110 protein-coding genes (1 of these 110 cut by a window edge) are annotated in these 114046 nt (G+C 66.7%); 51 read left to right on the plus strand and 59 right to left on the minus strand.

Going from position 1 to position 114046, the window contains the following annotated elements:
* The 3 genes from GXY47_08010 to GXY47_08020 all read left to right on the plus strand — a co-directional run.
* Positions 1 to 1133 (plus strand): TolC family protein (locus GXY47_08010; protein ID NLV31085.1); only part of this gene is annotated, 1133 nt, incomplete at its 5' end.
* Positions 1134 to 1220: 87 nt separating this feature from the next.
* Positions 1221 to 2054, plus strand: coding sequence for a prepilin peptidase (locus GXY47_08015; protein NLV31086.1), 834 nt, complete (start codon positions 1221 to 1223; stop codon positions 2052 to 2054).
* Positions 2055 to 2102: 48 nt separating this feature from the next.
* Positions 2103 to 2552, plus strand: a complete 450-nt coding sequence (locus tag GXY47_08020; protein ID NLV31087.1) for a hypothetical protein — start codon at positions 2103 to 2105, stop codon at positions 2550 to 2552.
* Positions 2553 to 2560: 8 nt separating this feature from the next.
* Here GXY47_08020 and trpD read toward each other — a convergent pair whose 3' ends face one another.
* Entirely contained in the window at positions 2561 to 3622 is a 1062-nt protein-coding gene (trpD, locus tag GXY47_08025) for an anthranilate phosphoribosyltransferase (GenBank protein NLV31088.1), read from the minus strand.
* Positions 3623 to 3748: 126 nt separating this feature from the next.
* Here trpD and GXY47_08030 point away from each other — a divergent pair, with 126 nt between their 5' ends.
* The 3 genes from GXY47_08030 (at position 3749) to GXY47_08040 (ending at position 5465) form a co-directional block, all read left to right on the plus strand.
* The gene (locus tag GXY47_08030) at positions 3749 to 4222 is read left to right on the plus strand and encodes a hypothetical protein (protein ID NLV31089.1); all 474 of its coding nucleotides are present in this window, start codon (positions 3749 to 3751) and stop codon (positions 4220 to 4222) included.
* Positions 4219 to 4833 (plus strand): hypothetical protein, encoded by a 615-nt coding sequence (locus tag GXY47_08035; GenBank protein ID NLV31090.1) that lies wholly within the window; start codon positions 4219 to 4221, stop codon positions 4831 to 4833. Before GXY47_08030 ends, GXY47_08035 begins: the two co-directional genes overlap by 4 nt.
* 86 nt (positions 4834 to 4919) lie before the next feature.
* Positions 4920 to 5465, plus strand: a complete 546-nt coding sequence (locus GXY47_08040; GenBank protein ID NLV31091.1) for a hypothetical protein — start codon at positions 4920 to 4922, stop codon at positions 5463 to 5465.
* Between the two features lie 43 nt (positions 5466 to 5508).
* Here the strand turns inward: GXY47_08040 and GXY47_08045 are convergent, their stop codons facing one another.
* Genes GXY47_08045 through thiS form a run of 4 tightly spaced genes read right to left on the minus strand, consistent with a single transcriptional unit; the run spans position 5509 to position 8368 of the window.
* Positions 5509 to 6231, minus strand: a complete 723-nt coding sequence (locus GXY47_08045; GenBank protein ID NLV31092.1) for a ubiquinone/menaquinone biosynthesis methyltransferase — start codon at positions 6229 to 6231, stop codon at positions 5509 to 5511.
* Complete coding sequence (gene aroB, locus GXY47_08050; protein ID NLV31093.1) at positions 6224 to 7327, minus strand: 3-dehydroquinate synthase; 1104 nt, start codon at positions 7325 to 7327, stop codon at positions 6224 to 6226. Before aroB ends, GXY47_08045 begins: the two co-directional genes overlap by 8 nt.
* 40 nt (positions 7328 to 7367) lie before the next feature.
* The gene (locus GXY47_08055; protein ID NLV31094.1) at positions 7368 to 8153 is read right to left on the minus strand and encodes a thiazole synthase; all 786 of its coding nucleotides are present in this window, start codon (positions 8151 to 8153) and stop codon (positions 7368 to 7370) included.
* A 5-nt stretch (positions 8154 to 8158) separates the two neighbouring features.
* A complete protein-coding gene (gene thiS, locus GXY47_08060; GenBank protein ID NLV31095.1) occupies positions 8159 to 8368 on the minus strand; it encodes a sulfur carrier protein ThiS in 210 nt (69 codons plus the stop codon).
* Between the two features lie 120 nt (positions 8369 to 8488).
* Between thiS and GXY47_08065 the strand changes: the two genes are divergently transcribed.
* Entirely contained in the window at positions 8489 to 9289 is an 801-nt protein-coding gene (locus GXY47_08065; GenBank protein NLV31096.1) for an inositol monophosphatase, read from the plus strand.
* Between the two features lie 37 nt (positions 9290 to 9326).
* On the plus strand, positions 9327 to 9584 hold the full coding sequence (locus GXY47_08070; GenBank protein NLV31097.1) for a galactosyldiacylglycerol synthase: 258 nt from the start codon (positions 9327 to 9329) through the stop codon (positions 9582 to 9584).
* Here the strand turns inward: GXY47_08070 and amrS are convergent.
* Positions 9575 to 10645, minus strand: coding sequence for an AmmeMemoRadiSam system radical SAM enzyme (gene amrS / locus GXY47_08075; protein NLV31098.1), 1071 nt, complete (start codon positions 10643 to 10645; stop codon positions 9575 to 9577). The two genes, GXY47_08070 and amrS, sit on opposite strands and share 10 nt — an antisense overlap.
* Positions 10646 to 10750: 105 nt before the next feature.
* Between amrS and GXY47_08080 the strand changes: the two genes are divergently transcribed.
* Positions 10751 to 11590 (plus strand): methyltransferase domain-containing protein, encoded by an 840-nt coding sequence (locus tag GXY47_08080; protein NLV31099.1) that lies wholly within the window; start codon positions 10751 to 10753, stop codon positions 11588 to 11590.
* Between the two features lie 9 nt (positions 11591 to 11599).
* Here GXY47_08080 and GXY47_08085 read toward each other — a convergent pair whose 3' ends face one another.
* The 8 genes from GXY47_08085 to GXY47_08120 are packed head-to-tail and all read right to left on the minus strand — an operon-like array spanning position 11600 to position 21407.
* Entirely contained in the window at positions 11600 to 12985 is a 1386-nt protein-coding gene (locus tag GXY47_08085; protein NLV31100.1) for an ABC transporter permease, read from the minus strand.
* Positions 12982 to 13953, minus strand: coding sequence for an ATP-binding cassette domain-containing protein (locus tag GXY47_08090; GenBank protein NLV31101.1), 972 nt, complete (start codon positions 13951 to 13953; stop codon positions 12982 to 12984). The genes GXY47_08085 and GXY47_08090 overlap by 4 nt, the downstream gene beginning before the upstream one ends.
* Before the next feature lie 44 nt (positions 13954 to 13997).
* Entirely contained in the window at positions 13998 to 14573 is a 576-nt protein-coding gene (locus GXY47_08095) for an HAD-IA family hydrolase (GenBank protein ID NLV31102.1), read from the minus strand.
* 12 nt (positions 14574 to 14585) lie between these two features.
* Complete coding sequence (locus tag GXY47_08100; GenBank protein NLV31103.1) at positions 14586 to 16064, minus strand: fucose isomerase; 1479 nt, start codon at positions 16062 to 16064, stop codon at positions 14586 to 14588.
* A 14-nt stretch (positions 16065 to 16078) separates the two neighbouring features.
* The gene (gene araD / locus GXY47_08105) at positions 16079 to 16780 is read right to left on the minus strand and encodes an L-ribulose-5-phosphate 4-epimerase AraD (GenBank protein NLV31104.1); all 702 of its coding nucleotides are present in this window, start codon (positions 16778 to 16780) and stop codon (positions 16079 to 16081) included.
* A gap of 5 nt (positions 16781 to 16785) precedes the next feature.
* Positions 16786 to 18483 (minus strand): ribulokinase, encoded by a 1698-nt coding sequence (locus tag GXY47_08110; protein NLV31105.1) that lies wholly within the window; start codon positions 18481 to 18483, stop codon positions 16786 to 16788.
* A gap of 13 nt (positions 18484 to 18496) precedes the next feature.
* Positions 18497 to 20248 (minus strand): sodium/solute symporter, encoded by a 1752-nt coding sequence (locus GXY47_08115; protein ID NLV31106.1) that lies wholly within the window; start codon positions 20246 to 20248, stop codon positions 18497 to 18499.
* 19 nt (positions 20249 to 20267) lie between these two features.
* Entirely contained in the window at positions 20268 to 21407 is a 1140-nt protein-coding gene (locus GXY47_08120) for a galactose mutarotase (GenBank protein NLV31107.1), read from the minus strand.
* A gap of 174 nt (positions 21408 to 21581) precedes the next feature.
* Here GXY47_08120 and GXY47_08125 point away from each other — a divergent pair, with 174 nt between their 5' ends.
* Genes GXY47_08125 through GXY47_08140 form a run of 4 tightly spaced genes read left to right on the plus strand, consistent with a single transcriptional unit; the run spans position 21582 to position 25895 of the window.
* Positions 21582 to 23402 (plus strand): 4Fe-4S dicluster domain-containing protein, encoded by a 1821-nt coding sequence (locus tag GXY47_08125; GenBank protein ID NLV31108.1) that lies wholly within the window; start codon positions 21582 to 21584, stop codon positions 23400 to 23402.
* 8 nt (positions 23403 to 23410) lie between these two features.
* Positions 23411 to 24022: an indolepyruvate oxidoreductase subunit beta gene (locus tag GXY47_08130; protein ID NLV31109.1), complete on the plus strand. Its 612-nt coding sequence runs from the start codon at positions 23411 to 23413 to the stop codon at positions 24020 to 24022.
* A complete protein-coding gene (locus tag GXY47_08135; protein NLV31110.1) occupies positions 24022 to 24984 on the plus strand; it encodes a threonylcarbamoyl-AMP synthase in 963 nt (320 codons plus the stop codon). The genes GXY47_08130 and GXY47_08135 overlap by 1 nt, the downstream gene beginning before the upstream one ends.
* 47 nt (positions 24985 to 25031) lie before the next feature.
* Positions 25032 to 25895: an alpha/beta hydrolase gene (locus GXY47_08140; GenBank protein NLV31111.1), complete on the plus strand. Its 864-nt coding sequence runs from the start codon at positions 25032 to 25034 to the stop codon at positions 25893 to 25895.
* Between the two features lie 15 nt (positions 25896 to 25910).
* Here the strand turns inward: GXY47_08140 and GXY47_08145 are convergent, their stop codons facing one another.
* The gene (locus GXY47_08145; protein ID NLV31112.1) at positions 25911 to 26498 is read right to left on the minus strand and encodes a GTPase domain-containing protein; all 588 of its coding nucleotides are present in this window, start codon (positions 26496 to 26498) and stop codon (positions 25911 to 25913) included.
* 30 nt (positions 26499 to 26528) lie between these two features.
* A complete protein-coding gene (locus tag GXY47_08150; GenBank protein ID NLV31113.1) occupies positions 26529 to 27011 on the minus strand; it encodes a roadblock/LC7 domain-containing protein in 483 nt (160 codons plus the stop codon).
* 252 nt (positions 27012 to 27263) lie between these two features.
* Here GXY47_08150 and GXY47_08155 point away from each other — a divergent pair, with 252 nt between their 5' ends.
* The gene (locus GXY47_08155) at positions 27264 to 28055 is read left to right on the plus strand and encodes a tetratricopeptide repeat protein (protein NLV31114.1); all 792 of its coding nucleotides are present in this window, start codon (positions 27264 to 27266) and stop codon (positions 28053 to 28055) included.
* 33 nt (positions 28056 to 28088) lie between these two features.
* Positions 28089 to 28508: a hypothetical protein gene (locus GXY47_08160; protein ID NLV31115.1), complete on the plus strand. Its 420-nt coding sequence runs from the start codon at positions 28089 to 28091 to the stop codon at positions 28506 to 28508.
* A 16-nt stretch (positions 28509 to 28524) separates the two neighbouring features.
* On the opposite strand, the gene carB is transcribed toward GXY47_08160, so the two are convergent.
* The 4 genes from carB to GXY47_08180 form a co-directional block, all read right to left on the minus strand.
* Positions 28525 to 31782, minus strand: coding sequence for a carbamoyl-phosphate synthase large subunit (gene carB / locus GXY47_08165; protein ID NLV31116.1), 3258 nt, complete (start codon positions 31780 to 31782; stop codon positions 28525 to 28527).
* Positions 31749 to 32879 (minus strand): glutamine-hydrolyzing carbamoyl-phosphate synthase small subunit, encoded by a 1131-nt coding sequence (gene carA / locus GXY47_08170; protein NLV31117.1) that lies wholly within the window; start codon positions 32877 to 32879, stop codon positions 31749 to 31751. Before carA ends, carB begins: the two co-directional genes overlap by 34 nt.
* Positions 32880 to 32935: 56 nt before the next feature.
* Positions 32936 to 33505: a signal peptidase I gene (lepB, locus tag GXY47_08175; protein NLV31118.1), complete on the minus strand. Its 570-nt coding sequence runs from the start codon at positions 33503 to 33505 to the stop codon at positions 32936 to 32938.
* 75 nt (positions 33506 to 33580) lie between these two features.
* A complete protein-coding gene (locus GXY47_08180) occupies positions 33581 to 34528 on the minus strand; it encodes an MBL fold metallo-hydrolase (GenBank protein ID NLV31119.1) in 948 nt (315 codons plus the stop codon).
* 175 nt (positions 34529 to 34703) lie between these two features.
* On the opposite strand from GXY47_08180, the gene GXY47_08185 reads away from it, so the two are divergent.
* Together GXY47_08185 and GXY47_08190 are read left to right on the plus strand one after the other, a co-directional pair.
* A complete protein-coding gene (locus GXY47_08185) occupies positions 34704 to 36050 on the plus strand; it encodes a radical SAM protein (GenBank protein ID NLV31120.1) in 1347 nt (448 codons plus the stop codon).
* A gap of 6 nt (positions 36051 to 36056) precedes the next feature.
* Entirely contained in the window at positions 36057 to 36677 is a 621-nt protein-coding gene (locus GXY47_08190) for a hypothetical protein (protein ID NLV31121.1), read from the plus strand.
* Here GXY47_08190 and GXY47_08195 read toward each other — a convergent pair.
* Positions 36674 to 37465: a response regulator gene (locus GXY47_08195; GenBank protein NLV31122.1), complete on the minus strand. Its 792-nt coding sequence runs from the start codon at positions 37463 to 37465 to the stop codon at positions 36674 to 36676. The two genes, GXY47_08190 and GXY47_08195, sit on opposite strands and share 4 nt — an antisense overlap.
* A 201-nt stretch (positions 37466 to 37666) precedes the next feature.
* On the opposite strand from GXY47_08195, the gene GXY47_08200 reads away from it, so the two are divergent.
* The 5 genes from GXY47_08200 to hflK all read left to right on the plus strand — a co-directional run bounded on the left by GXY47_08200 (position 37667) and on the right by hflK (position 42677).
* Complete coding sequence (locus GXY47_08200; protein NLV31123.1) at positions 37667 to 37969, plus strand: hypothetical protein; 303 nt, start codon at positions 37667 to 37669, stop codon at positions 37967 to 37969.
* Between the two features lie 2 nt (positions 37970 to 37971).
* Positions 37972 to 38910 (plus strand): GNAT family N-acetyltransferase, encoded by a 939-nt coding sequence (locus tag GXY47_08205; protein NLV31124.1) that lies wholly within the window; start codon positions 37972 to 37974, stop codon positions 38908 to 38910.
* Positions 38911 to 39030: 120 nt separating this feature from the next.
* Complete coding sequence (locus tag GXY47_08210) at positions 39031 to 40800, plus strand: protease modulator HflK family protein (GenBank protein ID NLV31125.1); 1770 nt, start codon at positions 39031 to 39033, stop codon at positions 40798 to 40800.
* A gap of 13 nt (positions 40801 to 40813) precedes the next feature.
* Complete coding sequence (gene hflC / locus GXY47_08215) at positions 40814 to 41692, plus strand: protease modulator HflC (GenBank protein ID NLV31126.1); 879 nt, start codon at positions 40814 to 40816, stop codon at positions 41690 to 41692.
* A gap of 16 nt (positions 41693 to 41708) precedes the next feature.
* On the plus strand, positions 41709 to 42677 hold the full coding sequence (gene hflK, locus GXY47_08220; GenBank protein ID NLV31127.1) for an FtsH protease activity modulator HflK: 969 nt from the start codon (positions 41709 to 41711) through the stop codon (positions 42675 to 42677).
* 33 nt (positions 42678 to 42710) lie between these two features.
* Here the strand turns inward: hflK and GXY47_08225 are convergent, their stop codons facing one another.
* Entirely contained in the window at positions 42711 to 43412 is a 702-nt protein-coding gene (locus GXY47_08225; protein ID NLV31128.1) for a hypothetical protein, read from the minus strand.
* Positions 43413 to 43555: 143 nt separating this feature from the next.
* On the minus strand, positions 43556 to 45580 hold the full coding sequence (locus GXY47_08230; GenBank protein ID NLV31129.1) for a metallophosphoesterase: 2025 nt from the start codon (positions 45578 to 45580) through the stop codon (positions 43556 to 43558).
* 341 nt (positions 45581 to 45921) lie between these two features.
* Between GXY47_08230 and GXY47_08235 the strand changes: the two genes are divergently transcribed.
* Positions 45922 to 48873, plus strand: a complete 2952-nt coding sequence (locus GXY47_08235) for an AAA family ATPase (GenBank protein ID NLV31130.1) — start codon at positions 45922 to 45924, stop codon at positions 48871 to 48873.
* Here GXY47_08235 and flgM read toward each other — a convergent pair.
* The 3 genes from flgM to GXY47_08250 form a co-directional block, all read right to left on the minus strand.
* Positions 48870 to 49112 carry a flagellar biosynthesis anti-sigma factor FlgM gene (gene flgM / locus GXY47_08240; protein ID NLV31131.1) on the minus strand — a complete coding sequence of 81 codons (243 nt, stop codon included), beginning with the start codon at positions 49110 to 49112 and terminating at the stop codon, positions 48870 to 48872. The genes GXY47_08235 and flgM overlap by 4 nt on opposite strands.
* 32 nt (positions 49113 to 49144) lie before the next feature.
* Positions 49145 to 49906 carry a FliA/WhiG family RNA polymerase sigma factor gene (locus GXY47_08245; GenBank protein NLV31132.1) on the minus strand — a complete coding sequence of 254 codons (762 nt, stop codon included), beginning with the start codon at positions 49904 to 49906 and terminating at the stop codon, positions 49145 to 49147.
* Positions 49907 to 49969: 63 nt separating this feature from the next.
* The gene (locus GXY47_08250; GenBank protein ID NLV31133.1) at positions 49970 to 50851 is read right to left on the minus strand and encodes a MinD/ParA family protein; all 882 of its coding nucleotides are present in this window, start codon (positions 50849 to 50851) and stop codon (positions 49970 to 49972) included.
* 598 nt (positions 50852 to 51449) lie between these two features.
* Here GXY47_08250 and GXY47_08255 point away from each other — a divergent pair.
* Both GXY47_08255 and argH read left to right on the plus strand, forming a co-directional pair.
* Positions 51450 to 52778, plus strand: a complete 1329-nt coding sequence (locus GXY47_08255) for a sigma-54-dependent Fis family transcriptional regulator (GenBank protein ID NLV31134.1) — start codon at positions 51450 to 51452, stop codon at positions 52776 to 52778.
* A 52-nt stretch (positions 52779 to 52830) separates the two neighbouring features.
* The gene (gene argH, locus GXY47_08260; GenBank protein ID NLV31135.1) at positions 52831 to 54228 is read left to right on the plus strand and encodes an argininosuccinate lyase; all 1398 of its coding nucleotides are present in this window, start codon (positions 52831 to 52833) and stop codon (positions 54226 to 54228) included.
* Here argH and speA read toward each other — a convergent pair.
* From speA to rplM, 8 genes are all read right to left on the minus strand, one after another.
* Positions 54225 to 56141: a biosynthetic arginine decarboxylase gene (speA, locus tag GXY47_08265; protein ID NLV31136.1), complete on the minus strand. Its 1917-nt coding sequence runs from the start codon at positions 56139 to 56141 to the stop codon at positions 54225 to 54227. The two genes, argH and speA, sit on opposite strands and share 4 nt — an antisense overlap.
* Before the next feature lie 27 nt (positions 56142 to 56168).
* Positions 56169 to 56732, minus strand: coding sequence for an elongation factor P (gene efp / locus GXY47_08270; protein NLV31137.1), 564 nt, complete (start codon positions 56730 to 56732; stop codon positions 56169 to 56171).
* A 125-nt stretch (positions 56733 to 56857) separates the two neighbouring features.
* Entirely contained in the window at positions 56858 to 57415 is a 558-nt protein-coding gene (gene frr / locus GXY47_08275) for a ribosome recycling factor (GenBank protein NLV31138.1), read from the minus strand.
* A 39-nt stretch (positions 57416 to 57454) separates the two neighbouring features.
* Positions 57455 to 58198: a UMP kinase gene (locus GXY47_08280; GenBank protein ID NLV31139.1), complete on the minus strand. Its 744-nt coding sequence runs from the start codon at positions 58196 to 58198 to the stop codon at positions 57455 to 57457.
* 269 nt (positions 58199 to 58467) lie between these two features.
* Positions 58468 to 59058: a translation elongation factor Ts gene (gene tsf / locus GXY47_08285; GenBank protein ID NLV31140.1), complete on the minus strand. Its 591-nt coding sequence runs from the start codon at positions 59056 to 59058 to the stop codon at positions 58468 to 58470.
* 209 nt (positions 59059 to 59267) lie between these two features.
* On the minus strand, positions 59268 to 60371 hold the full coding sequence (rpsB, locus tag GXY47_08290) for a 30S ribosomal protein S2 (protein NLV31141.1): 1104 nt from the start codon (positions 60369 to 60371) through the stop codon (positions 59268 to 59270).
* A gap of 16 nt (positions 60372 to 60387) precedes the next feature.
* The gene (gene rpsI / locus GXY47_08295; protein ID NLV31142.1) at positions 60388 to 60780 is read right to left on the minus strand and encodes a 30S ribosomal protein S9; all 393 of its coding nucleotides are present in this window, start codon (positions 60778 to 60780) and stop codon (positions 60388 to 60390) included.
* A 50-nt stretch (positions 60781 to 60830) separates the two neighbouring features.
* Entirely contained in the window at positions 60831 to 61259 is a 429-nt protein-coding gene (rplM, locus tag GXY47_08300; GenBank protein NLV31143.1) for a 50S ribosomal protein L13, read from the minus strand.
* Positions 61260 to 61701: 442 nt separating this feature from the next.
* Between rplM and pilM the strand changes: the two genes are divergently transcribed.
* From pilM to thiE, 6 genes are all read left to right on the plus strand, one after another.
* On the plus strand, positions 61702 to 62766 hold the full coding sequence (gene pilM, locus GXY47_08305) for a type IV pilus assembly protein PilM (GenBank protein NLV31144.1): 1065 nt from the start codon (positions 61702 to 61704) through the stop codon (positions 62764 to 62766).
* 7 nt (positions 62767 to 62773) lie between these two features.
* Entirely contained in the window at positions 62774 to 63337 is a 564-nt protein-coding gene (locus GXY47_08310; GenBank protein ID NLV31145.1) for a hypothetical protein, read from the plus strand.
* Between the two features lie 4 nt (positions 63338 to 63341).
* Positions 63342 to 63962 carry a type 4a pilus biogenesis protein PilO gene (gene pilO, locus GXY47_08315; protein ID NLV31146.1) on the plus strand — a complete coding sequence of 207 codons (621 nt, stop codon included), beginning with the start codon at positions 63342 to 63344 and terminating at the stop codon, positions 63960 to 63962.
* Positions 63959 to 64525 (plus strand): hypothetical protein, encoded by a 567-nt coding sequence (locus GXY47_08320; GenBank protein NLV31147.1) that lies wholly within the window; start codon positions 63959 to 63961, stop codon positions 64523 to 64525. Before pilO ends, GXY47_08320 begins: the two co-directional genes overlap by 4 nt.
* A gap of 10 nt (positions 64526 to 64535) precedes the next feature.
* Positions 64536 to 66764, plus strand: a complete 2229-nt coding sequence (gene pilQ / locus GXY47_08325) for a type IV pilus secretin PilQ (GenBank protein ID NLV31148.1) — start codon at positions 64536 to 64538, stop codon at positions 66762 to 66764.
* A 98-nt stretch (positions 66765 to 66862) separates the two neighbouring features.
* Entirely contained in the window at positions 66863 to 67489 is a 627-nt protein-coding gene (gene thiE, locus GXY47_08330) for a thiamine phosphate synthase (GenBank protein ID NLV31149.1), read from the plus strand.
* Here the strand turns inward: thiE and ribD are convergent.
* The 11 genes from ribD to GXY47_08385 form a co-directional block, all read right to left on the minus strand.
* Entirely contained in the window at positions 67416 to 68576 is a 1161-nt protein-coding gene (gene ribD, locus GXY47_08335) for a bifunctional diaminohydroxyphosphoribosylaminopyrimidine deaminase/5-amino-6-(5-phosphoribosylamino)uracil reductase RibD (GenBank protein NLV31150.1), read from the minus strand. The genes thiE and ribD overlap by 74 nt on opposite strands.
* Positions 68577 to 68618: 42 nt before the next feature.
* Complete coding sequence (locus GXY47_08340; GenBank protein NLV31151.1) at positions 68619 to 69908, minus strand: HlyC/CorC family transporter; 1290 nt, start codon at positions 69906 to 69908, stop codon at positions 68619 to 68621.
* Complete coding sequence (ybeY, locus tag GXY47_08345; protein NLV31152.1) at positions 69905 to 70258, minus strand: rRNA maturation RNase YbeY; 354 nt, start codon at positions 70256 to 70258, stop codon at positions 69905 to 69907. The genes GXY47_08340 and ybeY overlap by 4 nt, the downstream gene beginning before the upstream one ends.
* Positions 70259 to 70328: 70 nt before the next feature.
* Positions 70329 to 72674 carry an HDIG domain-containing protein gene (locus tag GXY47_08350; GenBank protein ID NLV31153.1) on the minus strand — a complete coding sequence of 782 codons (2346 nt, stop codon included), beginning with the start codon at positions 72672 to 72674 and terminating at the stop codon, positions 70329 to 70331.
* A 52-nt stretch (positions 72675 to 72726) separates the two neighbouring features.
* Positions 72727 to 73707 carry an electron transfer flavoprotein subunit alpha/FixB family protein gene (locus tag GXY47_08355; GenBank protein NLV31154.1) on the minus strand — a complete coding sequence of 327 codons (981 nt, stop codon included), beginning with the start codon at positions 73705 to 73707 and terminating at the stop codon, positions 72727 to 72729.
* A gap of 46 nt (positions 73708 to 73753) precedes the next feature.
* A complete protein-coding gene (locus GXY47_08360; GenBank protein NLV31155.1) occupies positions 73754 to 74530 on the minus strand; it encodes an electron transfer flavoprotein subunit beta/FixA family protein in 777 nt (258 codons plus the stop codon).
* Positions 74531 to 74623: 93 nt separating this feature from the next.
* Positions 74624 to 74860: an acyl carrier protein gene (gene acpP / locus GXY47_08365; GenBank protein ID NLV31156.1), complete on the minus strand. Its 237-nt coding sequence runs from the start codon at positions 74858 to 74860 to the stop codon at positions 74624 to 74626.
* Positions 74861 to 74988: 128 nt separating this feature from the next.
* Complete coding sequence (plsX, locus tag GXY47_08370) at positions 74989 to 76017, minus strand: phosphate acyltransferase PlsX (GenBank protein ID NLV31157.1); 1029 nt, start codon at positions 76015 to 76017, stop codon at positions 74989 to 74991.
* A gap of 48 nt (positions 76018 to 76065) precedes the next feature.
* Positions 76066 to 76251 carry a 50S ribosomal protein L32 gene (gene rpmF / locus GXY47_08375; protein ID NLV31158.1) on the minus strand — a complete coding sequence of 62 codons (186 nt, stop codon included), beginning with the start codon at positions 76249 to 76251 and terminating at the stop codon, positions 76066 to 76068.
* Positions 76252 to 76312: 61 nt separating this feature from the next.
* Positions 76313 to 76852, minus strand: coding sequence for a DUF177 domain-containing protein (locus GXY47_08380; GenBank protein NLV31159.1), 540 nt, complete (start codon positions 76850 to 76852; stop codon positions 76313 to 76315).
* A 143-nt stretch (positions 76853 to 76995) separates the two neighbouring features.
* Entirely contained in the window at positions 76996 to 77772 is a 777-nt protein-coding gene (locus tag GXY47_08385; GenBank protein ID NLV31160.1) for a tetratricopeptide repeat protein, read from the minus strand.
* A 296-nt stretch (positions 77773 to 78068) separates the two neighbouring features.
* Here GXY47_08385 and GXY47_08390 point away from each other — a divergent pair, with 296 nt between their 5' ends.
* The 9 genes from GXY47_08390 to GXY47_08430 all read left to right on the plus strand — a co-directional run bounded on the left by GXY47_08390 (position 78069) and on the right by GXY47_08430 (position 88302).
* Positions 78069 to 78221: a hypothetical protein gene (locus GXY47_08390; GenBank protein NLV31161.1), complete on the plus strand. Its 153-nt coding sequence runs from the start codon at positions 78069 to 78071 to the stop codon at positions 78219 to 78221.
* Positions 78222 to 79424 (plus strand): hypothetical protein, encoded by a 1203-nt coding sequence (locus GXY47_08395; GenBank protein NLV31162.1) that lies wholly within the window; start codon positions 78222 to 78224, stop codon positions 79422 to 79424. It abuts the gene before it with no gap.
* Positions 79425 to 79574: 150 nt separating this feature from the next.
* A complete protein-coding gene (locus GXY47_08400) occupies positions 79575 to 80543 on the plus strand; it encodes a DmsE family decaheme c-type cytochrome (GenBank protein NLV31163.1) in 969 nt (322 codons plus the stop codon).
* Between the two features lie 11 nt (positions 80544 to 80554).
* Entirely contained in the window at positions 80555 to 82747 is a 2193-nt protein-coding gene (locus tag GXY47_08405) for an MtrB/PioB family outer membrane beta-barrel protein (protein NLV31164.1), read from the plus strand.
* A 129-nt stretch (positions 82748 to 82876) separates the two neighbouring features.
* A complete protein-coding gene (locus GXY47_08410) occupies positions 82877 to 84322 on the plus strand; it encodes a DEAD/DEAH box helicase (GenBank protein NLV31165.1) in 1446 nt (481 codons plus the stop codon).
* Positions 84319 to 85338, plus strand: a complete 1020-nt coding sequence (locus GXY47_08415) for a glycosyltransferase family 2 protein (protein ID NLV31166.1) — start codon at positions 84319 to 84321, stop codon at positions 85336 to 85338. Before GXY47_08410 ends, GXY47_08415 begins: the two co-directional genes overlap by 4 nt.
* Before the next feature lie 79 nt (positions 85339 to 85417).
* Entirely contained in the window at positions 85418 to 86317 is a 900-nt protein-coding gene (locus tag GXY47_08420; GenBank protein NLV31167.1) for a metallophosphoesterase, read from the plus strand.
* A gap of 23 nt (positions 86318 to 86340) precedes the next feature.
* Entirely contained in the window at positions 86341 to 87777 is a 1437-nt protein-coding gene (locus GXY47_08425; protein ID NLV31168.1) for a cardiolipin synthase B, read from the plus strand.
* Positions 87778 to 87957: 180 nt separating this feature from the next.
* On the plus strand, positions 87958 to 88302 hold the full coding sequence (locus tag GXY47_08430; GenBank protein ID NLV31169.1) for a hypothetical protein: 345 nt from the start codon (positions 87958 to 87960) through the stop codon (positions 88300 to 88302).
* Between the two features lie 66 nt (positions 88303 to 88368).
* On the opposite strand, the gene GXY47_08435 is transcribed toward GXY47_08430, so the two are convergent.
* The 5 genes from GXY47_08435 to GXY47_08455 form a co-directional block, all read right to left on the minus strand.
* Entirely contained in the window at positions 88369 to 88860 is a 492-nt protein-coding gene (locus GXY47_08435) for an AI-2E family transporter (GenBank protein NLV31170.1), read from the minus strand.
* Positions 88861 to 88931: 71 nt separating this feature from the next.
* A complete protein-coding gene (locus tag GXY47_08440; GenBank protein NLV31171.1) occupies positions 88932 to 89174 on the minus strand; it encodes a DUF3343 domain-containing protein in 243 nt (80 codons plus the stop codon).
* A 96-nt stretch (positions 89175 to 89270) separates the two neighbouring features.
* The gene (locus GXY47_08445; GenBank protein NLV31172.1) at positions 89271 to 89489 is read right to left on the minus strand and encodes a preprotein translocase subunit TatB; all 219 of its coding nucleotides are present in this window, start codon (positions 89487 to 89489) and stop codon (positions 89271 to 89273) included.
* A gap of 16 nt (positions 89490 to 89505) precedes the next feature.
* Positions 89506 to 90600 carry a YedE-related selenium metabolism membrane protein gene (locus tag GXY47_08450; protein ID NLV31173.1) on the minus strand — a complete coding sequence of 365 codons (1095 nt, stop codon included), beginning with the start codon at positions 90598 to 90600 and terminating at the stop codon, positions 89506 to 89508.
* A gap of 26 nt (positions 90601 to 90626) precedes the next feature.
* A complete protein-coding gene (locus tag GXY47_08455) occupies positions 90627 to 91802 on the minus strand; it encodes a hypothetical protein (GenBank protein NLV31174.1) in 1176 nt (391 codons plus the stop codon).
* A gap of 372 nt (positions 91803 to 92174) precedes the next feature.
* Here GXY47_08455 and GXY47_08460 point away from each other — a divergent pair, with 372 nt between their 5' ends.
* From GXY47_08460 to GXY47_08470, 3 genes are all read left to right on the plus strand, one after another.
* Positions 92175 to 94598 (plus strand): SLC13 family permease, encoded by a 2424-nt coding sequence (locus tag GXY47_08460; GenBank protein NLV31175.1) that lies wholly within the window; start codon positions 92175 to 92177, stop codon positions 94596 to 94598.
* Between the two features lie 26 nt (positions 94599 to 94624).
* Positions 94625 to 95077 (plus strand): DUF3788 family protein, encoded by a 453-nt coding sequence (locus tag GXY47_08465; protein NLV31176.1) that lies wholly within the window; start codon positions 94625 to 94627, stop codon positions 95075 to 95077.
* Positions 95078 to 95325: 248 nt separating this feature from the next.
* Positions 95326 to 95982 carry a PEP-CTERM sorting domain-containing protein gene (locus tag GXY47_08470; protein ID NLV31177.1) on the plus strand — a complete coding sequence of 219 codons (657 nt, stop codon included), beginning with the start codon at positions 95326 to 95328 and terminating at the stop codon, positions 95980 to 95982.
* 133 nt (positions 95983 to 96115) lie between these two features.
* Here GXY47_08470 and GXY47_08475 read toward each other — a convergent pair whose 3' ends face one another.
* Positions 96116 to 96628, minus strand: coding sequence for a nitroreductase (locus tag GXY47_08475; protein NLV31178.1), 513 nt, complete (start codon positions 96626 to 96628; stop codon positions 96116 to 96118).
* 143 nt (positions 96629 to 96771) lie between these two features.
* Between GXY47_08475 and GXY47_08480 the strand changes: the two genes are divergently transcribed.
* The 3 genes from GXY47_08480 to GXY47_08490 all read left to right on the plus strand — a co-directional run bounded on the left by GXY47_08480 (position 96772) and on the right by GXY47_08490 (position 98578).
* Positions 96772 to 97485: a superoxide dismutase gene (locus GXY47_08480; protein NLV31179.1), complete on the plus strand. Its 714-nt coding sequence runs from the start codon at positions 96772 to 96774 to the stop codon at positions 97483 to 97485.
* A 174-nt stretch (positions 97486 to 97659) separates the two neighbouring features.
* Positions 97660 to 98130, plus strand: coding sequence for an Hsp20/alpha crystallin family protein (locus tag GXY47_08485; GenBank protein ID NLV31180.1), 471 nt, complete (start codon positions 97660 to 97662; stop codon positions 98128 to 98130).
* Positions 98131 to 98164: 34 nt separating this feature from the next.
* Positions 98165 to 98578 (plus strand): Hsp20/alpha crystallin family protein, encoded by a 414-nt coding sequence (locus tag GXY47_08490; protein ID NLV31181.1) that lies wholly within the window; start codon positions 98165 to 98167, stop codon positions 98576 to 98578.
* A 28-nt stretch (positions 98579 to 98606) separates the two neighbouring features.
* Here GXY47_08490 and GXY47_08495 read toward each other — a convergent pair whose 3' ends face one another.
* The 8 genes from GXY47_08495 to GXY47_08530 are packed head-to-tail and all read right to left on the minus strand — an operon-like array spanning position 98607 to position 106762.
* Positions 98607 to 99230, minus strand: a complete 624-nt coding sequence (locus tag GXY47_08495; GenBank protein NLV31182.1) for a dephospho-CoA kinase — start codon at positions 99228 to 99230, stop codon at positions 98607 to 98609.
* A 28-nt stretch (positions 99231 to 99258) separates the two neighbouring features.
* Entirely contained in the window at positions 99259 to 100230 is a 972-nt protein-coding gene (locus GXY47_08500; protein NLV31183.1) for a YncE family protein, read from the minus strand.
* Between the two features lie 12 nt (positions 100231 to 100242).
* Entirely contained in the window at positions 100243 to 100986 is a 744-nt protein-coding gene (locus GXY47_08505; GenBank protein ID NLV31184.1) for a methyltransferase domain-containing protein, read from the minus strand.
* Positions 100983 to 102644, minus strand: coding sequence for a hypothetical protein (locus tag GXY47_08510; protein NLV31185.1), 1662 nt, complete (start codon positions 102642 to 102644; stop codon positions 100983 to 100985). Before GXY47_08510 ends, GXY47_08505 begins: the two co-directional genes overlap by 4 nt.
* Positions 102644 to 103936, minus strand: a complete 1293-nt coding sequence (asnS, locus tag GXY47_08515) for an asparagine--tRNA ligase (GenBank protein ID NLV31186.1) — start codon at positions 103934 to 103936, stop codon at positions 102644 to 102646. The genes GXY47_08510 and asnS overlap by 1 nt, the downstream gene beginning before the upstream one ends.
* A gap of 26 nt (positions 103937 to 103962) precedes the next feature.
* Entirely contained in the window at positions 103963 to 104517 is a 555-nt protein-coding gene (locus GXY47_08520; GenBank protein ID NLV31187.1) for a class IV adenylate cyclase, read from the minus strand.
* A 43-nt stretch (positions 104518 to 104560) separates the two neighbouring features.
* Positions 104561 to 105559: an AAA family ATPase gene (locus GXY47_08525; GenBank protein NLV31188.1), complete on the minus strand. Its 999-nt coding sequence runs from the start codon at positions 105557 to 105559 to the stop codon at positions 104561 to 104563.
* 33 nt (positions 105560 to 105592) lie between these two features.
* Positions 105593 to 106762 (minus strand): DUF1343 domain-containing protein, encoded by a 1170-nt coding sequence (locus GXY47_08530; protein NLV31189.1) that lies wholly within the window; start codon positions 106760 to 106762, stop codon positions 105593 to 105595.
* A gap of 60 nt (positions 106763 to 106822) precedes the next feature.
* Between GXY47_08530 and dprA the strand changes: the two genes are divergently transcribed.
* The 5 genes from dprA to GXY47_08555 all read left to right on the plus strand — a co-directional run.
* Positions 106823 to 107956, plus strand: coding sequence for a DNA-protecting protein DprA (gene dprA / locus GXY47_08535; protein ID NLV31190.1), 1134 nt, complete (start codon positions 106823 to 106825; stop codon positions 107954 to 107956).
* Positions 107957 to 108034: 78 nt separating this feature from the next.
* A complete protein-coding gene (topA, locus tag GXY47_08540; GenBank protein ID NLV31191.1) occupies positions 108035 to 110440 on the plus strand; it encodes a type I DNA topoisomerase in 2406 nt (801 codons plus the stop codon).
* Positions 110441 to 110546: 106 nt separating this feature from the next.
* Positions 110547 to 112640: an elongation factor G gene (fusA, locus tag GXY47_08545; GenBank protein NLV31192.1), complete on the plus strand. Its 2094-nt coding sequence runs from the start codon at positions 110547 to 110549 to the stop codon at positions 112638 to 112640.
* Between the two features lie 4 nt (positions 112641 to 112644).
* Positions 112645 to 113436, plus strand: coding sequence for a prolipoprotein diacylglyceryl transferase (lgt, locus tag GXY47_08550; protein ID NLV31193.1), 792 nt, complete (start codon positions 112645 to 112647; stop codon positions 113434 to 113436).
* A gap of 74 nt (positions 113437 to 113510) precedes the next feature.
* A protein-coding gene (locus tag GXY47_08555) for an RluA family pseudouridine synthase (GenBank protein ID NLV31194.1) crosses the window boundary here: on the plus strand, positions 113511 to 114046 show its 5' portion. The gene runs 367 nt beyond the window's last position; 536 of the gene's 903 nt are visible here — the first part of the coding sequence; the start codon lies at positions 113511 to 113513; the stop codon falls past the right edge of the window.

Here is a 114046-nt window from a genome sequence, read left to right on the forward strand (position 1 = left end):
CCAACCTCAAGCTGGCCAACCTCGACCTGACCCTGACCGACAGCGAGTTCAAGCAGAAGGTCACCGACACGATCTCCAACATCCAGACCGCCTACTGGGACCTGGTGAGCGCGATCCGCAACTACGAGATCCGGCGCAACTCGGTCAAGCTGGCCCAGATCAACCTCCGCGACAGCCGCAAGAAGGTGGAGGTCGGGACCTCCGCCCCGATCGACGTCACGGACGCCGAAGCCACGGCCGCCAGCCGCGAGGTGGACCTGATCTCGGCCGAGGAAACGATCCTGCGCGCGCAGAACACCCTGCGCTCGCTGGTGTCCAACGACCGTAACGCCGACATCTGGCGCAAGGTCATCGTCCCGACCGACCGGCCCGATTTCAAGGAGTTCAAGGTCGACGTCGAGACCGCCATCAACACCGCGCTCCAGAACCGGCCGGAACTGCGGCAGGCCGACCTCAACCTGCAGCAGCTCGATATCCGCAAGCGCCTGAACCAGAACAACCGGAAGTGGCAGTTCGACCTCACCGGGCAGTTCGGCGGCACCGGCACGGCCGGCCCCCAGGGGTGCCAGAAAAACCAGTTCACGGGGGAATGCGTCCTGGACACCAGCGGCAACCCCATCCTCCTGACCCCCCCCGCCCTGGTCGGCGGCATCGGCAACGCCTACAAGACGATGTGGACCGAGGGCTACACCAACTGGCAGCTGCAGCTGCAGGTCACCATCCCCCTGCGCAACCGCAGCATCGACGCCCAGATCGCCCAGCAGAATATCCAGAAGCGGCAGCAGCTGATGACCATCCGCAAGACGGAGCAGTCGATCCAGGTCGAGATCCGCAACGCGCTGCAGGCCCTCGAGACCAACCGCAAGCAGGTGGAGACTTCGGGCGTCGCCCGGCGCCTGGCGCAGGAACGGCTGGAAGGGGAGGAAAAACGCTTCCAGGCGGGGCTGAGCCAGAACTACCTGGTACTGCAGCGGCAGAACGAGCTGTCCACGGCCGAGTACCAGGAACTGCAGTCCCTGATCCGCTACAAGCAGGCGGTGGTCACGGTCCAGAAGGCGATGTACACCCTGCTCGAGTCGAACGACTTCGAGATCGCCAAGGGGAGCAGTGCCAACGTGCCCGATCTCAAGTAACCCTTCCGCGGCGGGCGGGGACCGCTGAGTCCCCGCCCGCCGCAAATTTCCTTTTCCATCCCCCACCGGATCCATTAGAATCTGCCCATGCCGATAGAGACCGCCGCCTATACCCTGCTGGGCCTCGTCGTGGGGAGCTTTTTGAACGTCTGCATCTACCGCATCCCGCGGGGAAAATCGATCGTCTTCCCCGGTTCCGCCTGTCCCGATTGCGGCCGCCCGGTGCGCCCCTGGGACAACATCCCGGTGCTCTCGTATCTCCTCCTCGGGGGGAAATGCCGCGCCTGCCGCCGCCCGATCCCGGCCCGCTACCCGGCGGTCGAACTCCTGACGGCCCTCGCCTTTTTCGTCTCGATCCGCACCTGGGGCCTTTCCTCCCCCACCCTGGTCAATTCCCTCTTTCTGGCGGCCGTGATCGTCCTGGTCTTCACCGACTACGACCACCGCGTCCTCCCCAACAAGATCACCCTCCCCGGGACGGTGGCCGGGATCGTGCTGAGCCCCTGGCAGGAGCCCGCATTCTACATGGACGCGGTTTCCGTGGCCGCCGCCTCCCTTTTCGGGGACGCCGCGCCCGCCGCCCTCCCCTGGATCGGGTCGGTGCTGGGGGCCCTCATCGGCGGGGGGCTCCTGCTGGCCGTCGGTTTCGCCTATGAAAAACTGCGCCGGCGCCAGGGGCTCGGGATGGGGGATGTCAAGATGATGGCGATGGTGGGGGCCTTTCTCGGCTGGCCGCTGGCGCTGCTGACCATCTTCGCCGGCTCCCTGCTCGGCACCCTCCTGGGGATCTTCCTGATCCTCTTCCGCAGGTCGAACCTTCAGACCAAGCTCGCCTTCGGCGTGTTTCTGGGGGCCGCATCGGCCCTCGCCCTCTTCAGGGGACTGGACTTCCTCCGCTGGTACCTCGCCGCGCCCCGGTAGCGGCAAACGATTTTTTCGCTCAAAACCGCCCTGCCTCATTAGAAAGGGGTGACCGGAACACGCCCCGCACTTTACCGATCCACGGCAGGCTCGAGCCTGGCCGAGCTCCTCCTCGCGCTGGCCCTGGCCGCGGTCCTGGCTTCCGTCGCCCTGCCCGGCGTTGCACGCATCGAGCGGGCGTGGACTCTGTGGGAGAGCGCCAAGGCGGTCGAGGCGTCGCTCCAGTGGGGCCGCATGCGCTCCATCACGGCCAACACCTCGGTCCGGTTCGACGTCTCCGCCGACGGCTACGGCTGGAGCGACCCGGAGAGCGGCGAGCCCTATGCGGCGTCGCTCCGTGACTTTCCGCGGGGGATCCGGATCACCTCGCTGCCCTCGCACCCGCTCCGGTTCCATCCCCGGGGGAACGCGGCGCCGGCGGGGTCCTTCACCGTCGCGGACGGCACCGGCGCCTACCGCATCGTCGTGAGTCCCGGGGGGCGGATCCGATTCGAGTAGCGCCGGCCCTACCGGGAGGGGGCCATGCCTTGAGAGAGTTCCCTGAGAGTTTCGAGACAGGCGAGCGCCCGGCCGGAGCGGATCGACTCCCGCGCCATTTCGATCCCCTCCCGCAGGCCGGAGGCCTTTTCGCCGACCACCAGCCCGGCGGCCGCGTTGAGCAGGACCACGTCCCTCTGCGCCCCCTCCGCGCCGGAGAGGATGGAGCGGATCAACTCCGCGTTCTCGGCCGCGTCCCCCCCGCGGAGGGCGGAGATCGGGGCGCGGGCGATGCCGAAATCCTCCGGGGTCACGTAGTAGGTCCGGACCCCGCCCCCCGTCACCTCCGAGATCTTGCTCTCGCCGCTGGTGGTGATCTCGTCCAGGCCGTCGGCGCCGTGAACCACGAACGCGCGCCGGGTCCCGAGTTCGCACAGGACCTGGGCCATGATTTCGGTGAGGTCCTCGTCGTAGACGCCGAGGACCTGGGCCGTGGCCCGGGCGGGGTTGCAGATCGGCCCCAGGAGGTTGAACACGGTCCAAATCTTCATCTCCCGGCGGGCCAGCACGACGTAGCGCATCGCCTCGTGCAGCAGCGGCGCGTAGAGAAACCCGATCCCCGCCTCGTCGATGCAGCGCGCCACGGCTTCGGCCGGCAGATCGATCCGGATGCCGAGGGCTTCCACCACGTCCGCGCTGCCGCAGAGGCTGGAGACGCTGCGGTTGCCGTGCTTGGCGACCCGGACGCCGGCCCCGGCGACGACGAAGGCGGTGGCGGTGGAAATATTGAACGTGCCGGTGGCGTCCCCCCCGGTGCCGCAGGTATCCACGAGCATTTCGCGATCGGTGCCCGAGAATGCGGCGTCGACCATCGACCGGGGGGAGACGCGCGACGCCTTGTCCCGCATCACCCGGGCGAAACCGATCAGCTCCTCCACGGTCTCGCATTTCATGCGCAGGGCGGTCAGGAACGACGCGATCTGCGCGTGGGTGGCCCGGCCGGACATGATCTCGTTCATGAGACTTTCGGCCTCGGCGCGGCTGAGGTGCCGGCCGGCGACGACCTTCTGTATTCCTTCGGTTATGTGCATTCGGAGGAGTATATCCTGAACGGGCGGGAATTGAAGCAAAAACCGGGGACAAAACCGCTGGGAAAACAGCCAGGAAATTTTACGGATCGCGCCGCCGCTGCCGATGAGATAAAGGGACTTAATCCCGTGACCGGATCGGACCGCACCGGGGATTGCGGGGGGTTCTGCCTGGCCGAACTGCTCCTGGCCTTCGGCCTCTTGACCTTCGGCCTGCTGGCGGTCGGACAGCTGCTGGCGGTGACGGCGGCCCTCGGCTGCCTGGACCGCTCGAAGGGGACCGCGGCCATTGCCGCGCGGAGCACGATGGAATCGCTTTCCGATCTCTACCGGCGGAACCCTTCGGACGGGGCGTTCGCGCCGGGGGTCCACGGCCCGCGGACGATCGGGATCCGGGATCCGTGGAGTGGTGCGGCGCTGAATCTGTACCGCATCACCTGGGAAACGGACGCGGTCGGCGATCCGCGCCCGGGCATACACGTGAGGGCAAGGAGGGTGACGGTGCACGTGGTACCGATCGGGGAGGGGGGGGAGGTCAACATCCGTCCGATGTTCAACCAATCCCTCGATCTCACAACGGTTTTCGGTCCCGGAACGCCATGACCGGCCCACGGCCCGACGGCATCCGCGGCAGGGGTGAAGAAGGCTTTTCGCTGGCCGAGCTGCTGGTGTGCGCGCTGATCTTTCTCGTCCTCGGGGCCTCGGTCTTCGCCCTCCTGGGGGAGCTCCAGCAGAAAGCGGCCTATCAGGCCGAAATGCGGTCGCTGATCCAGGACACGCGCCTGGCGCTCGACACCGTCGAGCGCTTTGCGCGCCAGGCGGGGAACGACCCGCACAGGACCGGGATCGAGGGGGTCAGCCTCCGGAGCCCCTCCTCCGTGAGGCTCAGAACCGATATCAAGGGAGCGGCCGGGGGGGACAAGGGAGACCCCGACGGGGACATGGAAGATTCCGACGAGGATGTGGTCCTCCGGTTCAACCCCTCCGCTGGCACCCTGGAAATGGTCTCCGGCTCGGGCCCGCCCCAGATTGTGACCGGCCGCATTTCCGATCTGGCGTTTCGGTATTACAATGAGTCCGGGGGGATGGCGGCCGAGGGGGAGCGGGTGTGCAGAATCGGGATCACCCTCCGGGGCGCCACCCTGTCGGCCGACCCCCGAACGGGTCGCCGCCACGGGGTGGAACTCGAGGGGGAGGTCCGGGTAAGAACCTGAAGCATTACATTATGACTTTAGGTCTATTTAGCTATGTATTATCATTTTTTGGACATGATTCAGGATATCCAAAACGAGGTGTTCCCATGAGAGTATCCGTTTTTGCCGTCGCACTCAGCCTGGCCCTGGCGGTTGCGCTCCAGGCGCAATCGCTGGGCGATCTCGCCAAAAAGGAAAAAGAGCGCCGGGAGGCGATCGGACAGGTCCGGGTGATCACGGGCGAGGAAGCGGCCCGGTACTCCACCGGCCAGGCCGAGGAGCCGGCCACCGCCGAGAGTGCGCCGCCGGCGGAGAAGGAAGCCGCCGCGGTTGCCGCCGACCCGGACGAGCCGGTAGATTTCGAGGGGCGCCCCGAAAGCTTCTGGCGCAAGACCATGGCCGAAGCGCGCCTCGCGGTCAAGGACCTCGAGAGGGAGCGGGACACCCTCGTCCTCAAGATCAACCAGCTCCAGGATCAATTCTACAAGCAGTCGGACGGCTTTCACCGGGAAGACATTCAGCGGGAATTGCAGAAAAGCTACTACCTGCAGGACCTGAACAAGGAAAACCTGGCCAAAGCCAGGGACGCGCTCGCCGACCTGGAGAAAGAGGCGCGCAGGAGCGGCGCCCTTCCCGGCTGGATCGAGGATTAAGCTCCTCCGGCGCGGACGCGCCCGCCGGGGTCCCGGCCGGGGGTCACTCTCCCAGCGGCCGGGACCCCGTGAGCAGCACCGTGATCCCCCCGCTCACCCGCCGGCAGTGCACCCCCTCGAGCCCGGCACGGATGGCCCGTTCCCTCAGCTCCTCGGCGGGCGGAAACTCCTCCACGCTCCGGGGAAGGTAGCCGTAGGCCCCGTCCACCCCCGACACCCATTTCCCGATCCGGGGCAACACCCTCAGAAAATAGAACCGGTAGCACCCCGACACCACCGGCAGCCGCGGCATGCCGAAATCGAGCACGGCCAGGACCCCCCCGGGACGCAGCACCCGCCTCATTTCCTCGAGTCCCCGGTCGAGGTCGGCGAGGTTCCGCAGCACGAAGGCGCTGACGACGGCGTCGAACGACCGGTCGCCGAAAGGAAGGTGCAGCGCGTCGGCTTCCAGGAGTTCGATCGCGCGGCCGGCGCGCGCGACCTTTTCGGCCCCCCGCTCGAGCATGGGACGGCTGAAGTCGCAGCCGACCACCCGCCCGAGGCGCGAAACCGCCAGGGCGAGATCGGCCGTCCCGCATCCCACGTCCAGGATCAGGGGAGAGGGGGCGCGGAGCCGCCGCCCGACCTCGCGTACGCACGCGGCGCGCCAGCGCCGGTCCAGGTTGGCCGACAGGGCATGATTGAGAAAATCGTAGCGGCCGGCGATCGCCCCGAAAATGCGGCGGACACTGCGCGCCCTTTCCTCGCCTCCCGGGAGCCTAGTCAAGGTCGCCGTTCCCGCCGAGGAACCGCCCGAGGAACCGCCGCAGGGACCGGGCGTCGATCCCGTTGAAGACCGCCCCCTCCCCCAGGCCGCGCAGGAGCACCATCCGGACGTCCCCCCCGCCGAATTTCTTGTCGCGCAGAAGCGCGCGCCACACCGCTTCCGGTCCCAGCCCGCCGACGGCCGGGAGCGGGCCCGCTTTTCGTATCAGCCGGTTCAGGCGCCCGGTCTCCTCCGCGCCGAGCACCCCCAGTTCCCTGCCGTACCCCAGGGCGGCGATCATGCCCCAGGCGACCGCCTCCCCGTGCGTGAACCTGCGGTAACCCCCCGCCGCCTCGATGGCATGGCCGATGGTATGCCCGTAATTCAGGATCATCCGCAGCCCGCCCTCCGTTTCGTCCAGGGAGACCACCTCCGCCTTGATCCCGGCCGCGGCCACGATGATGTGCTCCAGGGCTCCCGGGTGGCGGTTCAGGATGTCGGGAAGTCTCCGGTCGATGTAATCGAGCAGCGGCCGGCTGCGGATGGCGCCGCACTTGAGGACCTCGAAAAGGCCCGATCGCAGCTGCCGGCCTGGGAGGGTCTCGAGCACGCCGGTGTCGGCGAGAACGGCCGAGGGCTGGTGAAAGGCGCCGACGAGGTTCTTCCCCTGGGGGACGTTGATGCCCGTCTTCCCGCCGATGGAGCTGTCCACCTGGGAGAGGAGGGTCGTCGGGACCATCACGAAACGGATGCCGCGCATGAAGGTGGCGGCGGCGAACCCGGCGATGTCCCCGGTCACCCCGCCGCCGAAGGCCAGGATCCAGGAGCGCCGGTCGGCGCGGGCCCGGAACAGGCCGTCATAGATTTTCAGAAGGGTCTGGTGGTTCTTGTACCGTTCCCCGTCGGGGATCCGGATGAGGGGGGAGGGGCCGAAAGCGCCCCTGAGCGCCCCGAGCAGCCGGTCGCCGTGGAGCCGCAGAACGGTACTGTTGGCCACGATGACGGGGGCCGTCCGGAACCCCTGCCGGGAGAGGATATCCCCGGAACGGGCGAGCGCCCCTCCTCCGACGACGACGCGGTAGCTGCGTTCCTTCAGGTTTACTGTGAGAGTCTTCACGATTCCGGTCCCGAAACGAAGGGGCGGCCGCCCCGCACGCCTAACGCGAGATCCCCTCCGAGGGGCTGCTGGCCGTGGCGTAGAGTTTTCTGGGGATGCGGCCCGCCTTGAACGCCGCCCGGCCGGCTTCCACGGCCAGGTTCATCGCCCGGGCCATGGCGACCGGATCCCCGGCCCCGGCGATCCCCGTGTTCATCAGCACGGCGTCGCTGCCCAGTTCCATCGCCAGGCTGGCGTCCGAGGCCGTCCCCACCCCCGCGTCGACGATGACGGGGAGGTTGACGGTCTCCATGATGATCCGGAGGTTGGCGGGGTTCTGGATCCCCATTCCCGACCCGATCGGGGCGCCCAGGGGCATGATGGCGGCCGCGCCGGCGTCCTCCAGTTTCCGGGCCATGACGGGGTCGTCGTTGGTGTAGGGCAGGACCACGAACCCTTCCCGGACCAGGATGCGGGTGGCCTCGAGCAACGCGCCGGTATCGGGGAAGAGGGTCTTCTCGTCCCCGATGACCTCGAGCTTCACCCAGTCGCTCAGTCCCGCCTCCCGCCCGAGCATCGCCGTCCGGACGGCATCGTCGGCCGTATAGCAGCCGGCCGTGTTGGGCAGAAGCGTGTAGCGCTCCGTGTCGATGTAGTCGAGCATCGATTCCGAGGAACGGTCCAGGTTCACCCGGCGCACCGCCACCGTCACGATTTCGGCGCCCGAGGCCTCGAGCGCTTCCTTCATGAGGGGGAAGGTCTCGTATTTTCCCGTCCCCACCAGGAGGCGCGAGCGGAATGTCTTCCCTCCCAGAACCAGTGGATCCGTTTCCCGTGCATAGGCCATGACCGCTATCCTCCGCCGACGAATTGGACAATCTCGACGCGATCCCGGTCGGCTATCGGCGTTGCGTCCCACTCCGCCCGGCGCACGATGGCGCGGTTCAGTTCGACCGCGACCTGATTCCCCTCGATCCCCAGGACCCCGAGCAGTTCCCGGACGCTGGCCACCGGGGGTATCGTGCGCATCTTGCCGTTGATTTCGAGCGTTATGGTTTTCATGGACCCCACATCATAAGCGCCGCGCGAAAGACAAATCAAGTCCCGCCTGCTCCCCGGCCGCGGAAACCGGGCGCTTTCGCGCATGGACGCCGGCCCGCCGATGATGTAGGGTATCCTCTCATGAACACCTACGCGCGCGAACTGGAAAAAGCCCTGGAAATAGCCACCGCCGCCGGAGAAGTGGCCCTCGGCCACTTCGGCGCCCCCCCGCCGGTCGAGGAGAAGGAAGACGCGTCCCCCGTGACGCGCGCCGACCGGGAAACCGAGCACCGCATCGCCCGGATGCTCGAGGAGCGCTTCCCTCTCGACGGCATCCTGGGGGAGGAGGGGGCGGTCCTTCCCTCCCGCTCGGGCCGCCGCTGGCTCGTCGATCCCATCGACGGGACCAAGGACTTCGTCCGCGGCTCCCCTTACTGGGCCGTCCAGCTGGCGCTGGAGGAAGGGGGCCGGGTGCGCGTGGGGGTGATCCACTGCCCCGCCCTCGACGAGACCCTCCACGCCGCCGCGGGGGCCGGCTGCTTCCTGAACGGCACCCGGGTCGCGGCATCGGCCGTCTCGAGGCTGGACCGGTCCATCGTGACCGTCAGCGGGTTCAACGCGGCGTCGGCCTCGTGGCCCGGTGAGGGCGTCCGGCGCCTGCTCGAGGAGTGCTGGACCGTGCGTGCCTACGGGGGCGCCTGCAACGTCGTGATGCTGGCGCGGGGGAAGGCCGACGTCTGGCTGAGCGGCCGGGGGATGGAGTGGGACTATGCCCCCGCCCGGGTCGTCGCCGACGAATGCGGGGCCCGTTTCCTGACGCGGACCGGGGACGGGCGCATCGACCGCGCCCACTGCGTCCTCTGCGCGCCCGGGGTGGAGCGGGAGGTCCGCCGCCTCCTGGACATTTCCTGTTGCGCGGGCGCCGATTCCATGGAAGATTAGGTGCGGGCGATGGTACCGCACAGACCCTGGAGGGACGATGAGCCACATACAGCTGTTCGCCGTGCAACCCGATAACCGAGAACGGAAGCTGCTGGGAACGATCACCGAAGCCGATCTCGATTTCCTCATCGACAACCTCGAGGAGGAATTTGAAGAGGACGACGACTATTTCCTCAACCGGGACACGCTCGACTACCTCGAGGGGAAGGGGATCGACGCGGAACTGGCCGCCCTGCTGCGCACCGCGCTGGACGAAAACCCGGACGGCGTCGACATCCTGTACATCTACGGCTGAGGCCCCGTTCCCTCCCCCCACCGGCCCGGGACCGCGCGGCCGCAGGAGGGGCACCGTCCCTCCGCGCCGAGGGCGCGGCCGGTAATACGGTACCCGCGCCGCTCGATGAGGAGCCGCCCGCAGCCGGGGCAGCGGGTGTTCTCCCATTCCCCCAGCCGGCCCGGGAGATTGCCGGCATAGACGTAGCGGAGGCCGCTCGCGCGGCCGATCCCGGCGGCGCGCACGAGGTCCGCGGGCGCCGTGCGCCTGGAGTCCGTCATCCGGTAATCGGGGTGAAACGCGGTCACGTGCCAGGGGATGTCCGGAGAGACGCCGGCGATGAATTCGGCCATCCCCCGGAGCTGCGGGTCCGAATCGTTGAAGCCGGGAACGAGGAGCGTCACCACTTCCACCCAGACCCCGCGGCGGAAAAGGGTGCGGATCGAATCGAGCACCGGCTCGAGCCCCCCTCCCAGGCGGCGGTAGCCGCTCTCGTCGAACGTCTTCAGGTCGATCTTGCACAGGTCGAGCCAGGGGCCGATATAGTCCCATGCTTCGGGGGTCGCGAAGCCGTTGGAGACATAGCCCGTCAGCAGTCCCGCCGCGCGCGCCTCCCTGAAAACGGCCGCCGCCCACTCGCCCGTGATGAGGGGCTCGTTGTAGGTGCTGACCACGATCCCGGCGCCGCCGTCGAGCGCCGCGGCGACCAGCCCGCCCGCCGTCGCCTCCTGCGGGAAGACGGCCGAGCCGGGGTCCCGCAGGGCCTGCGACGTGATCCAGTTCTGGCAGTAGTCGCAGCAGAGGTTGCACCCGAGCATGCCGAAGCTGTAGGCCAGCGCGCCCGGGCGCACATGAAAAAAGGGCTTCTTTTCGATCGGGTCGCATTGCGCCCCGGAGACGTAGCCGAAGGGGACGTAGAGCTCCCCCCCGCGGTTGCGGCGCACCCGGCAGGCGCCGCGCGCCCCTTCGGCCATCAGGCAGCGGTGGGCGCAGGCGCGGCAGCGCACCCACCCCCCGTCGAGAATTTCCCGCAGTTCTCCCCGCCCGGTCCGTTCGTCCAGGATGTCCGACAGCGTCCGCATGGGTCCTCCTTCCCGCCCGGCCCCCTCCCGCGGGCAAAAGGAATGTTCGGGCCGCCCGAGCTTCGCGTTACACTCTTCCTTCTTTTATTATAAAATGGAATCCCTATGGAAAAAATCACCGACTGGAGTCAGCTCTGGGAAGAGCTCGTCGAGATCCGGGCGGCGGGGCGCGCAGGCGGCGGCGCCGAAGCCCCCCCGCGCGATCCCTGGAACGAGCGGGCGCGGCAGTTCAAGCAGGGGGTCCGGCGGCGCTGGGAGCGCCCCGACTCGAGCCGCGATTTCATCCTCTCGCAGCTCGACGCCGGTTCGACGGTGCTGGACATAGGCGCCGGGACCGGCTCCTGGGCCGCCCTGCTCGCCCGGCGCGCGCGCCACGTCACCGCCGTGGAGCCCTCGGAGTCCATGATCGCCGTGATGCGCGAAAGCCTCGAGGAGGAGAAGATCGGCAACGTGTCGATCGTGGAGGGGAGCTGGCCCGACGTCTACGTCGAGCCCCACGACTTTTCCCTCTGCTCCCACGCCATGTACGGCTATCCGGACCTGGAAGCCTTCGTCCTGCGCATGATCGCCTGCACCCGCCGCACCTGCTTCCTCCTGTTGCGGGCGCCGTCGCTCGACGGGATCCGCGCCGAGGCGGCGCGCCACATCTGGGGGCAGCCCCTCGACAGCCCCAATTTCACGATCGCCTACAACATCCTCATCGAGATGGGCGTCTATGCCAACGTGCTGATGGAAAACACCGGGCTCTGGAAGCCGCGGGTGAGCGCGAGCATCGAGGAGGCCCACGGGGACCTGAAGCGCTTTCTCGGCCTCACCGACGACCCGGAGCATGACGGCTACCTGCTCACGCTCCTGCGGCGCCGGCTGCACTGGCGCTGCGGCCGCTACCTGTGGCCTCCCGAGGTCCGCTCCGCCCTGGTCTACTGGAACGTGGGCGGCCGCTGACCCCCGCCGTCAATCGGGGACCCGGGCCCAGCGCACCAGCGTCCGGAGAGTCGGGGGCTTGCCGTACATCAGGACCCCCACGCGGAACACCTTCGCCGCGAACCAGAGCGAGGCGCAGGCGCCCGCGGCGCTCGCCGCGACCGCCAGGGCCACCTGCCAGGCGGGGGGGGGCGTGTTCGACGCCATGCGCAGGAGGGTCACGAAGCTCCCGATCGGCGGGATGAAGCTCAAAACGACGGCCATGAGCGAATTCGGGTGACTGCTGATGGGGACCATGAGCAGCCAGGGGACCATGAAAACCGTCATGATCGGCGTCATCAGGGGCTGCGCGTCGCGCAGTTCGCTCACGGCCGAGCCGACGGCCGCCATCAGGGCCGCGACCGTAAAGTACGACAGCACGAAAAAGATCAGCAGGAACAGGAGGAGGACCGGGTCGACCAGCCCGGTCAGGGTGAAGGAGGCGAGCGCCGCGATCCCCATCCCCGCGTACAGGACCAGGATCACGAGCCCCACCGCCATCTGCCCCAGGATCTTCCCCGCCATCAGTTGCCGCGAGGAGAGGGCGCTGAGCAGCAGTTCGACGATGCGGTTCGATTTCTCCTCGATCGTGGTCGTGAGCAGGCTGCTGCTCGAGGTGAGCACCGAAATCAGCAGCAGCACCATGAAGGAGATCGGCAGGATCTGGTTCAGGATCCGGTTCGACCGGCGCTCGCCCTCCTCGGTCAACACCCGCGGGTGCGGGCGCTCGACCCGGGCCAGTTCGGCCACGAGTCCCGGCTCGATCCCGGAACCCCGCAATCTCGCCCCCCGGATGGAATCCTCGAGCCCCTCGTGCAGCTCGTCGACCAGGCGGTCATCCAGCCCGTCCCGCACCAGCAGGTTGTAGTCTTCGAAGCGCCCCCCCTCCCGCGTCACCGCGCCCGCGGGGACCAGGGCGAGGGCCAGGAGCGCCCCCTCCGCCGGCCGGGGCGAGAGGGGGAGCTTCAGCCGCTCCTTCTCCCTTTCGAGATCGGCCCCGGGCGGGAGCGCGGCCACCGTCAGGCGCGGCACCTCATCGGGCGGCTCCTCCAGGGAGGAGCCGATGAGGGCGCCGGCCGCGGCCCCGTCCCCGATTTCGGAGGAGGCGAACGCCCGCAGCCGCCGGAGCTCCTCGAGCCGCCGCTCCCGGATGGCGGCGGGCGAGAGATAGCGGGCGAGCCCCGGGGCCACCTCGCCGGAGATATCGATGACGGCCACCGTCCCGTCCACCCGCGGCGCATTCTTCGCCGTCAGGCGCGGGAGGAGGAAAACCATGAGGAGCACGATGACGGGGGTCAGGAGGATCCCGAACAGGAAACCCCTGGCCGTCACCGTGGCGATGAATTCGCGCACGGCCACGTGCAGCACCTTTCTCATGCGTCCCCCTCCCCGGCCCCTTCCCCGAGACCGGCCCGCAACCCGTCCCCGCCCTCCCCCCCTCCGCCGGAGACGATGTCGATGAAGATGTCCTCGAGCGTGGGGCGCCGGAGCAGGACCCGGGCGGGGGTCACCGCGGAGGCGAGTGCGGGGATCACCTCCGCGAGGTCCGCCCCGGGTTCGAGGAGGAGGTTCCAGGCGCTTCCTTCGATCTCGATCCCCTGGACGCCGTCGACGCGGCCGAGGGCCGCCGGGAGCGTACCGCGATCGAGCGGCTCGAAGAGGATGCGGCGCCCGTCACGCGACTCGAGGATGGAGGAGAGCGGCCCGTCGAGCACCTTGTCTCCCCGGTGGATCATCACGACGTGGTCGCACAGTTCCTCGGCGTGCTGCATGATGTGGGTGGAGAACAGGACGGTCGCCCCGCGCCGGTGCTCCCCGAGGACCAGTTCCTTCATCCGCCTCTGGTTCACGGGATCCAGCCCGCTGAAAGGCTCGTCGAGGATCAGGAGTTCGGGCCGGTGGATCACGGAGGTGATGAACTGGACCTTCTGCTGCATCCCCTTGGACAGTTCCTCGCACCGGCGGCCGGCGGCGTCGCCGAGCCCGACCCGGTCGAGCCAGGACCGCGTTTCGGCGGCGATTTCCGGATCGCGCATCCCCTTGATCCGGGCCATGTAGGCAAGGAAATCCCGGACCCGCATCTTCCGGTAGAGCCCCCGCTCCTCGGGGAGGTAGCCGATCCGGTCCCTGGCCTCCAGGGCCGAGCCGCACCCCAGCACCGACAACCGGCCGCTGTCGGGAAGGAGGATCCCCAGGATCATGCGGATCAGGGTGGTCTTCCCCGCCCCGTTCGGACCGATGACGCCGCACAGCGCCCCGGCCGGGACCTCCAGGGTGAAACCGCGCACCGCCGTGGTGGGGCCGAAGGTCTTGGTGACCCTGTCCAGCGTGATCGCCGCCGTCATACCACCCCCCGAAAATGAGCCCGCTCTCCACCCCCGCCGGGCCTCTACCTCACGTCGGTCGCCAGCATCCCGGCCGCGCGCGCGGCCTCGAGCCCCAGGTCGCCGTCCTCGAAGACCTGGCACGTCTCCGGGGGGACGCCCAGCCTCCGGGCGGCTTCGAGGAAGAGGTCGGGGGCCGGTTTGGGCCGGATCGCGTCATCGGCGGTGAGGATGACGCTGAAACAGTCCCCGACCCCGATCGCGTCCAGTTCCAGCGCGACGATTTCCAGGATTCCGCCCGAGGCCACCGCCATCGGCAGGCGGCCGCGGTATTCCCTGGCGACGCGGACCACGTGGGGGATCGGCTGAAAGAGGTCGGCGTGGGCGTGGAAGAAGGCGTGCTTGACCCGGACCGTCTCCTCCGGGTCCCACGCGGTCCCGTAGTACTCGTTGTAGAGCCCGACGATGCGCCTTTCCGGCATCCCCTTCTTGGAGGAGAAGAACTCCGGGTTCCATCGCCCCCCCAGGGAGGCGACCGCGTGTTCCCAGGCGCGCATGTGCAGCGGCATGGAATCCACCAGCGTCCCGTCGCAGTCGAAAATCAACCCCCGGACGTGCCCCGGCACCTCGATGACGCGCATGGCACTCCCGCCCTAAAAGGGATTCTCGCCGGGGTAAGGCAACCCCTTCGGGTGGTTGAAAAAGAGCTCTTCGATCCCGAGCATCCGGCATGCGGCGAAGAGCGCTTTCCCCGCATGGCCGAAGGCGACGGCCGTATGGTGGGGGAACCGCTTTTCGATCAGGACGTGACGATAGAAACGCCCCATCTCCCGGACGGCGAACACCCCGATGGAACCGAAGGAGCGCGGGTTGAGGTCGAGCACCTCCCCCTGCGCGACATAGGCCCGGAGGCGCGCCTCGGAAGTCGACTGGACGCGGAAGACGGAGACGGGACCCGGCTGGATCCGCCCCTCGAGCGTGCCGCGGGTGATATCGGGCTCCTGCCCGGGCTCCTGGAGCCTATGCATGATCAGCTGGTGTTTCATGGCCGGTTCGAGCATGCATCCCGAGGAGGTATTGCCGCAGTGGAATCCCATCCAGAGATCGGAGAGCGCGTAATCGCCCGTGGCGGCCCGGTTCCCCTCGTACATATCCCTGGGAACCGAATTGTTGATGTCGAGGATGCCGGGAGGACGCCCGGTGGCCGAGACGCACATGTATTCGCTCAGGGCGCCGTAGATGTCCGCCTCGCAGGCCACGGGAACGCCCCGGGCCGCCAGCCGGGAGTTGATATAGCACGGGACGTGGCCGAAGTACTTTTCGAACGCGGGCCAGCACTTGTTGGCGAATGCGGCGTAGCGGCTCGCCCCCAGGTTCGCCGCCATGAACTTCTCCAGGGCGCTCTCGTACCGGGCCAGCTTCGGCACCAGGTCGGGGTAGGTGTTCCCCCCGCCGAGCTCGGCGGCGATCTCGAGCTCGATGCGCCGGAGCCCCGGGTCCCTCTCCTCCGCCTGCACCAGGTCGTAGAGATCCAGCTCGCTGTTTTCCATGACCTCGACCCCGAGGTCGAACAACGGCTGGATCGGGGCGTGGCAGGTCAGGAAATCGAACGGGCGCGGGCCGAACGAGAGGATTTTCAGGTGGCGCACCCCCTCCACCACGCGCGCGACCGGGAGGAACTCGCCGATCATGGCGGCGACGTCCCGGGGGTCCCCCACGGGGTACTCCGGGATGTGCGGCCGCTGACGCCGCAGCCCCAGGTTGTAGGAGGCGCTGAGCAGGCCGCAGTAGGCGTCCCCCCGCCCCTGGACCAGGTCGTCCCCTCTCTCCTCCGCGGCCGCGGCGAGCATGGCGGGCCCGGAAAACTTCTGCACCAGCAGCGTCTCCGGCCCTTCCGGGCCGAAATTCCCGAGATAGACCACGAGCGCGTCGACCCCCCTGCGCCCGATCTCTTCGAGGGCCGTGCCGACATCCCGCTCGTTCTCGACGACGGTCTCGATTTCCGTAACGGGCACCCCCGCCTCCCTGCAGGCGGCCGCCACCCGGCCCCGCCGCTCGCGGGAGAGTTCGATCGGAAAACAGTCGCGGCTGACGGCCACGATCCCCAGATGGATGGATGGAATATTTTTCATAAAGGCTCCTGTCGCTAGGAAGGGGGGGTTTTCCCCTGGCCGTAATAGGCATCGGGCCCATGCTTGCGGCGGTAGTGTTTTTCCTGGATATATTCCGGAAGCGCGCCGATTCCGGGATCGAGCCCGAGGGTCCCCAGCGCCAGCTGCGCCACCCGCTCGAGGACCAGGCTGTTCTCGACGGCGGCGGCGGCATGCGCTCCCCATGCGAACGGCGCGTGCCCGGCGACGAGAACGCCCGGCGTCGCCAGCGGGTCGAGCCCGCGGAAGCGTTCGACGATGAGCCGGCCCGTTTCCCGTTCGTATTCCCCGCGCACTTCCTCTTCCGAAAGGAACCGGGTCACCGGCACGGCGCCCCTGAAATGATCGGCGTGCGTGGTGCCCAGGCAGGGGATCTCCCTCGAGGCCTGCGCGAACATGGTCGCATAAGGACTGTGCGTGTGGACCACGCCCCCGATCCCTTCGAACGCCCGGTAGAGCTCCAGGTGCGTCGCCGTATCGGAAGAGGGGCGCAACCCGGGGCCGACCTCCCTGCCGTCCAGGTCCACGACAGCCATGTCCCCGGGGGCCATCGACGCGTAGTCGACGCCGCTCGGCTTGATCACCACGATCCCGCGGGAGCGGTCGACGGCGCTGGCGTTCCCCCAGGTCCCGGTCACCAGCCCCAGGCGCACCAGCTCCGTGTTGGCCCTGAAAACCTCTTCCTTGAGCGCGTCCAGATCCGTCATGCCCGCCGCACTTCATCCCGGATATCGAGAAGTTCCTTCATCACACCGTACATGTTACCCGATCCCTCCCGGGTTCCAAAGGCATCGTGCATCCGGCGGTACAGGGCGTAGAGGCGCCGGTAGACCGCGTGGCTGCGGGGGTCGGGCGCGTATACCCTGCCGGTCCCCGCCATCGCCCGCTGCGCCGCGGCCACGGAATCGTACCCCCCGGCCGCCCGGCCCGCGGCGACCGCGGCGAAGATCGCGGCGCCGAGCGCCGGGGCCTGTTCGCTCCGGGAAATCTTCATCGGGCGCCCGGCGATATCGGCGTAGATCTGCATCAGGAGAGGGTTCCGGGCCGCGAGCCCGCCGCAATTGACGACCTCCCGGACCGGCACGCCGTACTCCTCGATCCGGTCGATGATGGCCAGCGCTCCGAACCCGGTGGCCTCCATCAGCGCGCGGTAGATCTCGTGCGCCCGCGTATGGAGGGTCTGCCCGATCAGCAATCCCGTGAGGCGCACGTCCACCAGCACCGTCCGGTTGCCGTTGTTCCAGTCGAGGGCCAGCAGCCCGCTTTCACCGGCCCGCAGCTGGGCCGCCGCCCGCCCGAGGCGCTCGAAGCGCTCCTCCGGAGTCCCGCCATAGCCCTCCGGCGCGAGCTGGTGGACGCACCAGAGAAAGAGGTCCCCGACCGCCGACTGTCCGGCCTCGATGCCGTAATAACCCTCCATCACGGACCCCTCGACGATGCCGCAGACCCCGGGGATGTCGCCGAGGGGGTCCCCGGCGGGATGGATCATGATGTCGCAGGTGCTGGTCCCCATGATCTTCACGAGGGTCCCGGGCGCGATTCCGGCGCCGACGGCCCCCATGTGCGCGTCGAAAGCCCCCACGGCGACGGCCACCGAGGGCGAAAGCCCCAGCCGGAGCGCCCACTCCCGTGACAGCGTGCCGGCGCGCCGGTCGGCCGTCGACGTCTCGGAGTAGAGGCGCTCCCGCAGCGCGCCGAGACCGGGAGCGAGGGCCTCGAGAAACTCGCGGTCCGGCAACCCGCCCCACGACGGGTGAAACATCGCCTTGTGCCCGGCGGCGCAAACGCTGCGCCGGATCGTTTTCGGGTCCAGCTCACCGGTCAGAACCGCCGGGATCCAGTCGCAGATCTCGACCCAGCTCGACGCGGCGTCGAACACGTCCCGGGCGACGTTACGGCAGCGGAGGATCTTGCTCCACCACCACTCCGACGAATACACCCCGCCGATCTTCGAGAGGAACCGCGGCCGCGTCGCGGAGGCCAGGCGCGTGATCTCCGCCGCTTCCGCGTAGGAGGTGTGGTCCTTCCACAGCCATACCATGGCGTCCGGGTTCCCGCGGAATTTCTCCTGAAAACAGAGCGCCTGTCCCGTGGCGTCGACCGGCATCGGGCTGCTGCCGGTCGTATCGACCCCGATGCCGATCACGGCCTCGGGGCGGAAACCGGGGTCCGCCGCCCGCCCGGCGCGGAGCACCCCGACGACCGATTCCTCGATCCCCGTGACGTAATCGGCGGGGTCCTGGCGCGCCAGGTTCGGTTCGGCCGGGTCCAGCCATACCCCGTCCGTTCCCGAAGGATAGGCGAAGACATGGGTGGCCAGTTCCCTGCCGGAACCCGCGTCCACCAGCAGGGCCCGGCAGGAGTTGGTGCCGAAATCGAGTCCGATCGTGTAGCGAGTCACCGCCGCCCCCCTCCTAGCCCACGAAGTAGAGATAGGCCGCCAGGATCAGGACCAGGACCAGGGCCGAAAGAACCACGTCGGTGGCGGTCCAGCTCTCGCGCGACGCCCGCTTGTGCTCCACCGTCCGCGTGGCGTAGGTGAGTCCGCCGATCCTCGAGTAGTCGGGCGCCGCCGTCAGGTGGCTGGCGACGATCATCACCGCCGCCGACACGGCGAGGATGATCATGCTGTAGTACTGGAAGAAAATGTGGTTGATGATCCAGAACATCGACCCTTCCGGGTACTGGAAACCGGGAATCATCTTCACCGGCGTATCGATGGCCAGGCGCACGATCCCCAGGATGAAGCCGGATACGAGGGCCCAGAGGCACCCGGTGGAGTTCAGCCGCTTGTAGAACACCCCGAGGAAAAAGACCACGAAGATGGGGGGCGCCAGGTAGGACTGGACCCCCTGCAGGTAATCGTACAGGCCGCGCCCCCCCCGGATCACCGGGATCCAGAGGATTCCGATCAGGACCATGACCCCGGTGGCCATCCTCCCCATCCACACCAGTCTTTCCTGGGACACGCCGCGGCGCAGCCGCCCGTAGAAATCGATCGTGAAGAGGGTGGCGCTGGCGTTGAAGGCCCCCGCCAGGGAGCTCATCAGGGCGGCGAGCAGCCCGGCCACGACGATGCCGCGGATGCCGACGGGCAGGACCGTGGCCACCATCAGCGGAAACGCCTGCTGGGCGCTGTCCCGGATGACGGCGCCGTCGGGCCCGATCAGGCTCTGGAACTGGGGCATCCGCCCGGAAACAGCCAGGGCGTAGCAGATGATACCCGGGATGATGAAGATGAAGACCGGGAGGAGCTTGAAGAAGGCCGCGGCGATCGTGCCGCGCCGCGCCTGGGTCTCGTTTCTGGCCGTCAGGGCGCGCTGGACGATGTACTGGTCCGTGCACCAGTACCAGAGCCCGATCACGGGCGCGCAGATCAGCATCCCCAGCCAGGGGTAGTTGTCGTTGAAATACCACGCCATCTGCCTGGCGTTGCTGACGGGCGCCCAGGTCCCCTCGAGACCGTCGGGGACCAGCGGCTTCCAGAGGTTGAACATGTCGCTCGGGACGATGGCGCGCAGTTCCGACCAGCCCCCCAGCGCCTGCAGCCCGAAAAAGGTGACCAGGGCGCTGCCGACGACCAGCACGATGGTCTGCACCGCCTCGGTGTAGGCCACCGCCCTCATCCCGCCGACGATGGTGTACAGCCCGGTGATCACCACCACCAGGAAGGAGCCGATCCAGAAGCTGTCCAGCCCCCAGAGGTTGATTTCGGGAAGGAGGACGGAAAAGACGATGCCCCCGGCGAAAATTCCCACGGCGATCTTGGTCAGCACGTAGGCGACCAGCGAAATGACCGACAGGACCGTGCGCGCCGCCGGGGAGAAGCGCCGCTCCAGGAATTCGGGCATCGTGAAAACTCGTGAGCGCGTGTAGAAGGGGACCATGATCCAGCCGAGCACCAGCAGGCACCAGGCGTGCAGCTCGTAGTGGGCCATGGCGACCCCGTCGGTGGTCCCCGAGGCCGCCAGCCCCACCAGGTGCTCCGACCCGATGTTGGAGGCGAAGATCGAGGCCCCGACGATGAACCACCCCAGTTCCCGGCCGGCCAGGAAATAGCCGGCGGATGTCTTGTTCTGCTTCTTGGCGACCCAGACCACGATCCCCGCGATCAGGGCGAAATAGCACGCGATCACCAGCCAGTCGATAGGATGCAGCACGGTCATGCCCAATGTCCTCCGGGTGTTATCTCGTTGAGAATTGGTAGAGCGTCACCTGGCGATAGGTCTCGCCCGGCCGAAGCGTCGCCTGCGGAAATTGCGGCCGGTTCGGGGTATCGGGAAAAGCCTGCGTTTCCAGGCACAGGCCCGAGCGGGCGCCGTGGGCGACGCCCCCCTTCCCCGTCTGGCTCCCGTCCAGAAAGTTGCCGCTGTAAAACTGGATCCCGGGCTGGTCGGTGGAGACCGTCATCACACGCCCGCTCCCCGGTTCGTAGAGCTCCGCCGCGCGGCGGACCTCCCCCCGCTCCCCCCGCAGGACCCAGTTGTGGTCATAGCCTCCGCCCACCGCCAGTTGCCCGTCCGGCTCCCCGATGCGGGCGCCGATCTCCGTCGAGGAGCGGAAGTCGAAGGGAGTGCCGGCGACGTCCAGCAGCCGCCCGGTCGGGATGAGGCCGGGGCCCACCTCCGTTATGGCGTCCGCCTCCAAGGAGAGCCGGTGGCCCAGGATGGTCCGGGTGAAGTCCCCCGAGAGGTTGAAGTAGGAATGCTGCGTCGGGTTCAGGACCGTCGGTTTGTCCGTGGTCCCCTCGTATTCGATCCGCAGCTCGTTCTTGTCCGTGAGGGTGTAGGTGACCTTGAGCCGCACCGTGCCGGGGTACCCCTCCTCGCCGTCCGGGCTGACCAGGCGGAGCGAGACGGAGGGCCCGGCCGGGTCCTCGACCACCGCCCCCTCCCAGAGGGCCCGGTCGAAACCGCGCCTCCCCCCGTGCAGGTGATTCGGCCCGTCGTTGACCGCGAGCTCGACGATCCCGCCGTCGAGGGGGAAACGCCCCCCGGCGATGCGGTTGCCGTACCGGCCCACGACGGCGCCCAGGTAGCCGCCGCCGCGCTCGTAGCCTTCGACGGTATCGTACCCCAGCACCACGTCCGCCATTTTCCCCTCCCGGTCGGGCGCCACGATCCGGCGGATCACCGCCCCGTAGTCGAGGACCTCGACGAGGACGCCCGAGGGGTTTTCAAGCAGGTAGCTTTTTACGGCCCTGCCGTCGGCGAGCCGTCCGAACGTATTCGTGGTCACGGAACCCTCCTCCTCTTTGTCAGGGGCGCAACCTGCCGCCGAGAGGAGGGGGAAAAGCGCGAAACAGAGAACCAACGACCTCACCATGGCTCATGCTCCCTTATGATTTTGGATTTAGGGGCGTAGTGTGTCACAACACCCTCCCGAGGGCAATTCATTTCCTTTCCCCCCCCGCGAGAGAGGGGGAGGCCCCTGCAGACGCGGGGGGAATATGCTAAAATCCGCCAGGACCGGCGACAGCGGCCGCGCCAAGGAGGAGGGATGAAAAGGATTCTTCAGGGGAACGAAGCCATCGCCCGGGGCGCCTGGGAGGCGGGGGTTGCGGTCGGGTGCGCCTATCCCGGGACGCCGAGCAGCGAGATCATGTCCGAGCTCTCCCGCTACCCGGAGGTCTACACGGAATGGTCGACGAACGAAAAGGTCTCCCTGGAGGTGGCCTTCGGGGCCTCCCTGGCGGGGGGGCGGGCGCTCGTCGCCATGAAGCATGTGGGCCTGAACGTGGCCGCCGACCCCCTGATGAGCATCGCCTACACCGGCGTCAAGGGGGGGCTCGTCATCGTGGTGGCGGACGATCCCGGGCAGCACAGCTCCCAGAACGAGCAGGACAGCCGCCACTGGACCCGGTTTGGCAAGGTGCCGATGCTCGAACCCGCCGATTCGGCCGAATGCAGGGACTTCACCCGGATCGCCTTCGACATGAGCGAACGCTTCGACACCCCCGTCCTCGTGCGGAGCGAGACCCGCGTATCCCACAGCGATTCCCCGGTGGAGACCGGGGAGCGGACCGAACCGGCGCTCCCGAAGGGCCTCAGCCGCGCCGACGCGCCCAAGCAGGTGATGGTCCCCGCCTACGCCCGCGTGCGGCGCCTGGAGATCGACCGGCGCATGGAGAGACTCGAGGCCTACGCCGAGGAGGAGTTCCCCGGCAACGTCACCGAGTTCGGGGACCTGTCCGTCGGCTTCATCGCCTCCGGCGTGTCCTGCCTTTACGCCAGGGAGCTCTTCCCCGGCTATTCGTTTCTGAAGCTCGGCATGGTCTGGCCCCTGCCCCGCAGGAGGATCGCCGATTTCTGCCGGAAGGTCAAAAAGGTGATCGTGGTGGAGGAACTGGACCCCTTCCTGGAGACCGAGATCCGCGCCATGGGGATCAGGGTGCGGCACGGAAAGGACCTGGTCCCCTCGATCGGGGAGCTGACGCCCGCGATCCTGGAAGCCTCCCTGACGAAAGCGGTCACGGGAAGGAAATGCCGTCCGGCCAAACCGCGCGCGCGGACGGCCGAACTCCCCGGCCGTCCGCCCAATTTCTGCGCGGGGTGCGGCCACCGGCCGCTCTTTTACGCGCTGAAAAAGCTGGGGGTCTTCGTCTTCGGCGACATCGGGTGCTACACCCTGTCGGTCGCGCCCCCCCTTTCGGCCATGCACGCCTCGACCTGCATGGGGGCGAGCGTCGGGGGCGCCTACGGCGCGGGGAAGGTCCTCGGCAAGGAGGGGCTCGGCAAGGTGTGCGCCGTGCTCGGGGACTCCACCTTCCTGCACGGCGGCGTCGCCCCGCTCATGGATGCGGTATACAACCAGGGGTATTCCACGACCCTCATCCTGGACAACCGGATCACGGCGATGACGGGCCAGCAGGATCACCCCGGAACCGGCCGCACCATCCGCGGGGGTGAAGCCCCGACGGTCGATTACGCCGGGCTCGCCCGCGCCGTGGGGGTCCGGCACGTGCGCCACGTCGACCCCTACAATATCGCCGAAACGATCGCCGTGGTCCGCGAAGAGCTCGAGCGCGACGACGCCTCGGTCATCATCACCCGCGACAGCCCCTGCATCCTGCTCCGCCGCGAGCGCCCCCGGGACCGTTTCCCCCACCCGCTCTACCGGGTGAACGAGGAGACCTGCCGTGGATGCCGCGCGTGCCTCAATGTCGCCTGTCCCGCCATCAGCTGGCGGCCGGAGCCGGGGATGACGGCGGAAGGACAGAAGAGGAAGGGGACGGCCGTCATCAACCCCGAGCAGTGTGTCGGCTGCGGGGTCTGCGGCCAGGTCTGCACGTTCGGGAGCATCATACCGAAGGAAAGTTGAGGATCCGCATGTCGACGAGTCAAGCCACCACCAATGTGTTCTTCTCCGGCGTCGGGGGGCAGGGGACCATTCTCGCCAGCAACATCCTCGGCCAGGTTCTCCTCCGGGCGGGCTACGACGTCAAGAAGGCCGAGGTGCACGGAATGGCGCAGCGCGGGGGGGACGTCACCACCCATTTCCGCTTCGGCGCCCGGGTCCATTCCCCCCTCATCCGGCAGGGGGACGTCGATCTCCTGATCGCCTTCGAACTGCTCGAGGGGCTGCGCTACATCGACTGGCTCAAGCCGGATGCCAGGATCGTGCTGAACAATCACCGGATCCTCCCCCCGGCCGTGAGCCTCGGAAAGATGGAATACCCGGCCGACGTCGCGGGGACCTTCCGGAAGCATTTCGGGGGGAACGCGCACCTCGTCGAAGGGACGGGCATCGCCCGCGCCCTCGGCAACGTCCAGGTGGCCAACGTGGTCCTCCTCGGGGCCCTGTCCTTCCTTTTTCCTGACCTCGGCGAGGAGCGGTGGCTCGAAGCCCTCCGCGAGATCCTTCCACCCCGTCTGCAGGAGATCAATGTCCGGGCCTTCCTCGAGGGGAGGGGGTGCCTGGCGGGAAGAGGGCAAGGATGATGGCCCGAATCGCCGATGCATCGGACCCGGACGCCGTCAGGGAGGCGGCCCGGATCCTCCGCCGGGGGGGCCTGGTCGCCTTTCCGACCGAGACGGTCTACGGGCTGGGAGCCGACGCTCTCAATCCCCTGGCCGTGGCCCGGATCTTCGAGGTCAAGGGGCGCCCGCGCCTGGACCCCCTGATCGTCCATGTCGCCGACGCCGAGGACGCCGCCCTGTACGGGGTCTTTTCCGATCGGGCGCGGGCCCTGGCGCCGCGGTTCTGGCCCGGGCCGCTGACCCTGGTCGTGCCCAAAACGCCCCGGGTTCCCGACATCGTCACGGCCGGCCTCGAGACGGTGGCTATCCGCGTCCCGTCCCACCCCGCCGCCCTGGCCCTGATCCGCGCGGCCGGGCGGCCCGTCGCCGCCCCCAGCGCCAACCCCTTCGGCTACGTCAGCCCGACCGAAGCCTCCCATGTCGCCGCCCAGCTCGGCGGGAGGATCGACCTGATTCTCGACGGCGGCGCTTCTTCGGTGGGGGTGGAATCGACCATCCTGTCACTCGCCGGGCCCAACCCCGCGCTGCTGCGGGCCGGGGGCGTGACGCTCGAGGACCTCTCGGCCCTCCTGGGGCCGGTGGAGGTCTCGACCGACCCCGGGGCCCGCCCGCAGGCCCCGGGGCAGCTCCGGCGGCACTACGCCACCCGCACGCCGCTCGAGATCGCAGAGGCGGGCGCCTTCTCCCCCTCTGCGGGGGAGAAGGCGGGGCTGCTCAGCCTCCGCCCGGAAGAGGTCCGCGGGTACGCCGCCGTCGAGGTCCTCTCCCCGACGGGGGACATGAGGGAGGCGGCGGCGCGCTTTTTCGGCGCCCTGCGCCGCCTGGACGGAATGGCCCTCGACCGCATCGTCGCCCGCCCCTTCCCGGAAACGGGGCTGGGGCGGGCGCTGATGGACCGGCTGCGCCGCGCCGCGGCGCGCTGATGCGTTAAACGGAAACCCGCGGATTGCGCGGCGGAGCGGAAACGTCCATGTCCAAAGAACCGATCTCCCAGTTTTATTATTCCCACCGGCTGAAACTCCATTTCTGGGACTGGGGGGACGACGGGAAGCCGTGCCTGATCCTGGTCCATGGGGGGATGGACCACGCCCGCAGCTGGGACCGGATCGCCGACGCTTTTTCCGAAGACTTCCGGATCATCGCCCCCGACCTGCGCGGGCACGGGGACAGCAGCTGGGCGCCCGGGGCGGTCTACAGCTTCGCCGAATACCTCCTCGATCTCGCCACCCTGGTCGACATCGTCGGCGGCCGGACCGTCCACCTGATCGGCCATTCCCTGGGGGCCGCCATCGTGCTGCAGTACGCCGGCCTCTTTCCGGACCGGGTGTGCAAGGCGGTGGCCGTCGAGGGGGTCGTCCCCCCACCCGCACTGGCCGTGCCGCGGCCGGCCTGGGAACGGATGCGGGAGTGGATCGAGGCGGTGAGGGATTGCGAGCGGCGGACGCCGCACCGTTACCCCGATCTCGCGGCCGCCAGCGAACGGATGCACCGGGAGAACCCCTACCTCACGGACGAAATGGCGCGCCACCTGACGCTCTTCGGATCGAACTGGAACCCCGACGGGACCCTTACCTGGAAATTCGACAATTTTATCCGCGCCATCCCCCCGTATTCCTTCAACATGAGGGAGGCACGCGAGATCTGGAGCCAGATCCGCTGCCCGGTACTCCTGTTTCACGGGCTGGAGAGTTTCACGGAGGATCCTGAAAAGGGGGGGCTGGTGGACGCAATCCCCCGATACCGGCTGGTCCGGGTCCCCGAAGCCGGCCACTGGGTGCACCACGACCGGCGGTCGCTCTTCATCGAGGAAACGCGCCGTTTCTTCGCCGGGTAGGGAGCGGCGCGCCCCTCAGGCGCTTTTTCTCAACTCGACCAGGACCTGCCGGGCCACCGCCTTCAGGGTGGGGAGCACCCCGACCCCCTGCGGGGCCACCGCCTCGATGCAGGGCTCCCCCTTGACCAGGAGCTGCCTCCGGAGTTCCTCGACCGGCAGGGCGCCGGGGAGATCGCGCTTGTTCAGCTGCAGCACGTAGGGGATCGTGGCGAGATCGAACCCCTGCTCCCTGAGGTTCTCCGCGAGGTTGGACACCGATTCCAGGTTGGCGTCCATGCGCTCCTCCTGGGAATCGGCAACGAAAACCACCCCGTCCACCCCCTTGAGGATCAGCTTGCGGCTGCTGTCGTAAAACACCTGGCCCGGCACCGTGTAGAGGTGGAACCGGGTGCGGAACCCCCGGATCTGCCCGAATTCGATCGGGAGGAAATCGAAAAAGAGGGTCCTTTCGGTCTCGGTGGCCAGGGAAATCAGCTTCCCCTTGTTCTCGGCGCTGGTGATCTGGTACACGTACTGCAGGTTGGTGGTCTTCCCCCCCAGTCCGGGCCCGTAGTAAACGATCTTGCAGTTGATTTCCCGTGCTACGTAATTTATGAAAGTCACCGTTGATCCCTTGCGTTACATGGAAATGATTTAGCTGCCCAGGAGTTCTTCAAGCTCCGCATCGCTGAACTGGGGCAGGGAGGAGGCCGGCTCCGTCTTTTCGATCCGGCGCTGAAAATCCCGGATCACGTCCTCGATCAGCAGCGTGGTGTGCTTGCATTTGTAGCGCACCAGCCCGGAGGATGCGGTGGCGTCGAAGACCAGGACCAGGGAAAACCGCTTCATCAGGTCGGAAATGAACAGGCTGCGCTGCCTTCCCTGATGGACCAGTACGGAAAACTCCCGTTCCCCGACAATATTGGCCAGGCCGTCGGTGGCGGCGAGATTGGCCGCCGCCAGCGATGAAAGCGCCGTGCAATCAATATTTTCGGTCGATCCGGATATGACGATGGGTTGCCCGCTCCGGCTGATCAGCAGCACCAGCTCCGCCCGCAACTCCCTCTGCATCTTGGACAAAATCGCCTGAATGCGCTGAAACTCCAGTTCATGCAAATCGAAAGTGGGAGAACTCACGTTTCCGCTGCCTACATAAGATGTTTATGATCAACATTTATGTCGATGGGAGCGATCCCCGTCCGACACGGCCGCCTGCTTCCGCCTCCGCCCCGCCGCGGTTGCTCCGGACGCGGCCCGCGGGGCGTTCCTATCTTGCACTTGACTTATCGACGGAATTTTCCTAATAATAACGTCAAATTAGGGGATCTTTGGTCCCTGCGGGGTAAGTATTTAACAGTTAATGATTTATTAGGCTTAAGCGGGATATTGATGGCGAGGGCGGCGGCACAGAAGGGAAAGGCGAAACCAAAGGCCAAAGAGGCGGCGCGGGCGGCGGCGAAGAAAAAGCCGAAAACGGCTCCCGGCGGCGCCAAGGGGGGCGCCACCCCGAAAGCCAAAGCTTCCCCGGGGAAGGAAAAGCCCAAAAAGGCCGCCACGGGAGGAAAACGGGCGGCTCCCCCGGCCCGCAAACGGGCTGCGGCCCCGGCCGGACGGACGTTCACGGGTACATCCCTCGTCCCTCCCCCGGAAGCCCCGCGCCTGCTGCGCCAGACCAAAAATACCTCCGCCGCCCTGACGCTCCTGGAAAAGGGGATCGAACTCCTCTTCGCCAGGGAGATCCGGAAGGCGCGCGCGGAATTCGACGCCCTCCTCTCCCATTACCCCGCGGAACTGGAGATCGTGGCGCGCGCACGCACCTACCTGCAGATCTGCGACCGGGAGGAGGCGGGCCGGAAGAAGTCCCCCGCAAACCCCGACGAGATCTACGCCCTCGGAATCATGGAACACAACCAGGGCGACTACGACCGGGCGATCGCCCATTTCCGCAAATCCCTGGAAAAGCACCCGGAAGCGGACTACATCCACTATTCCATGGCCGCTTCGCTGGCGATGAAGGGGGAAGCGGACGCGGCGGTCGAAAACCTGCGCCGGGCGATTGAGCTCAACGAAGACAGCCGGGTTCACGCCAGGAACGATGCCGACTTTGCCTCGCTGGAGTCGCATCCGGAATTCCAGGCGCTGGTCGGCCTTCCCTCTCCCCAGCCCTCAGGCCCGGCATAGACGTCCCCGGAAAATGGAGCTCCCCCGACCGTCATGACCAGCATGATCTTCTGCAGGAATTGCACCCATTGGGTGGACGAGCCCCTGGACGAGATCGAATCGGACCGGGGGGCGCACCCCCACCTCTTCATGGCATGCCGGCTGCTCGGGCCGGTCGAGCACCCGGAACAGGCACGGAGCTGCGCCCATTACGCGGAGAGCCAGGAGCTCTTCTCCCTCTGCCGCAGTTGCGGCATCGTGGTTCCCAAGGTCTGCATCTCGCTGGGGGAATGCGTCAACTGTACCGACACCGATCTCTTCTGCACCGAATCGTGCATCGGGGGGGAAAAGCGCAAGTACTGCACCCATTTCGTGCGCCTCCACACCGAGGGTCTCAAGCTCATCGACGACCGGAACCAGGTCTTCGACCTCTTCCCCACCCTGGATCTGCCGGGGAAGAAAAAGACACCCTGACCCGCATCGACGCCGCCTACCCGGCATGGTATTCCTGGAGGCTGCGGACCGTCAGCTCCTCGTTCTGAAGGGCGCGGATGGCGCTCCCCGCCGCCGCGGCCCCGCTCAGGGTGGTGATGCAGGGGACCCCGTACTGCAGCGCCGCCCGCCGGATCACCTTGTCGTCCAGGTGCGACCTCCTCCCCAGCGGCGTGTTGATGATCAGGTCGATCTTGCGGCTCTTGATCAGGTCCTCCACGTTGGGCCGGCCCTCCTCCACCTTGAACACCGAATCGACACGGAGACCGCGCTCGGCGAGGAAATTCCGGGTTCCCGCGGTGGCCACGAGCCCGAGCCCCAGCGCCGCGAGGTCCCGGGCGATGGGCAGAAGGGTCTCCTTGTCCTCGTCGTTGACGCTCAGAAACACCCTCCCGCTTTTCGGCAGGCGGAGGCCCGCGGCCAGCTGGGCCTTGGCGAAGGCGCTGCCGAAGCTCGCGGCCACCCCCATCACCTCCCCGGTCGATTTCATCTCGGGCCCGAGAATGGGGTCGACCCCCGGGAACTTCCCGAAGGGGAAGACGGGGGACTTCACGAAGCAGTGCCGCACCTGGAGATCCCCCGTGATCCCGAGGTCGCGCAGCTTCTCCCCCGCCATGACCCGCGCGGCGATCTTCGCCAGCGGGACTCCGGTGGCCTTGCTGACATAGGGGACGGTGCGCGAGGCGCGGGGGTTCACCTCCAGCACGTAGACGTCGTCGTTCTGGGTGGCGAACTGGATGTTCATCAGGCCGACCACGCCCAGCGCCCTGCCGAGCCGCCGGGTGAAATCCCTCATCCGCTCGAGCATCCCGGGGTCGATCATGATGGGGGGGAGCACCGAAGTGCTGTCCCCGCTGTGGATGCCCGCCGCCTCGATATGCTCCATCACCGCCGCGATAACCACCGCATCGCCGTCACAGAGCGCGTCCACGTCGTACTCGAACGCGTTCTCCAGAAACCGGTCGATCAGCACCGGGTGCTCCGGGGAGGCCTCTACCGCGTTGGCCATGTAATCGTCGAGCGAGTCCCGGTCGTACACGATCGACATGGCCCGGCCGCCGAGCACGTAGGAGGGACGGACCAGGACCGGGTACCCGATCCGGGCGGCCACCTCCCGGGCCTCCTCCCGGCTCCTCGCGGTGCCGTTTTCGGGCTGCGGGATCCCGAGCTCCCCGAGCAGCCGCCCGAACCGGCTGCGGTCCTCGGCCAGGTCGATATTCCCCGGCGCGGTGCCGATGACGGGGACCCCCGCCCGCTCGAGCGCCAGGGCGAGCTTGAGGGGCGTCTGCCCCCCGAACTGGACGATGACGCCCGCCGGCTTCTCGACGGCGACGATCTCCATCACGTCTTCGTACGTCAGCGGCTCGAAATAGAGGCGGTCGGAGGTGTCGTAGTCGGTCGAGACCGTTTCCGGGTTGCAGTTCACCATCAGGGTCTCGTAGCCCGCCTCCTTGAGCGCGAACGCCGCGTGGCAGCAGCAGTAGTCGAACTCCAGCCCCTGCCCTATCCGGTTGGGTCCGCTGCCGAGCACCATGATCTTCTTCCGGTCCGTGGGGGCCGCCTCGCACTCGCTCTCGTAGGTGGAGTAGAGATAGGGGGTGAAGGACTCGAATTCCGCGGCGCAGGTGTCCACCCGCTTGAAGACCGGGCGCACGCCCGCCTCGCGCCGCCGCCGCATCACCTCGAGGGCGGAGGGGGCGCCGCCCACAGCGGCGGGGGGGACTTCGCCGGGAGCGGCGCCCGCGGCGGCGCCGGAAGCCAGCAGCTCGGCGATCCCCGCGTCGGAAAACCCCGAGCGCTTGCACTCGAGGAGCAGGCCGGGCGGCAGGCTCCCGGGCGTGTGCCCCTCGAGCCGGCGCTCGAGTTCGACGATCTCCCGGAGCTGGCCGAGAAACCAGGGGTCGATGCGGGTCTTGGAATGGAGCTCCTCCACCCCCATTCCGGCGCGCAGCGCGTGGTGGACGGCGGCCAGGCGTTCGGGCCGCGGCGTGACCAGAAAATGGTCCAGCGACTCGGGGCTCACCCGTTCCGACAGGAGCGTCTTCCCGCTTTCGAGCGAGCGCACCCCCTTGAGCAGAGCCTCCTTGAACGTGCGCCCGATCGCCATCACCTCCCCCACCGACTTCATCTGGGTGCCCAGGGTGGGGTCGGAGTCCCGGAATTTCTCGAAATTCCATTTGGGGATCTTGGCGACGACGTAATCGATGGTGGGCTCGAAGCAGGCGGGAGTCTTTTTCGTGATGTCGTTGGGGATCTCGTCGAGCGTGTACCCGACCGCGAGCCTGGCGGCGATCTTCGCGATCGGGAAGCCCGTCGCCTTGGAGGCGAGCGCCGAGCTGCGCGAGACCCGCGGGTTCATCTCGATCACGACCATCTCCCCGTTTTCCGGGTTGACGGCGAACTGGATGTTGGATCCCCCCGTCTCCACCCCCACCCTGCGGATCACCCGGATGGCGGCGTCGCGCAGGCCCTGGTACTCCTTGTCGGAAAGGGTCTGTGCCGGCGCCACGGTGATGGAATCGCCCGTGTGCACCCCCATGGGGTCGAAGTTCTCGATGGAGCAGATGATCACGACGTTGTCGACCAGGTCCCGCATGACCTCCAGTTCGTATTCCTTCCACCCTATCAGCGACTGCTCGACCAGCACCTCGTGCACGGGGGAGATGTCCAGACCCCTGGCTATGATGGCGGCGTATTCCTCGGCGTTGAACGCCGTCCCGCCGCCCGACCCCCCCAGGGTGAAGCTGGGGCGGATGATGGCCGGCAGGCCGTTTTCCGGGAGGTAGTCCATCGCCTCGGCCATGCTCCTGACGACGCGCGACCGGGCGGACCGGAGGCCGATCTCCGTCATCGCGTCCTTGAACTTCCGCCGGTCCTCGGCCACCTCCACCGCGTCGAGCTGGGCGCCGATCATCTCCACGCCGTAGCGCTCCAGGACCCCCGACCGGGCCAGTTCCACGGAAATGTTGAGCCCGGTCTGGCCCCCGACGGTGGGAAGGAGCGCGTCGGGCCTTTCCCGCGCGATGATGGCCTCCACGGTCTCGGCCGTCAGCGGTTCCACGTAGGTGCGGTCCGCCAGGTCGGGATCGGTCATGATGGTCGCCGGGTTGGAATTCACCAGGACGACCTCGAACCCCTCCTGCTTGAGCGCCTTGCAGGCCTGGGTCCCCGAATAATCGAATTCGCAGGCCTGGCCGATCACTATCGGTCCGGACCCGATGATCAGGATCTTGTGAATGTCGGTTCGCTTGGGCATGGGCGTTTCCGGAATTCCAGCATGAGGCGCCTGAATTCCTCGAAAAGATAGTGGGAGTCGTGAGGCCCGGGCGAAGCCTCGGGATGGTACTGCACCGAGAAGGCGGGAACGGCGCGGTGGCGGATTCCCTCCAGGGTCTGGTCGTTCAGGTTCATGTGCGTCAGCTCCACCTGCCCCGCGTCCAGGGAATCGGGGTCCACCGCGAAACCGTGGTTCTGCGCCGTGATCTCCACCCGCCCGTTGTCGAGGTTCCTCACCGGCTGGTTTCCGCCCCGGTGGCCGAACTTGAGCTTGTACGTCTTTCCGCCGAAGGCGAGCCCCATCAGCTGATGCCCCAGGCAGATGCCGAAGACGGGGGTCCGGCCCAGCAACCGGCGGATGTTGTCGACCGGGGTCTCGAGCGGCTCGGGGTCCCCGGGGCCGTTGGAAAGGAAAACCCCGTCCGGCCTGAGCGCGAGCACGTCCTCGGCCGACGTGGAGGCCGGGACCACCGTCAGCCGGCACCCCGCCGCGGCGAGGCGGACCAGGATGTTGCGCTTGATCCCGTAATCGTAGGCGACGACGCTGAGCGGTTCCCGCTCCGGGGCCCCGGCCCCGAACCCGTAGGGTTTCGCGCAGGTGACCGACAAAGCCAGGTCGCGTCCCAGCATGGCGGGGATGGAGCGGGCCCGCCGGACCAGTTCCTCCGGGTCGGCCCCTTCCCCGCCGATCACCCCGCGCATCGCCCCGAGGCTGCGGATGTGGCGCACCAGCGCCCGCGTGTCGACTTCGGAGATCGCGACGATCCCGTGCCGCCTCAGGTAGGCGTCCAGCATCTCCTCCGATCGCCAGTTGGACGCCGTCACGCTGAATTCGCGCGCTACGAAACCCTCGGCGTGGGGGCGGCCCGATTCGACATCCTCCCCGGTGGCGCCGTAATTCCCGATGTGGGGATACGTCATCACCACGATCTGCCCGGCGTAGGAGGGGTCGGTCAGAATCTCCTGGTAGCCCGACATGGAGGTGTTGAAAACCACCTCGCCGCCGGCTTCCCCCAGGGCCCCGAACGCACGCCCGCCGAACATTCTTCCGTCTTCCAGTGCCAGAATCGCCTTCATGGTCAGGATACCCGTATGGATGGAGGGGGGCCGGGGGGGGGCGACGCGGCTTGCGCCTACTTCACCCTGCCGGCCCGGTAAACGGGCCAGTAGCTGAAAAACGCCTTGCCGCAGATCAGCCTCTCGGCCACGAAACCCCAGTTACGACTGTCATTGCTGGAATTGCGGTGATCCCCCAGTACGAAGTACTCTCCTTCGGGGACCACCACCTTGGGAAAGGACCGGGTATCCATATATTCGGGCTTGATATATGGCTCTTCCACCCGCTCCCCGTTCACGACCACGGCGCCGTCACGGATCTCGATTTCGTCCCCCGGCACTCCCAGCACCCTCTTGATGAAGCTCTTGCTGGGATCGCGGGGGTAGGAAAAGACGACCACGTCACCCCGGGCTATGTCCGCAAACTGGTAGACGAAACGGTTTACAAAGATCCGCTCCTGGTCGGCCAGCCGGGGCTGCATACTCGTCCCCTCGACTTTGACCGGCTGGATGACAAAAACCACGATGAAAACGGCTATGGCGAAGGCGACGAGAATATCGCGGAGCCAGGACTTGATTTCGAACGCCCACTTGAATACGGGATCCCCCCGGGGGGATTCCGTTTCAAACGTGCTCTCTTCGTTCATTGTCAAACGCGCTTTTTCCTCAATCTCCGGCATTCGAGGCCTGAAAATTTAAGCTACCAGAGCGGCCGCCCAAACTCAAATGCTTTTAGATGCGGCCCGTGCCCCCAAACGCGGAATCGGGACGCGGTCCAGGTCGGCGAGCACCGTCACGTCGGGAAAGACGCTCCGGGCCTCCTCCAGGTGCTCCCCCGCATCGGGGTACCGCTGGGAGAAATGGCCCAGGGCCAGCCGCCGCGCCCCGGCCTCCCTGGCTGTCCGCGCGGCGTCGGCCGCCGTCGAATGCCCGTACCGGTCCGCCAGCTCCCGGTGAGCGGACAGGAAAGTGGCCTCCATGAGGAGCAGGTCGGCCCCCCGGGCCAGTTCCAGCGCCGTCCGGCAGGGGCGCGTGTCCATGACGAAGGCGAACACGTTGCCGGGCCTCGGCCCGCTCACCTCCTCGAGGCGGACAATGCCCCCCGGCGTCCGCACGCTCCCCCGGCGCTCGAGCTCCCCCACCATCGGTCCGCTCACCCCCGCCGCCGCCAGTCTTTCGGGCAGGAAGCGCCGCCCCTCCGGCTCCTCGATCCGGAAGCCCAGGGCGGGGACCGAGTGGTCGAGTTCCCCCGCCCGCAGCGACCAGTCTTCCGTGCGCCAGACCTCGGCCGTTTCCCCCGCGGCGAGCGCGACCGGGTGCAGGATCATGTCCACCGAAGACTTGTAGATTGCGGCGCGGCAGAGCGCGTCCATGTACTCCTGCCCGCTCGCAGGGTAAAAGAGGTGCACGGGGTGGCGGCAGGACTCGAGCGACAGCCGCTGCACGATTCCCGGGAGCCCCAGGCAATGGTCCCCGTGAAAGTGGGAGATGCAGATGGCGCCGACAACCCCGGCCGGCACTCCCGCCAGCGTCATCTGCCTCTGGGCCCCCTCCCCCGGATCGAACAGAATGCCCGTACCCTCCCAGCGGACGAGGTAGGCGTTGTGGCTCCTCTCCCTCGTGGGGACCTGGCTGCTGGTGCCCAGCGCTATCAATTCCCTGCCGCTCATATCCCCTCATTATGCCCTTTCACCCCTTCGCTTTCAGCCGTTCTTTTCACGGCTGCCCCCCGGCCCCGATTATTTTCCCCGGGGATCATTGGCATTTGACCCGGGGGTTGCTATAATTGCCCGTTTTCCGTTGCAGGGTCGTTTCCATTCGGGGCATTCAGGAACAGGACTATCCGTGGACATCGTCGTACTCAGCGCCAGCAGACACAAGAACTGTACCCTCAAGGACGTCGCCGGGGGATTCGGAACCGTTTTCACCGTGGGGGATTCCCCATTCGCACGGCTGCTGGAAATCGCCAAGCGCCGGATCGCGGCGATCCCCAACATCACCCTCGCCTACCTCGACTCCCTGCTGACCTCGCACGGGGCCTCCGTCCGCATCCTCGACGTCCGGCGCGCCGACCAGCTCGTCCCGGCCGACCTCTACCTCGTCTCCTCCTCGATCGTCGACTGCAATTTCGAGCGCGAACTCGGCTGGGAGGCCAGGAGCCGCTTCGGCGCCCGCGTCGGCTATTTCGGGACCTTCGCCTCGGCCGTGCCCGATTTCTACTCCGAAAGCGCCGATTTCGTCCTGCGGGGGGAGATCGAGAACATGGCCCCGGCCCTGGCCCGCGGGGACATCCCCTCCGGCGTGGTGGACGCCGGTTTTGTCGGCGACCTGGACGCCCTCCCGTTCCCGAGCTGGGACCAGTTCGATATCCAGCGCTTCCGGTACCAGATCGTCACGGGCCGGGGCATCACCCTCCCCATGCTCGGAAGCCGGGGATGCCCCTATACCTGCAACTACTGCCCCTACCGGGTCAACTCGAAATACCGCGTCCGCACCCCCGAGAGCGTCGTCGACGAGATCGACTACCTGCACCGGAAATACAGCATCCACGGCATCTCCTTCCGCGACCCCAACATGACCTTCAGCCGCAGCCGCGCACGGCGGTTCGCCGATCTCCTGCTCCGCCACAACCTCGATATCCGCTGGGGGATGGAGGCGCGCACCGACCGGCTGGACCCCGAACTCATCGGGCTCCTTTACCGCTCGGGGCTGCGCAGCGTCGAGGTGGGGGTGGAATCCTCCGACCCGGACACCCTGCGGGCCAGCCACCGCAAGGCCATCGCGCGCGAGCAGCAGGAGCGCGTCATCGAGTGCTGCCACCGGCTGGGGATCCGCGTCATCGCCAATTACACCTTCGGTCTCCCCGACGACACGGTCGAGGGGATCCGGGACACCATCCGCTACGCCAAGAAGCTGAACACCTTCGCCATCCAGTTCACGGTCACCACCCCCTACCCCGGCACCCCGTTCTACGACAACGTCAAGGACGATATCTTCGAGCGGGACTGGGAGTGCTTCAACGGGTGGACCAACGTCTTCCGCCATCCCTCCATCGGGACGGAGGACCTTCACCGGCTCAGGGAATTCGCCTACGTGTCCTATCACCTCCGGCCGCGCTACGTCTGGCGCTTCCTGGAATCGACCGTCCTGCACCCGTGGCGCTTCCCCGACCCGCGGCCCGCGGCCGCCTGAGGCGCCATGACGCAGAGCGACCCCGAAAGGCACCGGCGCCGCCTCGAAGCCCTGGGCCGGATCTCGCCCGCCGTCGCCCACGACATCAACAACCTCCTCTCGGGGATTCTGGGCTACTGCCAGATGGCGCAGGGAGATCCCGGGAGGGAGGAGCTCGGCCTCTGCCTGGAGGAGATCGACAGATCGGGCCGGCGCATCGCCTCGCTGGCCAAAATTCTCCAGATCCTGCGCCCCCGCTCCGAGGGCTTGCCGGAGACCTTCGACCTCGACGCCCTCATAGGGGACCTGGAGAAATACCTCCGCTTCCTGGTCGAGCCCGAAAACGGCTTTTCCTTCACCCCCGGGAGCGGCCTGCCCCCGGTCCGCGCCGACCGCTGGCTCCTTGGCCGGGCCCTCTTCCTCCTGGCCGTCGATGCCGCGGGCCCAGGCCCGAAACCGGGTGTCTTCGAGCTCGAAACCCGGCCCGCCGCCGGGGGGGAGGTCCTGCTGCTGGCCACCCTGCCCGGAATCCCGGACCCGGGAGATCTGAGTGAGGATATCGGGGAGATCGTCCGACGGTGCGGCGGAAGGCTGACGACCGGGCCCGTGCCGGCCCTTCACCTCTATTTCCCGGCCGCGACCGGCTAGGCTTCGTCCGCGCCGCTCTTCAGGAGCAGTTCCAGCTTTTTCCGGATATCGGCGAGATCCTTGGACTTGAAGGAGTTCTTCGTCTTGACGAGCACGTCGACCGTTTCCCGGACGGCCGACTCGTAGGCCGCCAGCCTGCGGCAGTGCATCAGGCGGCACACGTCGGCCTGCCCCTCGGGAATCCCCCGGTTGAGGGTACCGATGGCGTTGACCAGGCTCAGGGAGAGGTCGGTGAAGCCCTGCACCGCTTCCCCGAGGTACCAGTTGAGGTCGCCGCTGTGAACCCCTCCCCGCCCGCCGGCGTCGGCCTTCATCACCGCCGCCTCCAGCCGGTTCACCCGCTCGAGCCAGGAACCGAAGCCCTTGCGCGCGCTTCGCATGACGCGGACCACGCGCGCCTTCTCGATGGCGCCGCGCGCGGTCTCCAAAAACTCGGGGAGGTCCAGCGGTTTTTCCCGGTAGTCCACCACCGCCAGCCGCAGCGACTCCACCGCCGTGTGCAGGGTGGGGTTCCCGGTGACGACGATGACGGGGAGGAAATCGCTGGCCTGCGGCCGGTCGCGCAGGAATTCCAGGTCGGTGTTCCCGGGCATGTTGATGTCGATCACGAGCAGGTCGTAGGGCGCCTCGGCCAGGGCGCGGGCCGCCTCCTCGGAGGTGCGGACGCAGTCGCACACGTACCCGTGGTTGCGGAAGAAGAGGGAGGTCGGCTCGAGGAACACGTCCTCGTCGTCGGCGATCAGAATCCTGTCGGCCGCCGTCCCCGTCGCATCGATCGCTGTTTGCATGTTCCTAACCCCCTGGTCTCCGTGCTCCAGCCTAGCATCGGCCGCTTTCGGTGTCAATCATGCCTCCGCCGGCCGGCGCAGACAGGTGGCGACGGCGGACCGTTTTGCGGTATGATGGCGCCCGGGCGCCGACCGGCGCATAATGGCCCGGGCCGGAGCCGTCGATAAGGCAGGCGGCTCGAAAGACTGGAGCGTTTCCGCATGCAGAGCGAGGATGAAAAACCGGCGGCGCCGAGGGTCAAGGTGACCGGCCTGAACGACAACCTGGATTTTCTGGGCACGCCGCTGCACGTCCAGACCGAGAGCCTGCAGCTGCCCGAAGCCCGCATCGTGACCCAGGTCTTCAGCAAGGGCCGCATCCTCTTCTCCCGGAAATCGGACATCCCCCCGGAGTTCCTCCTGTCGGGCGATCCCGAACCGGTGCGCGCCCTCATGCGCTCCCAGCACTCGAGCGTCCTGGGCGAGATCGCCGACAAACAGAAGCGGATCCAGGCGAAATCCTGAACATGGCCGACCGGCGCTTCCTCCCCATAAGCCGCGTGGCCCCCGAGAGCCTCCTGCCGCTGCTCGAGGAGGAGGCGGCGGCCTGGCTCGCCGATCTCCGGTGGGACTACGCCCCGATCCGGCAGATCCTGGTTTCCCTCGCCCGGCGCAGGCTCCTGCCCGGCTACGCGGCGCTGGACGGCGCCGGCCGGGCGGTGGCCTACAGCTATTTCCTCGTCACCCGCTCGAAGGGCGTCATCGGCGCCCTGTACGCCTCCCGCTCCCTCCCGCCCGAGGAGCCGCTCGACCGCCTGCTCGCGCTCACCGTGGACGGCCTCAAGGGGTCCCCCGCCATCCGGCGCGTGGAGGCCCAGATCATGCCCTTCCACCGGCGGGACCCCACCGAGGGATTCACCCGCCGCGCTTTCCGCCACTGGGCGCGCCAGTACCTCGAGCGCGCGCTCACCGCGGGGGACGAACACCACGCGCCGGCGCCCGGGAAGATCATCCCCTGGGACGCCGCCCGCCTGGAGGACACCGGGGGGGTGACGCTCGCGGCCTACCGCGAACAGGCCGACGCGGAAATCTGCGCCGATTACGGCACCCGGGCGGGGTGCGAGGCGTACGTGCGGAGCCTGGTCGGCAACCCCGGCTGCGGCATCTTCATGCCCGCGGCCTCCTTCATGGCCCTGGACGAGGCGGGAGCCCCCTGCGCCTACATCGTCTGCAGCCGCATCTCCGCCCGCGCTGCGATGATCCCCCAGATCGCCGTCCACCCCGCGCGCCAGGGGAACGGACTCGGGCGCGCGCTGATGGCCCGCACCCTGGCCCGGCTGTACCACACCGGCTTCGAGTCGGTCAGCCTCACGGTCACCGAGCGCAACGCCCGCGCCTTCGACTGGTACCGCCGGCTCGGCTTTCTCCCCCGCAGGCGATTCGGCGCCTACGTCTGGGAGCGGTGAATCCCGTCTCCCATAAAGCATTTTCACCCGGTCCTGTGATATATTGGCCCGTCGATGCCGATACCATGAGAGCCCTCCCGAAGGCGCATCGGGCGGTGGACCCTGAATGAAGGCGGATTGATGAACACCAAGATCCGGACCTCGCTGATCGCGATTTCCATCACGCTCGGCCTCACGCTGCTCAAGTTCCTTTTCTATTTCCTGTCGGGAAGCATCGCGGTCCTGTCGGAAGCGTGGCACAGCTTCAGCGACATCACCACGTCGGTGCTGGTTCTCTTCGCCCTCTGGAGGAGTGCGTCCCTGGCCCGGCGCCCCCCCCAGCCCGCCGCCGAAGGCGGGCGGGCCGACGGGCCGGCGCGCCCCCTTGGTTTTTGGCGATTCATGGGCCGGCTCTTCGGCGAACAGATCGAGAGCACCAGTTCCCTCCTGATCGGCGTCTTCCTCACCTTCATCTCCGTCTCCCTGATCCTCAACGCCTGGTCCACGAAGATCGTCCTCATCCAGCGGCCGCTGCTGACCGGGATCCTGTTTTTGATCCTTTCGGCCGGCTCCTATTTTCTTTTCAGGTTTCTTTCGGACGTGGGGCGCGCCGAGAACTCCGCGGCCCTGATCTCCGACGGGCTGCATTCCAAGGGGGACATGGCATGCTCCTCCCTGGCCGGCCTGTCGCTCATCCTCTACCATTTCGGCATCAACATCGACCGCTGGGTGAGCCTCGCCATCGCGCTGCTGATCCTCTCTTTCGGGGTGGAAATCCTCTTCAACGTCTTCGCCCACCTCTACGGGAAGCGCCGGGACTTCCGGATGCGCTACCGCTTCCTCGAGATCCTGGGCATCGGGTTCGAAAAAGAGACCTATCTCCGCCTCTTCCGGTGGATCGACCGGAAATACAGCGTCGACATCCTCAGGTCGACCCTGGTCCGGTACGCCCGCCTGTCGCTCCGGTACTCAGGCTACGCCCTCGCCGGCGCCGCCCTGCTGGCCCTCCTGTACGACATGCGCTTCCAGCTCGAGATGGACGAGCAGGCCGTCGTCGAACGGTTCGGAAAACCCCGGACGACGGAGCCGCTCGGGCCGGGCCTCCATTTCAAGCTGCCGCGGCCCATCGACCGGGTCCGGGTGGTCCAGACCGGCCGGATCCAGGAGCTGTTCCTCGGGAACGTGTCCCAGGAGGAAGAGCGGCCCCTGATCTGGGGAAACGAGCACGGCGAGGAGGTCCACTTCCTCTCGGGCGACAACAACTTCCTCAACCCCTACATCACCCTCCACTACCGGATCCGGAACCTGTACGCCTATTTCTACAACATCGAGAATCCGACGGTGCTGATGGAAAACATCTCCTACAAGATCCTGCAGGATCTCTTCACCGCCAAGCCCTTCTACGACATCGCCATCACCTACCGCCGGGAAATGGAATCGGCCGTGGCCACCGCCCTGCAGCAGAGACTCGACGCTCTCGATACCGGAATCGAGGTGGTCGCGGTCAACGTCAAGGACATTCACCCGCCGGTCATGATCTCCGACTCCTTTGAAAACGTGATCGCCTCCTACCAGAAGAAGGAGGAAACGATCAACCTCGCCCTGGAATACCGGAACACCGAAATCCCCGCCTCCCGGGGGGAGGCCTACACCAACGTCAGCGACGCCCGGGCCTACGTCCAGGAAGAGGTGCTCAAGTCGCAGGCCGCGGTGGCCGGCTTCAGGGCGAAGTGGAGCGCCTACCGCAGCCACAAGCCCGTCATCCGCCAGGTGCTCTATTTCACCAGCATCGTGACCGCCCTCGGGGAGCGGGAAAAGATCCTCGTGGACCCCCGTACCGGGGAGCTGGATCTCTACCTGACTTCGGGGGCCGCCGCCCCCCTTCCCGGACCGGGCGGCACAGAGGAATGAGGTCAAGACAGGCATGAAAAGAAACATCATCGTTCTCATAGCGTTGCTGCTGGCCGCCCTTTTCGCCTACGGGTCGTTCTTCACCGTCAACGAGGGGACGAGCGTCATCCTCACCCAGTGGGGGAAGCCGGTCAGGAACCTGGAGGCGGCCGGACTCTATGCCAAGTGGCCCTGGCAGAAGGTGAACGCGTTCGACAAGCGGATCAACTGTTTCGAAGCCCAGACCCTGCAGCTGCTGCTGAAGGACAAGAATCCGATCGTCGCCACCTGTTACGTGGCCTGGAAACTGCACGACCCGAAGCTCTTCTTCCAGTCGCTCAACAACGTCGACAACGCCCGGCTGAAGCTGGGGGACATGGTGAATTCCCAGCTCGGCATCATCGTCAGCGACTACGAGATCGACAAGATCATCAACACCGTGCCCGAACAGGTCAAACTGGGGGAAATCTACAGCCGCCTGCAGGCGGAGTCGGACACGCGCGCGCGGCAGAAGTACGGGATCGAGATCACCGAGGTCGGCATGAAGAAGATCCTCTACCCCGCCCTCGTCAGCAACGCGGTCTACCAGAGGATGAAGGCGGAAAGAACCAAGGAGGCGGTGAAGTACATCGCCGAAGGGGAGGAGGAGGCGACCAGGATCCGGGCCAACACCGACCGGGAGGTCAAGGAGGTGCTGGCCACGGCCTACAAGGAGGCGGAGGAGATCCGGGGGGAGGGGGACCGGCAGGCGCTGAAGATCTACGCCGACGCCTACAGCAAGGACCCGGAGTTCTTCAAGTTCACGAAATCGCTGCAGGTCTATTCCGAGATCATGGACAAGAACACCACCCTGGTTCTTTCGACCGATTCCGAGCTCTTCGAATACCTGAACTCGAGAAAGCTGGTCCGCTGACCGGATGAGCGCACCCATGGAAAAGACGACGCTCCAGCACCTGGAATCGACGGCACGTGCGCTGCTGCGCCATTACGCCCTGGGGATAGGCGCCCTGCTGGCCGTCATCTACCTCGGCTCGGGGTTTTACAAGATTTCGGAAAGCGAGATCGGGGTGGTGCAGCGCTTCGGGAAGGTGATCGACGGCAGCGTGGGGCCCGGCGCCCATTACCGGATCCCCTGGCCCGTCGACAGGGTCACCAAGGTGCCGGTCAGGACGACGCACACCCTGGAAATCACCGACCTGTCCCTCAAGCAGAGTCCGGCCGCCGCCCGCCCCCAGGCGACGCAGCCCCTCTCGGCCTACTGCATCACCGGGGACAACAACATCGTCTTCATCGACTTCCTGATCCGCTACAACATCGTGGAACCGGTCAAGTACCTCTTCATCCTCAACAGCGGCGAGGACTACCTCAGGCACATCGCCTCGGCCGCCGCCGTCCAGAGCCTGGCCACCAAAACGGTGGACGACATCCTCACGGTGGGCAAAAAGAGCGTGGAGGTCTACCTGAAGGAGGAAATCCAGAAGCGGCTCGACCTGCACGACACCGGCCTGGGGGTCGGCGCCATCGAGATCGGCGACGTCTCCCCCCACCGCGGGGTCCGCACCTTCTTCGAGCGCGTCATCAACGCCCAGATCCAGCAGCGGGAGGTGGTGAACAACGCCGAGTCCTACGCCAATGAAAACCTCCCCAGGGCCAAGGGGGAGGCGAGCCGGATCCTGGAGGAGGCCGAGGCCTACAAGTTCGACGTCGTCAGCCGGGCCGAGGGGGACGCCGACCGCTTCAAGAAGCAGTATGACGAATACCGCAAGGCCAAAACGGTGACCAGGCAGAGGCTCTACCTGGACTTCATCCAGCGGAAATTCCCCGAGCTGAAGAAAATCATCCTCGTCGACAACTCCGGCCGGCAGCGGGTCCTGAACCTGCGCATGCTGTCCAACTGATCCCGGAGAATCGCCGCAGGCCTTTTCCTTCTCCTACCGGTCCCTGGCGGCCAGGGCCGCCTCATAGAAATCGGAACGGATCACGTCCAGGTTGGACCCCTCCATGAGGGCGCGGCAGAGGCGCGCGTCCCCGTCGACCCAGACGAGCAGCGTCAGGCCGTCCTCGAATTCGATCCGGTAGTTTTTCAGCTCTATCTTTTTTCCGCCGCTCTCGACCATGTCGGCGTCAAGGGGGAACACCGAAACCCGTTCCACGGCGCCGCCCGGGAGGAGATAGGTCCGGAAGAACTGCTGCCCCCCCTTTCGGAGGTCGTAATGCCGGATCCAGTAGTCGAGGGTATGAAAAGCCGTCGGGTTGAGCAGGAGCATGTCGGGCAGAAAGGGGGTCCTGGATTCCCCGGCGCCCCCTCCCGTCCTGAGGATCTGCTCCCCTTCCAGTTTCATCTCGTACGAATTGTCCTCGCCGGACTCCTGAGCATAGGAGACGGGAAAACGCCCCTCTTTCGGAATCACCATCCGCGTCCGGATCACCCGTTTTTCACTCGAATTCGGGGGCGTCATCTCCTGCTCGGACAGGCACACCCTGTTCCCCCTCAGGTCGGTTTTTTCCGATACGACTTCCTTTCCGACCTGCCGGGTGCCCAGCAGAATGACGTAGGACTGGGAATAACTCTTAAAAAAATTGCACGCATTCACCCCGACCAGGCAGGCCAGGGCAAAAACCACCCACAGCATTCGATTCTTCATGTCACAAAAAGCATCGGGGGGAGTCGATATGTCGTCCAAAGCCGACCTCGGCTCCCCCCGACCTTCTCCGGCAAGGGGACAGGGCCCCCCTGCTTCAAGTCCCATTCACAAACACCTGACGGGCCGGCCCTTTACTTCTTGGGGCCGTTCCCGTTCTTCACCGTGTTTCCGTTGGCCTTGCCGGGCACGGGCTCGACATCCATGGCCACCGCGAAATCGGCGTTGTAGTTGAGCACGGCCCAGGCCGTCTTCGTGGCCGGGTCCACTCCGTAGGTCCCGAGGCCGTACTTCGGCTTGTAGGGTCCCACCACGAACTTCGGGGTTCCGCCGAAATTCTCCCTCACCGCGGTGACCCACTCCCCGTCGACGAAGGTGGCGATACCGATCCCGCCGTATCCGAGCCCGTTCATCCTCTTGAAATCGACCGACATCGAAAGGACGTAGGGGTCGGTCATCCCCCCGGCGCCCAGCTCCGACATCCCCCACAGGGAGAAGATGTCGCTCTTGAGGGTGTACGGATCGGGATTGGGCACCCAGCCGGTGTTGACCACCTTGTTGAGCGGCCGCGGCGCGCTCAGGACGACATCGTCGCTCGGGTCGTCCGGGGTGTCGTTGTCGTCGATCGATTCCGGAGTGGAGTCGGTGCTGGTGCTGTTGTTCTTGCCCGCGAGGATCCGCGCCCTGGTCTTTCCGAAGGTGTCCTCGACCGCGGCATAGGAGCCGCCCTGGGCGACCAGGAACTGCCGCCCGTTGGTGCTGTATCCGTAGCTTTCCTTCTCGATGAAATCCAGGGGCGGCAGGTAGAGCTTGCCGTTGATGGAATCATCTCCATCAGGATATTCTTCGTTATCCTGGTAGTCGTTGACGCGGTCGCCATAGTAGGTGGCCGTCACGCGCGGGCCGTCGATCTTGTAGACATAGTACCCCACGTTGAAAAGCTCCTGGGAAATCTGGGTTTCCCGGGGTTTCGCCCCGCTGAAGCCGTCCAGCGCGGCGGCGGCGTAGAATTTGGTGCTGCCGGCCATGTGGATGATCTGCTGCACCTGGAACTGGCCGGTGGGGTCGGTCACCAGCGCGCGGTTGTGCAGGTGGTCATGGCCCGAAAGCATGTAGCGCACCCCGTTTTCCATCAGGCTCTGGTAGAACGGCGTCTGGGTGGCGGCTTTCGAAGCCGGGGAACTCCCGAAGAAGCCGTCGGCGTGGTTGGCCCCCATCAGGCCGCGGTGGGAAAATACGAAGGCGTGCTCCGTCCCGCGCGTGCTCTTGTCGAGCCGCTCGGCGATCCACTCCTGCTGCATCCCGGGCCAGTATTCGGTTCCGGAGATGTCGTATTTTGCTTTGGCGATATAGTCGGCAAATGGCCAGTAGTTTTCAAATCCGTAAAAATTGGTCGACGCGCTGCCCGAGCTGCTGATGCGGAACCATGTCCCGGGCTCGAATGTGGTCCCGAACTCCTCTTTCCACTGGTACACGATCCAACCCAGATAGTACCAGGCGTTGTCGTTGGCGCCATATATCGGGTCGACCGATGGATCTGACAGGATTTGACTCTCAATGAATCTCGTGGCTTCCACATCGACGATGACGAACCGTGCGCTCCCGGTCTGGTTCGCGTAATCGAAGGAGTAGCTGAGCCCGGCCAGGTCGTCGATGTCGGGGGCGCTGAAATTGGTGGCGCCGTAGACGGTCCCCATCCCCTGGGTCTGGGGGAAGGCGGCCCTCCATCCCGGAACGTTGACGTTCCAGTCGGGGTCACGGCCATACAGATAGCCATAGGTTTCGTGGTTGCCGCGCAGGGGGAAGAACCCGATCCCGGCGTCCAGCAGGGGCTGCGCCGCCGCGGCGCGGGCCACAAACCCCTCGTCCCCGGCCCGGTCGGTCAGATCCCCCACCTGGACGACCAATTTGACTCCGGCGTTGATGAACTGCTGCTGGAAAGTCCGCGCCAGGGCCGCGCTGACGTACTCCGGGTTCTCGCCCGAAGGGTCTTCGTCCACGGTCCACTGGGTGTCCGCCATCACGCCGAAGGACCAGGGGTTGACCTCGTACCGCCCGCCCCCTTCGGCGAAGACCATCGTTGTGAAGGAAAGCGTCACAATCATGGCGGCCAGGGCCAGCCGGCCGGCCATGTTGAATCTTTTCCGTGTCCCGTTCATAGAATATCTCCTTTGGTTTGGCCCCCCGGCCGATAAAGCACAGGGAGGAGCCCCGTGCTGCGGCTCGGTTGCTGCTCGATTGCAGGATGTGGATTCGCCGGGAGAAGCTGTTGGCGGCAAGGGCGAAAATGATAGACCGCTATCATGGGCTTGAGATACACTGTTCCCTTGCGCCCGAAAAGTGCTGCGCTACCAATAGCCAAGAAGGACGAACCAGCAAACTGCACTCAGTACAATGCCTATTTGATAGCATTAGTAGCTTTGATAAATCATGTAACTGTAGTGTAATTTCGGTGTAATTTACATTTTCCTGGCATTGATCGATTTCCGGTGTCCGCGCCATGATCGATAACCGGCCGATCCAGTTCGACCCCTTCACCCTCGATCCCGCCAACGAGCTGCTCTGGAAGGGGGAGGAAAAGGTGCGGTTGCGGCCGAAGACCTTCGCCCTGCTCCGCCACCTGGCGCTGCGGCCGGGGGCGCTGGTTACGAAGACCGACCTGCTCAACGCCGTCTGGGGGGAGTGCAACGTCGGGGACGAGGCGCTCAAGCACTGCGTGGCCGAGATCCGCCGCGCCCTGGACGACAGCGCCGAGGCCCCCCGCTTCGTCGAGACGGTGCACCGGCGGGGGTACCGTTTCATCGGCCGGACCGCCAGGGTCGGGAGTCTGCGCAAGATCGGGGCGGGCGGACGCGACCGGGCGCCCGCCGTCCCGGCGGCGGAAGCCGCCCCGGCGGCCGCGGCCGAAACCAGGAGGGCGGAGGACGCTTTCGTGGGGCGGGGGGCCGAGCTTGCCACGCTCCACCGCGCGCTGGCCGAGGCCACGGCGGGCAGGCGGCAGGTGGTCTTCGTCGGCGGGGCCCGGGGGATGGGGAAAACGAGCCTCGTCGACGCTTTCGTCGACAGCGTCCGCCCCGCCGTCGCGGGCAGACAGCGCGCCCTCCGGCCGGTGGTGGCGCGGGGCCAGTGCCTCCGCTCCCTCGGCGCCGGGGAGGCCTACATGCCGGTGCTCGAGGCGGTCACCGCCCTGGGCGCCTCAGGCCACAGGCGCGCGGTCCTGCCCGTCCTGCGCCGCCACGCGCCGCTCTGGCTCGCCCAGATGCCTGCGCTCATCCCCGCGGCCGATCTCGCAAGGGTGCGGCGGGCGACGATCGACGCCTCGCGCCAGCGGATGCTGCGCGAAATGGCCGAGGCGCTGGAGGCGCTGACGGCCGACCGGTCGCTCATCCTGGTGCTGGAGGACCTGCACTGGAGCGACAGCGCCACGCTCGACCTCGTCTCCTACTGGGCCCAGCGCCGCGGCCCGGCCCGGCTCCTGCTCGTGGGCACCTACCGTACGGGCGAGGCCGCCGACGGCCATCCCCTCGGGGAGATCCTCCACGAGCTGCAGGCGCACCGGCAGTGCGTGAGCATCGGTCTCGGCCCCCTGGGGGAGGCGGATATGGCCGATTACCTGGCGCGCCGCTTCCCCGGGCACCGCTTCCCCGAAGAAACGGCCCCCTGCCTGGCCCGGCGCACCGGCGGCCATCCCCTGTTCCTGGTCAAGGTGCTGGAGGGGATGTGCGAGCGCGGCCTCGCCCGGCAGCAGGACGGCCATTGGAGACTCGGTGTTCCGCTCGAGGAGGCGGCGCGTCTCGTCCCCCCGACCGCCGGTCAGGTCATCGAGCGATGGCTCGACCGCTGCACGATGGAGGAGCGGGGGTTGCTCGGGGCCGCGAGCGTCGAGGGGGAGGCGTTCTCGGCCTCCGCCGTGGCGGCCATGCTGCGCAAGAAGCCGGGGAGGATCGAATCCCGGCTCCGGGACCTCGCCGCGCGGGGGGATTTCCTGTCGGCTCCCGCGCCGGACGGCACGGGCGGAAACGGCCGCTTCCGGTTCACGAACACCCTCCGGCGCGACGTCTGCTACCGGCTCCTGCCCGGCGAGACGCGCGCGCTGTATCACCTGAGGGCGGCCCGACACCTCGAACGCTCCCGCCCGGACGGTGACGGGAACCCGGCCGCGCCGCTGGCGCGCCATTACGACCGCGCGGGGGAACCGGGGCGCGCCCTCCCATTTTACGCCGAGGCGGCCGAAAGCGCCCTCGCCCGTCTGGCCGGGCGCGAGGCCCTCGAGGCGGCCGGGCGCGGCCTCGAGCTGCTGGCGGCCGTCGCCGCCCCCCGCCGCGCCGAGCACGAGGCGCGCCTCCGTAACGCCCTGGGGGAAGGGCTGTGGATCACCCGCGGCGCCGGGGAGGAGGAGGTGCGCCGCTCCTTCGAGCGGGCGCGCGAAATCCATTCCGGGTGGCGCCCGGACCGGGGGGCGCGGCAGGGGGAGCTCCTCTCCCGCTCGCTCTACGGCCTCTGGTGGTATCACCGGGTGCGGGCCGAACCGGGACAGGCGCACGAGCTGGCGGGACGCCTGATGGGTCTCGCCGGAGCCGGGGGAAACGCCTCCCTCCTCGACCGCGCCCGCCACGCGCTCGGGTCGAGCCTCTTCGATCAAGGCGAATTCACCGCGGCCCTCTCGCACCTGGAGCGGAGCCGGAGCCCGCTCAGCCGCTCCCTGCTTGCCCTCCTGCAGTGGCACCTGGGCTTCCCCGAAAGGGCGCTCGAGGCGGTCGCCGGGGTTCTCTCCCGGGCGCGCACGGAGCCGCAGGCGGGGATCGGCATCTTCGCCGGTCTCTGCAAGGCGTGGATTCACAAGGAGCGCCGGGAGCCGCAGGCGGCCCTCGACTGCGCCGAGGAGTCTCTCAGGCTCGGGCGCGGGCGGCGCCTGGCGGAATCGTGGCTGGCACCGATGGAAAGCATCCGGGGATGGGCGCTGGCCCGGCTGGGGCAGGTCCACCACGGCCTGGAACAGTCACGCCGGGCGTTCGGCGAGGCCGCGGCCGCCGGCGCCCTCGGCCTCGCCCCGCTGCTGCTCGCCGTTTTCGCCGAAACCTGCCTGGAGGCGGGCAAGGCGGGAGAGGGGCTCGAGGCGGTCGACCGCGCCCTGGAAATCGCGCGCCGGACCGGGACGCATCACCAGGACGCGGAACTGTACCGGATCAGGGGGGAGCTGCTGGCGCGGCGCATCGTCAGGGAGGGGGGGGACCGGGACCCGGCCGCCTGCTTCGAACGGGCGATCCGCACGGCCCATGACCAGGGCGCCCTCTCGATCCAGCTGCGGGCGGCGACGAGCCTCGCCGTTTATATGAGGGAACGGGACGGGGAGGCCGGGGCGCGCGCCCGGCTCGAACGTCTCTACGGAAGGTTCGATGAAGGCTTCGGCACCGGCGACCTCGTGAAGGCCCGGGCGCTATTGGGATCCTAGCCGGATTCTTCCGGGGTGTGGTCGGCGATGATCTTTTCCGCGATTGTATCCGAGTCGACGTGGTAGCCGCCGCTCCGGATCTGCTCGCGCAGTTCCGCGACCCGGTCTTCCCGGATGTCGGGGACCGAGCGGGCGAGTCCTTCCAGCCTCGCCAGGTCGGGGCTGCGGGCGGTGGTGCCCGCCCGCTTCATCCTCCGGGCGTCCGGGCCGGCCCGGGGTTCCGTGCGCTCGATCTCCATGGCGCCCCCCCTCGAGGGGATTCGCGACCGGCCTATTCGTTGACCCGGCGGAGCTTGGTGCGCAGCCGCAGCATCGCCTTGGTGTGCAGCTGCGACACCCGCGACTCGTTCACCCCCAGCACCTTCCCGATCTCCTTCATGGTCAGTTCGTCGAAATAGTAGAGGGATACCACCAGCCGTTCCTTCTTGGGCAGGGTGTCGATGGTGGTGGCGAGGATCTCCTGGATCTCCGATTTGTGGCAGACGAAGAAGGGGTCCATCTGGGGGGCGTCAGGCACGTACTTGACCAGGGGGTCGCTGTTCCTGTCGTCGTCCTGCCCGGCGAGTTCGTGGAAGCTGCCGAGGTTCAGCCCCTTGATCTGGTCCACCAGCTCGTAGAACTCATCGAGCGTGATCTCCATCTCGTCGCAGATTTCCTTTTCGGTCGCCGGCCGGCCGAGCCGCTGCTCCAGTTCGCGGTGGACCCGCTCGAGGTCCTTGCTCTTCTTGCGCAGTGAGCGCGGCGCCCAGTCCAGGTTCCGGAGGCTGTCCAGGATCGCCCCCTTGATGCGCAGTTCGGCGTAGGTCTTGAACTTGACCCCGCGGCTGCGGTCGAATTTCTCGATGGCGTCGAGCAGCCCGAGGATCCCGGCGCTCACCAGGTCGTTCAGTTCGACGTGGGAGGGGAGCTTGGTCGATATCCGCTGGGCGATGTACTTGATCTGGGGGAGGTGTTCGAGGATCAGGGCGTCGCGCTCGGCGCCGGTCTGATCGATCGATTCGAAGCTCTTTGTCTGCTGTGCCGCGTTCTGCATCGTCGTATCCTCGTGGCGGCGCCGGGTTCGAGAAAGCGTGGCCGGCCCGCAGGCTATTCGAAATCAGTTGACCCAGTCGTTGAGCAGTGTTTCCCAAAGCAAAAGTTCGGATGAACGGATCTCCCCCTCCCGCTGCGTCAGCCGGTGCGCCAGGAGACGGAAGCAGCGGCCGGCGGGGGAGTCGGGGAACCGGTGCGCCACCGGGACCTGGGCGCGCACCGCCTCGGGCACGCGGGGGTCGCGCTCGATATGCCCGAGGTATTCGATTCCGCGGTCGAGAAAGCGCCGGACCACCGAGTCGATCTGGCCGAATACCTCCCGGGCATCGGAGGCGGATTCCGCGCAGTTGACGACGACCTGGATATTCTTGTCCGGAGCCTCCGCCAGGACGATCTTGATGACGGCGTAGGCGTCGACGATGGCCGCGGGTTCCGGGGTGCTGACGACGATGACCTCGCCCGCCAGGAGCAGGAACTGGATCACGTTGCGCGAAATCCCCGCCGCGGTGTCGATGATGACGTAATCGGTGTCCGCGTCGATCCGGGCGAATTCCCCGGCCAGCCGGCTCCTCTGGGCGCGCGTCAGTTCCGCCATGCGCTGCAGCCCGCTCCCCGAGGGAATGATCCGGACCCCCGCCGGTCCCTGGACGCAGATGTCGCCCATGGTCCGGTCGCCGCAGAGCACGTGGCCCAGGTGGTACCGCGGCGCGATGCCGAAGAGGATGTCCAGGTTTGCCAGTCCGAAGTCGCCGTCCAGGGCGATGACCTTGCGGTCCAGTTCCGCCAGGCTCACCGATAGGTTGGCGACGATATTGGTCTTCCCGACCCCCCCCTTCCCGCTGGTCACCGCGATCACGCGGGGCGTCCGCCCCCCGGGCGCCGCCAGGCCCCGTACCGCAGCCGTCCGGCCGCAATTGTGCGGGCTCAACCGATCGGGGGGTGTCATGAACAGCTCCTCAAGCGGGGTGACGGGAACACCGAAAAGCGCGGCGGCTGCAGGAGGCCGGCCGAAACCGGCCGGCCGGAAAATCCGTGATTCAGGCATGCGGGGAGGCTTGCGGTGGCGGCAGGCATGGGCTGCGCCGCGGCCCGCGTTGTTCCCGGCACCCCGGATTGGCTCACCAAGTGGAGTTTGACGAGGCCTTTGAAGCAACGGTAACGCATTGTTTTTTTTGCAGCGCGCATCGGCTTTTCGGATCTCCCGTGCATTTCCTGAATCACGCCCGTCTTCGTTGCAATTCGCATTCCAATTCGAACGCAAACGGGGATTTTCGAGGCCCGGACACCTTGCGGCGCCGCCGGGGCGGGAGCGCAACCGGTTCCGGGCCGCTTGAACACTGGACTGAATCGCATCTGCGCCCCGGAAAGATTTTGCGGCTGACGGCACCGCACCCCGGGGCGGGGAGCCGCCTCGCGAGGCCGGAAGACCCCGTTGCGCGCGGAAATGTCCATTTTCCGCGCGGGAATCAGCACTTTGGGTGTCATTATTTTGACGATTTTGCCGAAAAGCTGATATCATGGCCCCGGTTCAGAACGGGAGAGCCATGAAACCCGGAGACGTCCGGATCCTGGTCGTCGATGACGAGGGTCCCATGCGCCAGCTGGTTCGCAGCGCCCTGGGAGACGCGGGGCATGCGGTGGATGAGGCCGCCGACGGCCGGACGGCCCTGGCCATGCTCCGCCGATCCCCCTATGACGCGATCGTCACCGGCCTCCGTCGCCCCGGAGCGGGGGGAGAAACCCTTTTCGATGAGGCACTTCGGCTCTTCCCCGGGACCGCCGTCCTCCTCCTGACCGACCCCGCGGACATCCCCTCGGCCGTGGACGCCGTCCGCCGGGGGGCGTGCGACTTCCTCCCCAAGCCGTTCCAGCCCGCCGAGCTGGTCCTGCGGGTGGAACGGGGGCTCGAAGAAACACGGTTGAAGCAGGAAAACCTCCGGATGCGGGGTGAACTGGAAGAAAGGCAACGGTTTTCCGGCCTGGTGGGCGGGAGCGCCCCGATGCAGGATGTCTGCAACCTGGTCCGCCTGGTCGCCCGGAAAACCGGTACCGTCCTCGTCGAGGGGGAGCCGGGGACCGGCAAGGAACTGGTCGCGCGTGCCATCCACTCCAACAGCCCACGGAAGGACCAGCCGCTGGTCCCGATCCGCTGCGGCGCCACCCCCCCCCAATTGCTCGGAGAGGAGCTCTTCGGCCGGCTTTCGGAGGCCCGGCACGGGACCCTCTTCCTGGACGAGGTCTCCAGAGTGCCGATCGACCTGCAGCTCGAGCTGCTCCGCGCGCTCGGGGAGCGGGAGTTCGAGCTGATCATCGCCACCTCCAGCACCGACCTCGCCTCCGCCGTTCAGCAGGGGGGATTCCGAAGCGATCTCTACGACCGGCTGGGCGTGATCCCCATCCGCGTCCCCCCGCTGAGGAGGCGCAGGGAAGACATCCCGCTGCTCGCCGCCCATTTCGTCCGGAAGTTCTGCGCCGACCGGTCCCTGCCTCCCAAACAGGTGTCCCATGACGCGTTGCGCCTCCTCGTGGCCCACGACTGGCCCGGAAACGTGCGCCAGCTCGAAAATGCCGTGGAAACAGCGGTTTCCCTCTCCGCGGAGCGCCCGCTGCTCGACCCGGGGGATTTTCCCGCCGTCGCCCGGCGGACGGGTCCCGACCCGGACCGGGGTGAGATCGAGATCCCCGAGGACGGCGTCCACTTCAACGCCGTGATATCGGACCTGGAGAAGCGCCTCATCCTCCGGAGCCTCGAGGCGACCCGGGGGAACAAGAAGAGGGCGGCCTCGCTCCTGCACCTGAAACGGACCACCTTCGTCGAAAAGCTGCGCAAGCTCGGGACGGGGACCGGTCCCTCCCCCGAAGGCGGGGACTGACGGCGCAATCGGCATTGTCCCCAGCCCCCCGATCTGAGAAAATCGCACTGACATGGAGGTGCACGTGGCCAGAAAGAAGCTGTGGGGAGGACGTTTTTCCTCGGATGAAGACCCGCTCTTTGCACAGTTCAACGATTCCCTCCCCTTCGACCGGGAGCTGCTCGAAGCGGACATCGAGGGGAGTCTCGCCTATGCCCGCGCCCTCGAGCGCGCCGGCATTTTCACGCCGGCCGAGCGCGCGCGCGTCGAGAAAGGGCTCCGCGCGGTCCGGAAGGACGCGGAGCGGGACCCCGAAGCCGTGCTCCGGAGCGGGGCGGAGGACGTGCACAGCTACGTGGAGCAGGCGCTCCACGCCCATGCCGGGGCCCTGGCCCTGAAGCTCCACACCGGGCGGAGCCGGAACGACCAGGTGGCCACCGACCTCCGCCTCTACCTGAAACGGAAAGAGGCCGGGATCGCCCGGGAGCTCGACCTCCTGCTCGGGTCCGTGGCGGATCTCGCCGCCCGCTACCCGCAGGCGGTCACCCCGGGGTACACCCACCTGCAGCGGGCGCAGCCGGTGCTTTTTTCCCACCACGTCCTGGCCTACGGCGAGATGTTCCTGCGCGACCGCGACCGGCTCCGGGACTCGCTCCGGCGCATCGACGTGAGCCCCCTGGGCTCGGGCGCCCTTTCCGGCACGGTCTACCCGGTCGACCGCGGCGCGCTCGCCGCCGATCTCGGCTTCGCCTCCGCGGCGCCCAACAGCATGGACGCGGTGTCCGACCGTGATTTCGTGCTCGATTTCCTCTTCTTCGCCGCCGCCCTGATGGTGCACCTCAGCCGGCTGGCCGAGGACCTGATCCTCTACAATTCCTCGGAGTTCGCCTTCGTCGAAATGGACGACAGCGTCTCCTCGGGCAGCAGCCTGATGCCGCAGAAGAAGAACCCCGACGCGCTGGAGCTCGTGCGCGGGAAGACGGGGCGCGTGTTCGGCCACCTGGCGGCCATGCTCACCGTATTGAAGGGCCTGCCCATGACCTACAACAAGGACCTGCAGGAGGACAAGGAGGGGGTGTTCGACACCGTCCGGACCGTCGACGCCTGCGTCCGGATGGTCCGGAGGGTGCTGGAAAAGATCCGCCTGCGGCCGGAGCGGATGCGGGAGGCGGCCGCGCGCGGATATCTGAACGCGACCGAACTGGCGGACTACCTGGTCGCGAAAGGCCTCCCCTTCAGGGAGGCCCACGACCTGGTGGGGAAGATCGTCATGCGGGCTTCGGAACTCGGGCTCCCCCTGGAGCAGCTCCCCCTGAGGGAGTACCAGGCCTTCTCCCCCCTTTTCGAGGAAGGGGTCCACGAGGCGCTCGGCCTCGAGCGCACGATCTCGCGCAGGGAGGAACCGGGCGGAACCGCCCCGGCCGCCGTGCGCAAGGCCCTGGCCGCTTTCCGGAAGAGAATCCGCTCCTAGTCTTCCAGGTAGGTATAACCTGCCAGCGCCGATTCGTAGGAGGCGCAGAAGGACTCCCGCTCCTCGGCGGTGATCTTCTTCTGCGCTTCGGCGCTCTGGGCCATCTGCTTGAGGTTTTCCACCAGGTCGCGCGCCTGGTACCCGGCGGTCTCCAGCACCTGCCCGAGCGATTCGCCCCGGATCACCCTGTCGAGATGGGGCCTCCCGGCGTCATCCACGAGAAAGTGCGCCTCGTTGACCGACCCCAGCAGGTTGTGGTTCATCCCCAGCGATTCCTGGTAGGCGCCGACGAGGAAGATGGCCAGGAAATAGGGGTCCGCGTTGACGCGGTGCAGCTCGAGCGCCTGCTTCACGTCGCGCAGGTCGACGAACTTGTCGATCTGCCCGTCCGAGTCGCAGGTGATGTCGCAGAGCGTGGCGCGCACCGTCGGCTCCTCCGTCAGGCGCGTGACCGGGATGATGGGGAACAGCTGGTCGAGCGCCCAGCTGTCCGGGGTGGACTGGAAGACCGAGAAGTTGCAGATGTACTTGCTGGCCAGGATGTTCTCCAGGTCGATGAACTCCTCCGGGCGCTCCTTCATGGAACGGGAGAACTTGATCGCCTTGCGGCAGATCTCCCAGAAAAGCCATTCCCCCTGGGCCCGGTTCTGGAGGTTCAGGTAGCCGAGGTTGAACAGGGACTGGAGCTCCTCCCGGTGCTGCAGCGCGTCGTGGTAATACTCCCGGAAGTTCTTGGGGGTGATTTCGGTGTAGAGGTCCATCATCTCCTGCACGACCTCGGAATCGACCTTCGCGGGATCGACCTCCGACCCCCCCAGGCCGGGGTTCAGAGTCCGGATGACGTTCATGATGAACAGGGCGTGATGCGCGGCGACCGCCCGGCCGCTCTCCGTCACGATCGTCGGCGGGGGCACGTTTTCCGACAGGCAGATTTCGTTGATGGTGTAGACGATGTCGTTGGCGAACTCCTGCATGCTGTAGTTGACGCTGCAGTCCGAGGCCGTGCGGCTCCCGTCGTAATCGACGCCGAGCCCCCCGCCCACGTTGAGATATTCGACCGGGAACCCCATCTTGCGCACCTTGGCGTAAACCCGCGCCGCCTCCTTGATCGCGTTCTTGATCCGGCGGATATCGGTGATCTGGGACCCGATGTGAAAATGGAGCATCTTCAGCTGCCGGGTCCACCCCCGGTCGGAGACCGTTTTCAGGCAATCGAGCAGCTGGATGGTGTTGATGCCGAACTTGGAGGTCTCCCCCCCCGACTCCTCCCACTTGCCCGCGCCCCGGGAGAAGACCCGCACCCGGAACCCCAGGCTGGGATCGATCCCCAGGGCGGCCGACACCTCGGAGATCTTCTGCAGGTCGGACACCTCCTCGATCACCAGCACCGGGTTCTTGCCGATCCGGGACGATTGCATGGCCCATTCCAGGTACCTGCGGTCCTTGATGCCGTTGCACACCATCAGCGCGTTCGGGTGGATCGAAAGGGTTAGCGCGGCGGCCAGCTCGGCCTTGGTGCCGACCTCGAGCCCGTATTCGTAGCGGTGGGCGGCGGCCATCAGGCGCTCCACGACGCTCCGGTTCTGGTTCACCTTCATGGGGAAAACGCCCCGGTGCCGAGCCCCGTAGTTGTATTCGGCGATCGAGTTGCGGAACGCCTCGTGCAGTTCCCGGATCTGCGTGTCCAGGATCTGGGGGAAACGGAGGAGAAAGGGGGGTTTCACCTTCCGCTGGAGCAGCGTCTGGACGAGTCCGATCACTTCGACCCCCATCAGGGGGTTGCGGGTCGGGTGAACGGTGAGGGCCCCCTGCTCGCTGACGCCGAAGTATCCCCCGCCCCAGTTCTCCACCCCGTAGATGCGGTTGGGGATTTCGCTCGGCGAGAGGCGAAGACTAGTCGTAAGTTCCTTCATCGATCGGCTCCACCACAAAGACCGCGGTTACGATTTGACCCGTTCCTGGTATTTCCCCTCGCTCGTATCCACCCGGATCAGCTCCCCTTCGTTGACGAAAGGGGGCACCAGGATCACGAGCCCCGTCTCCAGCGTGGCCGGCTTGTTGACGTTGCTCACCGTCGCCCCCCGCAGCCCCGGTTCGGTCGACGTCACCCGGAGCTCGACGCTCGCGGGGAGTTCCACCCCGATCGGCTTCCCCTCGCAGTATTCGATCTTGAGCTTGATGTTCGGGGTCATGTAGGGGATGGCGTCCTCGAGCCAGTCCGATGAAAGGTGGAACTGTTCGAAGGACTCGGTGTTCATGAAATAGTAGTCCGACCCGTCCGAGTAGAGGAACTCCACCTCGTGGGTTTCCAGGTAGGCCTGTTCCACACGGTCCTCGGACCGGAAGCGGTGCTCGATGATCGATCCCGATTTGAGCGATTTCAGCTTCGTCTGCACCATGCCGCGCCAGTTCCCGGGCGTGATGTGCTGGAAGGAAAAGACCCGGTACAGTTCCCCGTTCAGTTTGATGGCCATGCCCCGCTTGATCTGTGTCGCAGAAATCATTCGCTAACCCCGTTGTGAATGCGTCATGTTACTGAAACCCGGGCCCCCGCACAAGCCGGGGGATCGCGCCTGCGGATCCGCCCCGCGCTCCGCGCGCGGGCCCGCGCCGGACGCATGGCCGGGCATCAGATTTCGAGTATTTCGGACTCCTTCCGCTTCTGCAGTTCCCCGACCTTCTCGATGTACTGGTTGGTCAGTTCCTGCACCTTTTTCAGGGCGTCCTTCTCCTCGTCTTCGGATATCTTCTTTTCCTTGAGATGGCTCTTGACCTGGTCGTTCGCCTGCTGCCGCACCAGGCGCACCGCGACGCGGTGCTGCTCGCCGATCTGCCCGACGTTCTTGGCCAGCTGCTTGCGCCTCTCCTGGGTGAGCGGCGGGATCGGCAGCCGGACCACCTTTCCGTCGTTGGTGGGATTCAGTCCCAGGTCGGAGGTCAGGATCGCCTTCTCGATGGCGGCGATCGTCGAGGTGTCCCAGGGCTGGATCACGATCAGGCTCGGGTCCGGGGTGGAGAGCGAAGCCATCTGGGAGAGCGGCGTCGGGGTGCCGTAGTAGTTGGCCTGAACGCCGTCGAGGATCCCGACGGAAGCCCTCCCCGTCCGGATCGTGGCCAGATTCCGCTCGAGGTCTTCAATGCACTTTTCCATGCCTTTCCTGGCAGCATCAAGTATCTGTCGAACCATACCGTTGTTCTCTCCTTTCGCTGGGCCTCGATATGCCGGTCAGGGCGCCTCAACCCGAATCAGGGAACCGACGCTCTTCCCCATCACCACGTCCAGGATGTTCCCGCGGCGGAGAAGGTTGAACACCGCGATCGGCAGCTTGTTCTCCATGCAGAGGGTCACGGCCGTCGTATCCATCACCCTCAGGTCCTTTTCCAGGACTTCCCGGTAGGTCAGGGAGCGCAGGAGCACGGCGGAGGGGTTTTTCATGGGATCCGAATCGTAAATGCCGTCGACCTTGGTAGCCTTGAGGATCACTTCCGCGGCGATCTCCATGGCGCGCAGGGCGGCAGCGGTATCGGTGGAGAAGTAGGGGAGGCCGGTCCCGGCCGCGAAGATGACCACCCGCCCCTTTTCCAGATGGCGTATGGCGCGCCTGCGGATGAAGGGCTCCGCGACCTCCTTCATCTCGATGGCGGACTGCACCCGGGTATAGACGCCCAGCTTTTCGAGCGCGTTCTGCAGGGCCAGCGCGTTGATGACGGTCGCCAGCATCCCCATGTAATCGCCGCTGACCCGGTCCATGCCGGCCGCGCTGACCGAGATCCCCCGGACTATGTTCCCCCCTCCCACGGTTGCGGCGACCTCGACGCCGATGGCGTGAAGCTCCGCGATCTCCTCCGCGATCCTGGAAGCCATGGCGGGATCGACCCCGAAGCCCTGGGACCCCATGAGCGCTTCCCCGCTGAGCTTGAGCAGAACCCTCCCGAATTTTGGTTTGTCTCCCGGAACCTTCGCTCCCATTGGCCCTCCCGCCCGGTGATGCCCGTTGTCGTCTGGATGCGGCCCCGACCCGGCACATGGCGGGGGGACGACCGGAAACCTCCGGCCGCCGGCGGCGCGCAGAGTGATTTTACGCTAATTGGGACTGGAGAAGGAGGCTATTTTGGCCAAATCGCCATCCGCCGGACGGCGCTGCCGCCGCCGTGCGCCCGGGGCCCGGCCGGGCCCCGCGTGACATCGGGCGCCGGGGTGTTTCGCCATACCCCGACGGCCCGGAGGGGACAACCCGGCTATTCTCCGAGTTTGTAACGCACGAAGCGCCGCACCTGGATATTTTCGCCGATCTTCTGGATATGGGCGGCGACATGGTCCCGCACGCTCACGGCGGGGTCTTTCACGAACGGCTGCTCCAGCAGGCAGGCCTCGGCGTAGTACTTGCCGATCCGCCCCTCCACGATCTTGTCCAGCACGTTATCGGGCTTGCCGGTGGACCGGGCCTGTTCCCGGTAGATCTCCCGTTCCTTGGCCAGCACGTCCTCGGTCACCTCGTCCTTGGAGACGAAGCGCGGGTCGCTGGCGGCGATGTGCATGGCGATATCCCTCACCAGGGACTGGAAATCGGGATTGCGCGCGACGAAATCGGTCTCGCAGTTCACCTCGACCATGACTCCGATCTTGCCGTTGTGGACATAGGAACCGATCAGGCCTTCCTTGGTCTCACGCCCCGACTTTTTGGCCAGGGAGGCCAGCCCCCGCTTGCGCAGGATGGTGACCGCCTCCTCGATATCCCCGTTCGCCTCCTGCAGCGCATTCTTGCACTCCATGAAGCCGACACCCGTTTTTTCCCTGAGTTCCTTCACCTGATCCGCGGAAATAGCCATGAGATTCCTCCTAAGATTCCTGTTCCGGCATTGTATGGTCGACGGAGATGCGCTGGCGCCGGCCGTCCCCCCGCGCCGATGCTTCTGTCCCGGTCTTCCCGGAACGGAGACAAGGATTGAATGGAAACAGGCCGCGTCCCGGGCCGTTCCTTCGCGGGAGCCGGAGATCGGGCTTCCCGAAGGCCGGGAAGCCCGTATTCAAAAGCCGGTTATTCCGGACGCCCGCCTTCGGGCCCGGCCGGAGGGACAGGCTCTTCCGCCGCGGCCGGAGCGGCCGGGGTTTCAGACGGAGCGGCCTGGACTTCAGACGGAGGGGCCTGGATTTCGGACGGAGAGGCCTCGATTCCCGCCTCGGAGGAGGGGACCTCCGCGGCCGCCGCCCCGGAGTCCGCCCCGGTTTCCGCCTTTTTCGCCCTGGGCTTGCGCTGGAGGGTCTTGCGCACCGTGGTTTTGGGCTTGGCGGAGGATTCCGCCCCTTCAGCCGCCGCCGGCGCGCCCGCGGCCTCTCCCCCTTCGGCCGCCCGGGCCGCAGCCCTTGCCGCCGCAGCCTCGCGCGCCGCCGCGGCCTGCTGGGCCTGCTGCTGACGCTGCTTCTCCGCCTGCTCGGCCAGTTCCTTCTGCCGGGCTTCATAAACCGCCTTGCCGTCGAGGTAGGCCTCGGCCACCGTCTCCGTGATCAGGCGGATCGCCCGCAGGGCGTCGTCGTTGCCGGGGATGATGTAATCGATGGCATCGGGATCGCAATTGGTGTCGGCGACGCCGATAATGGGGATCCCCAGCTTGGCCGCTTCCTTGATGGCGATCGACTCCATGTTGGTGTCGATGACGAAAAGCGCGTCGGGCAGGGCGCCCATGTCCTTGATGCCGGAAAGGTTCTTTTCCAGCTTCTTGCGTTCGCGCTCGTAACGGGCGACTTCCTTCTTGGAAAAGAGGTCGTACTGTCCCGTGCTCCGCATCGTCTCCAGTTCGCGGAAGCGCTTGATGCTCTTCTGGATCGTCACGAAGTTGGTCAGCAGCCCCCCCAGCCATCTCTGGTTGACGTAGTACAGTTCCGTCCGGCCGGCCGCTTCCTGGATCACTTCCTGGGCCTGGCGCTTGGTCCCGAGGAACAGAACCGTCTTCCCCTGGGCTCCCAGCTCGTACACGAACTGAATGGCCTGCTTGAACAGCTTGAGGCTCTTCTGCAGATCGATGATGTAGATGCCGTTGCGTTGCCCGAAGATATACTCCTTCATCTTCGGATTCCAGCGTTTGGTCTGGTGACCGAAATGAACCCCGGCCTCCAGCAGTTGTTTCATGGTTACCGAAACCAAGTAGAACCTCCTCAGGCTAGCGTTTCGAGAATTGGAATCTCTTGCGAGCCCCCTTCTGACCGTATTTCTTTCGTTCCTTGACACGGGAGTCCCGGCTCAGCAGGCCCGCCTTCTTGAGCCTGGGTCGCAGTTCGGCGTTGAACTGCAAGAGGGCCTTGGCAATACCGAGCCGAATGGCGCCCGCCTGGCCGGAAGTGCCCCCGCCGCTCACGATGGCCCGGATGTCAAACCTGCCCACGTTTTCCGTAACCGCCAGCGGGTAACGGATCACCGTGCGCTGGGTCTCGTTCTTGAAGTATTCGCTCAGGTCACGCTTGTTGACGATCACCTGGCCGGCGCCGGGCAAAAGGCGCACGCGCGCGGTGGAGCTTTTCCTCTTTCCTGTTCCGTAATACTCGACTGTCGCCATTCCATTCCTCGGCTCGACGCAGAATGCAGCGCATTCCGTTTATTAAGGGACTACAAGGCCAGCGGCGTGGGCTGCTGGGCCTCGTGCGGGTGCTGAGGTCCCGCGTACACCTTCAGTTTTTTCCTCATCGCCCGGCCCAGTTTCGTCTTGGGAAGCATGCCGAACACGGCTTCACGCAGCAGCCTCCCGGGATCCCTGGCCAGAACCTCGCCGGCGGTGGCTTCCCGCAACCCTCCGGGATACCCGGTGTGGTGACGGTATTTCTTGTCCGCGAGCTTGTTGCCCGTCAGTTTCACCTTTTCGGCGTTGACTATAATGACATGATCGCCGGTGTCCAGGAAAGGGGTATAAATCGGCTTGTTTTTGCCCGTAAGGAGGGTGGCCGCCCTGGTGGCGATCCTTCCCAGAACCTGCCCTTCGGCGTCAATGACGTGCCAGTGCTTCCGAATATCCTTCTCTCCGGGAATAAAACTCTTCATCGTATTCTCCCTCAGTAAATACCAAGCAGAACAATCCTTTAGGCTATCCAAGAGCAGACAGCGTGTCAAGTATATTTGGAACAGGCGGCCATTTTTCGGGCTCCCGCCCTCCGGGCCGCCTCTCCTCACCCCGCCGCGGAGAGGCCCCGACGGCGCCGCTTTGGCCTGAAATATCCGCCCGGGGCGGGAAACATTCCCCGTATTGGTGATCCCGGTCACCATTTTAATTCAATAAAAACGCAACAGGTTTGCGCCCCGGAACGATAAGGATAGCAGGAAGCCCGCGGCACCGGTAGGGAAATTGCCGAGGCGGGATCCTTTTTGCGGCACCTGGACGAAACGACAATGTCAAACGCTTTCATTTCTTCCGAAGCTTCGCGGTTCCCGGACGATTCCGGGGTTTCCGCCGGGGCCGGGGAATGAACTGGGAATCGGCGAACCTATGATGCTAAGTCTCCTGAATCGCAACCGGCAGCCCATCGGCCTCGACATCGGCAGCAGCGCGCTCAAGGCGGCGGAGTTGCGCCCGACGCGCAAGGGCGCCTACGAACTGCAGAGTCTCGGCTTCGAGGAACTGTCCCCGGACTGCATCGTGGACGGGGTCATCATCTCCAAGATACCGGTATCGGACGCCATCAACCGGATTTTCGCCCAGCAGGGGATCAAGAACGAACGGATCGCCACTTCCATCTCGGGCCATTCGGTCATCGTCAAGAAGATCTCGCTCCCGGTGCAGGGGGAGGAGGACCTGGCCGAATCGATCCGGTGGGAGGCGGAACAGTACATCCCCTTCGACATCGCCGACGTGAACATGGATTACCAGGTCCTCGGCGAAAATATCGGGACCGGGAACCTGGATATCCTCCTGGTGGCCGTCAAAAAGGACAAGATCACCGACTACACCAGCGTCCTCAACATGGCGGGGAAGAATCCCTCCCTCGTCGACGTGGACGCGTTCGCCCTCCAGAACGCCTACGAGGTCAACTACGAGCCCCGAAACGGGAGCACCGTGGCCCTGCTCGACATCGGCGCCGGCACGATGACCATCGTCATCGTCTCCGGGACCGACTTCCTCTTTACGCGCGACGTCGGCGTCGGGGGACACCAGTACACGGAATTCCTCCAGAAGGAGTTCAACCTCACCTACAGCCAGGCCCGGGCGCTGAAACACGGGGAGACGGTGGAAAACATCACCCCCCAGGAGGCGTCCCACGTGATCGATTCCGTGACCGAAATCCTCTGCATGGAAATCCAGAAAACCTACGATTTCTTCAAATCGACGACCACCGTGGACCGCATCGACCGGATGATCGTCAGCGGGGGGGGCGCGCACACGCCCGGGCTGATCGACGCGCTCCAGCGCAAGTTCGATCTCCCCGCGGAAAAATTCAACAGCTTCAGGAAGATCTCGTTCGATCCCAAGCGCTTCTCCCCCTCGCTCATCGAGGACCGGGCGCCGGATCTGGCGATCGCAATCGGTTTGGCACTCCGGAGTGCGGAGGAATAGGGCGGCTATGATCAAAGTAAATCTGCTGAAGGATCAGACAGCCCGGACGCGCAAGACCTTTGTGAAGCCCAAGGTCTCGCGCACGGGGCTCATTTTCGCGGTTCTCCTCCTGGCGGCGGCGGGCGTCATGGGGGCGTGGGCCTTCACCGTCAACCACCAGATCTCCGTCGACACCGTCCGGAGGGAGGAACTCCGCCGGGAGGTGGCGCGCCTCGAGCTGCTGAAAAAAGAGGTCGAAAAATACGAGAAGCTCAAGGCGCAGCGGCAGAGCCGGATCGACGTCATCGAGACGCTGAAGGACAAGCAGAGCGGCCCGGTTCTCCTGCTCAACACCGTGATCCAGAGCATCCCGCGCGACGGCGACCTCTGGCTCACCTCCCTTTCGCAGAAGTCGGGCATCGTCAAGGTCGTGGGGAGCACTGCGGCCCCGAACGTCATCCCCCAATTGATGAGCAACCTCAAGGCGAGCGGAATTTTTGCAAGCGTCGACCTCGAGCTGATCGAGCGGCAGGAGGACTCTTCCAGATTTTCGCTCATATGCACCAGCGTCAAGCAACCCCAGGCGGAGTGAAGGCATGGCCATCAGCAATTTTCGTTTTGAAAACCTGTCGCGCGCAACCCAGATCGGCGTGTTTGCGGTCCTCGTCCTCTGTCTTTCTTTCGCGTTTTACATGTACTACCTGAAAGACAGGATCCAGAGGCACGACCAGATCCGGGCGGAGATCCAGGAGCTGGAAAAGTCCGTGCAGCAGGGTACGGCCATCGAGACCCAGCTGGCGCAGTTCAAGAAGGAGCTGGCCGAGCTCGAGCAGCGGCTGGCGGTGCTGCAGAGCATCCTCCCTTCGGAAAAGGAGACGCCGGGCCTGTTGCGCGGCATCCAGCAGATGGCCGCGGCGAGCAACCTCAAGATCAACAAATTTCAGCCGCGGGCGATGGTGCCGCGTGATTTCTATTCCGACTGGCCGATCGACATGGTCGTGGAGGGGAATTACCACGGCCTGGGGCTCTTCTTCGAAAAGGTCAGCCAGGCCACGCGCATCATCGACGTGGACACGCTCTCGCTCCAGAACGCCAAGGAACAGACCGATCCCAGCCGCACCCTGGTCGCGGGCTGCACCGCGACCACCTATGTCTTCAGGGACGTGCCGCTGGATCCGTCGAACGACAACCCGACCATGAAGGAGAAAAAGCGGTGACACGCCTCCATTGTTCCACGCCCCCCTTCCCCGGGAAGGGCCGGGGCTCAACCGTCCGGCACGGATTCGGGCCGTTTCTGGGACGCGTGCTCCCCTGGCTGTGCCTGTCGGTGCCGCTCGCGGTGCCGGCCCTGGCCCGGGACGCCCGCACGGTCTCCGACCGGGAGGGGACCGCGAAGGTGTCGGCGGAATCCCCCATCCGTTATGCGGGCATTCCGTATCAACCCGCCAACCGCCGCGACCCCTTCTGGCACCCGGAAAGAAAGAAGTCCGGATCCAGGCCCGGGGACGAAGAAGTGCCCCGGGGGGTGCCGCCTCCGGGAATCTCCGGGACGTACATCTCGCAAGCGGCGCTCGAAGGGATCTCGCTGCGCGACGACCGGAGGACGGCCGTCATTCGCGCGGCCGACGCCCGCGCCTATTTTCTCCGGGAAGGCGACCGGCTCTTCGACGGCTACTTGAAAACCATTCACGAGGATTCCGTCACGTTGGTCCGTGAAACAAAAATGCGCTCTGGTAAAACCGTGGCTCAAGAGGTCACCAAGCGATTAAGGACACCATAGGATGGCTGGTATGAAAATGCGACATGCCCCGATCACAGACTCGATATCGACCAAGGCGAAGGGCGCGACCTGCGGCATCCTTCTCCTCCTGCTGGCCCTGTCCCTCCCCGGTCTCGCCCGGGCCGGGGAAAACTCCGGTGCGCCGGCCAGGGAACTCGTAGCGGCCGCCGCCCTCACCGACGTCCGTTTCGTTCCCGAGAACGACAGGGCGGTGATCACGGTCGACGCCGACCGGCAGATTGCGCCCGAGCAGTTCATGCTGGACAACCCGCGGCGCCTGGTCCTCGACTTCCCCAATACCCGCAACCGGATCCCGTTCACGCGTCTGCCCATACGAACGGCGTCGGTAAAGAAGTTGAGGGTGCAGCAGTACCAGACCTCCCCTTCCCTGATCACCCGGATGGTGTTCGACCTGGAAGAGGGGCACGGGACCCACGAACTTTCCGTGGACAGCGGCTCCGTCCGGCTGGTGTTCCACCCCGGACAGAACTCCGCGGCCCCGGAGAAGACGGCCGGAGCCGCCGCCGGCAGGAGGGAGTACGTCATCAAGCCCTACTCCCCGCCGGAGCAGCCCGCGGCGTCCGAGCCCGCCGTGGCGAGCGCGATCAAGCCCGCGGCGGCACGCCCCGCAGCCGCGACCGCGATCAAGCCTGCGGCGGTGCAACCCGCAGCGGCACGCCCCGCGGCGGCACGCCCCGCGGCCGCGCCGACGGTCAGGCCCGCCCCGGCACCGCCCGCAGCGGCACCGCCCGCAGCGGCGACCGCGATCAAGCCCGCGGCGGTGCAGCCCGCAGCCCCTCCCGCCCCGGAGGCCGGCCGGCCGGAGGCGCCGCCCCTGATCGCCGCGCTGGCCCAGTCGGCCGTCCCCGGAGGGGGCAACGGAAACTCCAACGGGTCCCGGTTCTCGGGGCACCCCCTGACCCTGGACCTGGTCAATGTTCCGCTGGTCGATTTCTTCCGCCTGATGGCCGATGAGGGAGGAATCAACATCGTCCTGGATCCCGCCGTGAAGGGCACCCTGTCCATGAAGGTGGTCAAGATGCCGTGGGATCAGATTTTCGAGGCCGCCCTGCGCAACAACAGCCTCGACAAGCAGATAGAGGGGACGATGGTGCGCGTCGCCCGGAAATCGACGCTCCAGGAGGAGGCCAGGCAGCAGGAAGCCCTGAAAAAGGCGAACCTGCTGGCCGCGGACCTCCAGACGCGGATCAAGCGCCTGAACTACGCCAAGGCGAAGGACCTGGTCGACGCGGTCTCGGACCAGAAAACGGTCCGGGGGACCGTGGTCGTCGACGAACGGACCAATTCCCTGATCCTGACCGACATCCCCGCCTCGATCGCCAGGCAGATCGACCTGATCGAGGCGCTGGACCTCCCGCAGGCCCAGGTGGAAATCGAGGCCCGCATCGTGTCCGCCTCCCGCAATTTCGCCCGCGACATCGGCGTCCAGTTCGGCTTTGTCCAGGGGAACCTGGAACGGGTCACCGTCGGCGGCCCCAACACCTTCGGCACCATCGGCGGCACCCGGCCGAGCGCCACTCCGGACAAGACCTACGCCGCCGGGAACCCGATCACGGGAAGGGGGGCCGGAATCACCGGCGACGACGGCGGGACCGCGAGCGAAAGCGCCGCGGTAAGCACCGGGACCCAGGCGACCAACAAGGGGAACTACAACGTCAACCTGCCGGCCGCGCGCGCCTTCGGCGGACTGGGAATTTCGGTCGGCAACATCTTCGACACCTTCCTGCTCGACGCCGCCATCACGGCGGGCGAGACCAAGGGGATGGCCAAGCTCATCTCGCAGCCCAAGGTGATCGCGCAGAACAACAGCCGCGCGGTCGTGACCCAGGGGTTGCGCTTCCCCGTCCCGATCAATTCCAACAACACGGTGACGATCCAGTTCTTCGACGCCGCCCTGACCCTGACCGCCACCCCGCAGATCACCTACGAGGGCAATATCGTCCTCGACCTGAAGGTGGAAAACAACACGGCCGACTTCGGGAATTCGGTCGACGGGGTTCCTTCCATCCGCACCAGCGAGTCCAGCACCCGCGTGCTCGTCACCGACGGGGGCACCACGGTGATCGGGGGCATCCTCCTGGACGAGGACGCGAACAGCGAAAACAAGGTCCCGGGGCTCGGTTCCCTGCCCGTGATCGGACACCTCTTCAAGAATACGTCCGTCACGCGTTCGACCCAGGAGATCCTGTTCTTCGTGACTCCCCGCATCGTCAAGTAAACCCCGGGCCGGAGGGGGAGGCGCGCCGCGCCCCCTCCCCGGCCCCTCTTTCCCCCTTCCCTTCCCGCCCCCCCTGCTCTACAATCGAACCTCCGGCGATGAAAACGGCGCTCCCCCCGATCTACCCGATTACGGACAAGGCCCTGGCGCGGGCTGCCACCCACCTGGCCGTTCTGCGCGAACTGGCGCGCGGGGGTGCCACGTGGGTTCAGATCCGCGACAAGACCACCCCGGCCGGCGAACTCCTCGTCGATCTCCGCCGTTGCGTGGAGTTCGCGGAGCGCCGCGCCATCACCCTCGTCGTCGATGACCGCTGCGACCTGGCGCTGGCCGCCGGCGCCCGGGGAGTGCACCTGGGGCAGGAGGACCTCCCGCCGGAAGCGGGGCGCCTCCTGCTGGGCCCGGCGGCCGTCGTCGGATACTCCACCCATACCCTGGGGCAGGTGCGCCGGTCGCGCGCCCTGCCCGTCGACTACATCGGCTTCGGCCCCGTTTTCCCCACCGCCACCAAGGACCGGCCCGGCCCCGCCGTGGGGCTCCGGCGCCTGGCCGCCGCCTGCGTTGCATCCACGGTCCCGGTGGTGGCGATCGGGGGGATCGGCATCGACCGGGTGGCCGGGGTTCTCGCTTCGGGAGCCGCAAGCGTCGCGGTCATTTCGGCCCTGATGGGGTCGCGGAACCTGGCGCGGGAGATGGAGCGCTTTCTGAGAGCCACGGGGAGATGATGGACCGGGAGCATTCCGGGTAGGCTTCCAGGACCACGTCGGGGCCCGCGCGCAGGGTCCGCCGGATCCGGAAACGGAGCGCCTCGGCGATGGAGGGGAATCCCGCCCCCCCCACCACGGGAACGGCCGTCCGGCCGCCCAGGACCAGCGGGGAGATGATGAAGTGGAAGACGTCCACCTTCCCGGCCTCCAGGAAAGCCCGGTGGACGCGGCTCCCCCCCTCCACGAGAACGGACAGGATGTTCCTGGCGCCCAGCTCCCCGAGGACCGCTTCGAGGTCGAGCCCCGCGTCGGACCGGGGAACGGCCACGATTTCGGCTCCCGCTTCTTCCAGTTCCCTCCGGGAGGCCCCGGGCGCGTCGGGGGCGCAGAAGAGGAGGACGGGAGACTCGGGCGCGACCCGCAGCAGCCGGGAGCCGGGGGGGGTGCGCAGCCGGGAATCCAGGATGACGCGGACCAGGGGGCGCGCCCTGCCCCGGCCGCCCCGGTAGGTCAGTTCGGGATCGTCCGCGAGGAGGGTGCCGGCGCCGACCATGACGGCGTCGCACCCGAGGCGCAGCCGCTGGCCGAACTCCAGCCCTTCGGGGGAGGAAATGGCTCGCCCATCGGCGCTCCCGGTCCCGATCTTCCCGTCCAGCGTCATCCCCACCTTGGAAACGACCAGCGGGTATCCCGAACTGACGTGGCGGGCGAAGGGCTCGATGAGGCGGCCCGCCTCCCCGGCGCACAGCCCGACATCCACCCGGATGCCGGCGGACCGGAGCCTTTCCACGCCGCGCCCGGAGACCACCGGGTTGGGGTCGGTCCTGGCCGCCACGACGCGCCGCACGCCGGCCCGCACGAGCGCATCGGCGCAGGGGGGGGTACGTCCCTCGTGGCAGCAGGGCTCCAGCGTAACGTACACCTCGGAGCCGGCCGCCAGTTCCCCCGCCATCCGCAGCGCCCGCACCTCGGCGTGGTCCCGGAGCGCGTACTCGTGCCACCCCCGGCCCACGACGCGCCCGTCCCGGACGATGACGCAGCCGACGCTGGGATTCGGACTGGACCTGCCGGTCCCCCTTTCCCCGAGCCGGAGCGCCATTTTCATGAACCTGCGGTCCGCGGCGTCAAACATAAGGCACCGACACGATCATTGCCCGGCGCCGTCGGCGCCGGGAACCCCGGGGAGATGAAACCGGACCCAGTGCACCCGCTTGCGGTCGGCGTCGATCACCTGCACCCGCATCCCCTCCATCTCGAAGGCTTCGCCCGGCGCCGGGACCCGTCCCAGAAACCCCATCAGCAGGCCCGCGACCGTGGAGCAGCCCGAGTCCTCGAACTTTTTCCCCGCCAGTTCCTCGAGGCGGAAGATCTCGGCGCTCCCGTGCACCAGGAAGGTGCCGGGATCCTCCTTCACCACCTGGTTCACCTTGGCCTCGTCCTCGTCCCAGATTTCCCCGACGATCTCCTCGACGAGGTCCTCGATCGTGACCAGTCCGGCCACCCCGCCGAATTCGTCGATCACGATGGCGGTATGGTCCCCCCGCTCCTGGAGCTCCTTGAGAAGCTTGGAAACCGGCTTGGACCCGGGGACGAACAGGACCGGATGAATGAGGTCCGTAATGGGGTCGGAATCCCTCCCCGTGACCGACAGCGTCATCAGCTGGCGGATATAGGCGACCCCGACGATATGATCGAGGTCCCCGCGATAGATCGGGATGCGCGAATGCCGGTGCTCCACCATGATGTCGCGCAACTGGGCTACGGTGGCGCCCTCCTCGCAAGCCACGATCTTGGTGCGCGGCGTCATCACCTCCCTCACCAGCGTATTACCGAACTCGACCACCGACTGGATGAGGCGGGAATCCTCCTCCTCGAGAATGCCCTCGTCCTCCCCGATCTCCAGGTAGGCCTGGATTTCCTCGCCGGTGGCCTCCTCGTCTTCGTCCCTGCCGCCGCTGTGGACCTCATCGTGCATCCGCTTGTGGAGGTTGAGGACCTGGGACAGCGGGAGCGCCACCGGGCGGAGGATCAGGCTCAGCGGATGGAACGCCCGCAGCAGCGTCGCCAGCTTCTCCTCCGGCTCGTGCTGGGTGAGCAGCCGCGGCAACAGCTGCCGGAAGAGCACCGACAGGACGATGTTGGCCAGGAAGGCGTAGACCCAGCCGTAAACCGGCCAGAGGCCGAGGCTGAGGTGGGTGGAGAGCACCACGATGGTGATGGCGCAGAACTGGGTCCCGAACTGCAGCGGCACGAACACCTGGTTGCGGTTCTCCAGGATCGCCGGGAGGAGCGGGGGGGCGGACTCGTCGCCGTGTTCCAGGATCATGCGCAGCAGGAGCGGGCTCGATTGGATGATGGCGCTCTCGACAAGGGAGAAGAAGAAGAGGAGCCCGAGGAAAACGACGAGGAGCGCGATCTCCAGGTTGAAGAACATCATCGGCGCCCCTTCGGCCCCACCAGCGGGGGGGGGCCCTGGAAGAACCTGCGCCGCATCAGTTTCCGCTGCATCCGCATCATCTCACCGCCGTCCGTCTCATGGTCGTACCCCGCCAGATGGAGCGCCCCGTGCAGGAGCAGCATCCGGATCTCCCTCTCCGCCCCGCCGGGCGCCCCGGACGATTGCCGCACGGCCACTTCCGGGGCGATGACGATGTCTCCCAGGAATCCCGCCTCCGTCCCGATCCCGTCCCCGTAGCCGAAACTCAGCACGTCCGTCGCGTAGTCGCCGCGGCGCCACCGGCGGTTCAGCCTCCTCATGGTGCGCGTCCCGACAAACACCACGGACATCGACCCGCCGCCGAGCCCCAGTGTTTCCAGCAGCGCGGCGGCAAAGCGGGCGGCGGCCGCCCGATCGATCCTAACCTGTTTTTGCCTGCTGAGGACCTGGATCTTCGGGGGCCGTCTCCCCGGATCCGTCTCCCGTGCGTTTGAAGTCATATCCCGGATATTCGATTCGATGGTGAAAGATGCCGGCCAGAATCTTGAAGAAGCTCTCCTTGATGAGCTTCACGTCCCTGAAGGTGAGGTCGCATTCGTCGAACTGGTGGTCCCCGATGACCGAATCCGCCAGCCGGTCGATCATGCCCCGGATCTGGGCCGGCGCCGGGGCCTCGCCCAGGGTCCGGGAGGCGGCTTCCACGCTGTCGGCCATCATCATGATCCCGGCCTCCCGGCTTCTCGGCCGCGGCCCCGGGTAGCGGAAATCGGCCTCGGACAGCTTGCTCCTGTCCGCGTCCGCCGCCTCCTTGGCCTTCTGGTAGAAGAAGGTCATGATCCTCGTCCCGTGGTGCTGCGGAATCATGTCGCTGATGCGCTGGGGCAGCCCCGCCGACCTGGCAAAATGGAGCCCGTCCTTGACGTGGCTGGAAATGATGAGGCAGCTCATGCTGGGCGACAGGTCCTCGTGCTTGTTGCCGCCGTAGGCCTGGTTCTCCACGAAATACTCCGGTTTGAGAAGCTTGCCGATATCGTGGTAGTAGGCGCCCACCCGCGCCAGAAGCGGGTTGGCGCCGATGGCCTCGGCCGCCGCTTCCGCCAGCGTCGCCACCATCAGGCTGTGATGATAGGTCCCGGGCGCCTCCACGGCCAGCCGCCGCAGCAGGGGGGCGTTGAGGTTCGACAGTTCCAGGAGCCGGATGTCGGTCGTGATCTTGAACAGGGTTTCCAGCGCGGGGAGCAGCATCGAACAGAGCGCGCTCGCCAGCATCCCGCCCAGCAGCGCCAGTACGAATTGATCCAGGGCGTCGGAAAACCGGAGCGGCGCCTGCCGCATGATGGCCAGCGCCGCCAGACACGCGATGTTGGCGACCCCGATGGTGAGGCCGCTTTTGAGGATCGCCGCCCGGTCCTTGTACTGCCGTATGCTGTAGATCCCGGCCAGGGATCCGATGATGCAGTAGGCCGACAATTCCACGTGGCCGTAGAAAAGCCCGCAGAGAATGGCCAGCACCACCGAGGAGAGCACCCCCAGGTTGACGTCGACCAGCAGCGTGATGAGGAGGGCGCCGAAGGCGAAGGGGATGCCGTAATACAGCACGTAGGGGTCCTGAAACCGCGGGAACCGCTCCCCGAGGATGTCGGCCAGCGAGGTCAGCAGCCGCAGGACCAGGAGCTCGGAGCCGATCACGGCCAGGATCAGCACGGCGTGGTTCCGGATCTTGCGGTGGCGCGTCTGGTAGTAGACGAAGTAGCGCCACAGCGAGTAGATCAGGATCGCCGCGATCAGGAAGTACCCCCCGAACTGCCAGATGAGGGAACGCGGCCGGCGCAGGTTCCTGAGCGCGCTGAGCTGCATCAGGATCTGGGGCGTGACCTGCTCTCCGCTGCGGACCACGGTCTGGCCCTGCTTGAGCTGCACCTCCACCGGCTTGACCTGGCGCGAGGCCAGGGCGCGCCGGGAATCGGTCTCCTCGCGGTCGCACAGGAGGGTGGGAAAAAGCGCGCCTTCCAGGTAGGAGAGGATCGTCGCCCGGTCGCGCTGGGACATGCCGGGGTGTTCGATCGGGGACTGCCGGAGAAACTCCTTGGCCGCGGAGAGATCGCGGACCCGGTAGGCGTCCGTCAGCGGGTGCTCCACGGTGTAGGAGCCGTCGCGCACGAGGATGCCCGAACGCAGGTCCTTGAGGAACTCCCCCCGGTCGCGGATGATGCCGTCGCGCAAAACCGTGTCGAGCAGTTCCAGCATCCGCGCTTCGAGATCGGGGCTGAAGTTGTATCGCAACAGCGCTTCCAGCACCTGGGGCGGAAAAGCGCCCCCCGCGCGGGCCCTGAGCTTCTCCAGCAGTTCCCCGCGGCGCGCCTTCGATGCCTGGGCGCCCGGGCCGGCCTCCGCCAGGATGTCCCGGGCCTCGGAAAAGACGGCGGCGGTGGATTTCACCTGGCTGGAGATGAGGTCGGATTCGAGCTGGTACACGGCCGGGACGGCGGCTTCCGCTTCCGCCCGCCGCAGATCGGTCGCCATCCGGTCTTCGTAAAAGACATCCTGCGCGGCGCGCACTTCCTGGTCGGCGATCTGCCCGACTTCATAATCGGGAACGACCTGGGAGCGGAATCCGACGAGGATCAGCGCGATGACGGCGGTGGCGCAGACGCCGGCCAGCGCGTCTATCCACGTCAGGCCGCTCCGCAAATTCTCCAGCAGTTCCAGGTACCATCGCTGCCGGGGTCTCTCTCCCCACTTCTCAAATCCTGCAGAGGTAGCCATTTAGGTCGCCATAGACCTTTCGCCGGCTCCCGGCCGGATCCCCGGGACCGTCCTATGAAGATTTGAGTTTCCGGATCTCTTCCGTAAGGGCGGGAACCACGGCAAAGAGATCCCCCACGATGCCGTAATCGGCAACGCTGAAAATGGGCGCTTCGGGGTCCTTGTTGATCGCGACGATGAACTTGGACGACGACATGCCGGCCAGGTGCTGGATGGCGCCGCTGATGCCGCAGGCGACATAGCAGGTGGGCGACACGGTCTTCCCCGTCTGCCCGACCTGGTGCTGCTGGTCTATCCATCCCGCGTCCACCGCGGAGCGCGAGGCCCCCACGGCGCCTCCCAAGACATCGGCCAGCTGCTCGATCAGGGGGAAATTCTCCGGCCCCTTCATCCCCCTCCCGCCGGATACGATGATGTTGGCCTCGGTCAGCTCGACCTTCTGCCCCTCGGAGGCCTTGACCTCCCGGACGGCGGCGCGGAAGTGCTCCGGAGTCAGTTCCGGGGTGAAATCGACCGCTTCGGCGTCGCGCCCGTTGTCGGGGTCCCCGAGCGAAAACACGTTCGGCCGGAGCGTGGCCATGCCCGGCGTCCTCACCAGGCGCACGCGCGCGTACGCCTTGCCGGCGTAGATGGGGCGCACGCACTCGAGCCGTCCGCCTTCGGCGTGGATTTCGATGCAGTCCTGGGCGAGTCCCACCCCCAGCTTGGCCGCCGCCCGGGGGAGCAGGTCCCGCCCCATGGCGCTGGACGAACCGAACACGAACCGAGGCTGGACGGCGAGGGCCGCCTGGGCCAGGGCCGCGGCGTAACCGTCGGCGGAGTAGGCCGCGAGCAGATCGTGCCGCACCGTCATCACCCGGTCGGCGCCGTACGCGGCCAGGTTCTCCGAGGGTTCCCCGTTCCCGATGCGCAGGGCGATGACGGCCTCCTGGAGACCGTCGGCCAGTTTGCGCGCCGCGCCCAGAGCTTCGAGCGATGGTTTCTTTACCTTGCCGTCCCGTTCCTCGATAAAGACCAGGATTCCCTGAGCCATTTCCCCTCCTTAGACATCATGGCACAAAATACGTGGTGCGCGCGGGTTAAATGATTTTGGCTTCCTCGTGGAGCAGCTTCACCAGCTGCGGCACCGCTTCGGAAACCTCGCCCTTGAGGATTTTCCCGGGCGGGCGCGAAGGGGGCAGCGTGACCCCGACCGACTCCACCCGCGGCTCGAGTTCTTCCGCGGTGAGCCCGAGCGATTCCAGCGGCCGGACCTCGATCTGTTTCTTTTTTGCCGCCATGATCCCCTTCAGGGAGGCGTAGCGCGGAACGTTCAGCCCCTTCTGCGCCGTCACGACGGCCGGGAGGCTCCCCTCCACGATTTCGTGGGCCCCCTCGATGTCCCTCTCCGCCCGGAAGGTGCTCCCCTCGACCTCCAGCCTCGTGACCACCGATACCTGCGGAAGGTCCAGCGCCTCGGCCACGACCGCGGGCACCTGGCCGTTGTCCACGCCGATGGCGTGCTTCCCGAAAAGGATCAGGTCCGGGGAAAGGTTCCGGCAGACGCGGGCCAGGACGGTGCCGACGACGTAGCTGTCCGCCTTCTCCAGGGAACCGTCGCTTACGAGGATGGCCGAATCCGCTCCCATGGCCAGGCACGTCCGCAACCCGGCGGATGCGCCCTCGCTTCCCGCGCCGACGACGATCACCTCGCCCCCGTGCTTCTCCCTCAGCTGGAGCGCCTCTTCGACGGCGAATTCATCGTATGGGTTGACGACGAAGGAAACCTCCGAAAGGTCCACCTCGCCCGTGTTCGGGGCGATTTTGACCTTGATGGCGGTATCCGGAACGTATTTCACGCAAGCGACAATCTTCATGACCGATTCCCCGGTTTGACGTTTTCAGAATGAACGGCGCCGCGCACTCTCCCGCGCCGCCGCCCCTTCAGCAAAGGCCTCGCGCGCCCTCCCCTATTTTACGTGGGTCTCGACGTATTCGATGGCGTTCTGAACCGTTTTGATCTTCTCGGCGTCCTCGTCCGGGATCTCGATTCCGAAGGCCTCCTCGAAGGCCATCACCAGTTCGATCGTATCCAGCGAATCCGCGCCCAGGTCGTCGACGAAGGACGCCGCCGGTGTCACCTCAGCCTCGTTCACGCCCAACTGATCCACGATGATCGATTTCACTCTTTCTTTTACCGAAGCCATCCCAGTTCCTCCCCTTTGATTTGACCCGCCGCGGGACCCGAGGCCCGCGCCGGAAAACCCACATGTGGACGCCGACGGCGGCCGAAGCCCGGGGCCCGCCTCCGAAGGCTTCATCCTGACGCCCTCCGTCACCCGCCGATGGGAACCACCCCTTTTGAGCCCTGCTCCACCTGGCTGAGTTCCGCTTCCAGCATGGCGTTGACCTGGTTTTCTGAAAATTCCTTGGCCACCCGGATCGCGTTCTTGATCGCGTTGCCGCTGGATCTGCCGTGGCAGATGATGGTGGCGCCGCGCAGCCCGAGAAGGGGCGCGCCGCCGTACTCCGAATAGTCGAGCCGCTTCTTCAGCCGCTTGAACGATTGCTGGCTGAGGAGGGCGCCGAGCTTGGCCTGGAGGTTCCGCGAAAGTTCCTCCCTGAGCAGCTTCAGCACCGCCTCGATCAGCCCCTCGCTCGTCTTCAGGGCGACGTTGCCGGTGAACCCGTCGCAGACGATGACATCGGCCCGCCCGTTGTAGAGGTCCCGCCCCTCCACGTTGCCGATGAAGTTCAGCTTCAGCCGCTTCAGCTCCCGGTGGACCTCCTTGGTGAGGTCGTTCCCCTTGATTTCCTCCTCCCCGACCGACATGAGCCCGACCCGGGGGGAGGCGACACCGATGATCTTCTTGCTGAACAGATGCCCCATGACGGCGAACTGGACCAGGTGGTGCGGCTTGCAGGCGATGTTGGCTCCCACGTCGAGCAGCACCGCGTGACCCGTCAGCGTGGGCAGGACCGTCGACAGCGCCGGCCTGTCCACCCCGGGGACGGTGCCGAAAACCATCTTCGAGGTCGCCATCACCGCGCCCGTGTTACCGGCGCTGACCAGCCCGCTGGCGGTGCCGTCCTTCACCAGGTCCGCGGCCACCCGGATCGAGGAATCCCGCTTCTTCCTGAGGGCCGCGACCGGGGACTCGTCCATGGCCACCACCTCGGTCGCGTTGCGGATCTCGATCGGGAGTTCCCCCCCCCCCGCCTCCTCGAGGAGCGGGGCCAGCAGGGACTCCTTCCCCACGAGGATGACGGCGACCTTGTAGGCACGGGCCGCCATTACGGCTCCTTCAACCTCGCTGAAGGGGGCATTGTCACTCCCCATGCTGTCCACGGCTATCTTAATCATGCGCGCACGGAAACCACCGGTGATGGACCATGATGAAGGGCGAAGAACCTAGAATTCCTCTTCGCCCTTGATTACGGGTTTCCCCTTGTAGTAACCGCACTTGGCACAGGCCTGGTGCGGCGCCTTGGGCTCCTGGCAGTTGGGGCACTTGCCTGGACTTACGGGCTCGAGAAAATCGTGGGCCCGGCGCTTTCCACGGCGCGACTTGGAATGTCTCCTCTTAGGATTCGGCATGGCGACTCTTCTCCATCATGGGGAAAGGATGCCCGCAATCTAGAGTTGCGGCGCTCTCCACCTACTCCTCCTTCTGCGCTTTCTTCTTCTGAAAATCGAGCAGAACGGATAGGCGGGAGTCCGACTCCTCCTTCCTGCAGCGGCACGCCCCTTCATTTAAATCGGCTCCGCACTGGTCGCAGAGCCCCTGGCAATCTTCCCGACAGACAAAATTCATGGGTATGGCGAGCTCTATCCGCTCGAGGATCATGGCGTTCACGTCGAAGGACACGCCATCGTAATACCCCACTTCCATTTCTTCATACTTCAGTTCAATTTCCGTGCTCACGGCGCCCCAGTCCGGCTGCGGCGCGTAGAAAAGGTCGAAGCTGGAGGAGAAGGGGCGGGTGAAATCCTTGACGCACCGCGAGCACCGGAACGCGATCGCAGTCTCCACCGTCCCCTGGATATGCAGCTCCCGGTCACGATGCGTGAGCACGAAATCGGCCGTCACCGGTTCGGACAGCGACGCGTCCGCGTGGGAAAACCCGATCTCGTCGACCGGAAACACGTGACGGACGTGAAGCGGCTCCGCTTTCAGATCCTCTATTTCAATGAACACGACCAAACTCCTGCCTTCCTCGGCGAAGGGGGAAATTATATTGAGAGTGGGACTTTTGTCAAGGATAAAGCCCGTGCAACTCAAGGACTTACGGCGCCGCCGCGGCGCGCCCGAAGAAGCGTAATCGGGCGCTTTAGCACCACTTAGGGCTGCGACGCGGGATCCGGGCCGGACGACGGCGCCTTCCCGAGCCGCTCGATCTCCGCGATCAGCTTCTGTTTGTAGGGCCCGAAAGCCGCGCTCTGCTCGTCGGCCTCCCGAAGCGCCTTCACGGCTTCGTCCCGGCGCCCCTGCGCCTCGAGCGCCCGCGCCAGCTCCAGACTCAGTTCTTCCCGGGGGAGGTCGCATTTGGGATCCCGTATCATCTGGCTCAGGATCTCCTGCGCGCCCTGATAGTTGCCCGAATCGTAATAGGTATGGGCCAGCACCCTTTTCGCCAGAAAACCGGCGGAGCGGTTGCGGGAGTCGGAGGCCGCCGACTCCAGGCTCTTGATCCCCTCCGCTTCCTGTCCCAGCCGGAGCTGGGACAGTCCGAGGTAATAACGGGCCACGACCGCGATCTTGCCGTATCCATGACCGGAAGCGATGGCCGAAAATTCCCGGGCCGCCGCTTCATACTTCGCCCGTTCGCCGGGAAAGACGGGATTCGGCCCTTTGGCGTAAGGGTCGGCGCCGGCGTCGGCCTCGACCGCGGCATGGAAAAAATCGATCCCTTTCCCCAGCTGGACCTGGGCCCGGGCTTCCCTGGCCCCGAGATACCGGGACACCCCGTAGGCGCCCACGGCCAGGAGGACGACGGCTGCGGCGGCAACACCGATCCTGGCTTTGTTCTCCCCGAAAAAACCGACGAGGCGCAGCAGGGCCTCGTGAACCGGGTCCTCCGAGAGTATTTCCTTGCGAGTCATCTTGTTAGTGCTCAAGGTGCCTTCCTTTGAACCGGGAAAAGTACAAATAAACGGGAAAAATAGCACACCCTTCCCCGCGGCGCAATCGATGGTTTCACCCCTGTCGGGCCGGGGGGTCCATTTTTTTCGGCGGGGACAAAACAGCCCCCTCCCCTCCGGCGTATATAGGGCATGAAGGCGCCGGCGGCGGGAGGCCCGATGAATTGCTGGCGCGCCGCCGCCCGGGGATGCTATCATTGGGCGGCTTGGCTTATCTAGAAGATACGGGGGACTGCCGGGGTTTGGGGCCGTCGTACCCCGCAGGAGGTTAGATGAAGAAGACTTTTGGTGTATTGCTGCTCTTTCTTGGCGCGGCCATCTTATCGACCGGAATCAGCGTGGGCCCGTCGCGCGCCGACGACGCCCCCGGGATCACGGTGGCCTACACGAGCAACCTGCTGGGTTACCTGGAGCCGTGCGGTTGAGTGGAGACGGGCGTACAGCTCGGAGGGCTGTACAAGAAGGCCACCTATCTCAACCAATACCGCAAGGACCACCCCGGACTCGTCATCGTGGACTCCGGCGACCTGCTCAACGAGGACGAGGAGCTTCCCGATTCGGTGATCGAGAGCGCGAAACTCAAGGCTGAACTGATCCTGGAGGTTTACAAGGCCATCGGGATCGACGCCGTCAACGTCGGCGAACTCGACCTGGTCCTGGGACTGGACTACCTCAAGGAGCTGGAAAAGAAGCACTCCTTCCCGTTCGTTTCGACCAACCTGGTCGACGCCGACGACAAACCGGTCTTCCCGCGGTACGTTCTCAAGCCGGTCAACGGCAAGACCGTGGCCATCCTGGGCCTGTACGGGGACACCTCGGAAATGGCGGGCAAGCTCGCCGACATCACGGGAGGCGCTCTCACCGTCCAGGATCCGGTCAAGGCGGCCGAGGCCGTGGTGGCCGAACTCGCGGGCAAGGCCGACTACGTGATCGCGATGACGCACCAGATCGCCAACCGCGACTGGGTCATCGCGCGCCGCGTCAAGGGCATCCACCTGGTCGTCGGCGGCCACGACAGGCAGAAGACGCCCGATCCCCTGGTTGCCGGGGACGCCCTCATCGTCCGGGCGGGGGAGAAGGGACAGTACATGGGAATGCTCGAGGTCGCCCTGGACGGATCGAGGGAGCCGGCCAATACCCTGGTCCCCTTCGGCGATGAAATCGCCGACGATGCCCGGGTCAAGGAGATGATCGCGGCCTACAACGACAAGGTGGCCGACATGTACGGGGGGGACGGGGACCAGCCCGCGGCCGCGGACGTGCCGCTGCGCGTCGAGGCCTGCGCCCCCTGCCACACCAGCCAGGTGGCGCAGTGGAAGACGACGGATCACGCCAAGGCCTACGCCACCCTGGTCGGCAGGTCCAAGCAGTACGATCCCAAGTGCCTCTCCTGCCACACCGTCCGCTTCGAGCAGCCGGGCGGCTTCAACATGAAGGAGATGCAGATGGCGCTCGTGAACGTGCAGTGCGAATCGTGCCACGGGGACGCGACCGAGCACCTGGCCAGCATGAAGCCGATCCCGGTAGCCGACCCGCAGATCGACCTCTGCCTCAAGTGCCACACCGACGACCGTTGTCCGGAATTCGAAGAGGACAAGGAGATCGTCTTCGACAAGATCAGGCATTAAGTCCCATCCGCCGGGGGGACGGGCGCCGTCCCCCCGCATCACCCTTCCGCTTCCCTTCCCCACCCGATTCGTGCTATAAGAGAACCAACGCTGGTCCAAACCCGTTGGCGAATCCTTTGCCCATTCCCCGTGATGGAGGGATCCCGGCATATGACCTATCGGTCCTCTCTGGTTGCCTTTTTTTTCCCGATCCTTCTCCTCCTGTCCCCCCTCTCCGGCCCCTCCGCGGAGGAGGCCGCGGCCTGCCTCGCCTGCCACCAGGAGCAGGCGGGGGTCCTGGATACCCGGCACGGAACCCCCGGCGATCCCGATTCCCCGGCCGGCAGCGGGCGGGCGTGTTCCGCCTGCCACGGGGAGAATGACGCCCACCCGGACGACCCCCGCGGCAACCCGTTCCCCGTACGCTTCACCCGGGGGACCGTCCCCGCGCGGGAGCAGACCGAAGCCTGCATGGAGTGCCACGGGGGAAACCGGCATCTCGCCTTCTGGGAATCGGGGCGGCACGCACGCAACGATGTGCGCTGCAACGACTGCCACGCCGTGCATGCGCCGCCCCCTCGCGGATCGGCCGTCGCCTTCACCAGGCGCGACCCGTCGGCCTCCCCCCTCGTCAACACGGGGCGGGAGCTGGAATACGAAACCTGCATCCGCTGCCACAAGCGGGTGCGCATCGAGATCGGGAAGCCCTCCCACCACCCCGTCGTGGAAGGCAAGGTCTCCTGCTCCAGCTGCCACAACCCCCACGGCGCCCAGAGCCCGGGGATGATCCGGCACGAAACCCTCAACGTGCAGTGCTGGAGCTGTCACGCCGACAAGCGGGGCCCCTTCCTGTTCCAGCACCCGGCGGTCGAGGAGAACTGCCTCTCCTGCCACAGCCCCCACGGGTCCTCGCACGCGAAACTCCTGAACGAACGGGTCCCCAACCTCTGCCAGGACTGCCACGACTGGTCCCGGCACCCGGGGACCGCCTACAGCGCCGACCAGGGGTTCGACCGGATCCCCGGGTCTCCGGCCAGGAGCGCGAACACCCGGTTCGTCGCCCGGTCGTGCCTCAACTGCCACAACGCCATCCACGGGAGCAACGCGCCCGCCACCCGCGGCAAATACCTCACGCGCTAGGGGAGCCCGATATGAAATCCGCCCTCTGTCTCCTGCTCCTTGCCTTCGCGCCGGTCCCCGGCGCGGCCGCCGACGGGTTCAGCCTTTCCGGGAGCGTCGCCGTCGAAAGAATCGGAGCGGCCGAGGATTCCCGCGACGCGGCCAAACTGGTGGAGTACCGCGACCTGTCCGACGGAATCGCCGGGGCTTTCGACCTCGGCGGCCGCGGCGATCGGTTTTATTTCGACGCCTTCGCCGAGAACCTGGGTCGCGACGACATGTTCCTCGACCTGTCGGGGGGAGTCTACGGCCGGATGAAGTTCCGCCTGCGCGCCGACTGGCTGACGCACAACTTCGGCTTCGGGCCCGAAGGGGCGCGCACCCCTTACGAAAACCCGGGGACCGCCAGGCTGACCCTGTTTTCTACCGCTCCCGCGGAGCTCCTCGATTCGGGCGTGCCCCCCTGGTCCTCCTTCAAGTTCATGACCGAGCGCCGCAACCTCGAGGGGAGCGTGGAGCTGAACGGCCGCTCCCCATGGTACGTCCTGCTCGGCGGCCGGAATGTGTCCCAGTCGGGCATCAACAAGGTGGATGCGGCCGCCCTGGGGACCAGCCCGGGGAACGGGTTCGTCGATCTCCCCTACCCCGTCGACTATTCGACCAGCAGCGGATCGCTGGAAGCGGGGTACCAGACCCGCAGGGGGCACGTATCGGCGAGCTTTCTGCGGAGCGATTTCGGCAACGACAACATGCTCCTGGATTTCCAGAACCCCTTCTTCGGTTTCGGCATCGACACCGCGACCTTCGCCCCCGACAACGTCTACAACCGCGTGAGCGCGAGCGGCATGCTGCGCGAACTCCCCTGGAACGCGACGCTCTCCGGACGCGTCACCTACGACCGGGTCACCGACCGGGTCCCGATGCTGGACGAAGTACTCAACACCTCGGGCTCCCCCGAATACACGGCCACCGCGCCGAGTTCCGACGCGTTTCGGGGCAAGGTGGAGAATGCGACGGCCCAGGCTTCCTACCGGTTCGCGCCGCTCGGCCGCCTGGATGTCCGCGCCTACTACAACTACTACCGGCGCCTGAACGGGTCCACCCACGTCGCATTCCTCGTCCCCCTCGAGACCCGGGGGCTGGTCTGTTCCGAGGAGGGGACGGAGTCCGCCGAAAGCGTGGCGGTCCATTGCAGCGGGACCCGCTATTCCTACACCAAGCAGAATCCAGGGCTGGAAGCGGAGTACCGCTTCAACCGCGACAACCGGGTCAGCGCCGGTTTCGACTGGCTGGACACCAACCGCAACCGCTTCGACGCGGAGGAAACCGGAGAAAAGAAACTGTTCGTGCAGTGGTCCAACACCTCCCTCGATTCGGCTTCGGCGCGGGTCAAATACCAGTACCTGCGCCGGCGTTCGCGCTTCCTCATCGAAAACGCGGGGTTTGACGCCGGCAGCGTCTATTATCTCGAGCGCTTCAACCGTTCCTTCGATGTCGCCAACCTCGACCAGCACCTCCTCGAGGCCGACGCCGACTGGTCCCCGCTGCCCCTGCTCGATTTCGGGTTCGAGGCCTACTACAAGAGAAACGATTACGGGGACCTGGTGCTGGGGCGGCTCGCCGACTCCCGAAGGGAATTTTACGGGAGCATCTCCTACGGAGACCCGGAGAAGTACCGCCTCACCCTGTTCGGCGACGTGGAGTTCATCCGCTACGACTCCTACCACCGGACCATAAACGCGGGCGCCTGCCCGGCGACATCGCCCGACTGCTTCGACCCCCGCGCCGAGCCCACCGCCACCGCCTTCAACTGGAGCGGGCGGCTCAAGGACACAAACTGGGCCGTGGAACTGGCCGCCGATTGGCCCCTCTCCCCCCGCCTCGCGTTCAAGCTCTCCGCCATCGTCCAGGAAAGCAGCGGCAACGTCGACTTCCAGGCCCAGACGCTCGAGGACGGCACACCGGCCGCGCCGCTCTTTCCCATCGGCGCCTACGACGACATCAAGCGGCGTTCGATCCATCCGAGGGCGGTCTACGCCTTCGCCCCGGAGGCGGAACTGACGCTCGGGTACGCCTTCGAAAAATTCGACTACGACGACGCCCAGTTCGACGGCTACAGCTACACCATAGGTTCGGGAACCACGGCCAGTTACCTCTCGGGTATCTACGCCTTCCCCGGCTACCGGGCGCACGTCGCCTTCGCCACGATGCGCGTGCGCTTCTAAAGAAGCGTGCGCTTCTGACGAAACGTCCCCGGAGAGCCTCCCCGCGCTATTCCTCTCTAAAAATCGTCTCCCAGACTGTATAATCCGGTTTTTGAATTTCATCCCCCGAAGGGAGAAGGAGATCCGCAGATGCCGGAAGAAGAGGTCCGACCCACCGATGTCACCATGGAGCAATTGCCCGAAGCGCTGCGCGCGGCGGCCGCCCGCGCGGGCTGGACGGACCTGATGCCGGTCCAGGCCCGCGGGATCCCCCTCATGCTCTCCGGGCAGAACCTGATGATCCAGGCGCGCACCGGGAGCGGGAAGACCGGGGCGTACATCCTGCCCATGCTCGAGAAACTGGATCCCGGGGGGCTCTACTGCCAGGCCCTCATCCTGGTCCCCACGCGCGAACTCGCCCGGCAGGTGGGGGAGGAGTCCGAGCGGCTGTGCGGCGGCAGCGGCTTCCGCGTGGCGGTGGTCTACGGCGGGGTGGGATACGGCCCGCAGACGGACGCCCTCCGGCAGGGGGCGCAGATCGTCGTGGGCACCCCGGGGCGCCTGCTCGACCTCCTGCTCCGGCGGACGTTCACCCTCGACCGCCTCGAGATGCTGGTATACGACGAGGCCGACCGCATGCTGTCGATGGGCTTTTACCCCGACATGCGGCAGATGCAGGGCTACCTGCCCCGGCGCCGCGTTCATACCAGCATGTATTCGGCCACCTTCCCGGACTATGTCATGCGCACGGCCAGGGAGTTCATCCAGGAGCCGGAATTCATCTCCCTCAGCCGGGACCACGTCCACGTGACCGACACCGAGCACGTCTTCTACATCATGCCGGGCATGGAGAAGGACCGCGGCCTCGTGCGTATCATCGAGATCGAAAACCCCCCCTCCGCCCTCATTTTCTGCAACACCAAGTCCAAGGTGCATTATGTGTCGGCCGTGCTGCAGCGCTTCGGGTACGACGCCGACGAGTTGAGCGCCGACCTGTCGCAGAAGGAGCGGGAGCGGGTGCTGGAACGGGTGCTGCAGGGGAAACTCCGTTTCCTGGTGGCCACCGACGTGGCCGCCCGCGGGCTGGACATCCCCGCCCTCTCCCACGTGTTCCAATACGAACCCCCGGAAGACCCCGAGAGTTATATCCACCGCGCCGGGCGTACCGGGCGGGCGGGAGCGGCCGGCGTCGCCGTTTCGCTCGTGACCGACCTGGAGAAGATGGAACTCGACCGCATCGGCCGGCGCTTCGGCATCGAACTGCAGCAGCGGCCCATGCCCGGTCCCGCGGACGTGGAAGCGGTGGTCGCCGAACGGGTCACCGCCCTGCTCGAAGCCCGCCTGCGGGACCGGGACAAGCTGCTGATCGAGCGCAGCCAGCGCTTCGTGCCGCTGGGCCGCGCCCTGGCCGAGAACGAGGACGAATCCGCCATCATCGCGATGCTGCTCGACGATTATTACCAGCAGACGCTTCATGCGCCGGTACCTCAGCCCGGCGAGACCCCCCCCCGCCGCGCGCCCGCGGCGCCGGAAAAGAGCGCCCAGCCGTCTTCGCAGCAGCGGCGGAAACGCCGGAGCCGGGGCCCGCGCCGTTGAGTCCTGGCCGGACCCGCAGCCCGAGGGTGTCGATCCTCCTCCCCGCGCGCAACGCCTCCGCGACCCTCGACTCCTGCCTCAGGAGCGTGCGGCGCCAGGCCCTCGGCGAATGGGAATGCGTCCTCGTCGACAACGGGTCCAGCGACGGCACGCGCCAGGCGGCCGACCGCTTCGCCGCCCGCGACGGCCGCTTCAGGGTCGTCCCCTTCCCCGAGGGGAACCTCGTCGCCGCCCTCAACGAGGGGGTGCGCCATTGCCGGGCCCCCCTGATCGCGCGCATGGACGCCGACGACCTCATGCACCGGGACCGGCTGGCGGCCCAGGCACAGGCGCTCGAGCGCGAATCCTCGCTGGCGGCCGTGGGCTGCCACGTGAGGCTGTTCCCGCGTGCGGCCCTCGCCCGCGGGCTCTGCGACTACGAGGCGTGGCTCAACAGCCTGCGCTCCTGCTGGGACGTCGCCCGCGACGCCTTTGTCGAGTGTCCCGTCGCCCACCCCTCCCTGATGATGCGGCGCGACATGGCGGCCCTTGGATACGCCGACCGCGGATGGCCCGAGGACTACGACCTGGTGCTGCGCGCGCTCGGCGCCCGCATGCGGATCGGCGTGGTGCCCCGCCGCCTCCTGTCGTGGCGCGACGGCCCCCGGAGGCTTTCCCGCACCGACCCGCGCTACGCCCTCGACCGGTTCGTCGCCTGCAAGGCCCATTACCTGGCCGCCGGTTTTCTCGGGGGGTCGGACCGCTATATCCTTTGCGGCTACGGCAGCACCGGCAGCGCGCTCAGGCGCGCGCTGGCCCGCCTCGACCGGCATCCCGCCTGGATCGTGGAGGTCCACCCGGCGCGTCTCGGCAAGCGGATTCACGGGGCGCCCGTGATCCCCGCCGCCGCCCTGCCCGGAATCGAACCCCTGCCGATCCTGGTCTCCGTCGCCCGCCAGGGGCCGAGGAGCGAGGTGCGCCGGACGCTCGCGGCACTCGGCTTCGTCGAGGGGAAGGATTACGTATGCGCGGCCTGAAACGCCCCCGGACCGACAGCGGTTGTACTTCCGCCCATTATTGCTAGAATTAGGGGTCGGCTATCGAGGACCGGAAGGGATGAACAGGTTCATGCAGGCTCGAGGGGAACCCAATCCCCTCAGAAGAATCAGGGTGCGGCGCCGCCCCCCCTTGCGCGGGAGCGCTTTGGGGACGCTCGGGTTCTGCACGCGCTGGGCCGTGGACCGTCACGGTACCGGCCCGGAGTGGCTCGAGGTCACCGAGGTCGGTCTCCGCCTGCACCGGCTGCCGCAGGGGCTGCGGGGCCTGCGCATCGCCCAGATCAGCGACCTGCACTGCAGCAACACCGTGAGCGGCCCCTACCTGGCCCGCTGCATCGAACGGATCAACCGGCTGGATCCCGACCTGGTCGTGCTCACGGGCGACTACATCACCTACGACCTCCACGGCCGGTACCGCAGCAAGGTGACCTCCCTGCTCGGGCGGCTCAGGAGCCGCGGCGGGGTCTACGCCTGCCTGGGCAACCACGACTACGGCATGAATCTGCCCGCTCGGCAGCGGCCCCTCCTGCTGCGTCGCCTGACGGACGGCATGCAGCAGAGCGGCATCCGCATCCTGCGGAACGAATCGGCGCAGGTGGACGTCGGGGGACAGCCGCTCTGGCTGGTGGGCCTCGGCGACCTCTGGCCCGGCGACTTCTTCCCCCGCCGCGCGTTCGAGCAGGTCCCCGCGGGGGAGACGGCGCTCGCCCTCGTGCACAATCCCAGGGGGGCGGACCGGATGGAGGGCTTCGGCGCAAGCGCCGTGCTGAGCGGCCACACCCACGGCAGCCTCGTGGCGCACAGGTCCCGCCCCCCCTGGAGAGCCCGGCGGCGTCCTTATTCCGCGGGGCTTTACGAGGTGGGGGGCACCCAGCTCTACGTGAACCGAGGCCTGGGGCGCATCGGGAGGGCGCGCCTCGGCGCGCGCCCCGAGATCACCGTCTTCACCCTGCGCTGACGGCCGGAGCGGGAGGATTTGCAATGTTTCCTTCGAACACCGCCTGCGACATGCGCGCCGGTGCGGAAGAAGCCTTCTCCCGCACCGCCGGCGCCAGGCTCGTCGAGGGGAACCGTATCCGGCTGCTGCGTGACGCCAGGGAAAACTACCCCGCATGGCTCGAGGCCGTCGCCGCGGCCCGGCACCACGTCTACTTCGAAAACTATTTCATCCAGAACGACGACACGGGACGCCGGTTCGCCGAGGCCCTGACCGCCAGGGCGCGGGCGGGGGTGCGGGTACGCCTCCTCTACGACTGGCTGGGGGCCTTCGGAAAGGCGTCGCGCGGCTTCTGGAACCGGATACGCGCGGGCGGGGTCGACGTGCGCGTCTACAACCCGCCGCGTCCGGACAGCCCCTTCGGCTGGCTCTCGCGCGACCATCGCAAAACCCTTTCGGTGGACGGCCGGGTGGGTTTCATCTCGGGCCTGTGCGTCGGGAAAGCGTGGGAAGGAATCCCCGAAAAGGGGATCGAGCCGTGGCGCGACACCGGGATTGAAGTGTTCGGGCCCTCCGTGGCCGAAATCGAGCGGGCGTTCGCCCAGGTATGGGCCATGACGGGGGAGCCCATTCCCGAAGAAGAGTTGTCCGCCCGCCCTGCGCCCGAACCCGCGGGCCGGACGGCGCTGCGCGTCGTCGCCAGCGTCCCGGCGACGGCGGGGCTGTTCCGGGTGGACCAGCTGGTCGCGGCGCTGGCCCGGAAACGGTTATGGCTGACCGACGCCTACTTCGCGGGGACCTCCCTCTACGTGCAGTCGCTCAGCGCCGCCGCGCGGGGGGGGGTCGACGTGCGCCTGCTGGTACCGGACGGGACCGACCTCCCCCTGATCAAGCCGCTTTCCCGCGCCGGCTACCGCCCCCTGCTGGAGGCGGGGGTCCGCATCTTCGAGTGGAACGGGACGATGCTGCACGCGAAGACGGCCGTGGCCGACGGGCTCTGGGCGCGGGTGGGATCCAGCAACCTCAACCTCTCCAGCTGGATGGGCAACTGCGAGCTGGACGCGGCGGTGGAAGACGCGCAGTTCGCGCGCGCTATGGAGGCGATGTTCCTGGAGGACCTGGAAAACGCGACCGAGGTGGTCCTCGGCCCCGGGCGGAAGGCGCCCCCCGCGCCGAGGCCCCGCCGGCACACCCCGATGACGAGCGGCGGCGGCAGCGCCGGCCGGGCGGCGGCCGGGGCCGTCCGCATCGGCAACGCGGTCGGGGCCGCGCTCGCCACCCGGCGCGTCCTCGACCCGGTCGAATCCCGGCTGATGACGGCTTCCGGCGCCGTCTTCCTGGTCCTGGCCCTCCTCGCCTTTCTCTGGCCCCGCGCCCTGACCTACCCGCTGGCGGCCCTGTTCGCCTGGCTTGCCGCCGTGCTGCTCTACAGGGGGTGGAAACTCCACCGGGAAAACCGCCGCCGGAGAAGGAAGCCATGAAGCCCCGCCACCGCACTCCCCGAAAAGGTGCAAATTCTGCACGCCGCGGGGAGCGAAGTGCAAAGCCTGCATCCCTACCCCCCTGTTTTCCCCTGTTTTGGCGGGAAAAAGATTGGCACGGGATTTGCGTTATCTCAGGGTGCATGCGGTTCAAGAGGGGCCGCGAAAGGAGAAAGGGATATGAATAAGAGAACTCTGAGCATGGCTGCGGCCTCGATTCTGGCTTTTGGAATGCTTGCCGCCGGACCGGTATCGTTCGCCCAGGGGTCGGCCCCGTGTGCCACGCCCGGCGAAGGCCCGCGCGACGGCAGCGGCCAGGGGCAGGGGCTGCGGGACGGTAAGGGGAACGGCCCGCGCAACGGCCAGGGGTACGGCCCGAAGCGCGGCAAGGGTCAGGGGCTGCGGGATGGCAGCGGCCGCGGCAACAAGCAGGGCCAGGGCCAGGGTCGCGGCCTGACCCGTCGCGACGGCAGCTGCGTCGAGCGGGGCGTCCAGCCCGGAAAGGACCGGGCCATCACCCGGTAGTGGCGCCCGTCCGCCCCGCGGCGGGAAACCGTTGCGGGGCGGACGCCTGGAGCCCTGCCCGGGACATCAGCCCCCAGCCCCGCGTACCCTGCGTCGTTCACGCCAGCCGTAGAAGACGGCAAGGAGGGGAGGGGCCAGGAGAACGCCCCACACGTTGAACAACACCCCCAGCACCAGGGGAACCACGATCGAAGCCCACAGGGGGACCCTGGCCGTCCGCTTCATCAGGAGGGGCTGCAGCACCAGTCCGTCGATCACCACGATCCCCGCATAGAGGATGAAGACATAGCCCATCCCGGCCAGCCCCTGCCCCGCGGCCGCCGCCAGGGCGGGGCCCGGCAGCGCCAGGATGGTGCCGAAATGGGGGATGAACTGAAAGAGCGCGGCGAGGAGGGCCCAGAGCGGCGCCAGGGGCACGCCGATGACGAGCAGCCCCACGAGCCACATCGCCCCGACCAGCAGGGAGTCCTGCGCCTGGGCCAGCATCCAGCGCCCCAGGGAGGGCACCGCATCCCGGAGAAACTCCCGGAGGCTCCTGAAGAAACGCCGTACGGACATCGAGCCCCATCCTCCCGGTGATGCTGCATGATGGCAGAATCCCGGGACGCCGCGCAAGGGCGGCGGCCGGTTCAGAGCATGCGATGCAGCGAGCCGATCTCCACCCGGGCCGATTCCAGCAGCCGCCGCACCCGCGCCTCCTCCCCCCACTCGAAGCGGAGCGAGACGCCGCAGTCGCTCGAAAACTCGCGCGGGGTGGGGATCATCTTGATCGCGAGCCCGTGCTTCAACAGGGTCTTCTCGGCCCGGAGCGCGGCCGAGTTCGTGTGAAAGAGGATGACGCCGTATTCCCTGCGCTCTTTTGTGCTCTTCATGACGGTTCCAAGGATTCCAGAAGCTTTCAGCGGACGCAACCGGGGATTTCAACCGCCCGGACCGCCGTCGCGGCCGTCCGGGCGGCGGCATCGGGGTTATTCCCTTGCCAGCCTGACGCGGTAGCCGGAGCCGTCCGGCTCCACCCCCTCGAGGGTCCAGCCTTTCGAGGCCGCCGCGCGGGTGACGTTCTCCCTGGAGGTGTCCGTATCCACCAGCACGGTGATCTCCCCGCGCTGCACCTTCTTGATTTCGTTCACCGTCATCAGGACGGGTTGCGGGCAGGAAAGCCCGCGGGCGTCAACGATGGAACTCATGATATCCCTCCCCGGCTCAGGCCGATTGTTTCCTCATGGTGAATCCGATGAACAGGCAGACCAGCATCCCGATGACCACGGCGGAGATCCCGTGCGCCCCCACCCCCTCCGGAGAACTGGCCAGACCGAAGTTGTGGGCGAAAGCCGCCCCGGTGATCATCCCCATCACGAAAACGGCCGCGTCCCCGTCCCCCTCCCCCGCAAGGAAGAGCTGACGGCCGGGGCAACCCCCGGCAAGGGCGAAGGCCAGTCCGGCCAGGACCATGCCGGCGAAGTTCCAGACCCCCATCGTGTGCGCCACCGGCTGCCCCGCGAACCCGGGGTGAAACTGCCCCAGCGCCAGGTTGGCCAGGAACGCGGCCACGATCAGCGCCGCGAACCCGGAGAGGAGATGGGTCTGACGGAAGAGCACGAAGTCGCGGATGGCGCCCATGGTGCAGAACCGGCTCCGCTGCGCCAGAAATCCCACCAGGAGCCCGATCCCCAGGGAAACGAGGAGCGGCGCATGCATGGAGCCGGGACCCTTGAGACTGTAGAAGAGCACGCCGCTCTGCCCCTCCCCCGCCGACTGCGGAAAAACGAACAGGAGAGCGAGAAAACCCAGCATGACCAGGGGAAGCAGCCACCCGACCGAGGCATAGGTCCGCTGGGAGCGCCCCAGGTCGAACCCCCCCTTGAGAAAGAGCGCCCCGATCCAGACGCCCCCGACGAGGCCGAGGAGGCCGAAGATGGCGTTCCCGTCCCCGCCCGCCAGTCGCAGCGCCGCCCGCCAGGGGCAGCCCAGGAACACCAGGGCCCCTATCATGGCGAAGGCCCCCAGCACGAAACGGACGATGGGGGCCGAGCCGGCGCGCGCCCTGAACTCCTTGAACATGTAGGCCGCGATCAGCGACCCGAGGACGAAGCCGATGATTTCGGGGCGCAGGTACTGGACCACCGCCGCGCGGTGGAGCCCCAGGGCCCCCGCCATGTCCCGCTCGAAACAGGCCACGCAGATCCCCATGTTCGCGGGGTTCCCCCACTTCTGCAGGAGCGCGGCAAGGATGCCGATGACGGCCCCGACGAGGACGATGCCCCGGCGGGTCGCGAAAAACTGCACGAATCTACCCATGGATTCTTCTCCTTTCGGGACCGGGCCTAGATGCCCACCCCCATCTGGATGGTGAAGATCGTTTTGGAGGTTTCGGCGGAGCCGGCCTCGGGCAGCACCCGGTCCAGTTCGATGGTGAGCTTGGCGTCATGCCCCTTGAAGAGGAGGTTGACTCCCCCTCCCGCGTACTTCGTGTCGAACGCCCGGTTCCGGTAGACGGTTTCGTACCTGGCGTAGGGCTGCAGGCGGACCTTGTCGCTCCACTTGGGAAGGAGCCACCCCCCCTGCAGGTACCAGGTCTTCGCGTCCCCCAGCATCGGGGAGTTCTTGATCCCCGTGTAGGCCCACTCCGCCGTGACGGCCCCCGGGCCGACCGGGTGATCGAAGAAAGCGTCCACGGTCCAGGCGGAGTAGTCGGCGACCGGTCCTTCGGCCGTCCACTGGAGGTCCGCCTGCCGGTCGAAACCCGCGCCGATCGAGAGTACCTTCTTGGTCCCGAGGTAGTTCCCCTTGTTGAAGAACGACCCTTCCTTGTCCAGGGGATTGATGGAGACCCGCGCCGCGGTGCGCGGGCTCCTCCCGGCGTTGGGCGTCCCCTGCTGGCCGTCGAACACGCCGGCCCGGTACTGGACGACGCCCCCGGCCAGGTTCCCCCAGACCGTCACGCCGTCGTCCCTGCCGACATTGCAGGGGTACAACACCCCGGAGCGCACGCCCCCCTGCATGAAGGGCATTTCGAGCGTCAGCAGCGTGAACATGCTCTCCGTCCCGAACGACCGGGTGAAGGGAACGTACATCCGTCCCGCCTGGATCTTCAGTTCGTCGAAGGGGGCGTAGGCGATCCACCCGTCACGCAGCGCGATGCCGGTGCCCAGGCCCGATCCCGGGTTATCGACCCCTTGCTGCCCCAGCCGGTCGCCGGCGATGTGGGTGAAAAAGGTGAGCTTGGGGACCACCTGTCCCTGCACGGAGAGGTAGGCGCGCCGCACCATGAAATCGTTCATGTGGGGGGCGTCTTCCTCGTGGATCGACTGGTACCAGCCCTGGACCCGGGCGCCCACATCGAACCAGGTATCCTCGTCGATCTTCGTCTTCACGCCGCCCAGGGCGGAAGCGGCGCCCGCGTGGAGCAGAAACGCCGCCGCGACCAGCGTCGTCAGCCGCCGCAGCCCCACGGCAGGGGCGCGCAGAGCACTACGATATTCCGGAACATCCAAAGACATTTCCCATTCCTTTCGCCATGGTCCCCGGGCCGGCATGCCGGCTCCCGCGCCCGCCCATGCGGCGGCGCGGCGTCGATCCGGCCCAAGGGTACCGTCAGAGTTACAGCGGAGTCTGCGAAAGGGGAGGAAGGCGGGATTACAGCGGAGGATGCACGAGACCCGATGTGCGCCTTGATTTCCCTTTGCGGCCGACCGCCGCCGGTGGAGAATCGGGCTTCCCGCACGGGGAGCCAGCGAGATCACATCAGCGTCAATAGCGGAATACGAACTTCACGGCGCGGCCTCCTTTCTCGAGAAATCGGGCCCTATCATGACCCACCGGCATTTGAAGTCAAGAAATTTTTTTCGCTTCGCGATTCCCGATTTGGGATAATGCCGTCGTGCCCGCCCCTGCGGGCGGGAAGAGCCCGGGTCGCGGACCCGGCCGGATCCCGTGGACCTGGAGCGCCGCCCGTGAGCCTTGACGTCGTCGTCCTTCTGACCATTATCGCCGCGGCTTTCGCCCTGTTTGTCGGCGGGTGGCTCGGCGCCGACCTGGTGGCCCTGCTCGTCCTGGCGGCGCTGGGGCTCACGGGGCTGGTCACCCCCGCGGAGGCCCTCTCCGGTTTCAGCAGCCCCGCGGTCGTGACGGTATGGGCGATGTTCATCCTCTCCGCAGCCCTCTCGCGCACCGGCATCGCGCACCAACTGGGACGCCCGCTGCAGCGCTTCACCCGCCGGAGCGAGCTCGCCCTGATGACGGCCCTGATGGTCGCGGCCAGCCTCCTTTCGGCCCTGATAAACACGGTCACGGTGGCCGCCGTCCTCCTCCCGGTGGCCATGGACCTTTCCCGGCGCAGCGGGCGCCCGCCGGGCCGGCTGCTGATGCCGCTGGCTCTGGGGAGCCTGCTCGGCGGCCCCTTCACCGGGATCTCCACCCCGCCCAACATCCTGGTCACCGACGCCCTGCGCGCGGCCGGGCTGCGCCCCTTCGGGCTGTTCGAGTTCACCCCCATCGTCGCCGCCGTCGTGGTCTCCGGCGTCCTCTACATGGCGCTGGTCGGGCGCCGCCTGCTCCCCCGGCGCAAAGGCGGGGCGGGAGCGGAGGATTCCCCCCTCAGCCCCTCCTACCAGCTCGAGACCCACCTCTTCACCACCCGCATCGCCGGCGATTCCCCCCTGCGGGGACGCACCCTGGCCGAGAGCCGGATCGGCTCGACCCTCTACCTGACCGTGGTGGCGCTCGAGCGGCGGGGGAAGCTGATCCTGGCCCCCCGCCCGACCGAGGTCCTCGAACCGGGCGACCTGCTCATCGTCCACGGGCGGGCGGACCACGTCCAGCGCCTCGACGGTGGCCAGCACCTGGTGATCGAGCCGCCGGGACCGGAGGAGGAACTCCTGTCCGGGCGCCTGCTGGTCGCCGAGGCCGTCGTTGCCGCACACTCCCCCCTGGCGGGGGCCACGATGGCGGCGAGCGACCTGCGCCGGATCCACCGGGTCCATTGCCTCGACCTGCCCGGCCCGGCGGGCGAAGGGGAGCGCGACCCGGGCCGGAAGGTGCTCGAGGCGGGGGACCGGCTCCTGCTCCAGGGGGAGCGCGAATCGCTCGAAGAGATCGCCCGAGCGGGGATCGTGGAGGATTTGCGCTTTTTCTCCCCGGCCCAGGCCCACATGCTGGCCGGCTGGCGGGCCGGGCCGCTCGCCGTGCGGATTCCGGCCGGGTCGGTGCTGGCCGACCGCAACCTCGCCGAGAGCCGCCTGGCCGCCCCCTACGGGCTGTCGGTCGTCGGGATCGCGCGCGCCGGCGAACTGATCTGCATGCCCGCCCCGGAGGAAAAGGTGCTGGCCGCGGACTTGCTCCTGCTGCAGGGTTCGCCCCGCGACCTGGATGCGCTGCGGGGACTCGAGGACCTGAGGATCGCGGCCCCCTCCTCGAGCCTGGTGGCCGAGCTGGAGTCGCAGGAGATCGGCATCACCGAGGTTCTCCTCTCCCCCCGGACCACCCTGGCGGGGCGCACCCTGGCGGACCTGCTCTTCCGCGAGCACTACGGGCTGAGCGTGCTCGCCGTCTGGCGCCGGGGGCGCGCCCACCGGACGGGGCTGCAGTACCTGCCGCTGCAGTTCGGGGACGCGCTGCTGGTCTACGGCCGGCGCAAGAGCCTCGAAGCCCTCGCGCGCGACCGCGATTTCCTCGTGCTCGACAAGGCCGCGGCCCGCACGCCGCGGCTCGAGAAGGCGCGCGCCGCCGCCGCCGTCATGCTGGGCGTCATCCTCGCCGCCCTGTCGGGGGCGGTCCCCATCTCGATCGCCGCCCTGGCCGGCGCCGCCCTGGTGGTGCTTCTCGGGTGCCTGAGGATGGAGGAGGCGTACCGCGCGATCGAATGGAAGGTCGTCTTCCTCATCGCCGGGATGCTGCCGCTGGGCCTGGCGATCGAAAAGACGGGGCTGGCCGGGATGGCCGCCGGCGCCGTGATCGGGGCCGTGGGGGACCTGGGCCCCCGCTTCATCGTCGCCGCGCTCTTCGCCGTCACCGTCCTGTTCGTGCAGGTGGTGCACCCCTCGGCCATGGCGGTGTTGATGGCGCCCGTCGCCCTCAGCGTGTCCGCCTCCACGGGCCTCTCCCCCCACCTGCTGGTGATGACGGTGGCCGTGGCCGCTTCCGCCAGCTACGCCAGCCCCCTGTCCCACCCCGCCCACCAGCTCGTCATGGGTCCGGGCGGCTACCGTTTCACCGACTACGTCAAGGTCGGCGCCCCCCTCACCCTGGTCGTGATGGCCGTGGCCGTCATGCTCCTCCCCGTGCTCTGGCCCCCATAGGAATTGGATTGCCGAGGAGCGGAAATATGGACCCCCTGGTATTTACCGATCCTGCCGTCGTCCCCACCGAGGAGGCGCTCTTCGCCCTCATCGGTCCCCGCCGGGCGCAGTGGAAAAGCCTGCTGGCGGGAATGTCGGAACGGTTTCCCGAGGCGGCGGGGGAGTGGCACTATTACCGCGACGGAAAGAGCTGGCTCTACAAGATGGTCCGGAAGAAAAAGACCCTCTACTGGGCCGGCGTCGACGCCGACACCTTCCGCGTAACCTTCTATTTCGGCGACAGGGCGGAACCGTTGATCGAGAAGAGCCCGCTGCCCGAGTCGATCAAGGAGGAGTTCAGGACCGGGAAGCGTTTCGGGCGGATCCGCGCCGTCTCCATGAAGGTCCTGACCGCGCGCGACGTGGACCACGCCCTCCTCCTGGCGGAGATCAGGCCAGGATCTGAGCCAGCCGGCGGCCGGTCATACGGCGCCAGATAGTGGGGAATGTCAGATTCTTTTACTCCCCCGTCGGCATTCTTTACAGGATTCCTGCTTTTACCGGCGCAGCAACCGATACTGCAATTAAATAAACAGTTTATTATCCAACACTTACAATCTCCGGGCGAGAGGATGGAATTCTGGACAGAATGTTGCTTTTCTTTTTGAGTTCAGATTCACTATTGGTTGGGTGCCTGGAGCGGAGCTGGGAACCGCCACAGCTTTTGCGCTCTTTTACGGGAGGATGAATGCTCATACGAAAAATGTTACTCAATATCTTACTTACCGCCGGCCTCGCCATCGGCGCCAGCGGATTCAGCCATGCGGATACGCTGTTCTCCGACAACTTTGATTCGGATAACGACGGCTCTTCGGCAAATTTTAGCGCGCTTCTCAAATGGACCGTTTCGGAGGGCACGATCGACTACATCAAACATGGCGGTTGGGAACTCTCCTGCGATGGCAATGCCGGCGGCTGTCTCGATATGGACGGATCAACCGGCAATGCCGGCCGCATCACGACGATTGACACGTTTAACCTGGCAGCCTATGAATGGTACTACCTGGAAGGACAGGTGTCCGGCAACCAGCGCGGGGGTTCGGCCGACTCGATCACATTCGGATTGTGGGATGTCGGAAGCGACAGTTCGCTGGCCACGGCAACTTGGGGCTCCATTGCCTACAACGCACCGTTTTCCGCATACTCATTCGGATTTTCGCCGGGAAGCGACTATATTGTCAGGCTGTATATTGAGGGAATCGGCGGAGACAACGTGGGACCCATTCTCGACAACGTTGTTTTCTTCGACACGACTGCCCCAATCCCGGAGCCCGCATCGCTTGTGCTTCTGGGCACAGGACTGGGCGCAATCGGATTGGCCGCCTGGCGCCGAAAAAGGGCCTAAGCCTCTCCGCGTCGCTGGATCACCGTCGACGGCTATGGGCCGTGGGGGCGAGTTGATGCCCTCACGGCCCATTCGCTTATCCGTTCGGTGAAAGTGAACCGGATCCAACGGCGGGAGCCCGGGCCGCCGACAATCACCAACGCTCGTAACGGAGGAGTTCCCCGACGCTCTTGCGCTTGCGCTCCACGGGGGCGTCCGCGGCGAAACCCAGCGGGGTGAACACCAGCGGCTCGACCCCCTCGGGGAGGGCGAGGACCTCGCGCGCCGCCGCGGGGTCGAAGGCGGCGATCCAGCAGGTACCCAACCCCAGTTCGGTCGCGGCCAGGATCAGGTGGTCGAAGGCGATGGCGGCGTCGACATCGCCGTAGCTCTTCCCGTCCTGCCTGCGGCGCCAGGCGGCCTCGGTCTCGACGCAGATGCAGAGGATCAGGGGGGGCTGGACGAACCAGTCGCGGGCGTAGATGCGGCCGAGCTCCGCCTCCCTTCCCTTCGTGCCGATGACGAGGATCCGGAAGGGCTGCCGGTTCACGGCCGTGGGGGCCGCGGCGGCCGCCTCCAGGACCTTTTGCACCATCTCCTCCGGGACCGGGTCGGGCCGGTAGGAGCGGCAGCTGTAGCGCGCGTGGGTCAGTTTTGCGAAATCCATGAGGGGCCTCCCCGCCAACGACCGGTTCCGGTGATGACGTGATCGACGGAGCGAGGGTCTTGCCATCGCCCCGCCGGTTCGATTAAAGTTCAGGAAAGTCGAAACGGAAGTGTACACCCTTTGAAGGAGGGAGAAAAAGCCCCATGAAAAACCGATGCAACGAAATACTCACGGGAAAGATCACCCGACGGCAGGCGCTCCTGGGAACCGCGGGCGTCCTCCTCGCCGCTTCCGGCGCCGGGCTCCGTCCCGCCCGGGCCGCCGCGCACCCGCTCCCCCCCCTCCCCTATCCGAAGGACGCGCTGGAACCGGTGATCTCGGCCCGCACCCTCGAATTCCATCACGGCAAGCACCACCAGGGCTATGTCAACAACCTCAACAATCTCATCGCCGGAACCCCCCTGGAGGGCCTGCCCCTGGAGCAGATCGTGACCCGGAGCGCCAAAAATTCCGGCCAGGCGGGCCTATTCAACAACGCGGCCCAGGTGTGGAACCACACCTTCTTCTGGAACAGCCTCAAGCCGGGCGGGTGCGCCCTGCCCGCGGAGCTGGCCGATGCCGTAAGCCGCAGCTTCGGCGGTCTCGACGGCCTCAAGAAGGAACTGGGGCAGGCGGCCGCCTCGCAGTTCGGCAGCGGATGGGCCTGGCTGGTCAAGGAAGGGGGCCGGCTGAAAGTCACCAAAACGGCCAACGCCCACACGCCGCTCGAGGAGGGGGTGACACCGCTTCTGACCATCGACGTCTGGGAGCACGCCTACTACCTCGACTACCAGAACCGCCGCGCGGATTACGCCGCGGCCGTCATGGACAAGCTCCTCAACTGGGAATTCGCCCTGGAGAATTTCCGCCGCGGATAGCCTCCGGGAGGCGGGCCGGCGGTTGCGCCCCGGCCCGCCCCCGCCCCTTGTGAAAAGCCCTCCCGCCCGAAGAGATTTCGCACCCGCCCGTTTGACAAAAGGGCGCCCTGAACTTAAAAAAATTAGCGGATGTTCGAGATAAACCAGATCGAATGTGCTATGGAGGTGCAACCCATGAGTCTCGTATCTTTCGATGTTTTCGACGAAATGGAGAGGATGCGGAGGGAAATCGACAGGATCCTGGGAGAGGACAGGACCTCCTCCTGGAGCTTCCCCTTCTCCAGGATCTCCTTTCTTCCCGGCCGCGCCTACCGCTCCTACCCGCTGATGAACATCGGCGAGGATCAGGACAACTTCTACGTCGACGCCCTGGCACCGGGGCTCGACCGGGATACGCTCGGCGTGTCCGTGACCGGCGACCAGCTGGTGATTTCGGGGGAGAAGAAGCCGCTGCCCAGGAGCGTGAATACGGAGCTGGTGCACCGCAGCGAACGCTCGGCGGGAAAATTCTCACGGACCCTGTCCCTTTCCTCGGCGGTCGACAGCGGGAAAGTGGAGGCGGCCTACGTGGACGGGGTTCTCAAGATCGTCCTGCCCAAACTGGAAGCCGCGAAGCCGAAGCAGATCGCGGTGAAGGTGGGCTGAAACAAGGAGTTCAATAACGAGGAGGACCGAAACCATGACCGAGAAAACCGTCGCTCTGACCACCGACAACAAAGGCGTTCCGGCCTCGGCCGGCGAAAAATCCCTCGCCACCCGGGACGATACCCTCTATATCGCCCCTCCGGTGGACATCTTCGAAACGGAAGACGCCCTGACCGTCGTAGCGGACCTTCCGGGGGTCCCCAGGGGCGCCGTGGATATCCGGGTCGAGGACAGCATTCTCACCATCAAGGGACGGGCCCAATACACCCCGTCGGGCCAGGCCCTGCGCGAGGAATTCGGCCTGCAGGGATACTTCCGGCAGTTTCAGCTGAGCGATACCGTGGACCAGGACCGGATAACGGCCGAGTGCAGAAACGGGGTGCTGACCATCACCCTGCCCAAGGCGGAGAAGAGCAAACCGAGGCAGATCGAGGTGAAGGTGGGATGACCTCGGGCGGGAGAGGCGGGGCTCCCCCTCACGCCCCGCCTTTCCGGCTTCGCTCGTGCCGCACGAGATCCCGGTAGATGGCCGACACCTGTTCCCGCGTCTCGGCGAACGTTCCCGAGGTGTCGATCGTGTAGTGGGCCAGCCTCTTCTTCTCCTCGATCGGCATCTGGGAATCCATCCTGGCTTTGGCCTGGACCTCCGTCAACCCGCTCCGCTGCATGAGGCGACTGAGCTGCAGCACGGGGTCGCAGGCGACCACGATCAGGAATTCAAACCTGCGGTACCCTCCCGTTTCCACCATCAGGGCCGCGTCCACGATCAGGATGCCGTCGGGGGTTTCCCGTTCCAGTTCCGCGATGCGCCGCTCGATCTCGGCGTCCACCATCGGGTGCGTGATCCGGTTGAGCTGCCGCCGCTTTTTCTCGTCGGAAAACACGATATTCCCGAGCCGCCCGCGGTCGATCCGCCCCTCGGGGTCCAGGATTCCGCCCCCGAACGAGTCCACGATCCGGCGGTAGGAGTCCGTCCCCCGCTCGAGCAGGCAGTGGGCCACCCGGTCCGCGTCGATGACGCGCGCCCCCATCCGGGCGAACGCCTGGGCGGCGGAGCTTTTTCCGGACGCGATGTTTCCCGTCAGTCCCACGTGCAGCATGGGTCCATCATAGCACAGCGCAGGGGGCTCAGGGCGCTTCGGCGGGCACGTCGGCGATGAGGACGCTGTTGGTGGCCTCGCTGACCACGTAGACGGTCCGGTTGTCCGGGGCCACCAGGATGTCGGTCGAACCCTTGTCGATGTCGAAGGTCCGGCCGGACAGGCTGCTGAGATCGGCCGGGAGAACCGAGACCGTGCGGCTCTGGGCGTTGATGACGAACACCCGTTTCCCGTCGGGGCTGACCGCAACGCCGAAGGGCATCTTCCCGATCGGGACCGTGACCAGGACGCGCAGCAGTTCCGCGTCGATGATCGACAGGTCGTGGGAGCGGCTGTTGGCGACGAAGAGCCGTTTCCCGTCGGGCGTGATGGCGATGCCGTCCGGCCCCTCCCCGACCGGGATCTTCGCGGTCACGGAGGGGCCGGCCGGGTCCACGACCCACACTTCGTTGTCCCCCCCCATCAGCACGAACACCCTCTCGGTGGTCGGACTCACCGCGATGCCGAAGGGGCTCACCCCCAGCCCGACACTCCCCACCATGCGCCGCTGGCGCAGGTCGAGGACATGCAGCCGGCCGTTCCGGCTCCGGCCGTAATCCACCACGTAGGCATTGTAGCCCCGGGCGCCCACGGCCACCGAGTTCGGCCGCGCGCCCGCGGGAACATCCGCCAACACCTGGAAGGAGTCCAGGTCGATCATGGCCACGGTGCCCGAATCCATGCAGGCCACCAGGGCGGTTTTCCCCCCGTCGGCGAGGGCGAGACCCAGGGGCGCGCCGCCGGCGTCCATCCTCCGGGTCACGATCCGCTTTTCCAGGTCCACCTCCAGCAGTTCGTCCGTGGCGTAGGAGGTCGCATAGAGCTTCGTGCCGTCGGGGCCGAGCGCGATGAAATTGGGCGCCTTCCCGATCTTCCGGATCCGTTCGGTCTCCCCTCCGCCGGCAAGAACGGGCAGCAACAGAAGCGACAGAAGAATGAACGCCGTGCCTTGTCTCCTCACACCCACTCCCCCCTATTTCGTAGCGGCGATGATACCGAAGACTCCCGAATGCCGCGCCCGGGGAGTATTCAGCTCCTGAACGATCACCTGGCGGAATCCCGAACGGAAAAGCAGAGCGATCACTTCCTCCCTGTCGGGGTAGACGGCCCTGGCCTCGACGGGGTTTTTCTGGACGAACCGCAGGTGCGCCCTCCGCCAGAGGCCGACGGGCGACGTCCGCGCCGATCCGGGTTCCAGGTACTCCCCGAGGATCAGATGCCCGTCCCGGGCCAGAATTCTCATCGCCTCCCCCAGGTACTGCTCCGGGGGGTGCCGGTGGAGATCGAACACGGAAACCGCCAGTTCCGCGTGCCCGTCCGGGACCGGCAGGCGCGGTTCCTGGAAATGCCGGAACTCCACGATCTGCTCGAGACCGAGGTGAGCCGCCCGCTGCTTGGCGCGTTCCAGCAGGGTGATGTTGGTGTCGAAGGAGTAGATCCGCCCGTGAAACGGTTTCCTCCCCGCCAGTCTCAGCGCGAAGGCGGCGGTGTCGGTCAACAGGTCGACCACACGGATCCTGCCCGTCTGGACCACGAAATCGGCGATCTGGTCCAGGGCGAGGTAGTAGTCGAGGCCCGTCCTCCACCGGAAATAGTGCGCCACCCCCTCCTCGTAGCCGTCGATCTTGCCCGGGAGGCCGGACAGGAGGGGACGGGGCCGGGGAGGGGTAAAATCGAATTTTTTCTGTTTTTCCGCGGCCGGGGCTTCGTTCTTCACGGGTATCGCTCAACCATGTTGGTCCGCAGTTTCCGGCGGTACAGCGCCAGGTGTTCCGTATCCACGACTACAGTATAGTGAGTGCGAATCCGGGGATCCATCATAATGCGCTCCCAGACGGCGTCCCCCTTCTCGGAGCACAGCCACCCGACCTCCCGCACCGGGTCGCTGGCCGCCCTGTGCCAGCGGGCGCCCCCCCCTTCGTTGTAGACGAATTCGCTCACCCGCAGCCCCGAATCGTAGACCAGCGGCGCCTGCCGGCCCATATCGACCAGGATCTTCGCGCCGTCGTAATGCCGCCGCAGGTAGCCGAGGACCTCTTCCCTTTCCGGCTCGATGAAGGCGTGTTCCAGCGTCTCCGACATCATGGGGAGGTTTTCCCGCCCGAGCGGGGGCACGGCCATCCCCGCCACGAGGAGGAGGAGCAGCGCCGCCGCGTGCCCCCCCCCGAGGCGTGCCGCCGCATACAGGACCAGGCCCAGGACGGGGAGCGCGGCCGCCCCCGGTCCCGGGGCCAGCATCCCGGCGGGATCCCGGAGGTAGGTGACCCACGACACCCAGGGGAGAAGGGCGACGAGGAGCAGGAGCAGCGGCAGGGCGAGGGTGCGGACCCTTGCCGACCGGACGGCCAGCCCGGCGAACACGGCCACGGCGGGCAGAAGCAGGACGGAATAGCGCAGCCGGTACACGTGCCCCCAGTAAAGGGCGGCGATGTTGATGAGGGACGGGACCCAGAGCAGCACGAGGGGCGCCCGTTCCCAAAACCGGCTTCGGTCCCGCACGGCGACCAGGACCCCGAGGCCGGCCACGAGGAGGAGGAGGAGCGTCGCCATCTGCTCGACCTCCGCCAGGTGGTACAGGAGCGAAAGAAACGGCCTCCCGTGCGTCAGGTAGGGGTTCGGGTTCCCCGCCGCGACCCGGTTGAAGAAGACGTCCCCCAGCCGCATGAAAATGTAGCCGAAATGCGCGAGCGCGGGGAGCGCGAAAACCGCGAGGAAAACCGCCGCCGCCCTCAGCGCCCGCGGGCGCGGGATGCGGCGCGTCCAGCCGTCGGCCAAAAGCAGCGCGACGATCCCGGCGATCAGCCCCCACCCCTCGTAGCGGCACATCCCCGCCAGGGCGGTCCAGACCGCGGCCGCCCACGGCATGCGCGAGTGGTCGGAGGCGCGCCACTCGAGCAGCCGGTCGAGCGCCAGCAGAAACAGCGCCATGAACACCGGTTCGGTCAGCGGGCAGCTCTGGAGGTAGAGCAGGTTGGGGTTGGCGACGAGCAGGACCGCCGAAAACAGGGCCGCCGCCCCGGACCCCGTGACCCGGAGCGATATCCGGTAAACCAGCGCGCCGCTGAGGGCGAAGCCAAGCACCGAGATCAGGCTGGGGAGGAGGCCGGACCGGTACTGGGCGTCGAAAAGGACGAACGGGAGGTACAGCAGGTGGATAAGGGGGAGCCACTGGGCCCCCATCTGGGCGTATCCCGGTTCGAGGGCGTCCACGATCCGTCGCGCCACCAGCAGGTGGGCCTTGGCGTCGTAGTGGGCCACGGTCAGGCCCCGGGAATAGTAGTACGCGAGAAAGAGGGCGCCGATCCCCAGCCCCGCCAGGAAAACATACCTCGGCACGCCCCCGCCGCCGCTCCCGGGCAAAAGCTTCCGCAGCATCAGGGATAGATCCGGTAAAGGGTGCGCGGGAAGGCGATCGTCTCGCGCAGGTGCGTCAGGCGGCATATCCACGCGACGACCCTTTCGATCCCCATCCCGAACCCGGCGTGGGGCACGGCACCGTATTTTCTCAGGTCGAGATACCAGCCGAACGGCTCCGGGGAGAGGGCGTGCTCCGCGAGCCGCTCGAGGAGGAGATCATGGTCGTGGATGCGGGCGCCCCCCCCGATGATTTCGCCGTACCCCTCGGGCGCCAGCATGTCGACGCACAGGGCCACCTCGGCCCGCTCCGGGTCGGGCTGCATGTAAAACGCCTTCACCGCGGAGGGGTAGCGGTGCACCATGACGGGCGAATCGTACCGCTCCGAAAGCAGCGTCTCGTCCCCCCCGCCGAAGTCCCCCCCCCACTCGATCGCCGACCCGGAAGCCCGGAGCATCTTCACCGCCTCGTCATAACTCAGGCGCGGAAACGGGCGGGCCACCCGCTCGAGGGCGCCGATGTCGCGCTCCAGGATCTCGAGCTGGGCCCGGCGGCGCGCGAGGACCCGTTCGAGGATGAAGCAGACGAGCCCTTCCGCCAGGTCCATCGTTTCCTCCAGGGTGGCGAAGGCGACCTCGGGCTCCACCATCCAGAACTCCATCAGGTGACGGCGGGTCTTGGACTTTTCCGCCCGGAAGGTCGGGCCGAAGCAGTAAACCTTCCCGAACGCGGACGCGGTGGCCTCGTTGTACAGCTGGCCGCTCTGGGTCAGGTAGGCGGTCTGGTCGAAATACCCGGTTTCGAACAGCGTCGTCGTCCCCTCGCACGCGTTGGGGGTGAAGATGGGAGTGTCCACCAGGGTGAACCCCCGGTCGTCGAAGTAATCGCGGCAGGCGCGGATCACCTCGTGCCGGATCTTGAGAATCGCGTGCTGGCGCGAACTCCGGAGCCACAGGTGGCGGTTCTCCATCAGGAAGGCGGTCCCGTGCTCCTTGGGGGTGATGGGGTAGTTTTCCGCCGCCTGGAGCACCCGGAAGCGCCGGATGTCCAGCTCGAAACCGCCCGGGGACCGGCTGTCGGCGCGGACGGCGCCCTGGATCTCGAGGCTCGACTCCTGCCCGAGCCCGTCGAGGAGCGCGAACTCCTCCGGGGGGAAATTCCCCTTGAAGGCGACGCACTGTATGACGCCGGTTCCGTCGCGCAGCAGGATAAACTGCAGTTTCCCGCTGCTCCGCCGGTTGTAGACCCATCCGCGCAGCGTGACCTCTTTCCCTTCCCAATCCCCGATATTTTCGACGTAGACGACGGGCATGAGCCCCTCCTTTGACCGATCCGAGGTCAGAAAACCATGTGGCCGGCCTCCGCGCCCTTTTGCCGGCAATACTCCAGGTAGAGGGAATGGTAGCTCGAGCGGAGGAAGCTCTTTTCGGGAAACGAGAGAGCACGCGCGAGCGCCCGGATCGCCTCCTCGGACCCTTCCAGCTCCGCGTAGTTGCCGATCGGGGTCTCGTCCACGGCGACCCGGACCCCCTCCACACCGTATTCCCGGCGGTATTTCTGGTAGCGGAACACGGGCCGCATCCCGATCCTCCCGAAGATCCCGAGGGCCGTGGCGCCGTCCGCGAGCCCGGTCTCGAGTTCCTCCCTCACCTTGAAGATCCCCTCGGGGCGGGACGCCCCCTTGAAGGTCAGCGTCGCGCGCCCCCCGGCGATCCGGACCCTCAGGACGCAGCGCCGGGACCGCAGCCCGCCATCGGGGAAATCGAGCAGGTGGTTGTCTTCAAAATGCCGGGCGGAAAGCGCCTCCGCCCCGAGCGCTCCGAGGCGGCGGCAGAATGCCTCCGGGTCCCCGATCTCCACCTTGATTTCGGTCTCCAGGCTCACGTCGTTCACGCGGCGGCCCCGCGGCCGCCCCACAGGCGGTTGGGAAACGGCTTCACACCCGGTACTGGCGCAGGAGGACGCCGCACTCATCGAGGAGCTTCAGGGCGGACCCGTTCAGCGGATACTCCTGGTTGTAGACCACCTCCACGATGCCGCTGTTGATGATCATCTTCGTGCATTGCAGGCAGGGGGCGAAAGTGGAGTAGAGGGTCGAACCCTTCAGGCTGATCCCGTGATAGGCCGCCTGCGTGATGGCGTTCTCCTCCCCGTGGGAGCAGAGGCATTCGTCCAGGGCCGTGCCGCTCGCGGCCAGGCCGTTGCAGCGGGGGCACCCCCCCTCGTTGCAGTTGCGCGCCCCCCGGGGGGTGCCGTTGTACCCCGTGGAGATGATGCGCCGGTCCTTGACGATGATGGCGGCCACCTTCCGCTTCATGCAGTTGCTGCGCGTCGCCACCACCTTGGCGATATTCATGAAGTACTCGTCCCAGGAGGGGCGGACGAAGCGGCTCAGAAGCGGGGGGATGACCTCGTCCAGGTGCCGGTGCAGCTGCTCGAGCGTCCCGTTGTTCGTCACGACCAGGTCCGCCAGCTTCCGGGTGGCGACCAGCTGCTGCCCCGCGGGATTGTCCGAACCGAGTTCGCGCGCCTCCTCGGCCAGAAACCGCTCGAGCGTCTCCGGGGCATTCTCCCTCCCCCGCAGCCGGCTGCGTTCAAAGCGGAGCGGGGCGTCGGCTTCGAGCGCCAGGAGCCTGAAATCGGGGCGGCCGCGCAGGACCTCGACCTCGTGGGGGCTGCGGATGGAGTCGATCACGTAATTGTGGTCGCTCTCCACCACGGCGAGGATCCGCTCGGCCAGGACGCCGGCCCCATGTTTTTCCCTGAGCTCGTTGCCGACCTCGATGAGCCTGGAGCGGGTGATCTCCTCGCCGCGCGCCCGGAGCTCGTCGCGAATGGCGTCCGAAAGGGAGTGGAATTCAAACCCGCGGCTCCGGAGGTAATCCGAGACCACCGTTTTCCCCGACCCGTTTGTGCCCGTCAGTCCTATGATCATAGGGCTGGTATATTAGCACATCCATATTCGGGGTTAATACAGAAGATAGGGCTCCCTGAGGCGGAGAAACCGCTCGACATCCGCCTGCCAGCTGCGGCGCATGGCCTCGATCGGCGTCCCCTTGCCGATCATCTCCGGGATCCGCCGGCTTCCGCACAGGATCTCGATCGGCAGTTTCTCGTACTCGTACTCGTACGGGGGCTGCCGCCAGGCGAAACGGTCCGGGTAGAGCGAGCGGGCGGCCGCAATCACCGCTATCCCCGTAAGGTAGGGTTCGAACGCCTCCCGGTCCGAAACATGGATCTGGATCCCGCCGCACATTTCGCCCGCCCATTTCTGGAAAGTGGGCTCGAAGTGCGCGGGGCGGAAACGGACCCCGCCCAGTCCCAGCCGGTCGAGGGCTTCGGCGTAATCCCGGCTGTCGATGAAGGGGGCGCCGACGAGCTCGAACGGCCGGGTCGTTCCCCTCCCCTCCGACAGCAGGGTCCCCTCGACGAGGACCGTCCCGGGGTAGACGGTGGCCGAATCGAGCGTGGGGAGGTTGGGCGAGGGGAGGACCCAGGGAAGGCCCGTGTCATCGAACCAGAAATCCCGGCGCCACCCCTCCATCGGCGCCACGGCCAGGTCGCACCCGATGCCGAATTCGGCGTTGAGGAACAGGGCCAGTTCCCCCGCGGTCATCCCGTGCCGCATCGGGATCGGGTAGAGGCCGACGAAGGAGCGGCAGTCCGGATCGAGCAGGTTCCCCTCGACCCGGACCCCGCCGATGGGATTGGGGCGGTCGAGCACGATCATGCGCTTGCCCCACCGGGCGCAGGCCTGCATGCAGTAAGCCATGGTATGGATGAAGGTATAGACCCTCGTCCCGGCGTCCTGGAGGTCGAACAGCAGCAGGTCGATGTCCGCCATCATCTCTTCGGTGGGGCGGCGGGTTTCGCCGTAGAGGCTGTGAACCGGCAGGAGCGTCGCCGGGTCCCGGTAGAAGCCCGATTCCACCATGTTGTCCTGTTTCTCGCCCCGGGCGCCGTGCTGAGGACCGAACAGCGACACCAGCCGGAGGTCGCGGCACTCCCGGAGCGCGTCGGCCGCGTGCCGGAGATCGGGCAGGACCGACGCGGGGTGCACCACCGCGCCCGCCCGTGCGCCCCCCGCCAGCGCCCGCGCGTTCTTCAGAAAACCCTCGATCCCCGGCCTGACTCCCATGGCTTCCATTATGAAGGAAATATGCGCCCGCACCGTGAAACAGTATCCCCGGCGGTCATTATGAAGGAAACAGCCGGCGATGTCCTGATCAAAAACGCCCTCGAGATCACCCTCCTCCCCGGGGTGGGGCCCGCCGCCTGCAGCCGGATCCGGGATGCGGCCCCGGACCTGGCAGGCCTCTTCCGGATGAACGGAGGCGCGCTGGGAAAGCTGGGGCTTGCGGGAGCGGCCTCCGCGGCGGTTCGTTCGCGCGCCTGCCGGGACCGGGCACGGGAAATATTCGAGTGGGGGGCCGCGGCGGGATGCGGCTTCCTGGTCCGGGGCACCGCCGGGTATCCCGAGCTCCTGGAGGAGATCTTCGACCCGCCGCTGGTCCTGTACGCCCGGGGGCGGACCGAAATTCTCGGCCGGGCGTGTCTGGCCGTCGTCGGCACCCGGAAACCGAGCCTGTACGGACTCAGGACGGCGGAAGAACTCTCCTCCGATCTCGCCGCCAGGGGGATCACCATCGTCTCGGGGATGGCCCGCGGGGTGGACGCCGCCGCCCACCGCGGCGCGCTCGCGGCCGGCGGCGCCACGGTGGCCGTGCTCGGCTCCGGCATCGACGTCGTCTACCCGCGCGAGCACGGGGCGCTCGCGCGCGAAATCGCCCGGCGCGGGGCGCTGCTGACGGAGTACCCCCCCGGCACCCCCCCCGCTCCTCACAACTTCCCGGCGCGCAACCGCATCGTGAGCGGACTCTCGCTGGGCGCCCTGGTCATAGAAGCCGCGAGCCAGAGCGGGTCGCTCATCACCGCCCGGCTGGCCGCCGAGCAGGGGCGAGAGGTTTTCGCCGTCCCCGGGAACCTGACCGTCCCGCAGAGTTTCGGGCCCAATTTCCTCATCAAGCAGGGGGCGAAGCTGGTCCAGTCCTGGCGCGACATCGTCGACGAGCTCCCCCCGTCCGTCGCGCGTGAAATCCACCTCAGGGACGAAGCGGCCCCCCCGGGGGGCGCACGGCAGGAGGCGCCTTCGGAAGAGGCCGGGGCCCTGCTCGAACTGCTCACCGGGGACGAACCCACCCTTTTTGACGAGGTCCACAGGCGGAGCGGGATCGACATTTCCCGCCTGTCGGCCCTCCTGCTCGATCTGGAAGGAAGGGGGCGGGTCCGGCAGCTGCCGGGGAATTATTATATAAAGACTTGCAAATACTGACGATAGGATCCAACAGAGGCATCGCTCCGCGATTTTTTCTTGGAATTTTGTGTCCGATTGGTGTAGTTTGCGCCTCCTATGAGCAAGGCACTGGTGGTTGTGGAATCCCCAGCCAAGGCAAAGACCATCGGCAAATACCTTGGCCGGAATTACATCGTCAAAGCGTCGGTCGGCCATATCAAGGACCTGCCCAAAAGCAAACTTGGCGTGGACGTGGAGAACGCCTTCACGCCCCAATACGGCGTGATCCCGGGCAAAGCCAAGGTGGTCAAGGAATTGCGCGCCGCGGCCAAGGGGATCAGCGACATCTACCTCGCGGCCGACCCCGATCGCGAAGGGGAAGCCATCTGCCAGCACCTGTCGGAGGAACTGTCGGGCAAGTCCAGGAACATCTACCGGGTGCTGTTTCACGAAATCACCAAGGGCGCCATCCTGGAGGCCTTCAAGAGTCCGGGGCGCATCAACCAGAACAAGGTGGACGCGCAGCTGGCACGCCGCATCCTGGACCGCCTGGTCGGCTACAAGATCAGCCCCCTGCTCTGGGAGAAGGTGCGCCGGGGGTTGTCGGCGGGAAGGGTCCAGACCGTGGCCCTGCGCCTGATCGTCGAGCGGGAACGCGAGATCCGCGCCTTCGAATCGGACGAATACTGGACCCTCGACGCGCAGCTGGGCGGAGAGAATCCCCCGGCCTTCAAGGCCAGGGCCCGGCTCCTGGAGGGGAAGAAGTGGGCCGTCGCCGACCGCGAGACCTCCGACCGGATCGTCGGCGAACTCCGCGGCGCGGATTTCGTCGTCCGCAGGATTCACCGCCGCGAAAAGAAGAAATACCCCGTCCCCCCCTTCATCACCAGCAAACTGCAGCAGGATTCGGCCCGCAAGCTCGGCTTCAGCGTCAAGCGGACCATGGTGGTGGCGCAGAAGCTGTACGAGGGGATAGAGGTCGGCGACGAAGGCGCGGTGGGGCTGATCACCTACATGCGGACCGATTCGACCCGGGTGGCCGAAAGCGCCCTCGAGGAAACACGCGACCTGATCCGCCGGACCTACGGCGAAGCCTACCTGCCGCACCACCCCATCTACTACAAATCCAGGAAGACGGCCCAGGAGGCGCACGAGGCGATCCGCCCGACTTCGGTGGCGCGGACCCCCGAAAGCCTGAAGGGGGTGCTCGAACCCGATCTCTGGAAGCTCTACAACCTGATCTGGAACCGCTTCGTCGCCTCCCAGATGAACCCCGCCCTGTTCGACCAGACCGACATCGACATCGAAGCCGGAAAGGTGGAGTTCCGCGCCACCGGATCGATCGCCAAGTTCCCGGGGTTTCTGGCCGTCTACCAGGAATCACGGCCCGAGGACGTCCCGGATGAATCCCCGGAACAGGGGGAGTCGGTGCTTCCCGAGACCCGCGAGGGGGAACGGCTGGAGCTCCGCGAACTCCTGCCGCTGCAGCATTTCACCCAGCCGCCGCCGAGGTACAACGAGGCGAGCCTGGTCAAGGCGCTGGAATCCAAGGGGATCGGGCGCCCGAGCACCTACGCCTCCATCCTGAGCACGATCCAGGACCGCGAATATGTCGACAAGAACGAGGGGCGTTTCCATCCCAGCGAAATCGGGGAGGTGGTTCTCGACCTGCTCGTCGGCAGCTTCCGGGAGCTTTTTGATTACGAGTACACCGCCAGGATGGAGGACCACCTCGACCGGATCGAGTCGGGACGGGAAGCCTGGCGGGAGACGATCGGGGAGTTTTACGGCAGCTTTTCGAGCAGCCTCGAGACGGCGGCGGCCGAAATGAGGGACATCAAGACCGAGGCGGTGGAAACCGACGAGGTCTGCGACAAGTGCGGCAGCATGATGATCATCAAATGGGGCAAATTCGGCCGCTTCCTCGCCTGCTCCGCCTACCCCGGATGCAAGAACACCCGGCAGATCGCCCCCGCAGGAACCGAGGGGGGGGGCGACGCCCCCCGGCCCGAGGACATCCAGTGCGAGAAATGCGGCAAGCCGATGGTGCTCAAGCGCGGGCGTTTCGGGGAATTCATGGCCTGTTCCGGGTATCCCGAGTGCCGCAACACGAAGAAGGTCATCAAATCGGCGGACCAGATCACCGTCACCCAGGACGTCCTCCTCGATGAGACCTGCCCCGTATGCGGCAAGCGCCTGGCCCTCAAGCACGGGCGCTTCGGCGAGTACACCGCCTGCAGCGACTACCCGGACTGCAAATTCATCAAGCTGAAATCGACCGGCGTCCGCTGCGGCCGGGCCGGGTGCACGGGCGAGATCGTCGAGCGCAAGTCGCGCCGCGGCAAGACCTTTTACGGCTGCTCCAACTACCCGGATTGCGATTTCGTGCTCTGGAACAAGCCCCTGCCCGATCCCTGCCCCCAGTGCGGCGCCCCCTTCACCCTCACCAAGACCACCAAGCGGACGGGGACGATCCGCTTCTGCAACAACGAAAACTGCGCCTTCAAGGAATCCCTGGACTAGCCCGGATCCCGCCCCGACAAGGCCCCCACTCCTCAATTGCGGCTGGGCAGGGGCCTGTGGTAGTATGGCCTCCTTTTATGTTTATTCCTCCCGAAAGGAGAGCTTTATGAGGGTTTTCGAGAGTGACTCCATCCGCAATATCTGCATCATCGGTCACGGCGCAGCCGGCAAAACCTCTCTGACATCCGCAATATTGTTCGACTCCGGCGCCGTCAACCGCCTCGCCCGCGTCGAGGACGGCAACACCGTGACAGACTGGGAAGACGAGGAAATCGAACGCAAGATCAGCATTGCCTGCGCCCTGGCGCACTGCGAATGGAACAAGAAGAAGATCAACATCCTGGACACGCCCGGGTACCGCCCGTTCCTGGCCGAAACGCAGCTGTCCGTGAGGGCGGCCGACGCGGCCGTCGTCGTCGTCGACGCGGTGGCGGGCGTGGAAGTGCAGACCGAGAAGGTGTGGAGCTTCTGCAACGAGTATTCCCTGCCGCGGATGATCGTGATCAACAAGGCGGACCGCGACAACGCCAGCAGCGAGCGCACCCTGGCGTCTCTCGAGGAGGCGTTCGGGCGGGCGGCGGTGGCGCTCGAAATCCCCATGGGGATGGAAAAGGAATTCTCCGGCGTCATCAGCCTCGTCACCGGCAAGGCCTATCGCTACGAGCGCGACGGTTCCGGCAAGTTCCAGGAGACGGAGGTCCCGGACCAGTACCGGGACGAGCTGGCCGAGCGGCGCGAGAAGCTGATCGAGATGGTGGCCGAGGGGAGCGACGCCCTGATGGAGAAGTTCTTCGCCGAGGGGACGCTCGAGCAGGCGGACCTGATGGAAGGGCTCAAGATCGGCGTCGGGCAGGGGAGCCTCTATCCCATCTTCTATGCGAGCTCGACGCTCAACATGGGCATTCCCCAGATCCTCGACGCCGTCACGGAGCTCTGCCCTTCCCCGGCCGCGGTGGGCCAATCGACGGGGACCGACCCGAAAACGGGGGAGCCGGCCGTGCGGAAGATCTCAAGCCGGGAGCCGTACGCGGCCTACGTCTTCAAGACGATCGCCGATCCCTTCGCGGGCCGCATCAGCCTGATCAAGCTCTATTCGGGAACGATGCGGTCCGACACCGTCTACCACAACCAGACCAGGGACAAGAGCGAAAAGCTGGGCCCGCTGCAGATTCCGCAGGGAAAAACCATGGTCCCCATCGGGGAGGTCCAGGCGGGCGACTTTTTCGCCGTCACCAAGCTGCGGGAAACCAGCACCGGGGACACCCTCTGCGACCCGGCCCACCCCATCCTCTTTTCGAGCGTCGAATTGCCCGAGCCCTCGATCACCTTCGCGATCGAGCCGAAGAGCCGCGGGGACGAGGACAAGATCAGCAATGCCATGGCCCGCATCATAGAGGAGGACGGCGCCATCCGCTACACGCGCGACCCGCAGACCAAGCAGCTGCTGCTGGCCGGCTCCGATCAGCTCCATGTCGAGGTCACCGTATCGAAGCTGAAAAAGCGCTACGGGGTCGAAGTCCTGTTGAAGACGCCCAAGATCCCCTACCGGGAAACGATCCGAGGCAAGGCCGACGTCCAGGGACGCCACAAGAAGCAGACGGGCGGGCACGGGCAGTTCGGCGACTGCTGGATCCGGATGGAACCGCTCCAGCGAGGCGGGGGATTCGAATTCGCGGATGACATCTTCGGCGGGGCGATCCCGCGCAACTTCATTCCGGCCGTCGAAAAGGGGATCGTGGAAGCGGCCGAACGCGGCTATCTCGCGGGGTTTCCCGTCGTCGATTTCAAGGTGACGCTCTACGACGGCAGTTTCCACCCCGTGGACTCCTCGGAAATGGCCTTCAAGATCGCGGGGAGGCTCGCCTTCAGGAAAGCCATGGAATCGGCCCGCCCCGTGCTGCTGGAACCGGTGATGGACGTCGAGATCTACGCGCCGCAGGAGTATGCGGGCGCGCTCACGGGAGACCTGAGCAGCCGCCGCGGCCGGCTCCAGGGGATGGACATCAAGCGCGACATCCAGATCATCAAGGCCCAGGTGCCCATGGCCGAAATGGTGTCCTACTCCCCCGTGCTCACCTCGATGACCGGGGGGCGCGGCAGCTACCACATGGAATTTTCGCATTACGACGAGGTGCCGGCCCAGATCGCGCAGAAGATCATCGAGGAATCGAGCAAGGACAAAAAGGAAGAGGAAGAATAGGCGCATGCATCCCAAGATCCTGGAAATCGGGCCCCTGACCATCCACACCTACGGCCTGCTGCTGGCCGCCGCCTTCATCGCGGGGATATGGATCACCAGCCGCAACGCCCGCAGGGAGGGGGTCCATCCGGACGCCATCTGGAACATGGGTCTTGTGGTCATCTTCGCGGCGCTGGTGGGCTCGAAGATCCTGCTCCTGCTGGCCGATTACGGCTACTACAGCCGCAATCCGCGCGAAATCTTTTCCCTGTCGACGCTCCGTTCGGCGGGGGTCTACTACGGGGGCCTGCTGCTGGCGCTCCTGTCCGCCGCCTGGTACCTGCGAAGAAAGCGGTTGCCGGCGTGGAAGGTGGCCGACGCGGCGGCCCCCGGAATCGCCCTGGGCCAGGCCATCGGGCGCCTGGGGTGCTTTTCGGCCGGCTGCTGCTACGGCCGCCCCACCGACATGCCGTGGGGCGTCACCTTTACGGACACCTACGCCTCCGACAATGTGGGCGTCCCCCTCAACATCGCGATCCACCCCACCCAGCTCTACGAATCGGCCGGGGCGCTCGGCCTGTTTTTTCTCCTGTCCTGGCGCCTCGGGAAAAATCACCGCCCCGGGCAGACCATCATGGAGTACCTCTGCCTGTACGCGCTGCTGCGCTTCGTGATCGAATTTTTCCGGGGGGACGAACGGGGCTTCCTTTTTTACGGACTGCTTTCCACTTCGCAGTTCATCGCCCTCCTGACGCTCCTGGGAGCGGCCGTCGTCTACTACGGCTTCATCCTCCGCGCGCCGGCGCCGGAAAATTGAGCCCGCCGGCCGCATCCTGGACAGCCGACGCGGATTCCGCCGGTGCGCGGCTGGACCGCTTCCTGGCCGAACGGATGCCCGACCGGAGCCGATCGCAGATCCAGGGCTGGATCCGCCGGGGGTGCGCGACGGTCGACGGCGCGGCGGTCAAGACCGGGCACCGGCTGCGGGCGGGGGAGCGGGTGGAGCTGGAGATTCCGATCCCGCCCGTGTCCGGTCCCTTCGCCGAAGCGATCCCGCTCGACATCCTGTTCGAGGACGCCGACCTGGTGGTCCTCAACAAGCCGGCGGGACTCGTCTGCCACGCCGGGGCCGGGGTGCGCTCGGGCACCCTCGTCAACGCGCTGCTCCACCACCTGGGGAGCCTGGAGGCCGGAGACCCGGAAAGGCCCGGCATCGTCCACCGGCTGGACAAGCTGACGAGCGGCGTCATGCTGGCGGCCAAGAACCCCCGCGCCCACCGCCTCCTGTCGGGCCAGTTCAAGAACCGGGAGATTCGCAAGGGCTATGTCGCGCTGGTGCACGGTTCACCCCGCCCCGGCCGCGCCACCATCGACTCGGCCATCGGGAGGGATCCCCGGAACCGGAAGCGCATGTCGTCCCGGGCCCG

It is taken from the genome of Acidobacteriota bacterium (assembly GCA_012729555.1).
GTDB lineage: Bacteria > Acidobacteriota > UBA6911 > UBA6911 > UBA6911 > UBA6911.

Bases quoted from the DNA above. Each gene is read 5' to 3' on its own strand.
- fusA (NLV31192.1), top strand. From the start codon at position 110,547: ATGAGGGTTTTCGAGAGTGACTCCATCCGCAATATCTGCATCATCGGT.
- GXY47_08040 (NLV31091.1), top strand. From the start codon at position 4,920: ATGAGAGTATCCGTTTTTGCCGTCGCACTCAGCCTGGCCCTGGCGGTT.
- rpsI (NLV31142.1), bottom strand. From the start codon at position 60,780: ATGGCGACAGTCGAGTATTACGGAACAGGAAAGAGGAAAAGCTCCACC.
- GXY47_08190 (NLV31121.1), top strand. From the start codon at position 36,057: ATGACGCAGAGCGACCCCGAAAGGCACCGGCGCCGCCTCGAAGCCCTG.
- ybeY (NLV31152.1), bottom strand. From the start codon at position 70,258: ATGTCCGTGGTGTTTGTCGGGACGCGCACCATGAGGAGGCTGAACCGC.
- rplM (NLV31143.1), bottom strand. From the start codon at position 61,259: ATGAAGAGTTTTATTCCCGGAGAGAAGGATATTCGGAAGCACTGGCAC.
- GXY47_08245 (NLV31132.1), bottom strand. From the start codon at position 49,906: ATGCAGAACGCGGCACAGCAGACAAAGAGCTTCGAATCGATCGATCAG.
- GXY47_08430 (NLV31169.1), top strand. From the start codon at position 87,958: ATGAATAAGAGAACTCTGAGCATGGCTGCGGCCTCGATTCTGGCTTTT.
- GXY47_08180 (NLV31119.1), bottom strand. From the start codon at position 34,528: ATGAGCGGCAGGGAATTGATAGCGCTGGGCACCAGCAGCCAGGTCCCC.
- GXY47_08100 (NLV31103.1), bottom strand. From the start codon at position 16,064: ATGAAAAATATTCCATCCATCCATCTGGGGATCGTGGCCGTCAGCCGC.
- GXY47_08055 (NLV31094.1), bottom strand. From the start codon at position 8,153: ATGGCCTATGCACGGGAAACGGATCCACTGGTTCTGGGAGGGAAGACA.
- trpD (NLV31088.1), bottom strand. From the start codon at position 3,622: ATGCACATAACCGAAGGAATACAGAAGGTCGTCGCCGGCCGGCACCTC.
- pilM (NLV31144.1), top strand. From the start codon at position 61,702: ATGATGCTAAGTCTCCTGAATCGCAACCGGCAGCCCATCGGCCTCGAC.
- efp (NLV31137.1), bottom strand. From the start codon at position 56,732: ATGATTTCTGCGACACAGATCAAGCGGGGCATGGCCATCAAACTGAAC.
- flgM (NLV31131.1), bottom strand. From the start codon at position 49,112: ATGGAGATCGAGCGCACGGAACCCCGGGCCGGCCCGGACGCCCGGAGG.
- GXY47_08205 (NLV31124.1), top strand. From the start codon at position 37,972: ATGGCCGACCGGCGCTTCCTCCCCATAAGCCGCGTGGCCCCCGAGAGC.
- GXY47_08310 (NLV31145.1), top strand. From the start codon at position 62,774: ATGATCAAAGTAAATCTGCTGAAGGATCAGACAGCCCGGACGCGCAAG.
- GXY47_08470 (NLV31177.1), top strand. From the start codon at position 95,326: ATGCTCATACGAAAAATGTTACTCAATATCTTACTTACCGCCGGCCTC.
- asnS (NLV31186.1), bottom strand. From the start codon at position 103,936: ATGCCCGTCGTCTACGTCGAAAATATCGGGGATTGGGAAGGGAAAGAG.
- GXY47_08195 (NLV31122.1), bottom strand. From the start codon at position 37,465: ATGCAAACAGCGATCGATGCGACGGGGACGGCGGCCGACAGGATTCTG.
- GXY47_08160 (NLV31115.1), top strand. From the start codon at position 28,089: ATGACCAGCATGATCTTCTGCAGGAATTGCACCCATTGGGTGGACGAG.
- pilQ (NLV31148.1), top strand. From the start codon at position 64,536: ATGAAAATGCGACATGCCCCGATCACAGACTCGATATCGACCAAGGCG.
- GXY47_08065 (NLV31096.1), top strand. From the start codon at position 8,489: ATGAACACCTACGCGCGCGAACTGGAAAAAGCCCTGGAAATAGCCACC.
- GXY47_08120 (NLV31107.1), bottom strand. From the start codon at position 21,407: ATGGTGAGGTCGTTGGTTCTCTGTTTCGCGCTTTTCCCCCTCCTCTCG.
- thiE (NLV31149.1), top strand. From the start codon at position 66,863: ATGAAAACGGCGCTCCCCCCGATCTACCCGATTACGGACAAGGCCCTG.
- GXY47_08410 (NLV31165.1), top strand. From the start codon at position 82,877: ATGCCGGAAGAAGAGGTCCGACCCACCGATGTCACCATGGAGCAATTG.
- GXY47_08035 (NLV31090.1), top strand. From the start codon at position 4,219: ATGACCGGCCCACGGCCCGACGGCATCCGCGGCAGGGGTGAAGAAGGC.
- GXY47_08490 (NLV31181.1), top strand. From the start codon at position 98,165: ATGACCGAGAAAACCGTCGCTCTGACCACCGACAACAAAGGCGTTCCG.
- GXY47_08480 (NLV31179.1), top strand. From the start codon at position 96,772: ATGAAAAACCGATGCAACGAAATACTCACGGGAAAGATCACCCGACGG.
- GXY47_08360 (NLV31155.1), bottom strand. From the start codon at position 74,530: ATGAAGATTGTCGCTTGCGTGAAATACGTTCCGGATACCGCCATCAAG.
- GXY47_08115 (NLV31106.1), bottom strand. From the start codon at position 20,248: ATGACCGTGCTGCATCCTATCGACTGGCTGGTGATCGCGTGCTATTTC.
- argH (NLV31135.1), top strand. From the start codon at position 52,831: ATGGAGGTGCACGTGGCCAGAAAGAAGCTGTGGGGAGGACGTTTTTCC.
- GXY47_08400 (NLV31163.1), top strand. From the start codon at position 79,575: ATGACCTATCGGTCCTCTCTGGTTGCCTTTTTTTTCCCGATCCTTCTC.
- GXY47_08475 (NLV31178.1), bottom strand. From the start codon at position 96,628: ATGGATTTCGCAAAACTGACCCACGCGCGCTACAGCTGCCGCTCCTAC.
- GXY47_08435 (NLV31170.1), bottom strand. From the start codon at position 88,860: ATGTCCGTACGGCGTTTCTTCAGGAGCCTCCGGGAGTTTCTCCGGGAT.
- GXY47_08125 (NLV31108.1), top strand. From the start codon at position 21,582: ATGAAAAGGATTCTTCAGGGGAACGAAGCCATCGCCCGGGGCGCCTGG.
- ribD (NLV31150.1), bottom strand. From the start codon at position 68,576: ATGAAAATGGCGCTCCGGCTCGGGGAAAGGGGGACCGGCAGGTCCAGT.
- GXY47_08530 (NLV31189.1), bottom strand. From the start codon at position 106,762: ATGGGAGTCAGGCCGGGGATCGAGGGTTTTCTGAAGAACGCGCGGGCG.
- GXY47_08425 (NLV31168.1), top strand. From the start codon at position 86,341: ATGTTTCCTTCGAACACCGCCTGCGACATGCGCGCCGGTGCGGAAGAA.
- GXY47_08200 (NLV31123.1), top strand. From the start codon at position 37,667: ATGCAGAGCGAGGATGAAAAACCGGCGGCGCCGAGGGTCAAGGTGACC.
- GXY47_08015 (NLV31086.1), top strand. From the start codon at position 1,221: ATGCCGATAGAGACCGCCGCCTATACCCTGCTGGGCCTCGTCGTGGGG.
- GXY47_08465 (NLV31176.1), top strand. From the start codon at position 94,625: ATGGACCCCCTGGTATTTACCGATCCTGCCGTCGTCCCCACCGAGGAG.
- GXY47_08235 (NLV31130.1), top strand. From the start codon at position 45,922: ATGATCGATAACCGGCCGATCCAGTTCGACCCCTTCACCCTCGATCCC.
- GXY47_08135 (NLV31110.1), top strand. From the start codon at position 24,022: ATGGCCCGAATCGCCGATGCATCGGACCCGGACGCCGTCAGGGAGGCG.
- frr (NLV31138.1), bottom strand. From the start codon at position 57,415: ATGGTTCGACAGATACTTGATGCTGCCAGGAAAGGCATGGAAAAGTGC.
- plsX (NLV31157.1), bottom strand. From the start codon at position 76,017: ATGATTAAGATAGCCGTGGACAGCATGGGGAGTGACAATGCCCCCTTC.
- GXY47_08445 (NLV31172.1), bottom strand. From the start codon at position 89,489: ATGAGTTCCATCGTTGACGCCCGCGGGCTTTCCTGCCCGCAACCCGTC.
- GXY47_08350 (NLV31153.1), bottom strand. From the start codon at position 72,674: ATGGCTACCTCTGCAGGATTTGAGAAGTGGGGAGAGAGACCCCGGCAG.
- GXY47_08130 (NLV31109.1), top strand. From the start codon at position 23,411: ATGTCGACGAGTCAAGCCACCACCAATGTGTTCTTCTCCGGCGTCGGG.
- GXY47_08080 (NLV31099.1), top strand. From the start codon at position 10,751: ATGGAAAAAATCACCGACTGGAGTCAGCTCTGGGAAGAGCTCGTCGAG.
- lgt (NLV31193.1), top strand. From the start codon at position 112,645: ATGCATCCCAAGATCCTGGAAATCGGGCCCCTGACCATCCACACCTAC.
- GXY47_08085 (NLV31100.1), bottom strand. From the start codon at position 12,985: ATGAGAAAGGTGCTGCACGTGGCCGTGCGCGAATTCATCGCCACGGTG.
- GXY47_08255 (NLV31134.1), top strand. From the start codon at position 51,450: ATGAAACCCGGAGACGTCCGGATCCTGGTCGTCGATGACGAGGGTCCC.
- GXY47_08140 (NLV31111.1), top strand. From the start codon at position 25,032: ATGTCCAAAGAACCGATCTCCCAGTTTTATTATTCCCACCGGCTGAAA.
- GXY47_08225 (NLV31128.1), bottom strand. From the start codon at position 43,412: ATGCTGTGGGTGGTTTTTGCCCTGGCCTGCCTGGTCGGGGTGAATGCG.
- GXY47_08440 (NLV31171.1), bottom strand. From the start codon at position 89,174: ATGAAGAGCACAAAAGAGCGCAGGGAATACGGCGTCATCCTCTTTCAC.
- pilO (NLV31146.1), top strand. From the start codon at position 63,342: ATGGCCATCAGCAATTTTCGTTTTGAAAACCTGTCGCGCGCAACCCAG.
- GXY47_08390 (NLV31161.1), top strand. From the start codon at position 78,069: ATGAAGAAGACTTTTGGTGTATTGCTGCTCTTTCTTGGCGCGGCCATC.
- GXY47_08340 (NLV31151.1), bottom strand. From the start codon at position 69,908: ATGATGTTCTTCAACCTGGAGATCGCGCTCCTCGTCGTTTTCCTCGGG.
- GXY47_08095 (NLV31102.1), bottom strand. From the start codon at position 14,573: ATGCGCGTCATCGAGGTGCCGGGGCACGTCCGGGGGTTGATTTTCGAC.
- GXY47_08485 (NLV31180.1), top strand. From the start codon at position 97,660: ATGAGTCTCGTATCTTTCGATGTTTTCGACGAAATGGAGAGGATGCGG.
- GXY47_08450 (NLV31173.1), bottom strand. From the start codon at position 90,600: ATGGGTAGATTCGTGCAGTTTTTCGCGACCCGCCGGGGCATCGTCCTC.
- acpP (NLV31156.1), bottom strand. From the start codon at position 74,860: ATGGCTTCGGTAAAAGAAAGAGTGAAATCGATCATCGTGGATCAGTTG.
- GXY47_08280 (NLV31139.1), bottom strand. From the start codon at position 58,198: ATGGGAGCGAAGGTTCCGGGAGACAAACCAAAATTCGGGAGGGTTCTG.
- carB (NLV31116.1), bottom strand. From the start codon at position 31,782: ATGCCCAAGCGAACCGACATTCACAAGATCCTGATCATCGGGTCCGGA.
- GXY47_08210 (NLV31125.1), top strand. From the start codon at position 39,031: ATGAACACCAAGATCCGGACCTCGCTGATCGCGATTTCCATCACGCTC.
- speA (NLV31136.1), bottom strand. From the start codon at position 56,141: ATGAAGGAACTTACGACTAGTCTTCGCCTCTCGCCGAGCGAAATCCCC.
- GXY47_08155 (NLV31114.1), top strand. From the start codon at position 27,264: ATGGCGAGGGCGGCGGCACAGAAGGGAAAGGCGAAACCAAAGGCCAAA.
- GXY47_08460 (NLV31175.1), top strand. From the start codon at position 92,175: ATGCCGTCGTGCCCGCCCCTGCGGGCGGGAAGAGCCCGGGTCGCGGAC.
- lepB (NLV31118.1), bottom strand. From the start codon at position 33,505: ATGAACGAAGAGAGCACGTTTGAAACGGAATCCCCCCGGGGGGATCCC.
- carA (NLV31117.1), bottom strand. From the start codon at position 32,879: ATGAAGGCGATTCTGGCACTGGAAGACGGAAGAATGTTCGGCGGGCGT.
- GXY47_08525 (NLV31188.1), bottom strand. From the start codon at position 105,559: ATGATCATAGGACTGACGGGCACAAACGGGTCGGGGAAAACGGTGGTC.
- GXY47_08405 (NLV31164.1), top strand. From the start codon at position 80,555: ATGAAATCCGCCCTCTGTCTCCTGCTCCTTGCCTTCGCGCCGGTCCCC.
- rpmF (NLV31158.1), bottom strand. From the start codon at position 76,251: ATGCCGAATCCTAAGAGGAGACATTCCAAGTCGCGCCGTGGAAAGCGC.
- GXY47_08090 (NLV31101.1), bottom strand. From the start codon at position 13,953: ATGACGGCGGCGATCACGCTGGACAGGGTCACCAAGACCTTCGGCCCC.
- GXY47_08355 (NLV31154.1), bottom strand. From the start codon at position 73,707: ATGGCTCAGGGAATCCTGGTCTTTATCGAGGAACGGGACGGCAAGGTA.
- GXY47_08230 (NLV31129.1), bottom strand. From the start codon at position 45,580: ATGAACGGGACACGGAAAAGATTCAACATGGCCGGCCGGCTGGCCCTG.
- GXY47_08510 (NLV31185.1), bottom strand. From the start codon at position 102,644: ATGCTGCGGAAGCTTTTGCCCGGGAGCGGCGGCGGGGGCGTGCCGAGG.
- dprA (NLV31190.1), top strand. From the start codon at position 106,823: ATGAAGGAAACAGCCGGCGATGTCCTGATCAAAAACGCCCTCGAGATC.
- GXY47_08070 (NLV31097.1), top strand. From the start codon at position 9,327: ATGAGCCACATACAGCTGTTCGCCGTGCAACCCGATAACCGAGAACGG.
- GXY47_08495 (NLV31182.1), bottom strand. From the start codon at position 99,230: ATGCTGCACGTGGGACTGACGGGAAACATCGCGTCCGGAAAAAGCTCC.
- GXY47_08250 (NLV31133.1), bottom strand. From the start codon at position 50,851: ATGACACCCCCCGATCGGTTGAGCCCGCACAATTGCGGCCGGACGGCT.
- hflK (NLV31127.1), top strand. From the start codon at position 41,709: ATGGAAAAGACGACGCTCCAGCACCTGGAATCGACGGCACGTGCGCTG.
- topA (NLV31191.1), top strand. From the start codon at position 108,035: ATGAGCAAGGCACTGGTGGTTGTGGAATCCCCAGCCAAGGCAAAGACC.
- hflC (NLV31126.1), top strand. From the start codon at position 40,814: ATGAAAAGAAACATCATCGTTCTCATAGCGTTGCTGCTGGCCGCCCTT.
- tsf (NLV31140.1), bottom strand. From the start codon at position 59,058: ATGGCTATTTCCGCGGATCAGGTGAAGGAACTCAGGGAAAAAACGGGT.
- thiS (NLV31095.1), bottom strand. From the start codon at position 8,368: ATGAAAACCATAACGCTCGAAATCAACGGCAAGATGCGCACGATACCC.
- amrS (NLV31098.1), bottom strand. From the start codon at position 10,645: ATGCGGACGCTGTCGGACATCCTGGACGAACGGACCGGGCGGGGAGAA.
- GXY47_08420 (NLV31167.1), top strand. From the start codon at position 85,418: ATGAACAGGTTCATGCAGGCTCGAGGGGAACCCAATCCCCTCAGAAGA.
- GXY47_08455 (NLV31174.1), bottom strand. From the start codon at position 91,802: ATGTCTTTGGATGTTCCGGAATATCGTAGTGCTCTGCGCGCCCCTGCC.